Origin of the sequence: Yinghuangia seranimata, from assembly GCF_029953285.1 — a bacterium.
Lineage (GTDB): Bacteria > Actinomycetota > Actinomycetes > Streptomycetales > Streptomycetaceae > Yinghuangia > Yinghuangia seranimata.
In genome coordinates this window covers 114,258-229,600 of the sequence record NZ_JASAOI010000002.1, presented here as the reverse complement: position 1 = coordinate 229,600, position 115,343 = coordinate 114,258, and the positions used below count along the sequence as shown (strand labels likewise).

96 protein-coding genes and 1 pseudogene (2 of these 97 cut by a window edge) are annotated in these 115,343 nt (G+C 72.9%); 57 read left to right on the top strand and 40 right to left on the bottom strand.

Annotated features, from left to right (window positions below):
- Nucleotides 1-785: the 3' portion of a universal stress protein gene (locus QI554_RS01255; protein WP_281464809.1), read on the top strand. Its footprint begins 88 nt before the window's first position; the window shows 785 of its 873 coding nt (coding positions 89-873); the start codon falls outside the window, past its left edge; its stop codon occupies nucleotides 783-785.
- 221 nt (nucleotides 786-1,006) lie between these two features.
- Nucleotides 1,007-1,660: a DUF4389 domain-containing protein gene (locus QI554_RS01250; protein ID WP_281464807.1), complete on the top strand. Its 654-nt coding sequence runs from the start codon at nucleotides 1,007-1,009 to the stop codon at nucleotides 1,658-1,660.
- Nucleotides 1,661-1,680: 20 nt separating this feature from the next.
- Here the strand turns inward: QI554_RS01250 and QI554_RS01245 are convergent, their stop codons facing one another.
- Together QI554_RS01245 and QI554_RS01240 are read right to left on the bottom strand one after the other, a co-directional pair.
- Nucleotides 1,681-2,604: a universal stress protein gene (locus QI554_RS01245; protein WP_281464805.1), complete on the bottom strand. Its 924-nt coding sequence runs from the start codon at nucleotides 2,602-2,604 to the stop codon at nucleotides 1,681-1,683.
- A 131-nt stretch (nucleotides 2,605-2,735) separates the two neighbouring features.
- Nucleotides 2,736-3,692 carry a universal stress protein gene (locus QI554_RS01240; protein WP_281464803.1) on the bottom strand — a complete coding sequence of 319 codons (957 nt, stop codon included), beginning with the start codon at nucleotides 3,690-3,692 and terminating at the stop codon, nucleotides 2,736-2,738.
- Nucleotides 3,693-3,886: 194 nt separating this feature from the next.
- Between QI554_RS01240 and QI554_RS01235 the strand changes: the two genes are divergently transcribed.
- From QI554_RS01235 to QI554_RS01200, 8 genes are all read left to right on the top strand, one after another.
- The gene (locus QI554_RS01235) at nucleotides 3,887-4,312 is read left to right on the top strand and encodes a PadR family transcriptional regulator (RefSeq protein WP_281464801.1); all 426 of its coding nucleotides are present in this window, start codon (nucleotides 3,887-3,889) and stop codon (nucleotides 4,310-4,312) included.
- A 142-nt stretch (nucleotides 4,313-4,454) separates the two neighbouring features.
- On the top strand, nucleotides 4,455-5,483 hold the full coding sequence (locus tag QI554_RS01230; protein ID WP_281464799.1) for a 3-oxoacyl-ACP synthase III family protein: 1,029 nt from the start codon (nucleotides 4,455-4,457) through the stop codon (nucleotides 5,481-5,483).
- The gene (locus QI554_RS01225) at nucleotides 5,480-6,220 is read left to right on the top strand and encodes a glycosyltransferase family A protein (RefSeq protein ID WP_281464797.1); all 741 of its coding nucleotides are present in this window, start codon (nucleotides 5,480-5,482) and stop codon (nucleotides 6,218-6,220) included. Before QI554_RS01230 ends, QI554_RS01225 begins: the two co-directional genes overlap by 4 nt.
- Nucleotides 6,220-7,692, top strand: coding sequence for a class I adenylate-forming enzyme family protein (locus QI554_RS01220; protein WP_281464796.1), 1,473 nt, complete (start codon nucleotides 6,220-6,222; stop codon nucleotides 7,690-7,692). The genes QI554_RS01225 and QI554_RS01220 overlap by 1 nt, the downstream gene beginning before the upstream one ends.
- Nucleotides 7,693-7,694: 2 nt before the next feature.
- Nucleotides 7,695-8,480 (top strand): glycosyltransferase, encoded by a 786-nt coding sequence (locus QI554_RS01215; RefSeq protein WP_281464794.1) that lies wholly within the window; start codon nucleotides 7,695-7,697, stop codon nucleotides 8,478-8,480.
- The gene (locus tag QI554_RS01210; protein WP_281464792.1) at nucleotides 8,477-9,730 is read left to right on the top strand and encodes a cytochrome P450; all 1,254 of its coding nucleotides are present in this window, start codon (nucleotides 8,477-8,479) and stop codon (nucleotides 9,728-9,730) included. Before QI554_RS01215 ends, QI554_RS01210 begins: the two co-directional genes overlap by 4 nt.
- Entirely contained in the window at nucleotides 9,727-10,650 is a 924-nt protein-coding gene (locus QI554_RS01205; protein WP_281464790.1) for an NAD-dependent epimerase/dehydratase family protein, read from the top strand. The genes QI554_RS01210 and QI554_RS01205 overlap by 4 nt, the downstream gene beginning before the upstream one ends.
- Nucleotides 10,651-10,830: 180 nt before the next feature.
- Nucleotides 10,831-12,204 (top strand): S1 RNA-binding domain-containing protein, encoded by a 1,374-nt coding sequence (locus tag QI554_RS01200; protein WP_281464789.1) that lies wholly within the window; start codon nucleotides 10,831-10,833, stop codon nucleotides 12,202-12,204.
- Between the two features lie 28 nt (nucleotides 12,205-12,232).
- On the opposite strand, the gene QI554_RS01195 is transcribed toward QI554_RS01200, so the two are convergent.
- Together QI554_RS01195 and QI554_RS01190 are read right to left on the bottom strand one after the other, a co-directional pair.
- Complete coding sequence (locus QI554_RS01195; RefSeq protein WP_281464787.1) at nucleotides 12,233-13,003, bottom strand: GntR family transcriptional regulator; 771 nt, start codon at nucleotides 13,001-13,003, stop codon at nucleotides 12,233-12,235.
- Between the two features lie 70 nt (nucleotides 13,004-13,073).
- On the bottom strand, nucleotides 13,074-15,107 hold the full coding sequence (locus QI554_RS01190) for an acetoacetate--CoA ligase (protein WP_281464785.1): 2,034 nt from the start codon (nucleotides 15,105-15,107) through the stop codon (nucleotides 13,074-13,076).
- Nucleotides 15,108-15,312: 205 nt separating this feature from the next.
- Here QI554_RS01190 and QI554_RS01185 point away from each other — a divergent pair, with 205 nt between their 5' ends.
- The 7 genes from QI554_RS01185 to QI554_RS01155 all read left to right on the top strand — a co-directional run bounded on the left by QI554_RS01185 (nucleotide 15,313) and on the right by QI554_RS01155 (nucleotide 24,820).
- Complete coding sequence (locus tag QI554_RS01185; protein WP_281464783.1) at nucleotides 15,313-16,173, top strand: fumarylacetoacetate hydrolase family protein; 861 nt, start codon at nucleotides 15,313-15,315, stop codon at nucleotides 16,171-16,173.
- Nucleotides 16,174-16,252: 79 nt separating this feature from the next.
- On the top strand, nucleotides 16,253-17,197 hold the full coding sequence (locus QI554_RS01180; protein WP_281464781.1) for a VOC family protein: 945 nt from the start codon (nucleotides 16,253-16,255) through the stop codon (nucleotides 17,195-17,197).
- A gap of 305 nt (nucleotides 17,198-17,502) precedes the next feature.
- Nucleotides 17,503-18,711 (top strand): acyl-CoA dehydrogenase family protein, encoded by a 1,209-nt coding sequence (locus tag QI554_RS01175; RefSeq protein ID WP_281464779.1) that lies wholly within the window; start codon nucleotides 17,503-17,505, stop codon nucleotides 18,709-18,711.
- A gap of 25 nt (nucleotides 18,712-18,736) precedes the next feature.
- Nucleotides 18,737-19,705 carry an alpha/beta hydrolase gene (locus tag QI554_RS01170; RefSeq protein WP_281464777.1) on the top strand — a complete coding sequence of 323 codons (969 nt, stop codon included), beginning with the start codon at nucleotides 18,737-18,739 and terminating at the stop codon, nucleotides 19,703-19,705.
- Nucleotides 19,702-20,655, top strand: a complete 954-nt coding sequence (locus tag QI554_RS01165; RefSeq protein WP_281464775.1) for an amidohydrolase family protein — start codon at nucleotides 19,702-19,704, stop codon at nucleotides 20,653-20,655. The genes QI554_RS01170 and QI554_RS01165 overlap by 4 nt, the downstream gene beginning before the upstream one ends.
- Nucleotides 20,656-21,102: 447 nt before the next feature.
- A complete protein-coding gene (locus QI554_RS01160) occupies nucleotides 21,103-23,199 on the top strand; it encodes an ABC transporter ATP-binding protein (protein ID WP_281464773.1) in 2,097 nt (698 codons plus the stop codon).
- 196 nt (nucleotides 23,200-23,395) lie between these two features.
- The gene (locus QI554_RS01155) at nucleotides 23,396-24,820 is read left to right on the top strand and encodes a purine-cytosine permease family protein (RefSeq protein WP_281464771.1); all 1,425 of its coding nucleotides are present in this window, start codon (nucleotides 23,396-23,398) and stop codon (nucleotides 24,818-24,820) included.
- 63 nt (nucleotides 24,821-24,883) lie between these two features.
- On the opposite strand, the gene QI554_RS01150 is transcribed toward QI554_RS01155, so the two are convergent.
- Nucleotides 24,884-25,822, bottom strand: a complete 939-nt coding sequence (locus QI554_RS01150) for an aldo/keto reductase (RefSeq protein ID WP_281464769.1) — start codon at nucleotides 25,820-25,822, stop codon at nucleotides 24,884-24,886.
- A gap of 222 nt (nucleotides 25,823-26,044) precedes the next feature.
- Between QI554_RS01150 and QI554_RS01145 the strand changes: the two genes are divergently transcribed.
- Both QI554_RS01145 and QI554_RS01140 read left to right on the top strand, forming a co-directional pair.
- Nucleotides 26,045-26,617 (top strand): hypothetical protein, encoded by a 573-nt coding sequence (locus QI554_RS01145; protein WP_281464766.1) that lies wholly within the window; start codon nucleotides 26,045-26,047, stop codon nucleotides 26,615-26,617.
- Between the two features lie 37 nt (nucleotides 26,618-26,654).
- Nucleotides 26,655-27,896, top strand: a pseudogene (locus QI554_RS01140) (DegT/DnrJ/EryC1/StrS family aminotransferase); the annotation flags it as partial.
- Nucleotides 27,897-28,013: 117 nt separating this feature from the next.
- Here the strand turns inward: QI554_RS01140 and QI554_RS01135 are convergent.
- From QI554_RS01135 to QI554_RS01115, 5 genes are read right to left on the bottom strand one after another with little or no spacing between them, the layout of a single operon-like run.
- Nucleotides 28,014-29,012: an ABC transporter ATP-binding protein gene (locus QI554_RS01135; RefSeq protein WP_281464764.1), complete on the bottom strand. Its 999-nt coding sequence runs from the start codon at nucleotides 29,010-29,012 to the stop codon at nucleotides 28,014-28,016.
- Nucleotides 29,009-30,079, bottom strand: a complete 1,071-nt coding sequence (locus QI554_RS01130) for an ABC transporter ATP-binding protein (RefSeq protein ID WP_281464762.1) — start codon at nucleotides 30,077-30,079, stop codon at nucleotides 29,009-29,011. Before QI554_RS01130 ends, QI554_RS01135 begins: the two co-directional genes overlap by 4 nt.
- The gene (locus tag QI554_RS01125) at nucleotides 30,076-30,906 is read right to left on the bottom strand and encodes an ABC transporter permease (RefSeq protein WP_281464759.1); all 831 of its coding nucleotides are present in this window, start codon (nucleotides 30,904-30,906) and stop codon (nucleotides 30,076-30,078) included. The genes QI554_RS01130 and QI554_RS01125 overlap by 4 nt, the downstream gene beginning before the upstream one ends.
- The gene (locus QI554_RS01120; protein WP_281464757.1) at nucleotides 30,896-31,858 is read right to left on the bottom strand and encodes an ABC transporter permease; all 963 of its coding nucleotides are present in this window, start codon (nucleotides 31,856-31,858) and stop codon (nucleotides 30,896-30,898) included. Before QI554_RS01120 ends, QI554_RS01125 begins: the two co-directional genes overlap by 11 nt.
- A complete protein-coding gene (locus QI554_RS01115) occupies nucleotides 31,843-33,261 on the bottom strand; it encodes an ABC transporter substrate-binding protein (RefSeq protein WP_281464755.1) in 1,419 nt (472 codons plus the stop codon). Before QI554_RS01115 ends, QI554_RS01120 begins: the two co-directional genes overlap by 16 nt.
- A 487-nt stretch (nucleotides 33,262-33,748) precedes the next feature.
- On the opposite strand from QI554_RS01115, the gene QI554_RS01110 reads away from it, so the two are divergent.
- The gene (locus QI554_RS01110; RefSeq protein WP_281464753.1) at nucleotides 33,749-34,810 is read left to right on the top strand and encodes an XdhC family protein; all 1,062 of its coding nucleotides are present in this window, start codon (nucleotides 33,749-33,751) and stop codon (nucleotides 34,808-34,810) included.
- An 81-nt stretch (nucleotides 34,811-34,891) separates the two neighbouring features.
- Here the strand turns inward: QI554_RS01110 and QI554_RS01105 are convergent, their stop codons facing one another.
- The 3 genes from QI554_RS01105 to QI554_RS01095 form a co-directional block, all read right to left on the bottom strand.
- Entirely contained in the window at nucleotides 34,892-36,304 is a 1,413-nt protein-coding gene (locus QI554_RS01105; protein ID WP_281464752.1) for a YlbE family protein, read from the bottom strand.
- Nucleotides 36,301-37,938 carry an AllF/FdrA family protein gene (locus tag QI554_RS01100; protein WP_281464750.1) on the bottom strand — a complete coding sequence of 546 codons (1,638 nt, stop codon included), beginning with the start codon at nucleotides 37,936-37,938 and terminating at the stop codon, nucleotides 36,301-36,303. The genes QI554_RS01105 and QI554_RS01100 overlap by 4 nt, the downstream gene beginning before the upstream one ends.
- A 106-nt stretch (nucleotides 37,939-38,044) precedes the next feature.
- Nucleotides 38,045-38,908, bottom strand: a complete 864-nt coding sequence (locus tag QI554_RS01095) for an oxamate carbamoyltransferase subunit AllH family protein (RefSeq protein ID WP_281464748.1) — start codon at nucleotides 38,906-38,908, stop codon at nucleotides 38,045-38,047.
- Between the two features lie 285 nt (nucleotides 38,909-39,193).
- Here QI554_RS01095 and QI554_RS01090 point away from each other — a divergent pair, with 285 nt between their 5' ends.
- The 13 genes from QI554_RS01090 (at nucleotide 39,194) to bar (ending at nucleotide 57,655) form a co-directional block, all read left to right on the top strand.
- Nucleotides 39,194-40,864, top strand: a complete 1,671-nt coding sequence (locus QI554_RS01090) for a PucR family transcriptional regulator (RefSeq protein WP_281464746.1) — start codon at nucleotides 39,194-39,196, stop codon at nucleotides 40,862-40,864.
- A gap of 181 nt (nucleotides 40,865-41,045) precedes the next feature.
- Nucleotides 41,046-42,488, top strand: coding sequence for a uracil-xanthine permease family protein (locus QI554_RS01085; RefSeq protein ID WP_281464744.1), 1,443 nt, complete (start codon nucleotides 41,046-41,048; stop codon nucleotides 42,486-42,488).
- 205 nt (nucleotides 42,489-42,693) lie between these two features.
- Nucleotides 42,694-43,584: an FAD binding domain-containing protein gene (locus QI554_RS01080; protein WP_281464742.1), complete on the top strand. Its 891-nt coding sequence runs from the start codon at nucleotides 42,694-42,696 to the stop codon at nucleotides 43,582-43,584.
- A complete protein-coding gene (locus QI554_RS01075) occupies nucleotides 43,581-44,150 on the top strand; it encodes a (2Fe-2S)-binding protein (RefSeq protein ID WP_281464740.1) in 570 nt (189 codons plus the stop codon). The genes QI554_RS01080 and QI554_RS01075 overlap by 4 nt, the downstream gene beginning before the upstream one ends.
- A complete protein-coding gene (gene cutA, locus QI554_RS01070; RefSeq protein WP_281464738.1) occupies nucleotides 44,147-46,579 on the top strand; it encodes an aerobic carbon-monoxide dehydrogenase large subunit in 2,433 nt (810 codons plus the stop codon). The genes QI554_RS01075 and cutA overlap by 4 nt, the downstream gene beginning before the upstream one ends.
- A complete protein-coding gene (locus QI554_RS01065) occupies nucleotides 46,576-47,238 on the top strand; it encodes an SRPBCC family protein (protein ID WP_281464736.1) in 663 nt (220 codons plus the stop codon). Before cutA ends, QI554_RS01065 begins: the two co-directional genes overlap by 4 nt.
- Before the next feature lie 35 nt (nucleotides 47,239-47,273).
- Nucleotides 47,274-48,173, top strand: a complete 900-nt coding sequence (locus QI554_RS01060; protein ID WP_281464734.1) for a carbon-nitrogen hydrolase family protein — start codon at nucleotides 47,274-47,276, stop codon at nucleotides 48,171-48,173.
- A 264-nt stretch (nucleotides 48,174-48,437) separates the two neighbouring features.
- Nucleotides 48,438-50,537 (top strand): hydantoinase/oxoprolinase family protein, encoded by a 2,100-nt coding sequence (locus QI554_RS01055; RefSeq protein ID WP_281464732.1) that lies wholly within the window; start codon nucleotides 48,438-48,440, stop codon nucleotides 50,535-50,537.
- Nucleotides 50,538-50,540: 3 nt separating this feature from the next.
- A complete protein-coding gene (locus QI554_RS01050) occupies nucleotides 50,541-52,430 on the top strand; it encodes a hydantoinase B/oxoprolinase family protein (RefSeq protein WP_281464730.1) in 1,890 nt (629 codons plus the stop codon).
- Nucleotides 52,431-52,618: 188 nt separating this feature from the next.
- Nucleotides 52,619-53,812 (top strand): CaiB/BaiF CoA transferase family protein, encoded by a 1,194-nt coding sequence (locus QI554_RS01045; RefSeq protein ID WP_281464728.1) that lies wholly within the window; start codon nucleotides 52,619-52,621, stop codon nucleotides 53,810-53,812.
- A complete protein-coding gene (locus QI554_RS01040; RefSeq protein ID WP_281464726.1) occupies nucleotides 53,809-55,326 on the top strand; it encodes a carboxyl transferase domain-containing protein in 1,518 nt (505 codons plus the stop codon). Before QI554_RS01045 ends, QI554_RS01040 begins: the two co-directional genes overlap by 4 nt.
- A gap of 99 nt (nucleotides 55,327-55,425) precedes the next feature.
- Complete coding sequence (locus QI554_RS01035) at nucleotides 55,426-56,469, top strand: carbamate kinase (RefSeq protein ID WP_281464723.1); 1,044 nt, start codon at nucleotides 55,426-55,428, stop codon at nucleotides 56,467-56,469.
- Between the two features lie 79 nt (nucleotides 56,470-56,548).
- The gene (gene bar / locus QI554_RS01030; RefSeq protein ID WP_281464721.1) at nucleotides 56,549-57,655 is read left to right on the top strand and encodes a barbiturase; all 1,107 of its coding nucleotides are present in this window, start codon (nucleotides 56,549-56,551) and stop codon (nucleotides 57,653-57,655) included.
- 70 nt (nucleotides 57,656-57,725) lie between these two features.
- Here the strand turns inward: bar and QI554_RS01025 are convergent, their stop codons facing one another.
- Both QI554_RS01025 and QI554_RS01020 read right to left on the bottom strand, forming a co-directional pair.
- A complete protein-coding gene (locus QI554_RS01025; RefSeq protein WP_281464719.1) occupies nucleotides 57,726-59,231 on the bottom strand; it encodes a sensor histidine kinase in 1,506 nt (501 codons plus the stop codon).
- Nucleotides 59,232-59,272: 41 nt separating this feature from the next.
- A complete protein-coding gene (locus QI554_RS01020; RefSeq protein WP_281464717.1) occupies nucleotides 59,273-60,019 on the bottom strand; it encodes a response regulator transcription factor in 747 nt (248 codons plus the stop codon).
- Between the two features lie 158 nt (nucleotides 60,020-60,177).
- Between QI554_RS01020 and QI554_RS01015 the strand changes: the two genes are divergently transcribed.
- Nucleotides 60,178-62,406 carry an MMPL family transporter gene (locus tag QI554_RS01015; protein ID WP_281464715.1) on the top strand — a complete coding sequence of 743 codons (2,229 nt, stop codon included), beginning with the start codon at nucleotides 60,178-60,180 and terminating at the stop codon, nucleotides 62,404-62,406.
- 114 nt (nucleotides 62,407-62,520) lie between these two features.
- On the opposite strand, the gene QI554_RS01010 is transcribed toward QI554_RS01015, so the two are convergent.
- On the bottom strand, nucleotides 62,521-62,946 hold the full coding sequence (locus QI554_RS01010) for an organic hydroperoxide resistance protein (protein WP_281464713.1): 426 nt from the start codon (nucleotides 62,944-62,946) through the stop codon (nucleotides 62,521-62,523).
- Nucleotides 62,947-63,004: 58 nt separating this feature from the next.
- Entirely contained in the window at nucleotides 63,005-63,460 is a 456-nt protein-coding gene (locus QI554_RS01005; protein ID WP_281464711.1) for a hypothetical protein, read from the bottom strand.
- 243 nt (nucleotides 63,461-63,703) lie between these two features.
- Here QI554_RS01005 and QI554_RS01000 point away from each other — a divergent pair, with 243 nt between their 5' ends.
- Nucleotides 63,704-64,306 (top strand): VOC family protein, encoded by a 603-nt coding sequence (locus tag QI554_RS01000; protein WP_343230740.1) that lies wholly within the window; start codon nucleotides 63,704-63,706, stop codon nucleotides 64,304-64,306.
- Between the two features lie 82 nt (nucleotides 64,307-64,388).
- A complete protein-coding gene (locus QI554_RS00995) occupies nucleotides 64,389-67,139 on the top strand; it encodes a helix-turn-helix transcriptional regulator (RefSeq protein WP_281464709.1) in 2,751 nt (916 codons plus the stop codon).
- Between the two features lie 9 nt (nucleotides 67,140-67,148).
- On the opposite strand, the gene QI554_RS00990 is transcribed toward QI554_RS00995, so the two are convergent.
- Complete coding sequence (locus QI554_RS00990) at nucleotides 67,149-67,964, bottom strand: alpha/beta hydrolase (RefSeq protein WP_281464707.1); 816 nt, start codon at nucleotides 67,962-67,964, stop codon at nucleotides 67,149-67,151.
- 214 nt (nucleotides 67,965-68,178) lie between these two features.
- On the opposite strand from QI554_RS00990, the gene QI554_RS00985 reads away from it, so the two are divergent.
- Nucleotides 68,179-68,385, top strand: a complete 207-nt coding sequence (locus QI554_RS00985; protein ID WP_281464705.1) for a hypothetical protein — start codon at nucleotides 68,179-68,181, stop codon at nucleotides 68,383-68,385.
- Between the two features lie 73 nt (nucleotides 68,386-68,458).
- On the opposite strand, the gene QI554_RS00980 is transcribed toward QI554_RS00985, so the two are convergent.
- The gene (locus QI554_RS00980; RefSeq protein WP_281464703.1) at nucleotides 68,459-70,099 is read right to left on the bottom strand and encodes a tannase/feruloyl esterase family alpha/beta hydrolase; all 1,641 of its coding nucleotides are present in this window, start codon (nucleotides 70,097-70,099) and stop codon (nucleotides 68,459-68,461) included.
- 215 nt (nucleotides 70,100-70,314) lie between these two features.
- Between QI554_RS00980 and QI554_RS00975 the strand changes: the two genes are divergently transcribed.
- Nucleotides 70,315-71,166, top strand: a complete 852-nt coding sequence (locus QI554_RS00975) for an alpha/beta fold hydrolase (protein WP_281464701.1) — start codon at nucleotides 70,315-70,317, stop codon at nucleotides 71,164-71,166.
- Nucleotides 71,167-71,299: 133 nt separating this feature from the next.
- Here QI554_RS00975 and QI554_RS00970 read toward each other — a convergent pair whose 3' ends face one another.
- Nucleotides 71,300-74,020, bottom strand: coding sequence for an ATP-binding protein (locus tag QI554_RS00970; RefSeq protein WP_281464699.1), 2,721 nt, complete (start codon nucleotides 74,018-74,020; stop codon nucleotides 71,300-71,302).
- A 257-nt stretch (nucleotides 74,021-74,277) separates the two neighbouring features.
- On the opposite strand from QI554_RS00970, the gene QI554_RS00965 reads away from it, so the two are divergent.
- The gene (locus tag QI554_RS00965) at nucleotides 74,278-75,471 is read left to right on the top strand and encodes a barstar family protein (protein ID WP_281464697.1); all 1,194 of its coding nucleotides are present in this window, start codon (nucleotides 74,278-74,280) and stop codon (nucleotides 75,469-75,471) included.
- Nucleotides 75,472-75,639: 168 nt separating this feature from the next.
- On the opposite strand, the gene QI554_RS00960 is transcribed toward QI554_RS00965, so the two are convergent.
- On the bottom strand, nucleotides 75,640-76,761 hold the full coding sequence (locus QI554_RS00960) for a hypothetical protein (protein WP_281464695.1): 1,122 nt from the start codon (nucleotides 76,759-76,761) through the stop codon (nucleotides 75,640-75,642).
- A gap of 197 nt (nucleotides 76,762-76,958) precedes the next feature.
- Here QI554_RS00960 and QI554_RS00955 point away from each other — a divergent pair, with 197 nt between their 5' ends.
- A complete protein-coding gene (locus tag QI554_RS00955; RefSeq protein WP_281464693.1) occupies nucleotides 76,959-77,396 on the top strand; it encodes a VOC family protein in 438 nt (145 codons plus the stop codon).
- An 11-nt stretch (nucleotides 77,397-77,407) separates the two neighbouring features.
- On the opposite strand, the gene QI554_RS00950 is transcribed toward QI554_RS00955, so the two are convergent.
- Nucleotides 77,408-78,190 carry a TIGR01458 family HAD-type hydrolase gene (locus QI554_RS00950; RefSeq protein WP_281464691.1) on the bottom strand — a complete coding sequence of 261 codons (783 nt, stop codon included), beginning with the start codon at nucleotides 78,188-78,190 and terminating at the stop codon, nucleotides 77,408-77,410.
- A 154-nt stretch (nucleotides 78,191-78,344) separates the two neighbouring features.
- On the opposite strand from QI554_RS00950, the gene QI554_RS00945 reads away from it, so the two are divergent.
- The 4 genes from QI554_RS00945 (at nucleotide 78,345) to QI554_RS00930 (ending at nucleotide 83,165) form a co-directional block, all read left to right on the top strand.
- Nucleotides 78,345-79,778 (top strand): aldehyde dehydrogenase family protein, encoded by a 1,434-nt coding sequence (locus tag QI554_RS00945; RefSeq protein WP_281464689.1) that lies wholly within the window; start codon nucleotides 78,345-78,347, stop codon nucleotides 79,776-79,778.
- A gap of 70 nt (nucleotides 79,779-79,848) precedes the next feature.
- Nucleotides 79,849-81,243 (top strand): NAD(P)/FAD-dependent oxidoreductase, encoded by a 1,395-nt coding sequence (locus QI554_RS00940; protein WP_281464687.1) that lies wholly within the window; start codon nucleotides 79,849-79,851, stop codon nucleotides 81,241-81,243.
- Between the two features lie 103 nt (nucleotides 81,244-81,346).
- Nucleotides 81,347-81,880 (top strand): Lrp/AsnC family transcriptional regulator, encoded by a 534-nt coding sequence (locus tag QI554_RS00935; protein ID WP_281464685.1) that lies wholly within the window; start codon nucleotides 81,347-81,349, stop codon nucleotides 81,878-81,880.
- A 49-nt stretch (nucleotides 81,881-81,929) separates the two neighbouring features.
- Nucleotides 81,930-83,165 carry a serine hydrolase domain-containing protein gene (locus QI554_RS00930; RefSeq protein WP_281464683.1) on the top strand — a complete coding sequence of 412 codons (1,236 nt, stop codon included), beginning with the start codon at nucleotides 81,930-81,932 and terminating at the stop codon, nucleotides 83,163-83,165.
- A gap of 88 nt (nucleotides 83,166-83,253) precedes the next feature.
- On the opposite strand, the gene QI554_RS00925 is transcribed toward QI554_RS00930, so the two are convergent.
- Nucleotides 83,254-83,982 carry a hypothetical protein gene (locus QI554_RS00925; RefSeq protein ID WP_281464681.1) on the bottom strand — a complete coding sequence of 243 codons (729 nt, stop codon included), beginning with the start codon at nucleotides 83,980-83,982 and terminating at the stop codon, nucleotides 83,254-83,256.
- A 203-nt stretch (nucleotides 83,983-84,185) separates the two neighbouring features.
- Here QI554_RS00925 and QI554_RS00920 point away from each other — a divergent pair, with 203 nt between their 5' ends.
- Nucleotides 84,186-84,569 (top strand): VOC family protein, encoded by a 384-nt coding sequence (locus tag QI554_RS00920; RefSeq protein ID WP_281464679.1) that lies wholly within the window; start codon nucleotides 84,186-84,188, stop codon nucleotides 84,567-84,569.
- A 19-nt stretch (nucleotides 84,570-84,588) separates the two neighbouring features.
- On the opposite strand, the gene QI554_RS00915 is transcribed toward QI554_RS00920, so the two are convergent.
- The 5 genes from QI554_RS00915 to QI554_RS00895 form a co-directional block, all read right to left on the bottom strand.
- Nucleotides 84,589-84,885: an antibiotic biosynthesis monooxygenase family protein gene (locus QI554_RS00915; RefSeq protein WP_281464677.1), complete on the bottom strand. Its 297-nt coding sequence runs from the start codon at nucleotides 84,883-84,885 to the stop codon at nucleotides 84,589-84,591.
- 134 nt (nucleotides 84,886-85,019) lie between these two features.
- Nucleotides 85,020-87,017 (bottom strand): hypothetical protein, encoded by a 1,998-nt coding sequence (locus QI554_RS00910; RefSeq protein ID WP_281464675.1) that lies wholly within the window; start codon nucleotides 87,015-87,017, stop codon nucleotides 85,020-85,022.
- Nucleotides 87,018-87,093: 76 nt separating this feature from the next.
- Entirely contained in the window at nucleotides 87,094-88,161 is a 1,068-nt protein-coding gene (locus tag QI554_RS00905) for an NAD(P)/FAD-dependent oxidoreductase (protein ID WP_281464673.1), read from the bottom strand.
- On the bottom strand, nucleotides 88,158-88,673 hold the full coding sequence (locus QI554_RS00900; RefSeq protein WP_281464671.1) for an isoprenylcysteine carboxyl methyltransferase family protein: 516 nt from the start codon (nucleotides 88,671-88,673) through the stop codon (nucleotides 88,158-88,160). Before QI554_RS00900 ends, QI554_RS00905 begins: the two co-directional genes overlap by 4 nt.
- An 11-nt stretch (nucleotides 88,674-88,684) precedes the next feature.
- Complete coding sequence (locus QI554_RS00895) at nucleotides 88,685-89,824, bottom strand: type III polyketide synthase (protein WP_281464669.1); 1,140 nt, start codon at nucleotides 89,822-89,824, stop codon at nucleotides 88,685-88,687.
- 61 nt (nucleotides 89,825-89,885) lie between these two features.
- On the opposite strand from QI554_RS00895, the gene QI554_RS00890 reads away from it, so the two are divergent.
- On the top strand, nucleotides 89,886-90,791 hold the full coding sequence (locus QI554_RS00890) for a UbiA family prenyltransferase (RefSeq protein WP_281464667.1): 906 nt from the start codon (nucleotides 89,886-89,888) through the stop codon (nucleotides 90,789-90,791).
- 95 nt (nucleotides 90,792-90,886) lie between these two features.
- Here QI554_RS00890 and QI554_RS00885 read toward each other — a convergent pair whose 3' ends face one another.
- Genes QI554_RS00885 through QI554_RS00875 form a run of 3 tightly spaced genes read right to left on the bottom strand, consistent with a single transcriptional unit; the run spans nucleotide 90,887 to nucleotide 93,377 of the window.
- Nucleotides 90,887-91,468: an NADPH-dependent FMN reductase gene (locus QI554_RS00885; protein WP_281464665.1), complete on the bottom strand. Its 582-nt coding sequence runs from the start codon at nucleotides 91,466-91,468 to the stop codon at nucleotides 90,887-90,889.
- Between the two features lie 38 nt (nucleotides 91,469-91,506).
- Entirely contained in the window at nucleotides 91,507-92,454 is a 948-nt protein-coding gene (locus QI554_RS00880; protein WP_281464663.1) for an RNA polymerase sigma-70 factor, read from the bottom strand.
- Entirely contained in the window at nucleotides 92,451-93,377 is a 927-nt protein-coding gene (locus QI554_RS00875; RefSeq protein WP_281464660.1) for an NAD-dependent epimerase/dehydratase family protein, read from the bottom strand. Before QI554_RS00875 ends, QI554_RS00880 begins: the two co-directional genes overlap by 4 nt.
- A gap of 204 nt (nucleotides 93,378-93,581) precedes the next feature.
- On the opposite strand from QI554_RS00875, the gene QI554_RS00870 reads away from it, so the two are divergent.
- Nucleotides 93,582-95,096, top strand: coding sequence for an MFS transporter (locus tag QI554_RS00870; RefSeq protein WP_281464658.1), 1,515 nt, complete (start codon nucleotides 93,582-93,584; stop codon nucleotides 95,094-95,096).
- 27 nt (nucleotides 95,097-95,123) lie between these two features.
- Here the strand turns inward: QI554_RS00870 and QI554_RS00865 are convergent, their stop codons facing one another.
- Both QI554_RS00865 and QI554_RS00860 read right to left on the bottom strand, forming a co-directional pair.
- Complete coding sequence (locus QI554_RS00865) at nucleotides 95,124-95,846, bottom strand: HEAT repeat domain-containing protein (protein WP_281464656.1); 723 nt, start codon at nucleotides 95,844-95,846, stop codon at nucleotides 95,124-95,126.
- A 297-nt stretch (nucleotides 95,847-96,143) separates the two neighbouring features.
- Nucleotides 96,144-96,749 carry a hypothetical protein gene (locus tag QI554_RS00860; RefSeq protein ID WP_281464654.1) on the bottom strand — a complete coding sequence of 202 codons (606 nt, stop codon included), beginning with the start codon at nucleotides 96,747-96,749 and terminating at the stop codon, nucleotides 96,144-96,146.
- Nucleotides 96,750-96,926: 177 nt separating this feature from the next.
- Between QI554_RS00860 and QI554_RS00855 the strand changes: the two genes are divergently transcribed.
- From QI554_RS00855 to QI554_RS00815, 9 genes are all read left to right on the top strand, one after another.
- A complete protein-coding gene (locus QI554_RS00855; protein WP_281464652.1) occupies nucleotides 96,927-97,490 on the top strand; it encodes a hypothetical protein in 564 nt (187 codons plus the stop codon).
- 11 nt (nucleotides 97,491-97,501) lie between these two features.
- A complete protein-coding gene (locus tag QI554_RS00850) occupies nucleotides 97,502-97,918 on the top strand; it encodes a hypothetical protein (RefSeq protein WP_281464650.1) in 417 nt (138 codons plus the stop codon).
- 68 nt (nucleotides 97,919-97,986) lie between these two features.
- Complete coding sequence (locus tag QI554_RS00845) at nucleotides 97,987-99,120, top strand: cation diffusion facilitator family transporter (RefSeq protein ID WP_425527893.1); 1,134 nt, start codon at nucleotides 97,987-97,989, stop codon at nucleotides 99,118-99,120.
- Between the two features lie 118 nt (nucleotides 99,121-99,238).
- The gene (ligD, locus tag QI554_RS00840) at nucleotides 99,239-100,177 is read left to right on the top strand and encodes a non-homologous end-joining DNA ligase (protein WP_281464648.1); all 939 of its coding nucleotides are present in this window, start codon (nucleotides 99,239-99,241) and stop codon (nucleotides 100,175-100,177) included.
- Nucleotides 100,174-100,830: an HhH-GDP family DNA glycosylase gene (locus QI554_RS00835; protein WP_281464646.1), complete on the top strand. Its 657-nt coding sequence runs from the start codon at nucleotides 100,174-100,176 to the stop codon at nucleotides 100,828-100,830. Before ligD (QI554_RS00840) ends, QI554_RS00835 begins: the two co-directional genes overlap by 4 nt.
- Before the next feature lie 44 nt (nucleotides 100,831-100,874).
- Nucleotides 100,875-101,783 carry a non-homologous end-joining DNA ligase gene (ligD, locus tag QI554_RS00830; RefSeq protein WP_281464644.1) on the top strand — a complete coding sequence of 303 codons (909 nt, stop codon included), beginning with the start codon at nucleotides 100,875-100,877 and terminating at the stop codon, nucleotides 101,781-101,783.
- Between the two features lie 39 nt (nucleotides 101,784-101,822).
- Nucleotides 101,823-102,398, top strand: coding sequence for a TetR/AcrR family transcriptional regulator (locus QI554_RS00825; RefSeq protein ID WP_281464642.1), 576 nt, complete (start codon nucleotides 101,823-101,825; stop codon nucleotides 102,396-102,398).
- Between the two features lie 116 nt (nucleotides 102,399-102,514).
- Nucleotides 102,515-103,300 (top strand): oxidoreductase, encoded by a 786-nt coding sequence (locus QI554_RS00820; protein WP_281464640.1) that lies wholly within the window; start codon nucleotides 102,515-102,517, stop codon nucleotides 103,298-103,300.
- A gap of 89 nt (nucleotides 103,301-103,389) precedes the next feature.
- Nucleotides 103,390-103,836, top strand: a complete 447-nt coding sequence (locus QI554_RS00815; RefSeq protein WP_281464638.1) for a DUF5709 domain-containing protein — start codon at nucleotides 103,390-103,392, stop codon at nucleotides 103,834-103,836.
- A gap of 75 nt (nucleotides 103,837-103,911) precedes the next feature.
- Here the strand turns inward: QI554_RS00815 and QI554_RS00810 are convergent, their stop codons facing one another.
- Both QI554_RS00810 and QI554_RS00805 read right to left on the bottom strand, forming a co-directional pair.
- Nucleotides 103,912-104,355 (bottom strand): hypothetical protein, encoded by a 444-nt coding sequence (locus tag QI554_RS00810; RefSeq protein ID WP_281464636.1) that lies wholly within the window; start codon nucleotides 104,353-104,355, stop codon nucleotides 103,912-103,914.
- A 117-nt stretch (nucleotides 104,356-104,472) separates the two neighbouring features.
- On the bottom strand, nucleotides 104,473-105,144 hold the full coding sequence (locus QI554_RS00805) for a TetR/AcrR family transcriptional regulator (RefSeq protein ID WP_281464634.1): 672 nt from the start codon (nucleotides 105,142-105,144) through the stop codon (nucleotides 104,473-104,475).
- A 198-nt stretch (nucleotides 105,145-105,342) separates the two neighbouring features.
- Between QI554_RS00805 and QI554_RS00800 the strand changes: the two genes are divergently transcribed.
- Nucleotides 105,343-106,617: a family 1 glycosylhydrolase gene (locus QI554_RS00800; RefSeq protein ID WP_281464632.1), complete on the top strand. Its 1,275-nt coding sequence runs from the start codon at nucleotides 105,343-105,345 to the stop codon at nucleotides 106,615-106,617.
- Nucleotides 106,618-106,755: 138 nt separating this feature from the next.
- On the opposite strand, the gene QI554_RS00795 is transcribed toward QI554_RS00800, so the two are convergent.
- The 5 genes in view from QI554_RS00795 to QI554_RS00775 are tightly spaced (at most 34 nt apart) and all read right to left on the bottom strand, a layout consistent with a single transcriptional unit that may run on beyond the window.
- Nucleotides 106,756-107,985: a cytochrome P450 gene (locus tag QI554_RS00795; RefSeq protein ID WP_281464630.1), complete on the bottom strand. Its 1,230-nt coding sequence runs from the start codon at nucleotides 107,983-107,985 to the stop codon at nucleotides 106,756-106,758.
- A gap of 34 nt (nucleotides 107,986-108,019) precedes the next feature.
- Nucleotides 108,020-109,327, bottom strand: a complete 1,308-nt coding sequence (locus QI554_RS00790) for an ABC transporter substrate-binding protein (RefSeq protein WP_281464628.1) — start codon at nucleotides 109,325-109,327, stop codon at nucleotides 108,020-108,022.
- Entirely contained in the window at nucleotides 109,324-112,170 is a 2,847-nt protein-coding gene (locus QI554_RS00785) for an ABC transporter permease subunit (protein WP_281464626.1), read from the bottom strand. Before QI554_RS00785 ends, QI554_RS00790 begins: the two co-directional genes overlap by 4 nt.
- A gap of 3 nt (nucleotides 112,171-112,173) precedes the next feature.
- Nucleotides 112,174-114,390 carry an MFS transporter gene (locus QI554_RS00780; RefSeq protein WP_281464624.1) on the bottom strand — a complete coding sequence of 739 codons (2,217 nt, stop codon included), beginning with the start codon at nucleotides 114,388-114,390 and terminating at the stop codon, nucleotides 112,174-112,176.
- On the bottom strand, nucleotides 114,387-115,343 hold the final stretch of the coding sequence (locus tag QI554_RS00775; protein ID WP_281464622.1) for an alpha/beta hydrolase fold domain-containing protein. Its footprint extends 2,496 nt past the window's final position; only the last 957 of its 3,453 coding nucleotides appear in the window; the start codon falls outside the window, past its right edge — the gene reads right to left on this strand; the stop codon is at nucleotides 114,387-114,389. Before QI554_RS00775 ends, QI554_RS00780 begins: the two co-directional genes overlap by 4 nt.

Genomic DNA, 115,343 nt, shown 5'->3' with positions numbered 1-115,343 from the left:
CCGCGGAGGAGGCCGCGCGTGCCGCGCTCCCGTTGGAGATCGTGCACGCGGTCGATCCGGCGCGCTACCGCGACCGTTCGGGTCCGGCCGCGTACACCGACGCGCACACGCTGGTCGACCGGGCGGCGGAGGCCGCCCGGCGGCTGGCGCCCTGGCTGGACGTCGAGACCACCGTCGTCCACTCCGCGCCGGACGATGCGCTGCTGGGCGCGTCCGACACCGCCGCCTTGGTCGTGGTGGGCAGCCGGGGGCTGGGGGCGCTGGCGGGCGCGGTGCTCCGGTCCGTCGGGGCGTCGCACGTGGCCCGGTCGCGCTGCCCGGTGCTGATCGTGCCGCCCGGCCTGCCCGCCGCGTCCGCGCCGCCGAGGCCGGTGCTGGTGGGTGTGTCCGGCCCGGCCTGCCGCCCCGCGGTGGAGGCGGCGCTGCGTCAGGCGGCCTTGCGCGGCACACGGTTGACCGCGTTGCACGCGTGGTCGGTTCCGGTGCGGTCGGTCGGCTTCTCCGCGGCGGCGCGCGGCGCGGTGTCGGCCGAGCGCGTCAGGGCCCGCGCGCGCCTGGCCGAGGTGCTGGAGCCGCTGCGCGGCAAGGAGCCCGGTGTGCGCGTACGCGAGAGCGTCGTGCGGGACGCCCCGGGCCGCGCGCTGGTCGAGGCCTCGGGGGCCGCCGGCCTGCTGGTCGTCGGGGCCCGCCAGCGGCCGCCGGGGCCGGGCGCGCACATCGGCCCGGTCATGCACGCGCTGCTGCACCGGACCCGCTGCCCCCTGCTCGTCGTGCCGGTGGTCTGAGCGGCACGCGGCCCGGTGCGAGGCCATGGCCCACCGAGCCGAGGAGCATGCCGCGGAAACCGCCCAGCCCGCGCGTGAGGCGTCGGCTCCACCCGTCCGGGCCGAGCTGCCCTGGCGGGCGGGCCCGTGTGGACGGACACTGAAGACAAGCGCCCTGGCCCGAGCAGGTGAACCGTCCCGCTCCGGGCTCCCCGCTGCGCGGTCCCTCGCAGGAGGTGCTCATGGACACCACCGCCGTCCCGCCCCCGCTCCCGACCACCCGTCCCGTCCGCCTGGAAGGCCGGCTCGAACCCGGCCTGTCGCGCTGGTTGTGGCTGGTCAAGTGGCTGCTGCTCATCCCGCACTTCATCGTGCTCGTGTTCCTGTGGATCGGCTTCGTGCTCGCCACGATCGTCGCGTTCTTCGCGATCCTGTTCACCGAGCGCTATCCACAGGCGCTGTTCGAGTACAACCTCGGCGTCCTGCGGTGGAGTTGGCGGGTGTCCTACTACGGCTACAACGCGCTGGGGACCGACCGGTACCCGCCGTTCAGCCTGCAGGAGGAACCGGACTACCCGGCGCAGCTCGACGTCGCCGAGCCCGGGCAGCTGTCCCGCGGCCTGGTCCTGGTCAAGTGGTGGGTGCTCGCGATCCCGCACTACATCATCATCGTCGCGTTCACGTCCGGCTTCTGGGAGGGGCCCGGGCTCCTCGCGATGCTGGTGCTGATCGCCGGCGTCGCGCTGCTGTTCACCACCCGCTATCCCAAGGGCCTGTTCGACTTCGCCATGGGCCTCAACCGCTGGGTCATCCGCGTCGTGGCGTACGCGGCCCTGATGACCGACGTCTACCCGCCCTTCCGCCTCGACCAGGGCGGCTCCGAGCCCCTGATCTGACGCCTACGCGGCCACAGCTCTCAGGCGACCGGGACCAGCAGAACGGGCGCGTGGGCGTGGTGCAGCAGCGCGTGCGTGACCGGTCCGAGGTGGCGGTCCGCGAAGCCGGTGCGGTGACGGGTCGCGATGACGACGAGTGAGGCGCCGTCCGACGCCTCGACCATCGCCTGGGCGTGGCGGCGGTTGACGACCTCCTCGTGGACGTCGACGTCCTTGTAGCGGTCGCGGACGGCGTTGAGCGTCTCGGCCAGCACGATCTCGCCGTTCCGCCGGCAGATGCGGACGGCCTCCGCCGTCGCCCCGGCCCCCGCCGGAGTGGCGCCGTGCGCGGCCAGGTCGGGGAACGACCAGGCGTGCACCGCCCGAAGGGACTGCTTGCGTCCCGACGCCTCCGCGAACGCGGCCTCGACGGCCGGCAGGCACGACTCGTCGGAGACCCCGACGACCACCGGCCGGGTGGCGATGCGGAAGTAGTCGGCGTCGTAGGGTGGTTGGCCGCTGCCCTCGATACCGGAACGCACGACCAGCACGGGACCGCGCCCCGCCGCAGCCACGGCACGGCTGACCGAACCGAGCAGCAGCCCGGCGAAGCCTCCTCGGCCGCGGCTGCCGAGCACCAGGAGACCTGCGCGCTCGGACGCCTTCGCCAGGACGTCTTCGGGCACCCCCGGCTCGACGGTGGTGGTGACGGTCAGCCCCGGCCTGCGGTGGCGCGCCCGTTCGGCGGCGGTCCGGACGGTCTCGGCGGCCTCCCCGTCCGGGTCGCCGTCGTACCAGTCGCCGCCCTCATAGAAGTTCCACTCCCACGCGTGCAGCACCTCCAACGTGGAGCCGCGCAGCACGGCCTCGTCGGCGGCCCAGTCGACCGCGTTGTCGGAGGCCTGCGAACCGTCGACGGCGACGAGCACATGACCGCGCGGCTCGCGGACACCTTCAGCGGGCATGGTGAAATCCTCGGTCTGTGGGAGGGATTGATCTTCCAGCCCTGTCATCCTCATGCGTTCACTGATGTGCCGGTCAGAGCCGTTCGGCCCTGCCGGGCGTGCCCCTTGGCCGTCGGCCGCCCGCAGCGCCGTCAGCGGACGGCACGGCTCCCCGGCGGGCCGCCGGGGACCACGACGAGCGGGCAGGTCACGTGGTGGATCAGACCGTGGCTGACGGATCCGCGGACCATTCCCTCGACGCCGCCCATCCCACGTGAGCCGACCACCAGCGCCAGGGCGCGCCGCGAGGCGGCGACCAGGGCGTGCACCGCGGGTCCGTGTACGACCCGCGGGCGGACCACCACGTCCGGATGGGCGGCGAGGCGCTCCTCCAGCGCCTCGGCCAGCCGAAACCGGGCAGCGGCGTCCTCCCGTGCGGTGTGTCCGGAGGTCTGGGTGACGTGAACCGCCTCCAGGAGCACGCCGCGTGCGGCGGCTGTTTCGAACGCATAGCGGACGGCGGGCCCGGACAGCGGCGTCCCGTCGACGGCGACCACGAGGAACGCCCCTGTGTCGGCGTGGTGTTCCTCGCCGCGCACGATCGCCACGGGGCACCGGGCGCGCTCGAGCACCGGCACGGCGATCCCCCCGGTCGCGGACAGTTCGGCCGCCGAGGACAGCCGCCGTGAGCCGAGCACCAGGAGCGCGGCGTCCTCCGCGGCCGCCCGCAGCACCGCGACCGGCTCACCGTCCTCGAGCGTGCCGGCCACATCCAGGCGGGGTTGCCGCCCGACGGCCAGCGCCCGAGCGTCCTCCAACGCCGCCGCCGCGGCCTCGCGGTACTCGTCGCCCCAGCCGTGTGCCCGTGGGATCAGGTCGGGATCGCGGTACGTCGAGGCCAACGCCGCGGCGGCGTGCAGGTGTTCCGCCTTCGCGTACGCCGACCGGGCCCGGGGTACGACGGCGGGCGTCCCCAGCGCGCGGACCAGGCGCAGCGGGACGCCGCGCCGTGCCGCCTCGTCGGCCGCCCAGAGCACGGCGAGCCGACCGGCCTTGGTGCGTTCCACCCCGACGGCCACCGCGCGGCGTCCCGCTGATCCGGTCGGCATGACGGCACCCCTGTCCCGCACTCCGGCACGACCACACCGCGCGGCCGCCTGCGTTCCGACGCTCCTCCCCCACCGGCCGGCCGAACCAGGGCCGTTCGGCCCGAGGCGCGTGCGAACGCCCTTCTGGGGCGGCCTCAAGAACAAATCGCCAAAAGGACAGGAACGCGCCGCAATCGGTTGGCTACGGTGGGGTCATGGGGGATGCACAGAATGAGGGTCGAGCCGAACCGCGCCCGACGGACAGTCCTGGGGAGACCCGTACGCCCAACCACCGGCTCAGCCGGGTCTCGTTGGAGGTCCTGGCCTCGTGCGCGGCCGTCAACGAGACCTACGGGCTCGCGCTGAGCGCCGCCACCGGGCGGCCGCACGGCACGGTGTATCCGTTGCTGCGCCGGCTCGAAGCCGTCGGGCTGGTGGCCGGCGCGTGGGAGACCGGCCCACCGCAAGGCCGACCGCGGCGCCGGCTCTACCGGATCACCCCGCGCGGCCGCATGGCGCTGGCCTCAGCGGTTGCCGCGCGGGACCCACAGGAGCCCGGCGACGGCCGTCGACGCCGGGTCGGACAGCCGCATACCCGGCAGCCGCCGTCTCCGGCCGTCAGGCGAGGGACAGCCCCGTAATCCTCCTGCCTGGTCGCGCAGCCGTGTACTGGACGCCATCGGCACCCGTCATGATCCCTACGTCCTGAGGTTGCCGCGTACCCACGGCGGTTGAGTACCCATGCTCACGCTGGCCTGCCCGGCGCGCTCGTAGCGTCCTGGCATGCACACAGACCATGCTGTTCGCGGCTCGGTGCCGCGGGCGGGGATTACGGCGGTGGCCTCCGCCCTACCGGAGCGCGCGGTGAGTTCCGCGCAGTTGCAGGAACAGATAACCCAGGCCTGCGGGCTCGCGTTGCCGGCGCGGATGCTTGAGCGTGTCACGGGCATCGGCTCGCGTCGGGTCGCCGCGGACGACGAGTACGCGTCGACGCTCGCGGTCCGCGCGGCGCGCACCGCACTCGAGCGGGCCGGGCTCGTGCCCGGCGACGTCGACCTGTTGGTGTACGCGTCCGCCACGCGTGACATCGCCGAACCGGCGACGGCCCACATCGTCCAGGACGAACTCGGCTCCCGGGCACATGCCTTGGATGTCACGAACGCGTGCAACAGCTTCGTCAACGGCATCGACGTGGCCCGCGCGATGATCCTGGCCGGCCGGGCGCACCGGGTTCTCGTCGTCACGGGCGAGACCCCGAACCGGGCCGTGCGGCACGCCCCTTCCACGCCCGAGCAGCTGCGCGACGGGTTCGCGGGCTACACCTTCGGCGACGCGGGAGCCGCGGTCGTGCTGGAAGCGGTGCAGCGCGGCGGGATTTTGGACGTCGACACCGAGACGCACTCGGAGCACTGGTCGGTCGGCGGCATCTTCGGCGGCGGTTCGCGCTATCCGCGCGGGGACGAGCACACGTACTTCCACGGCAGCGGCAGCGAACTGCGCGAAGTGTTCGAGAAGATCGGCACGTCGGTGCTGGACCGGGTGCGGGTCCGCACCGGGATGGAGTGGGACGACTTCCGGCACATCCTGGTGCACCAGGTCACCGGCCCGTACCTGGACCGGTTCGTGGAGCTGACCGGCGTCCCGCGCGACCGGCTCGTCGTCACCGTCCCGGAGCTGGGCAACACGGCGAGCGCGTCGCTGGGCGTCCAGCTCGACCGGGTCCACGGGGGGCTGTGCGCGGGCGACCGGGTCCTGTTCGTGGGCCTGGGCGGCGGCGTCAGCATCATGACGATGGTGTGGGAGAAGGCGTGAGCGGGCTGTGGGTGGTGGTGCCCGCGTACCAGGAAGTCCGGCGTATCGGCGCGACGTTGGAGGCTCTCGCGGCCCAGCGCGACCGCGACTTCACACTCGTGGTGGTCGACAACGCCTCGACCGACGGAACCGCCGAGCTCGCACGGGACTTCGCCCGCTGCGCGCCGTTCCCCGTGCACGTCCTCGACGAGCCCGCCAAGGGCGTCGGCTGCGCGGTCGACACCGGTTTCCGGTACGCGATCGCCAACGGCGCGACCCTGCTGGCCCGTACCGACGCGGACTGCCTGCCGCATCCCGGCTGGACGGCCGCGGCACGCGACGCCCTGCTGCGCGGGGCGGGCCTGGCGTGCGGGCGGATCGACGCCCGCCGCGACGAGCACGGACCGCTCGGGCGCGCGGCGTTCCGCTCGCTGGTGCGCGTCGCCGCGTTGTTCGGACGGGTCCGCCCCGCCCACCGGCGCCGGCACGGCTACCTCAGCCCGTACCGCATGCACGCGGGCAACAACATGGCGATCACCGCCTCGCTGTACGAGGCGGTCGGCGGGATGCCGCGCCGCCCCTCCCCCACCGACCGGCTGTTCCTGAACCAGGTGCGCCGCCACACCACCGCGGTCGTCCACGCCCGCGGCATGGTCGTGGAGAACTCCACCCGGCGGCTGCGCGCCTACGGGCTCGTCGGCACCGCCCGCTGGTACCTGGACAAGGGGCCCGGCCGCCACGGGGAGGACCCTCGCTGATGCTCGACCGACTCGCCCACGACCTGCGCGCCGGCGCCGACCGGCCCGCGGTCCTCGGCACCACCCGGACCGGCGCCGTACGAACAAAGGCCACCTGCGGGGATCTCGCGGACCTGGCCGACCACTACGCCGCCGCCCTGCACGCGCGGGGCGTACGGCGCGGCGGCACCGTCGGCGTCGCGGTGCGGCCCGGCCCTCGCGCGCTGGCGGTCATGCTCGCGCTGTACCGGATCGGGGCGCGGGCCGCCGTGCTCGACCCCGGCGCGGGCCCGGACGTGCTGCGCGCACGGCTCACGGCGGCCCCTCCGGACCTCGTCCTCGCCGACGCGGCCGCCCAGGCCGTCGCCGGGTGGGCGCGTCCCCTCGCCCGCCGGGCCCGGCTGGCGCTGCCGGACCTCGCGGAGCTGGGGCCGGTCGCCACGATCGGACGCCGGCTGCCGGGCTGCGCCCCCGCCGTCGACGCGGACGTCCGGACGGCGTTCGTGCCGCCGCCGGCGGACGAAGACGGCGACGCGGTCGTCGTGTTCACCTCGGGCACCACCACGCGGCCCCGCGCGGTGGTCCACACGCGGTCCTCGCTGGCCGCGGGCATGGCCACGGTGGCCGGGATGGTCCGGCCCGAGGCGGGGCGGCCCGTCCTCGGCGGCACGTTCTTCGTCCTCCTGCCGTCGCTCGCCGCGGGCGCGCCGGTCGCGCTGCCCGCCCGATCCGCACGCGTGCTGGCCCGTCAGCTGCGCCGACTCGGCCCGCAGGCCACCTATCTGACGCCACCTCAGCTCCGCTCGGCGTTGGCCGAGGGCGCCCGGTTCACGGGACGGGTGTGGACGGGGTCGGCCCCGGCGAGCGCGGACCTGCTCACGCGCGTCAAGCGGGCAGGAGCCGACGAGGCCTGGGGCGTCTACGCGTTGACCGAGCTGTTCCCCGCCGCCGCGGTCGAACAGGCGGACAAGGCCGCGTTCACCGCGGACGGCGACCTGGTCGGCGTTCCCCTGCCCGGGGTGGAGGCCAAGACCGACGCGTCCGGCCAGCTCCTGCTGTCCGGCCCGGCCGCCCGCGACCGCTACCTCGGCGAGGCGTCAGAACCGTGGATCGCCACCGGCGACCGGGCGCGCCTCGACGGCGGCCGGATCGTCCTCGAAGGGCGCTGCAAGGACATGGTGCTGCGGCGGGCGGAGAACATCTACCCCGGACTGTACGAGCCGGGTCTGCACGTGCCGGGCGTCGAACTGGCCCTGCTGGTCGGCGTTCCGGCGGCCGACGGCGACGAACGCCTCGTGGCCGTCGTCCAGCCGACCCGGGCCGCCCACGGCCGCGACGTACGGGCCGCGCTCGCCGGGCCGCTCGCACGCATGGGATCCGCCCGTCCGGACGCGGTGGTGCTGGCCGACGTCCCACTGTCGGGCCGCTCGCGCAAGCCCGACCGCGCCGCGACGGCACGCCTCGCCGCCCAGCGGCTCGCGGAGGGGAGTTGAGGATGACCGCATCGCCTACTCCGCCGGATCAGGCGCTGTTGTGGGCCGTCGTGCCCGCCTTCGACGAGGAGGCCCGCATCGGCGCCACCCTCGCCGCGCTGGCCGCCCAGACCGACACCGCGTTCACGCTCGTCGTCGTCGACAACGCCTCGACAGACAAGACCGCCGACATCGTGCACCGCTTCGCCGCCACGGCGCCCTACCCCGTGCACGTCCTCCACGAGGAGCAGCCGGGCGCGGGGGCGGCCGCCGACACGGGGTTCCGGTTCGCCATCGAGCACGGCGCGGAAATGCTCGTGCGCACCGACGCCGACTGCCTTCCCGCGAACGACTGGATCGCGGCGGCGCGCGGGCAGTTCGCGCGCGGCGTTGAGATGGCGTGCGGGCGCAGCGTCCCGCGTCGCGACGAAGGCCCTTCGCCCGCCGAGCGCTACCTGCTCCCGGCCGTGGTCCGGGTCACCGCGCTGTACGGGCGCTACCGCAAGGAGCACCGCCACCCGCGCTACCGCGCGCCGTTCGTGCTGTGCCACGGCCACAACATCGCCATCACCGCCGCGCTGTACGTGCGTTGCGGCGGCACGCCCCGCGTTCCGCTGGAAGGACCGGCCGAGGACGTCGTCCTGCTCAACCGGGCGCGCGAACACAGCGACCGGATCGCGCGGGCCGAGCGGATGGTGGTGGAGTCCAGCCTGCGCCGCCTGCGGGCATGGGGTGCGCGCCGGACGCTGCTGTGGTGCTGGGATCGGCGCTACCGCCCGGCCGATGTGAGGGAAGTGCACGTCCGATGACCACCGAACCGTCGACAGCCCCCAGACCACCGGCCGGGTCCAACGACTCGGCCAGCGCTTCCCCTTCGGCCGGGCAGCACGCCGCACGCCGCCGCGACCGGCGCGTGTACACCCGCAGCCACCCCGTGCTGTTCGCCCTCCTCGCCGCTACGCGCCGACGGTCGGTGGCCCGCCTCGGGAGCACCGTGCTGGTCCACGGCACGCAGCCGTACCGCGACGCCCTCACGCGCGTCCCCCTGAACCGCACCGCGGTCGGCACGACTGGCGGCGCGGTCCGGGAACTGGCGTGCAGCGAAACGCTGTTCGATCAGGAGGGCGCCGGTCACCGGCATGCCCGGCGCGCGGTCGCCGAAGACCTCGGCGCGGCCGCGGTGGAGCTGCTGCGGCCGGTGTGGCTGGACGTCCTCGCCCGCCACACCGCCCCGCTCGGCGCCGGACACACGATCGACCTCGTGCCCCTGGCCCGCGAGCTGGCCGGAGCCACCGTCTGCGAACTGCTGAACGCCAACGCCGATCCCGAACGCGTCGCCGAAGCCGCCGCAAGCGCCGCGGCCGCCGCCGTACGAAGCCACCTGCCCGGTCCTCGGCTTCCCGGTACGGTCCGCCGCGCGGCCGAGGCGGCGGCACGGCTGGAGGCCCTCCTGGCACCGGCGGCCGCGAGCTCGGGCAGGAAGGCACCCGGCGCCGCAGGTGAGTGCACGCGCCACAGCACAGACACGGGCGCGGAATCCGCCCTGTCCGCCATGCTTGCGGTCGCCGCCGTCGCCACCACCGTCGCCGCCCTCCCGCGCGCCGCCGCCTGGTGTGCCGACGCGGGGCTGTGGGACCAGGCGGCGGACGACCGGCTGCGTCCGGCCCTGGTCGGCGAACTTCTCCGCGTCGTCGCGCCGTCCCCGCTGCTGCCCCGGGTGGCGGCGGCCGACGCCGAGCTGGACGGCTGCCCGGTCACGGCGGGCGACCGGCTGATCCTCGTGGCCCGGCACGCCGCCGGGGCCCACAGCCGTCCGCCTGACGCCCGCCACCCGGCCCCGCCCGCCGTCGCCCAGCTCGTCTTCGGCGCCGGCGGCCATGCGTGTCCCGGCGCGCGGCTGGCCCGCGCCCAGCTCGACGACACCCTCGCCGCTCTGGCCCCGTACCGTCCCGTCGTCGTGCGCGCCCGCGTGGACCGGCGGGCGGCGCTGCCCGCGTGGCGCTCCCTCGTCATCCAGGCGGCCGACGGCCGCACGAACGAACCTACGGAGTACCGGTGACCACGATCGCCGTGACCGGCGCGAGCGGATTCTGCGGCTCCTATGTCGCCACCGCCGCGGCAGCGCTGGGCGCCGACGTCCTGTGCGTCGGCCGGCGCCCCGGCCCGGTGGGCCGGCACATCCCGTGGGACGCCGCGCGCACCACGCCCGACCTGTCCGGCGCCGACGTGGTGGTGCACTGCGCGGCGGCGGTCGGCGACCCGGTACCCGGCTCGGCCTCGGAGGCCGCGATGCGTTCCGTCAACGTCGACGGCACGGCGCGGCTCCTCGAGGCCGCCGCCGGACGACGGGTGGTGTGGGTGAGCAGCGCCAGCGTTTACGCTCCCGGCCCCGGCCGGGCGCGGATTACCGAAGAGCACCCCGTGCGCGGCCAGTTGAACGCGTACGGCCGCACCAAGGCCGCCGGCGAGGCCCTCGCCCTTGCCGCGGGCGCCGTGGTGCTGCGGCCGAGGGCGGTGTACGGGGTCGGCGACCCGCACCTGGTGCCCCGACTGCTGTCGCGCGTCCGCCGCGGCCTCCTCCTGCTGCCGGGGCCGAGCGTCCGACTCAGCCTCACGGCCGTCGAGAACCTCGCCGACGCCTGCCTGGCCGCCGTCGATTGGCCGCCCGGCGCGTACAACATCGCCGACCCGGCACCGTACGACCGCGACGCGGCGGTTCAGACAGTGCTGCGCGCCCACAGCACGCCGGCACGGATCCGACACCTCCCCCTCCGCGCTGCCCGCGCCGCCGCGGCCGTCACCGAGTCCCTGGCCCGCGTGCGCCCAGACGAGGACCCGCCGCTCACCCGCTACGCCGTGGACCAGTTGGCGCACTCCGTCGTCCTCGACGTGTCCAAGGCCCGGTCCCGCGGCTGGACTCCGCTCCGCACGCTGAGCGACTACCCGGCGGCGCTGATCGCCGCTACGGTGACGGGATGATCATGTCTCCTGTCCACCCGCGACCGGCCCTTCGGGCGACTTCGAGCCGCACCGGGCGCTGAGATGGCGCCCGTCGTCTACCGCCTGCGTCGGTGCGCCCCGGACACCGAGCGGGACGCAGCCTCGGCACAACTCGCTCACGAATCACGCGAGTCCACGGCGCACGCATGGGCTGCGGCGGTGGCCGGTTTCGCGCTCGACGCGGAACTCACCCATCTGACCGTCGACAATCCCATGAGGCAAGGGTTCTTCTCCTTCTCCTCTCTTCACGGACGGGGCAACCACGGGCTGAGTGGGCTCTTCCCGTACGACCTGACCGGCTACCACGACGGCGCACTCGTCCCGCTCGGCACCGCGCTGGGCCTGGTGCGGGCGATGGTCCTGCGCGAAGGCACCTGGTGCCGACTGCTCGGCGACGGCGGGTTCTTCGTGCACGTGGGGACCGAGCACGACGTGTACGTCGGGGCCACGGCCGACCCCGGGCAAGCCGTATCCCGCGCGCGGGCCTTGGGGCTGCACGTCGACGAGGTGGCGCGCTCCCCGTACGACCCGTCGCTCGACCAGGTCGACGAACAGCGGCCCGCAGACGCCGAGTTCTGGGCCGAGGTGACCCGGCTCGTCGACGCGCACGGCGGGGTGCTGGTGGAGGAGCAGTACATCCGTAACGCGTACACCTGGCACCGCCCGACCACACCGCAGGACGTCGACGCGCTGCGCGGACGGTTGCGGCCTCGTGCCCGGCTGGCCGTCTGGCCGGATCCGACCGAGGACGCCGACGCGGTCCGCGACGCGATCGTCAGGCAGAACCGGCTCCAACTGCTCGTCGAGCAGTACGCGGTCGGGCGGTTCCACCACGAGCGGATCGCCGACCTTCCCACGGGAGCCGCCCTCAAGGCGGAACCCGGACACCGGTACGCACTGGTCCCGTTGGAGCCCGCCGACCGCGACCCGTTGGCCGCCGCCGTGCTGCCCGACGCGGACGGCGTGCTCCGGGCACGCTGGCGCGCCGACCGCACCCGGGCCGACGAACTACGCACCTACCTGGCTTCGTTGCGGGTCGGCGACACCGTCACGGGGGTCGTCTCGACCGGGCTGCACGACATCGCCGTCTACGTCGACCTCGACGACGGCCTCGGCCGCGGCGTCGGATGGCTGCGCGTCCCCGAAATGGCGTGGGGGCAGTTCAATCTGGCAGACGTCGCCCCCGTCGGTCGCGAGATCCGGGCCAGGATCCAGTCCGTCGACTACTCCTTCGAACAGGTCAGCCTGTCCGTCAAGGCCCTGCTGCCCGACCCGTACCACGGATTCGCCGACACGCACCAGGTCGGCGACACGCTGCCGGGGTACGTCACCAAGCTGGTCCCGTTCGGCGCGTTCGTCCGCGTCGCACCGGGAGTCGAAGGCCTGGTCCCGCTGGCGGAACTCGCCGACCACGAGATCGCCGAGCCCGCGGAGGTGGTGTCCGTGGGCGACGGCGTCCGCGTCGTTGTTCTCGACATCGGACTCGACCGACGACGCATCACGCTCTCGCTGAGGCGGGCGACGGACGACTGAGCCCATAGGCGGCAGAGCCGCCCCCTCGTCAGGCCGTCGCCTCGTCCGCCGCGCCGCCGTCCTTGTCGGTGCGGTGGACGTACGTCAGCAGCAGGTCGGTGGTCCGGTTGATGTGGGCGGCGAGCAGCGCCTCGGCGCGGTCCGCGTCGTGGCTCAGGGCCGCGTCCATCAGTTCGCGGTGTTCGCAGGCGACGTCGCGGGTGGCGGCTTCGGTGGCGACGAGCGGGCCGGACCAGCGCCGGTACAGCTCGGCGCGGTCGCGCAGGCTCGCCGCCAGGCCGCGCAGGCGTGGGCTCGGGGACGCGCTGATCAAAGCGTCGTGGAAGGTGGCGTGCGCGGCCGCCCATTCGTCGGTGACGGACATCGCCGCGACGTCGTCGAGGAACGGGGTGCGGGTCAGGCGGTGGTGCGCCCCGACGACGAGGGCCTCGTACTCGACGTCGGCGTGTTCGACGGCTTCGCGGAACGCCGCGCCCTCGATCAGGACGCGGACCTTGGTGAGGTCGACGAGGTCGGCCACGTCGAGCGAGACGACGGAGAAACCCAGCTGCGGGGCGGCGACGACCAGGCCTTGCTCGGTGAGCCGGCTCAGTGCCTCGCGGACCACCGAGAGGCTGACCTCGAAACGGTCGGCGAGGGCACGCGGGCTCAGGCGCGCGCCCGGGGCGTACTCGCCGGCGAGGATCTGTGCGCGCAGCTGCGTCTGGACGGCGACGGTCCGGCTGGGGGCGGCGTCGCCGTCGGCCGCCTTGTCCAGCCTGCGGACGGCCGGGCGGTCCTTGTCCTGTCGTGACGCCACTGCGCGGCCCCCTGGCCCTCGGTTCGGCACGCGGCCGACTTGTCGATTTTCTGGCGGATGATCTGCAATTCTATGCCAGATCGATCTCCCGTGTACGCGGTGCGGGACCGGGCGGCGTCGAGGCCGTGCGGCGCGCGAGGGCGATGAACGCGTCAAGCGCGTCGGGGTCGTCGACGGCGTCGCGGCTGACCACGGAGGCCGGGTCGGCGCCCAGGAGGATGCGCTTGACCGGCACTTCGAGCTTCTTGCCGGTGCGGGTGCGCGGGATCGCGGCGACGGGGACCACCTCGTCGGGGACGTGCCGCGGCGAGGCGTCACGGCGCAGCCGCTCGGTGATCGCGGCGCGCAGCGCGTCGTCGAGCTCGCCGTCGACGACGACGAACAGCGGCATCCAGTACGTCCCGTCCGGGCGGTCGAGGCCGACGACGAGGCTGTCGCGGACCCGCGGGACGGCCTCGACGACCTCGTAGACGTCGGCGCTGCCGAGCCGTACGCCCTGCCGGTTGAGCGTGGCGTCGGAGCGGCCGTGGACCACCACGCTGCCGCGTTCGGTGAGGGTGATCCAGTCGCCGTGCCGCCAGACGCCGTCGTAGGTGTCGAAGTAGGCGTCCCGGTACTTGGCGCCGTCCGGGTCGTTCCAGAAGTACAGCGGCATGGTCGGCATCGGCGCGGTGACCACGAGTTCGCCGACGTCGCCGCGGACCGGCTTTCCCGCGTCGTCGTACGCGTCGAGCGCGACGCCGAGGGCGGGCGCGGAGATCTCGCCGGGCCAGATCGGCAGGTTGGGCGCCCATCCGGCGAGTCCGGTGACGACGTCGGTGCCGCCGGAGACGGACACGAGCGGGACGCGTCCGCCGAACTGCTCGTGGATCCAGTGGTACGAGGCGGCCGGCACCGGGGAGCCGGTCGCGCCGACCAGCCGTAGCTCCGACAGGTCGTGCGCGTCGGCGAGCCGGACGCCGGTGCGCTGGCAGGCCCCCAGGTACGCGGGGCTGGTGCCCAGCACGGTGACGCGGTGCTCGGCGGCCAGTTCCCACAGGCGGTTCGCGTGCGGGCGGCCGGGGTTGCCGTCGTACAGCACCAGCGAGGCGCCGACGAGGAGCGCTTCGACGGTGAAGTTCCACATCATCCAGTTGGTGGTGGTGTACCAGAACAGCCGGTCGTGGGCGGACATGTCGAGGTGCAGGCCGAGCGTCTTGAGGCCGTCCAGCACCACGCCGCCGTGGCCGTGCACGATCGCCTTCGGCACGCCGGTGGTGCCGGAGGAGTACAGCACCCACAGCGGGTGGTCGAACGGGACCGGCTCGGGCCGCAGCGGCCCGGGGGCGGGGTCGCGTGCGGCGTCCCAGTCGAGCACCGGGACGGCGAACTCGCCGGGTTCGAGGCCGAGATGGCGCACGTGCAGCACGGTGCCGACGGTCGGCAGCAGGGCGGCCAGCCGTACCGCCTCGCCCCTGCGGTCGTGGCGGCATCCGCCGAAGTGGTAGCCGTCGGCGCAGACCAGCACGGTGGGTTCGAGCTGGGCGAGGCGGTTCGCGGCGGCGGGCGCGGCGTAGTCGGGGCCGCAGCAGGACCAGATCGCGCCGACGCTCGCCGCGGCGAGGAACGCGACCACGGCGGCGACGCCGTTGGGCAGGTAGCCGGCCACCCGGTCGCCGGGTCGGACGCCGAGGTCGCGCAGCAGTTCCGCGGCGCCGGAGACCTGCTGTTCGAGCTCGCGCCAGGTCAGCCGCGTCTCGGTGCCGTCCTCGGTGACCGCGACGACCGCGGTGGCCGCGTCGTTGTCGGCGGGCCGGCCGGTGAAGACCCGGTCGGCGAAGTTGAGCGTGGCGCCGGGGAACCAGGTCGCGCCGGGCATCGCGGTGGAGGCCAGCGCGGGTGCGGGAGCCGGGACCCGGCCGGCGGCGAAGACGTCCCAGACGTGCGTCCAGAAGTCGCCGGGCCGGTCCACGGACCACTCCCACAGCGCCCGGTAGGTGTCGAGCGGCAGGCCGTAGCGGGCCCCCGCGCTGCGGGCGAACGCCGCGACGGCGCTTGCCTCCGCGGCGGCGGGCGTGGGTTCCCACACGGGTGCCACGTGTCCGATCTCCGGCGATCCGCTCATACCGCTTGCCTCCAGACTGCCCGGGCCTGCTTCGGGGAGCCGCCACGCTATCCACGGCAGAAACGATTGTCGAGGAGCCAGAAATCTTCTCTACAAAAAATCGATTTCATCTTGACCGGTCGCCTCGCCGGGGCACAGGCTGGCCGCACTCGGCCGTCAGGCATCGGACACACGGCCGACACGACCGACCTACCTCGGAGCCCGCATGCGCATCGCCAACGTCGCCGGACGTGCCACGCTTCTGGACGCGGACGGAGGAGGCCTCGACGTCGAGAAGGCCAGCGGCGGCCGGTTCCCGTCCGACCCGCAGGCCCTGTTCGAGTCGTGGGACGCGCTGCGCGACTGGGCGGCCGGCGCCGGCGGCGGGGACTTCGCCGTCGACGAGTCGCAGCTGCGCGCGCCGACCCCGCTGCCGCGCCAGGTCTTCGCGATCGGCCTCAACTACGCCGAGCACGCGGCGGAAGCCCAGCTCGAACGCCCTGAATCCCCACCGGTCTTCACCAAGTTCCCCACTTCCGTCACCGGCCCGCGCTCCCCCGTCGTCCTGCCCTCCGGCAACGTCGACTGGGAGGTCGAACTCGTCGTGGCGATCGGCCGGACGGCGGTCGGGGTCGCCGAATCCGCCGCGTGGGGCCACGTCGCGGGTCTCATGGTCGGCCAGGACCTGTCCGAGCGCGTCGTCCAACTGAGCGGGCCCGCACCGCAGTTCTCGCTCGGCAAGTCGTTCCCCGGCTTCGCGCCCCTGGGCCCCGCACTGGTGACCCCGGACGAGGTCGCCGACCCCGACGACCTGGAACTGGGCTGCGCTGTCGACGGCGAGGTCCTGCAGCACGGCCGCACCCGGGACATGATCTTCGGCGTCGCCGAACTCGTCGCCCGGCTCTCCGCGGTCTGCCCGCTGCTCCCCGGCGACATCATCTTCACCGGCACGCCGTCGGGCGTCGGGATGGCCCGCGACCCGCAGCGTTACCTGCGTCCCGGAACGACGCTGGTCAGCCACATCGCGGGGATCGGCGAACTGCGCAACGACCTCGTGGACGGACCCGGCGCCCGCGCGGGCGGGTGAGCGCACAGGCGACCGACCAGGCAGGCGACCGACCCAGCAGGGCGATCGACCAGGCGAACGACCGACAGGAGAACGGGACATGCCCCTGCACCGCCTGAACCAGATCACCGTCGCCGTCCCGGACGTGGGCACGGCGGGCGCGTACTACGCGGACTTCGGACTCGCCGCCGCGGAAGCCGAATCCGGCTCCGCGGAACGGGTGTTCGCGACCGCCGACGGCGGCGACCAACTGCGCCTGGTGCCCGGGGAGCGCCGTCGGCTCGTGGAGATCCGCATCGGCGCCGACGACCCGGACGACATCGACCGGATCGCCGCACGGCTCGCCCGGCTGGAGATCGCCGCGACACCGGAGCCGGGCGGGATCCGCGCCCACGACCCGGGCACCGGGACCTCGGTGGTCGTCGAGGTGACCGGCCGGACCACCCAGCGGGAGACGCCGGCGCCGCCGTACAACGCGCCCGGGCACGTCACGCGCCCCGACACCCGCGCGCCCGGCGTCCTGCGCGAGGCGCCGGTACGTCCGCGCAAGCTGGGCCACGTGGTCCTCGGCTCCACCGACCAGGAAGGCTCCCAGCGCTTCTTCGCCGACGGCCTCGGCTTCAAGGTCAGCGACACCGTGCCGGGCCTCGCGGCGTTCATGCGCTGCTCGACCGACCACCACAACGTCCTGGTCCAGCAGGCCCCGGCGGCCTTCCTCCACCACACCGCGTGGGAGGTCGACGACGTCGACGAGGTCGGCCGCGGCGCCACCGCCATGCTGGAGGGCCACCCCGAGCGCCACGTGTGGGGCCTGGGACGGCACCACGTGGGCTCGAACTTCTTCTGGTACCTGCGCGACCCGGCCGGCAACTTCTCCGAGTACTACTCCGACCTGGACTGCATCGTCGAGGACGCGCTGTGGAAGCCCGAGACGCTCGAGGGCATGCGCGGCCTGTACAACTGGGGGCCGCCCCCGCCGCCGTCCTTCCTCGCCCCGGAGGACCTGGCCGAGTTCATGACCGACAGCCACGGCGCCGCGTCCTGACCACGGTCGGGCCGTTGTGTGACCGCACCGCCGCGACCGCGCAGCGGCTCGCGGCGTCCGGCCGCTGAGCGCTGAGCCGCTGAGCCGCTGAGCCGCCGTCGGCGTGCGTGCTCGCCGCGCGCTGCTGCCGTTCTTCCCGTCGCGCTTCGCGCCTTCTACACGTCTTTGTTCGTGTCTTCCGCATGCCCTCCTTCGTGTCTTCCGCGCGCCCTTCTTCGCGTCTCCGTCTCCGTCCTCCTTCCCGTCCCGTCCGTCTTCGCGCCGCCTCTCCGGCCGCCGGACCACCGCCCGCAAGGAGCACAGCCATGACCACGACCAGCCCCGAACCCGTCACGAGCGCCGTCTCCGAGGCGGACGGACTCCTCGCCCGTATCCGCGCGTTGCAGCCGATGCTGGCCGCCAACGGCGCCCAGGGCGAGCGGGACCGCCGTGTCGTCGAGGAGAGCATCACCGCCCTGACCGAGGCCGGTGCCTTCAAGGTCGCCCAGCCGCGCCGCTACGGCGGGTACGAGACGTCGCTGCGGACCATGCTCGACGTGTCCGCGGCGGTCGGCGAGGCCGACGGCGGAACCTCGTGGGTGGTCGCCCTCTGCAACGTCTGCGCGTGGATCACCGGCTGCATGAACCAGCGGGCCCAGGACGACGTCTGGGCGGACAACCCGGACGCCAAGGTCTCGGGCGTCCTGACCCCCAGCGCCGAGGCCGTCAAGGTCGACGGCGGGTACCGCGTGACCGGCCGATGGTTCTACAACTCCGGTTCCTGGCACGCCGATTGGGCCGTTCTGGGTATTCCCGTCACCGACGAGGCGGGCGAACTCGTCGACCAGGCCACGGCGCTGATCCCGCGTTCGGACGTGGACCTCGAGGAGACCTGGTTCGTCGCGGGCATGTCCTCGTCCGGCTCGAACTGCCTCGTCGCGGACGACGTGTTCGTGCCCGAGCACCGCGTCATGTCGACGCTCGCGGCGCTGGAGGGCAAGTACGGGACCGAGCACGGCGGCGAGGAGCTGTACCGCTCCGCGCTGGTGCCCGTCCTCGCCCTCGTCCTGGCCGGCCCGCAACTGGGCATGGGGCGCAAGGCCCTGGAACTGGTACGGGACAAGTCCGCCACCAAGGCCATCGCGTACACCTACTTCGCCGCGCAGGCCGACTCGGTGGCCTTCCAGCTCCAACTCGCCAACGCCGCCCTGATGATCGACACCGCGCACCTGCACGCGTACCGGGCCGCCGACGACATCGACCGCGCTGCCCGCGCCGGCACGTACCCCGACGTCCTGGAGCGCACCCGCATGCGCGCCGACACCGCGTGGGCGCTCGACCACATCACCAAGGCGATCGACATCCTGCTGTCCGCGCACGGCGCGGCCAGCTTCGCCGACAGCAACCCGCTGCAGCGCCTGTGGCGGGACTCCGCGGTCGCCGCCCGGCACGCGGTGACCCTGCCCGCCGTCAACTACGAGGTCTACGGCAAGGCCCTGCTGGGCCGCGACGACCAGATCACCCCGATGATCTGACGACCTCCGCCGCAAGGAGCGACCGATGTCCTTCACCCGCCACCGCCTTTCCCTGCTCGACGGACGGATCACCGGCCTGGCCGCACTGCCCGCCGCGCCGACGCCCGACACCGACTCCGACACATGCGGCAAGCCGCTGCTGGTGTTCGTCCACGGAGGCGGCGCCGACGCCACCGCGTTCGACATCCCCGGCCACTCGCAACTCGAACTGGCCGCCCGCAACGGCTTCCCCGCCCTCGCCCTCGACCGCCCCGGCGCCGGCGGCAGCGCCACCCTCGGCTTCCCGCCCACGTCCGACACGGGCCTGATGCGCGCCAACGCCGAATTCCTCCACGACGCGGTCGGCGAACTGTGGGGCCGGCACGGCGCCGAGCGCCCCGGCGTGGTCGTGGTCGGCTGCTCGATCGGCGGCGCGATCGCTCTCCACCTCGCCGCCCTGTGGACCGAACGCGAGGCACCCGCCTGGCCCTTGCTGGGCGTGGCGGTCGCCGACATCGGACAGGTCCCGCCGCCGCGGCTGGTCGGCTTCTGGGACGACGTGGAACCGGCCGAACACGCCGACCCGGCCCTCCTCACGGGCGCGATCGAGATGCCGCCGCTGTGGACCATCCCCCGCTACGTCATGGAAGCCGGAGCCCGCCGCGAGTCGTTCCAGCCCGCTGTCCGCGCGGAGCTCAACGAGGTCGTCGGCGGATGGCTCCGCGACTGGGAGGCGGTCGCCTCCGCGGTCACCGTTCCCGTCCACTACCGCCTCGGTGCCCTGGACACCCTGTGGGTCCCCGACCCCGACCACGTCGCCGCGTTCGCCGCCGCGTTGCGCACCCGCTCGCCGTACGTCGACGCGGCGCTGTTCCCCGGGTCGTCCCACGTCGTCGCCAACAGCGCCGCCGGCTACGAATACCGCCACCAGGTCCTCGGCTTCGCCGAGCGCTGCGCCGCCGCGGCCGCCACCCCCGAACTCCACGCCGCATCGGCCGCGGCAGGCCGCCCGTGACCTCCGCGACCACACAACTCATCGACGTCCACGCCCACTTCGTCACCGCGCGGTACAAGGAGGCCGCTGTCGCCGCGGGGCACATGTTCCCCGACGGCATGCCCGGTTGGCCCGACTGGGACCCCGCCACCCACATCTCGATGATGGACGGGTGCGGCATCGGCCGCTCCGTGCTGTCCGTCTCCTCACCGGGCACGCACTTCGGCGACGACAAGGCCGCACGCGCACTGGCCCGCGAGGTCAACGAGTACGGCACCGCGGTCGCCCGCGAGCACCCGACCCGGTTCGGCCACCTGGCCTCTCTGCCGCTGCCGGACGTCGAGGGGTCGATCGCCGAAGCCCGGTACGCCCTCGACGTGTTGCGCAGCGACGGTGTCGCGGTCGAGACCAACGCCGACGGACGCTACCTCGGCGACCCCGGGTTCGAGCCCTTGTGGCGCGAACTCGACGAGCGCGGTGCGGTGGTGTTCGTCCACCCCACCTCGCCCGCCTGCCACGAGGCGGTGAGCGGGGGCCGCCCGCGCCCGATGCTCGAGTTCATCTTCGACTCCACGCGCGCCGCCGGCGACCTGGCCCTGTCCGGCGTGCTCGTCCGGCACCCGCGGATCCGCTGGATCTTCACGCACGGCGGGGGTGCGCTCCCGCTGCTCGCCGACCGCGTCGACCTGTTCCGCGCGTTCTTCGGCGACGGCGACGGCCCGTCCGTCCCGGAACTGATGAGCCGCCTGTGGTTCGACATGGCGGGAACGCCGTTCCCCAACCAGATCCCGGCCCTGGTGCGCGCATTCGGCCGTGACCGGATCCTCTACGGCAGCGACTACTGCTGGACCCCAGCCCCGATCGCCGCCGCGCACGCGGCCACCCTCACCACCGCCGACCAGCCCCCGGGCGACACTTGGCACACCCTGACGACCCGCAACGCCCACGCGCTGTTCCCCCGCTTCGCGTGACCGCGCGCGCACCGACCGGCGTCAGGAACCGACACGTTTGACCGCGGCCTCCCAGGCGCCCACCTCTACGTGGACGCCGACGAGGTCGCCGACCCCTACCACGCGGCCCGGAGCCGGCTGCACGCTCCGGACCGACGGCACATCACTCCGTACGCAGGGACGACGTGAGGCGACAGAAGTACGTTTGGTCAAGGGTGAGTTCGCATGCGGGCGCCCGCCTCGCGCCTCCGCGCGCTCTGTCGGGGGGCCCGCAGCACGCCCGAAGCTGATCGCCACGCTGCCGCTCCCCACGGAGGTGCCCGTCGTGCGCCGTCCCACTGCCGCTGCCCGTCCCCTCGCCGCCCGCCTGCCTGCGCAACGACAGACCGTCAACTCCACCTTCCTACTAGCGGATTCGCATCGTGCCTCGCTCGGCCGTCCCGGTTCGGCCGGTCGGGAGGTGCGGTCATGACGCAGGACGAGGCGGTCACGGCGACGCCCGCTTCCGACGGTCCTGAGTCCGGCGGCGACAACGCCGGGACGCGGTGGCGTCTTCCTCGACAGCGCAGGCGGGTTCCGCGTGTGCCCGGTCGGAGTGCGCGGGCGTTGTTCGGCGGGTGGCTGGAGTACGAGGGCGGGTACGGGCGGCACGTCAAAGCCTGGCAGGCCCTGACGCTGCGCCAGATGGCCCGTACGTTGCCGCAGTCGCTGCGGAAGGCCGTCGCGCTCGCCTGGTCGGCGGATCCGCGTGCGGCGCTGACGGTGCTGGCCGCGGAGATCGCGCAGGGTGTGATGGGCGCGGTCGGGCTGCTGGCCACGAACTCGGCGCTCGTGCAGCTGTTCGCGGCGGGGCCCACGCCGGACCGGGTGCGGGCGTCGTTTCCGGCGCTGCTCTCGATCGTCGCGGCGGCGGCGCTGGGTCAGGTGTGCGCCGGGGTGTCCACGGTCGCCACGGGCCGGCTGGAGCCCAAGGTGGAGCGGGCCGCGGACGAGGAACTCCTCACCTGTGCCTCGCGGGTCGAGCTGGCGACGTTGGAGGACCCGGAGTTCGTCGGCCTGTTGGAGGCGGCCCGGGCGGGCTGCGACTCCGCGCGGCAGATGCTGGGTTCGGCGGTCGGCATCATCGGCGCGGTCATCTCGCTCATCGCCGCGGGTAGCGTGCTGGCGGTGCTGCACCCGGTGCTGCTGCCGATGCTGGGGCTGATCGTGGTCCCGCACGCGTACGGGACGCTGGCGACCTCGCGCCGCACGTACGCGTCACGCCGGACCTGGCTGGACCACGAGCGGATGCTCGACCAGCTCTCCTACCTGCTCACCTCGCAGAGCACCGGACACGAACTCCGCGTGCACGGCGGCGCCGACCACCTGCTGGACCACTTCCGCGGCCTGTCGATGGACGCGGAGGCCGAGCAGGTCCGGCTCGCGCGGGCCACCGCCGCCACGAACATCGTCGCCGCGGCGGCGAGCGGGATCGCCACGGGGCTGACGTATGTCGTGCTGGGGTGGCTGCTGTTGTCCTCGCGGGTGCCGCTGTCCACGGCCGGAACGGCGGTGCTGGCGATCCGCAGCGGCAGCAGCGGGCTGCGCACCGTCGTCCAACAGGCGTCGCGCCTGTTCGCGGACGTCCTGTACTTCGACGACTTCCGCACCGCGTGCGCGACGGCCCGCGAGCACGCCGTCCCCGACACCGGGCTGCCCGTCCCGGAGCCGCCCGCGCTGATCGAACTGTCCGACGTGTCCTTCACCTACCCCGACAAGGACGCCCCCGCGCTCGACGGGGTCTCCCTCGCGATCCCGCAGGGCTCGGTCGTCGCGCTGGTCGGGGAGAACGGCTCCGGCAAGTCGACGCTGGCGAAGATCATCGCTGCGTGCTACGCCCCCAGCGCCGGCACCGTCATGTGGGACGGGGTCGACGTCGCCGCGCTGAACCGCGCCGAACTGCAGGGTCATGTCGCCCTGGTGTCACAGGAGTTCGTGCACTGGCCGTTCACCGCCGGGTACAACATCCGCATGGGCCGCGCGCCGGCCGGTGGCGCCGACGGCGCGGGGGCGCCGATCGAGGCGATGCCCGACTACGACGCGGACCCGGCGTTCTCCGCCGCGGTCGCGTTCGCCGGCGCCGAGGCCCTGCTGCCGAACCTGCCGCGCGGCTGGGACACCCTGGTGTCGCGGAGCTTCGCGGGCGGCGCGCAGTTGTCCGGCGGCGAGTGGCAGCGGACGGCGATCGGGCGTGCCGCGTTCCGCGACGCCGAACTGATGATCTTCGACGAGCCGACCGCCGCGCTGGACCCGGCGGCCGAGATCGCCGCGTACGACAACGTGCGCCGCCTCGCCGACTCCGGCCACACCGTCGTGCTGGTCTCCCACCGCATGGCGTCCACCCGTCGCGCCGACCGCATCGTCGTCCTCGACCACGGCCGCGTGGTGGAGAACGGCACGTGGGACGAGCTCATGGCGCTGCCGAACGGGCGGTACCGGACCATGTTCGGGCTCCAGGCGGCGGAGTTCGCGACCAAGAAGGCCGGCAACGGACACGCCCCGGACGCCGAGCGCGGCGGTGCGTGAAAGGAGAAGACCGGCCTCTCATATTGACTGAAAATTCAGGCAGTCTCTAGTGTGTGCGCACTCGATCCGCTTCGGACGGCCCGTCTGAGCAGTTGAACAGTTGTGAACAGCTGAACAGAGGGCCGTCTTGGCGCACGCTGACATAGGAGGGCCCATGGGGGCTGTCGTCTCAAACGAGCAAGGGTCCGCCCGCCAAGTGGCATCGTCCGGGGGGATCGAGCGGCACTCGATCGACTGGGTCCCCCTGTCGGAACGCCACGGGAAGCCCTCCAGCGTCGGCGCCATCTGGTTCGTCGGCAGCCTCAACCTCACCGGTCTGGCCACCGGTGTCGTGACGCTGTCGATGGGCACGTCGCTGGTCTGGACGGTCGTCGCCACCGTGCTGGGCTCGCTGTTCGGCACGTTCTTCATGGCCTTCCACTCGGCCCAGGGCCCGCAGCTGGGCCTCCCCCAGCTCGTGCAGTCACGGCCGCAGTTCGGCTACGTGGGGGCGGCGCTCACGGTGTGGGTGTTCGCCTTGGTCAACTACGTGTCGTTCAACACCTCGGACGCGCTGCTGTCCGGCCAGGCGATGAACACCCTGACCGGCGTGCCCAACGAGCTCGGCTACCTGATCGCCGCCGCGGCGGCCACCGTGCTCGCGGTGTACGGCTACGCCTGGATCCACCGCGTGAACCAGTGGCTCACCTGGCCGTTCGTCGTGGTCATCGCGGTCATCACCGGCACGGCGCTGTTCAGCGGCGGGCTGCCGGACGGGGTCTGGACGCCCGGACCGTTCGAACCCGCCCCGTTCATGCTGGTGTTCGTGTTCATCGCGGGCTTCCAGCTGGGCTGGGCACCGTACGTCTCGGACTACTCGCGCTACCTCAAGCCGGACGTGCCGGTCCGCAGCACCTTCTGGTGGACGTACCTGCCGAGCGCGATCTCGGGCATCTGGGTGTTCGTGCTCGGCGCCGTGGTCTCGGCCGGCGCGCCCGACGGGACCGACCCGGTGACCGCGCTGCAGCTGTCCGCCGACCGCCTGTTCGACGGTTTCGGGGACGTCGCGGTCTTCGTTCTGCTGGTCGGACTGCTGTCCATCATGGCGATCAACCAGTACGGCGGCAGCCTCACCATGATCTCGATCGTCGACTCGGTGCGGCCGGTCTCACCGACCCGCGTCATCCGCATCGCCACGATCCTGATCATGCTGGTGCTGGTCGGCGCCATATCCACGCTCGTCGGGATAGACGACTTCAACTGGTTCTTCGCCAACGTGGTGGTCATCCTGACCTACCTGTTCATCCCCTGGACGGCGATCAACCTCGTCGACTACTTCTTCGTCCGGCGCGGCCTGTACGTGGTCAAGGAGATCTTCAACCCGGACGGCATCTACGGCCGTTGGGGCTGGCGCGGCAACCTCGCCTACGTCATCGGCCTGGCCTGCATGGCGCCGTTCATGGTGATCAGCGACACCTACCGAGGGTTCGCGGTGAACGCCCTCGACGGCGTCGACTACTCGATCTTCGTGGGCCTGCCCGTGGCCGGCGCCGCCTACCTCCTGTTCGCACGCAGCCTCGACCTGGCCACCGAGCGCCGCATGGTCGAGGAGGAGGGGCTGCTCACCCCGACGCGTCACTGATCACCCGGATTTGGACCCGTGGGCCGGCCGTCGGTCTTGACGGCCGGCCCGCCGGCGTGTCGGTCACAGCGCCCCCTCCACCGCGGCGGTGATGTCGGCCAGGAGTTCGTGGGGCAATTCCTCCAGAGCGGCGGCGTTGGCGGTGATCTGCGCGGGCGAGGTGGCGCCGACGAGGACGGACGGGACCGACGGCTGCGCGGCGAGCCAGGAGAGCGCCAGGCCGGCCATCGTGCGGCCGGTCCTGTCCGCGAGCACGCGGAGGCGCTCGACGGCGGCGAAGTTCGCGTCGGTGGCGACCGAGGCGAAGTAGGGCAGTTCGGCGAGCCGTGATCCGTCGGGGAAGGCGGTGTCCTGGCGGTACTTGCCGGTCAGCAGCCCGGAGGCGAGCGGGAAGTACGGCACAACGCCGACGCCGAAGTGCTCGGCGGCGGGCACGAGTTCGCGTTCGACGTCACGCGAGAGCAGGTTCCACTCGACCTGCACCGCGGCGAATCCGACGGTGCCCGCGGCGCGTGCGGTGTGGGCGGCGTCGGCCAGCTGCCACCCCGTCAGGTTCGAGGCCGCGGCGTAGCGCACCTTGCCTGCCCGGACCAGGTCGTCCAGCGCCCGCAGGGTCTCCTCGACGGGCGTGTCCGGGTCGGGGTAGTGCTGGTAGTAGAGGTCGACGTAGTCCGTCCCGAGGCGGCGGAGGCTCGCCTCGCACGCGCGCACGATGTACCGGCGCGAGGACCCCGCCCCGTACGGCCCCGGCGACATCGACCCGCCGAACTTGGTCGCGATGACGACGTCGTCGCGGCGGGCGCCGAGGACCGCGCCGAGGATCTCCTCGGAGCGCCCCTTGGCGTAGATGTCCGCGGTGTCGAACAGCGTGACGCCCGCCTCCAGGGCGGCGTCCACCACCCCGGCCGCGGCCTCCTGATCGATCTTCATGCCGAAGTTGTTGCACCCGAGCCCGAGGGCCGAGACCTTCAAGCCGGAGGCGCCGACAGAGGAGATGTGCACTGTGCTCCTTTGGTGGTGACTGACACGCCGCAGAGCGGAGACCGGACACCGCGTAATCACTTGCACACGCTTCGGAGGCGGACGGGGCGGTCAGACCGTCATTGCGGGTTTCATCATGGCTATGATAGCCATAATGAAGCTTGATCTGACAAGGAGTCAGATCTGTGGGAACGGCACACCGCCCCGTGCCGCTGCCGATCTCTCCCCGCCGAGGAGCCGGTGATGACTGGTCCCCATGACAACCCCGCGGCGCGGCGCATCACGCACGCCGAGTTGCTCCACCGCCCCGGCGAACGGGAGCTTGCCAAAAGGGTGTTCGAGCTGCTCGGCTGCCGGGTCCTGGATCGCGGCGGGCACTTCTTCACCGCGTTCGTCGACCCCGAGGTCACGGACTACGTGACGAACGTGCTGTACGCGTCGGAAGTCAGCCCCGAGCAGTGGGAGTTCGAGCGGCAGCTCGACCGCGCCGCCACCGGGGAGGGGCCGCTGGCCGAGACCCGGTCGGCCTGGGCCGCCGACATGCGCGCGCATCCGCAGCACTCGTACCACTTCGGCCTGCGCCTGCCGAGCGAGCAGGCCCTCGACGCGGTGCTGGAACGCGTCGAGGCGGCGGGCCGCGACGACCCCGAGCTGGCCGGACGCATCGGGGTCGCCGGAGTGTTCCGGCCCGGCGACCCGGACGCCGCCACGGACACGATGGTCCAGGCCTTCGTCCGCACCGACGTCGTCGCCTGCGGCCTGGTCGCCCTCGGCCAGCACATCGAACTCCAGTGGCACCTGCCGAAGGACGCCTGACACCGGGCCGCCCGACGGCCTCGACACCCCCGCCGTACCACCCCCTCAGAGAAGGACGACACCCATGAGCGAGCAGAAGCGCGCCGTCTACGCGACCGCCGTGTACGACCAGGACGAGATCGACGCGGTCGTCTCCGTGCTGACGGAAGGTCAGAACGGCCTGCGCATAGGCCCGAACGTCGCCGAGATGGAGCGCAGGGTCGCCGACCTGTTCGGCAAGCGCCACGGCGTGATGGTCAGCTCCGGCTCCGCGGCGCTGTTCCTCGCGGTCGAACTGCTCGACCTGCCCGCCGGATCCGAGGTGATCACCTCGCCGCTCACGTTCTCGACCGACCTGTCCAGCCTGCTGCGTGCCGGGCTGGTACCGGTGTTCGTGGACGTCGAACCCGACACGTTCCAGATCGACGTGACGAAGATCGAGGAGATGATCGGCGACCGGACCCGGGCGATCCTCGTCCCCAACCTGGCCGGCAACGCGCCGGACTGGGACGCGATCCGCGAGATCGCCGACCGCCGCGGCCTCAAGGTCATCGAGGACTCCTGCGACGCCGTCGGCGCCACGCTGCGCGGCACCCCGACCGGGACCCGCTCCGACATCTCGGTGACCAGCTTCTCGCTGTCCCACATCATCACCGCGGCCGGCACCGGCGGCATGGTCATGCTCGACGACGACCAACTGCGCGACCGCTGCCTCACGTTGCGCGGCTGGGGCCGCCGCTCCGAGACGCAGCTGTTCGGATCCAAGGCCGGCTCACGGGACTTCTGGACCGACCTCGACGGCATCAGCTACGACAACATGTTCATCTTCGACGAGGCCGGCTGGAACTTCCTTCCCACCGAGCTGTGCGCCGCGTTCGGCGTCCAGCAGGTCAAGAAGCTCCCCCGCAACTACGAGCGCCGCCGGCACAACTTCGCCCGCTTCACCGAGATCCTCGAGCGCCACCCCGGCCACTTCACCCCGCCGCGCCAGACGGACGGGCTCACCACGGCGTGGCTGTCGTACTGCTTCCTCATCAAGCCGGACGCCGGCTTCGGCCGCAGCGACCTCCAGCAGTACCTCGAAGCCCGGGGCATCGACACCCGCGTCGTCTGGACCGGCAACGCCGCCCGCCAACCGTTCATGAAGAACGCCGGCTTCCGCCAGCCCGACGCCGGACTGCCCAACGCCGACCACGTCATGCGCTACGGCATGCTCATCTCCTGCAACCACGGCCTCACCGACGAGACCATCGACCACGTCGGCGAGCAGATCGACGCCTTCATCGCTCAGCAGGCCTGACCGACGCCGTGGGTGGGGTGGCCTGCGTACGGCGCCACCCCACCGACGGCGTCATATGCGGGAACGACGCCCGTGTCGCCCCCTGGGTCGTGGGGCCGGGGGGCGACGGGGCCGCTGTCAGGGGGTGGCGTCTATCGGGAAGTGGCAGGCGACGTGGTGGTCTGGGCGGATTTGTTTTGGGGTGGGGGGGATTTCGGCGCAGGTGTCGCGGGCCAGGGGGCAGCGGGTGCGGAAGCGGCACCCTGAGGGTGGGGTCAGGGGGGAGGGGAGGTCGCCGGTGAGGAGGGCGGTGTCGGGGGTGGGGTTGCCGGGGACCGAGGCCAGTAGCGCGCGGGTGTAGGGGTGGGCCGGGCGGGCGAAGAGCTCGTCGACGGGGGCGTCTTCGCACAGGGTGCCCAGGTACATGACGGCCACGCGGTCGGAGAGTTGGCGGACCACGGCGAGGTCGTGGGAGATGAACAGCATGGCCAGGCGCTGCTGTTCGCGGATGTCCATGAGGAGGTTGACGACCTGGGCCTGGATGGAGACGTCGAGGGCGGAGACGACCTCGTCGCAGAGGAGTAGGTCGGGGACGCACGCGAGGGCGCGGGCGATGCTGACGCGTTGGCATTGGCCGCCGGACATCTCGTGCGGGTGGCGGTCGAGGAGGGAGGGGTGGAGGCCGACCAGGTCCGCCAGTTCGCCGACCCGGGCTGCGATGGCTGTGGAGTCGTGGCCACCGGCCAGTTCCAGGGGCGTGGCGATGATGTCGCGGACCGTGCGACGCGGGTTGAGTGAGGCGATCGGGTCCTGGAAGACCATCCCTACGCGGCGGCGGTAGGCCTTGAGGGCGCGGCCGCCGGTGCGGGCCACGTCCTGGCCGTCGAACACGATGGCGCCCGAGACGTCGGGTTCGAGTCGGGCGACCGCGCGGGCCACGCTGGACTTGCCGCAGCCCGACTCCCCCACCAGGCCGAGGGTTTCGCCTTGGTGGAGGGTCAGGTCGAGGCCCGCGACCGCTTCGAAGGGTCGGCCGCCGGAGCGGTAGCGCACGCGCAGGCCGCGTACTTCCAGGAGCGGTCGGCCGACGGCGCCGGTGCCGGGAGGGGCGGATACGGGGAGATCGGCGGTGGTCATGTGCGGCTCGATTCTCGACGCGCCGCCGAAATGCCGGTCACGGTGCCGCCGCCGGGGCGCGGCGGCGGGACCGGGTTCCAGCAGGCGGCTTCGTGGGCGCTGCCCGGCGGGCGGGTCATGGCCGGGACTTCGGTACGGCAGCGGTCCTGGACGCGGGGGCAGCGGTCGGCGAAGGCGCACCCGGACAGGAGGCGGCTCATGTCCGGGGGCTGGCCGCCGATCGCGGCGAGGTGCTGGCCGCGGGGTCCGTGCAGGGTGGGTGCCGCGTCGAGCAACGCGCGCGTGTACGGCATGCGGGGAGCCGCCAACACGGAGGCGGTGGGCCCGAGTTCGGCCTGGCGTCCCGCGTACATCACCATGACGTCGTCGGAGTGGTCGGCAACCACGCCCAGGTCGTGGCTGATGAGGATGACGGCCATGTCCCGTTCGGCGCGCAGCCGGTCGAGCAGGCGCAGGATCTGGGCCTGGACGGTGACGTCGAGTGCGGTGGTCGGCTCGTCCGCGATGAGGAGTTCCGGATCGCAGCTCAGTGCGAGGGCGATCATCACGCGCTGCCGCATGCCGCCGGAGAGTTGCAACGGGTACTGGTCGGCCCGCCGTGCAGGGTCCGGGATGCCTACGGAGTCGAGGAGTTCGACCGCGCGGGCCTTGGCCGCTCTGCCGCGCAGGCCGAGGTGGCGTTTGAGGGGCAGGGCGATCTGCCGCCAGACGGGCAGCACCGGGTTGAGCGCGGTCATCGGGTCCTGGAACACCATGCCGACGCGCCGGCCGCGGACGTCGCGCAGTTCGCGTTCGCCGAGCGCGGTCAGGTCGACGCCGTCGAAGTGGGCGGTGCCGGCGCGCAGGGCGACGGCGGCGTCCGGGAGCAGGCCGAGCAGGCTGCGGCACAGCACGCTCTTGCCGGAGCCGGACTCGCCGACGACGGCGAGCGTGCGCCCGCGGGCCACGGCCACGTCGACGCCGTCGACCGCGCGCACGGTCCCGCGCGGGGAGTTCAGATGGACGGTGTACCCGCGCAGGTTCAGCAGGGGTTCGGCCGCCGAGGGCGAAGGCGCGTCGTGGTTCACAGCATCGCTCCGCGCGTGTCGAGCCTGGCGGAGAGGCGGTCGCCGACGACGTTCGCGCACACGACGACCAGCACCAGGACGAGGGTGGGGGTCAGGGTGACCATGGGGTGTTGGGCGAGGACCTGGCGGCCTTCCGCGATCATGCCGCCCCAAGTGGGCTCGGGCGGCGGCACGCTGACGCCGAGGAATCCGAGGCCGCCTTCGACCATGACCCCGACGCCGAACATCGTGACCGCGTACGTGAGCACGCCGGTCAGGATGTTGGGCAGGATCTCACGCGCCATCAGACGCGGCGTCGACATGCCCATCGCCCGGCATGCGAGCACGAACTCCCTTTGCGAGAGGCTGAGTACGGGGGCCCGCACGATACGCACGAAGCCCGGGATGAACAGCAGTCCGATGACGACGGTGACGGACGCCGTCGACGGGCCCACCGCGCCGATGACCGCCAGCGCGAAGATCATCGCGGGGAACGCGAGCAGCACGTCGGTCAGCCGCATGATGACGGCGGACACCCAGCCGCGCACGACGCCCGCCGCCATGCCCAGCAGTGTCCCCGCAACCGCTCCGATCGCGGTCGCCCCGACGCCCACGACGAGGCTCACGCGGGCACCGTGCACGATGCGGGACAGTGTGTCGCGGCCGAGCGCGTCGGTGCCGAGCCAGTGCTTGGCGCTGATTCCGGCGGCCAGCGCGTCGGTGTCGCTGTGCGTCGGGTCGGCCAACGGGAGTACGGGGGCGAGCAGCGCGGCGGTGCACAGGACGCCGAGGAACACGAGCGGCGGCCACGCCCCGCGGCCGAGGCCGGGGCGTCGTTCAGCGGGCATGGCGGATCCTCGGGTCGAGCACGCCGTAGAGGAGGTCCACGGCGAGGTTGACGAGTACGTACACACCGGCGATGAGCAGTACGGTGCCTTGCAGGACGGCGAAGTCCCTGGTCTGCACCGCGCCGAGGGCGTACGTGCCCAGCCCGGGCAGGGCGAACAGCTGCTCGACGATGACCGCGCCGCCGATCAGGAAGCCGAAGTTCAGGCCGACCAGGGTGACGAGCGGCAACAGGGACGGGCGCAGCGTGTGCGAGACCAGCACCTGACGAGGGGTCAATCCCTGCGCGCGGGCGGCGAGGACGTAGTCCTGGCGCAGCGTGTCGAGGACTCCGGCACGCAGTACGCGGTAGTAGACGGCGGCCAGGCCGAGCGCGAGGGTGACCGCCGGCAGGAGGAGTGTGCGGAAGGTCTGGGCCGGGTCCTCGTCGAGCGGCACGTAGCCGGTCGCGGGGAGGGTGCCGAGCCGTACCGCGAAGACGTAGATGAGCAGGACGGCGACGGCGAACTGCGGGGTGGCCAGGAGCAGGAACGAGGCGCCGTTGGCCGCCTTGTCGGCGGCCCTCCCCTGCCGGTACGCCGCCCAGACGGCCAGCGGCACGGCGACCGCCAGCGCGAACGCCTCGGCGAGCAGGACCAGCAGCAGCGACGGCGCCGCGCGGTCGGCCAACGCGTCGGAGACCCGCTGCCCGGTGAGGGCCGACGTGCCGAAGTCGCCGTGCAGGACGCCGGTGAACCAGCTCCAGAACTGCTCGACGGCCGGCCGGTCGGCGCCGGTCTTGTGGTGGAACTCGGCGATCTGCTCGGGCGTCGCCGACTGGCCGAGGACCGCGGTGGCCAGGTCGCCGGGCAGGACGCGGCCGAGCGCGAACGTCGTGACCGCCACGCAGGCCAGCACGAGCAGCGCCTGGCCCACGCGGGTGAGGAGGTAGCGCGCGGTCACCGGGTCAGCCACAGGTCGGTGAGCGTGAACGCGTCGACGCGGTAGCCGTCGGGGGCGGGCAGGTGGACCTTGGCGGAGGCGGCGAACATGCCGGTCTTGCGGACGACGGGGATGCTCGGCACGTCGTTGGACACGTTGGTGAGGATCTGCCGCGCGATCGGGAGCGCGGCGGCGCTGTCGGTCGCGGCGCCCAACTGTCCGAACAGCTCGTCGTTCTGCTTGTTGACGTAGCCGCCGAGGTTGAGGCGACCGGTCGAGGAGAACGCCACCTCGAGGGCGTCGACCGTGGTCGTGGCCATGAACGCCGGAGAGAAGCTCGTGTCGTAGTTGCGCTGGAGGACGTCCTGCATGATGCCGACCGCGGTGTTGACCTTGATCGTCGTCTCGACCCCGACGGCCTTCCACTGCTGCTGGATCAGCTGCGTGGCCGCGATGTAGTTGGAGCCCTGGAGCGTGTTGAGCTCGAGCCGCACCGGCTTGCCGTACTCCGCCAGCAACTGCCGTGCCTTGTCCGGGTCGTAGCCCGGCACGCCGATGCCCTGCTGCTCGGGGTCGTCCTCGGCGAGGAAGGCCGTGGTCGGCTGGGTGTCGCCGTTGTAGGCCACCTTGTTGATCGCCTGGCGGTCGATGGCCATGCTCAGCGCCCGGCGCACGCGCACGTCGTCCAGGCCCGGGCGGTTGAGGTTCATGATGATGCCGTCCGGGGCCAGCCCGCGGTTGAGCTGCACCTGGAGTCCGGCGGACTTCGCCTGCTGCGCCTGGTTGGGCTGCGACGACACCATGACGTCGATCGTCCCGGCCTGCACGGACTGCACGGCCGTCTGCGTGTCCAGCATGACCTTGAGCACGACCTTGTCCGGGTACGTGCGGTCGGCCAGCCACGACGTCTCGTTGCGCACCAGCGTGACGTGGTCGCCGGGCGCGATCTCGGCGAGCTTGAACGCCCCGGTGCCGACCGGGTTGCGGCCGAACGCGTCGCCGGCCGCCTTCTTCGCGGTCGGGGACGGGATGAGCCCCGCGATGCCGGTCAGTCCGACCTCGGGGAACTCCGCCCACGGCGCGCTGAGAGCGAACACCACGGTGTGCGGGTCCTTCGCGGTGATCGCGGACACCAGCCCCACCAGCCGCGGGGCGCAGCCCAGGCAGGTCTTCTTGTCCTTGATCTCCTGATAGTGCGCGATCACGGCCGCCGCGTCGAAGTCCGTCCCGTCGGAGAACTTCACCCCGTCGCGCAGCTGGACCGTGAAGGTTCTGTTCCCGTCGCTCGCGACGGCGCCGAGCGCGAGTTGGGGCACCAGGGCGCCCTGGGCGTCGACGTCGAACAGCGGGTCCATGACGCCGCGGGCGGCCGTGTAGTCCATCGAGCTGGCGAAGTTCGGTGCTATGGGGTCGAGCGTCTGTACGTCGAAGGGCATCCCGACCTGGATCGTCCCCCCGCGTTGCGGGTCTCCGCTGGGGCGCCCCGCGCCCCCTGATCCGGTACCGCCTCCGCAGGCCGCGAGTACGGCGGCCGCGGTCACTGCGGCGGCAGCCGGAAGGGCACGACGTTGAATTCCTGACACGGGATGACGGCGCATTTCGAACCTCGCAAGCAGGCGTGGCAAAGCGGCACTTTCGTCGAATTCCCCCCGTTCGGCTGGAGGTTATTGCGTTCTCTTGACTGCCGTCAATGACGTGACATGAAAGTAACTCGCCCGCAACTCGCCTTTCCTTGGAGCGATTGCGTGCATTCGTTGAATTCAAGGAATTCAACGAATGCGATAAAGAGAACGACGTGAGAGCGCGCCGCTTGGCAGATCTTGCCGACGCGGCCGCACGGCCCAGCGCATGTACTTGTCGCGCCGTCCTCGGGGCGGCGCCAAGGTCGGTACCGCCGGTAGGGCGGGGAGAGGCTGGTGACGGGTGCGTGAGCTGAGCGGTGAACTCGACTCCTGGTACCGGGGCGGGCGGACCTTCGCCCTTGCCACGGTCACGTCGACGCTGCGGAGCGCGCCTCGGGAGGTGGGCGCAGTCATGGCCGTCTCGGCCGACGGCGTCGCGCTGGGCAGCGTCTCGGGCGGCTGCGTCGAGGGCGCGGTGTACGAACTGGCCGGGGAGGTGATCGCCACGGGCCGGCCGCAGTCGGCCGCGTACGGCGTGAGCGACGAGGACGCGTTGATGGCCGGATTGACCTGCGGCGGCACGCTGGAGGTCTTGGTGGAACCCGTCGACGCCCACTGCTACCCGGAGTTCGCCGAGCTGCTCGCCGCGCTCGACGACGGCCGCCCGGTCGCCGTCGCCACGGTCGTCGCCGCACGCGACGGCGAACGCGTCGGACGCCGCGCGCTGTCGGGCGGCCCCGGAGCGCTCGCGGCGTGCGCCGACCGCATGTTGGCGGCGGGCGCCAGCGGAATCATGGAAGGGCCGGACGACGACACCGTGTTCGTCCATGTCCATCTGCCGCGTCCGCGCCTGCTGGTGTTCGGCTCGAACGACTACGCCTCGGCGGTCGCCGAAGCCGCGGTGTTCACCGGGTTTCACGTGACGGTGTGCGACGCGCGTGCAGCGTTCGCCACGCCGGAGCGCTTTCCGCGCGTGGACGAACTCGTCGTGGACTGGCCCGACCGGTACTTGGCCCGCACCCGGGTCGACGAGCGTACGGCGATATGCGTGCTGACCCACGACCCGAAGTTCGATGTCCCTTTGCTGGAAAGGGCCTTGCGCATGCCGGTGGCGTACGTCGGAGCGATGGGCAGCCGCCGGGCACACGACGACCGGACGGCACGCCTGCGCGAAGCGGGCGTGGCCGAGGAGGAACTCGCGCGCCTGCACTCGCCGATCGGTCTCGCGCTGGGTGCCCGTTCGCCGCGCGAGACGGCGATCGCGGTGCTCGCCGAGGTCGTCAAGGTCACGCGCGGCGGCACCGGCGGGCATCTCGCGCACGCCGAGGGCCGCATCCACCCGGAGCCCGTACCGGTCGGCTGATCACAAGGACACAGCAGGACGCCGAGGCGGGGCCAGCGACACGAAGTCGCGGGCCCCGCCTCGACGTTCAGTCGATGACCGTCACACGGGCGGTGCCGCCTCCGCCAGGGCCGCGACCGCCTCGGTGAAGCACGACGCGGGCGGCGTCACCAGGCCCGCCCCCACCTGGCCGGTGCCCGCGACCTTCCCGGCGATGCCGGTGTTGATCTGCGGAAGGATCCCCGTCCGGACGACCTTGGCCACGTCGATGCCCGTCGGCGTCCCGCGGAAGTCCAGCACCGGCACCTGGTAGGCCGGGTTCTCCGCGAGCGTGATCTCGTACATCCGCCGCGTCGCGTCGAGCGCGTCCGCCACCTCGCCGCCGACGAACTTCACGATCGCGGGGGCGGCGGCCATGGCGAAGCCGCCGATGCCCGCGGTCTCCGTGATCGCCGAGTCGCCGATGTCCGGGTTGGCGTCGTCGGGTCCGTACGCGCCGAGGTACAGGCCGTCCGGCACCTGCGCGGGCCCGGTGTACCAGCGGTCCCCGGTGCCGGAGACCTGGATGCCGAAGTCGGTGCCGTTGCGCGCCATCGCGACGACGAGCGTGGATCCCGGCTCGTCGCGTCCGGCGTCCATGGCGAGCTTGCAGGCCGGCATGTCGAGGTTGAGGAAGAAGTGGTCGTTGCCCGCCACGAAGCGCACGGCGTCGGCGACGTCGGAGGACGGCGCCTGCGCGGCGACCAGTTCGGGGAGGATCTCGCGCAGGAACATCAGGGTTCCGGCGCGGTTGCGGTTGTGCCCCTCGTCGCCCATCTGGAGCATCTGCGCGATGATCGCCCGGATGTCGACGGGCCCGTGGGCGCGCACGGCGTCCCGCAGCAGCGGGCCGAGCACGGCGGACATCCAGCGCAGCCGGTCGACGACCTCGGGCCCGTAGGCACCGTAGCGCAGGACCTTGCCGAGGCCCTCGTTGAGCGAGCACCAAGCGCGCGTGCCGTGCGTGGTGTCCTCGAGCTCGAACATCCACATCGACGGGCTGACGACGCCCGCCATCGGTCCGACGGCGCGGTGGTGGTGGCACGGGTCGAGGTCGGCGCGGCCCGCCGCGAGGTGGGCCTCGGCCTCCTCCGGCGTGTCGGCCAGGCCCTCGAACAGCATCGCGCCGATGAGCGCGCCGCGCATCGGCCCCGACGCACGGGCCCAGTCGATCGGCGGCCCCGCGTGCCGGAACTGGCCGGGTTCCAGCCCGAGCGCCTCGGACGCCGGGCGCACGTCGACGAGGTGCGGCGTGGACGCGAGCACCCGCCCGACCGCGCGGCGGTTGGCCTCGTCCCGCCGCGGATCGGCGAGGACGCGGGCCAGGTGGTCGGCGGTGCCGGGCATCGGGGGCCGCCAGTCGACCGGCGTGACCGAAACGGCCTGGTCGGCGAGCGAGCGCGTGAACAGGTCCGCCCCGACGGTGACGACGGACGGGCGGGCGGTGAGGAGCGGTACGCCCCGGTGGTCGGTCACGCGTGGGTCCCTTCGGTGCCGGCGGCGCGGTCGTCGCGGTCTGCGGTGCCGTGTTCGATGACGTGTTCGGCGCCGTGTTCGGTGCCGTGTTCGGTGCCGTTTTCGATGCCGTGATCAGTGCCGTCTTCGGTACGCGGTTCGGTACGCGGTTCCGTACGGGGTTCCGGTCCGGATCCGCCGACCAGCGACACCGCGCGCCGGGCCGCCTCAGCGTTGGACAGGTACACCTCGGCGCCGGCCGCCGTGAGCGTGCGCGCCTGCGCGTCCAGGCCCTGCGCGTCCTCGTCGGTGCCGCACAGCGACACCACGACGTGCGGCCGGTCGGGCCCCGCCGCGCGCAGGACGTCGGCGATTCCGGTGGCCGGGTCGTCGTGCGCCCCGGGGCCGATGACGACGTCGAGCAGCACCACCCCGGTCTCCGGGTCGGCCAGTTCGTCGGCGAGCCGGGCGAGCCGCAGACCCGGGTCGATCATCGGGTGCGGCCGTCCGGCGGTGAGCGTGTCGTCGCCGAAGTCGATCATCAGGTGCCCGGGCGCGCGCAGTCCGGGCGGCAGCGCCCAGGCGGGTTCCAGCGGGATGTTGGACGCGATCGGGCCCAGCGTCGCGGACGCGATCACCATGGCCTCGTCGCACAGCGTGCCGCCGCAGAACAGGCCGCGCAGCGCCCCCGGTCGGGCGGGGTGCGCTTGCGCGGGACGCCACGACGGCCATCCGCCGTGTTCGACGCCGAGCGCGGCAAGTGCCTTGGCGGCGGCCGCGGTCAGGTCGTCGCGGCCCGCGCCGAGGAGCGCGAGCTGCACGGGTGTGGACAGTGTTGCCGCGTACCGAGCGATCTCGGCGGCCACGGCGGGCGCGGGGGGCTTGGACACGACGACGATCAGCTCGGTCGCGGGGTCGGCGTCCAGCACGGCGAGGGCCTGCCGGGTCGAGCGGCCGCCGACCGCCTCGGACAGGTCGCGCCCGCCGACGCCGAGGCAGTGGCTGATGCCTGAACCGGCGGCGTGCAGGAGGCACATGAACTCCTGCGAGCCGGTGCCGGACGCGGCGACGATGCCGACGGGGCCCGGCCGTACCGTGTTGGCGAACCCGAGTCCCACGCCGCCGACGACCGCGGTGCCGCAGTCCGGGCCCATCACGAGCAGGCCGCGCTCGGCGCCGAGGTCTTTGAGGCGTATCTCCTCCGCGAGGGGCACGTTGTCGCTGAAGACCATGACATGGAGTCCGCTGTCCAGCGCGTCGACGGCTTCCGCGAACGCGTTCGGCCCGGGGACGGAGACCAGCGCGAGCGTGGCGTCCGAGGCGGCCGCGGCGGTGCGCACCGTCCGTGGCGGGGTGCCCGACGCGATGTCCCCGCCGGCCGCCGCGGGTGCGTTGAGGGCCTCCTCGAGCCGGGCGAGTCCGCGGCGCAGCGCGTCGTCGTCTTCCGCGTGGACCGCGACGAGCATGTCGTTGGGGCCCGCGGCTGAGGGCCGTTCGAATCCGAGCCCTTCGAGGAGGTCGAGGTTCAGTTCCGTGGCCATGGCCACCAGTGCCTGGCCGACGCCGTCCACCGCGGACACCGCGCGGCTCACCTGCATGAGGCTCACCGAGTCGCGGTAGGCACCGCGCCGGACTTCGAGCACGCTGCTGCTCACAGGGGTCCTTTCGCGAGGGGGTGACAGGGACGTCGTTCGGGGGCGAAACGACGTACCGTCGACGGGAGTTGCTGAAGCACGTCATGCAGGAAGAACACGACGGGGGTCACGGAACCGCCGTGAGCGGAATCCGGGTTCCCCGCATCTCCGACGCCGTGACCGCGGTCAACGCCGTCAAAGCGCCCAGCGCGAGGTCCGCGCCCGAGGTGTGCCCGACCTCCAACAGCCGTGTGAGAGCGGGCTCGACGGCGCCGTGTCCGCGCGCCGCGTCGATCGCGTCCACCACTTCGTCGCAGCCCTGGCCGCGGGCCGCGTGGCCGATGAGCGCGGCCGACAGCGCGGTGGTCCGGCCGGACGCCCAGCCGGCCACCCGTGTCGCCAGCGGCGCGGTCGCCGGGCGGTCGGCCAGGGCGAGGAGTACGCCGCACACCGCGTCGTCGCCGCTCGGGGTGAGCCCCGGGCCGAGGCCGACCAGGTCGCGTGCGGCGTCCTCCGCGGCCGCGGTGTCGCCACGCGCGGCGTGCCGGGCGAGGTCGGCGAGCGCGGTCCGCCCCGGTCCGGGCAGTCCGGTGCGGGCGGCGCAGACCGCCAGCGCGTCGCGCAGGTCGACCACGGACCCGGGCGGCCGCGGCACCCGCGGCGTCCACCAGCGCGCGACCCGCACGGCCGTGTCGCCGATCCACAGGGTTCCGCCGCCGACCCGGGCCGGGTCGGCCGGGCCGATTCCGGCGAACGGCGCCGCGCGGCGTGGTTCGGTGAGCACCACCGCGTTCGGCAGGCGCACCGCGTCGGCCGCGCACACCGCGACCACCGTGCCGTCGTCCGCCTCGAGGTAGACGGCGGCGGGGAACACGCCGAGGACGCGGGCCGGCCGCGTCGGGCCCGCCAGGACCGTGTGCACGGCCCGCGACGCCGCGCCGGGGAACAGTCCCCGGTTCGGCGTGCGGCGTACCGCGGTTGGGGGTGCCACCGAAGTGCCTCCGGGCTGCTGTAGGGGAACGGGGGGTTCCGGTACGGCGGGATGTCGTGGTTTGGTGAGATCCGTCGAAGCTGTGCCCGCACCGTGAACCCGTTCATATCCGCTGAGATCACTGCGGATCGACGGCTGTTGTGAAGCTAGACCAGCCGCTAAGGTCCCCGCATGCGGAAGGTTGCCAAGAATCAATCGGAAAGTTGGCAGAGTGTGCCAACGCCATCCGGCGCTGCCGGCCGCGCGACGGCGGACGACACTGCGGACGCGACTGCGGTCGACACGGTGGACGACACCGACCGGATCCGCCCGTCCAGCACGGGCACGCTCGTTCGCGGCCTCCCCGTCAGCGAGGTCCTGAGCGTCTCCAGCCTGGCGGGCGCGCGGCTGCTCGCGGGCGCGGCCGGGCTGGACCGGATGGTCCAGCGCCTGAACGTCATGGAGGTGCCGGACATCCTCCCGTGGACCAAGCCGCACGAGCTCCTGCTGACCACCGGCTATCCGCTCCGGGAGACCCCGCAGTCCCCCGCCGACCTGGTCGTCGAGCTGCACGCCAAACGGCTGGCCGCGATAGCGATCAAGTTCGGCCGCTACGTGGACGAGCTGCCCGCCGAGATGCTCGCCGCCGCCGACCGGGTCGGCCTGCCGATCATCCGGCTGCCCGACGACGTGGCGTTCGACGACATCCTCAACCAGGTGCTCACCGACATTCTCAACCGGCAGGCCGCGGTGCTCGCCCGCTCCGAGGAGGCGCACCGCGCGCTGGTCAGCGTCGTGCTCGCGGGCGGCGGCCTCGGCGAGCTCACCGAGGAGCTGAGCGGCCTGCTCGGCGGCACGGTCCTCGTCACCACCCCCGACGGGCGGATCCTGGCCGGCTCACGCTCCCCCGGCGAGGAGCCCGACGCCCGCGGCTGCTTCGACGCCAGCGGGCGCTTCCGCGTCGAGGAGTTCCGGCACGGCACGCGCGTCCTGGAGGAACGCGGCGCGCGGACGGCGCTCGTGCCCATCCTGGCCGGGTCGCTCGACCACGGCCGCGTGGTGCTCCTGGCGGGCGGCGACCGCCGCCTCGACGAGAGCGACATCCACGTCCTGGAGCGCGCGGCGGCGACGGCGGCGCTGGTGATCACGAAGGAACTGGCCGTCTCCGCGGTGGAGAGCAAGTACCAGGGGGACTTCCTGCGCGACCTGCTGGCCGGGCGCGCGGGCGACCCCGGGCACACCGTTCCGCACTGCGCGTCGCTCGGCTGGGACATCGACCGGCCGCTGTTCGTCGTGGTCGCCCAGCTGGAGGCCGGCGAGGTGCCGGACCCGGAGCCCCGCGACCTGCGGCCCACCCACGAGCGGTTCGCGACGGCGTGGAGCATGGTCGTGCGCGAGCGCGATCCCAAGGCCGCCGTCGTGGGCTACAGCCAGGAGGTCGTGGTCGTCATGGGGACGCCCACCAGGTCGTCGGCGGGCGAGGCAGTGCGACAGATGGTCGCGCAGGTGTCCGGCGACGGGGGCGGCGGGCGGCGCGCGTTCTCGACGGGTGTCAGCCGTGTGGTCAACAGTCCCGAGCTGCTCCCGGAGGCGTACGAGCAGGCCCGGCGCGCGGCGCGGGTGGGCCGCCAGATGCACGGGCCCGGCTCCGTCTCGGACTTCGACAGCCTCGGGGTGTACCGGCTGCTCAGCCTGGTGCCGGACTCGGCCGAGCTGACGTCGTTCATGCGCGAGACGCTGCGCGAGCTGGCGACCCGCGACGACGAGGAGACCGAGGACCTGCGCACCACGCTGCAGGTCCTCCTGGACACGAACCTCAACGTCGCCGAGACCGCCCGGATCCTGCACTTCCACTACAACACCCTGCGCTACCGCATCGGGAAGCTGGAGCGCATGGTCGGCCCGTTCACGACCGACGCGCACCTGCGGCTGAGCCTGGGCCTCGCCCTCCAGGTGATGCGCATGCGCGGCCTGTGACGGGTCGTGCCTTCCTCCACCTCGGGCGGGGACAAACCCCCGAGCTCCTTGGATGATTTCGCCAACAAGACAGCGGTCGCTCTGTCATATGTGACCCAAGCCACCGTGCGTGCTGCCTTCGTAACGTTCCCCCACCGTTACACCCCTCTTCATGCTGCGCATCCCTGGAAGGCGGCCGGACATGGGACTCGAATCTCCCGGAAGACTCGGGCTTGGCTGGAAGCTGCACGGGGACGGCGGAACGCCGCCCCCCGGAGAGGTCGTCCGGCCCGATGAACGGCTCTCGTGGGGCCGCACGGTCGGTCTCGGCGCCCAGCACGTCGTCGCCATGTTCGGCGCGACGTTCGTGTTCCCCGTGGTGATGGGCCTCGACCCGAACCTGGCGATCATGATGTCCGGCGTCGCCACCGTGATCTTCCTGCTGATCGTGCAGGGCCGGATACCCAGCTACCTGGGGACGAGCGCCGCGTTCGTCGGCGCCGTGGCATCCATACGCGCCTCGGGCGGCGACTCCGCCACGGTCACCGGCGCGATCCTCGTCGCCGGCGCCGTGCTCGCGCTGACCGGCCTGGTCATCAACCTGGTGGGCGCCGAGGTCGTCAACAAGACGCTTCCGCCGGTGGTCACCGGCGCGGTGGTCATGCTGATCGGCTTCAACCTCGCGCCCGTGGTGGCGAAGGTCTACTGGCCGCAGGACCAGTGGATCGCCATCCTCACCATGACCGCGGTGATCGCCATGACCGTGCTGCTGCGCGGATTCTGGTCGCGCATCGCGGTGTTCATCGGCCTGGTCTTCGGCTACGTCATGTCGTGGGTGTTCGACCAGGTCTTCGGGAAGATCAGCTCGGTCACGCCGACGTCCGACGGCAAGGCGTTCGAGCACTACCGGGTCAACTTCGACGGGGTGAAGGCGGCCGACTGGTTCGGCCTCCCGAGCACGCACGCCCCCGACTTCAAGACGTCCGCGGTGCTCGTCGCGCTCCCCGCGGTCATCGCCCTGGTCGCGGAGAACGCGGGCCACGTCAAGGCGGTCTCGGAGATGACCGGCGCGAACCTCGACGACAGCCTCGGCCGCGCGATCTTCGCGGACGGCGTCGGCACGGTCGTCGCCTCCGGTGTCGGCGGCTCCCCCACCACGACGTACGCGGAGAACATCGGCGTCATGGCGGCCACCCGCGTGTACTCCACCGCGGCGTATTACGTCGCGGCAGCGGTCGCCGTGGTGTTCGGCCTGTGCCCCAAGTTCGGCGCGCTCATCGCCGCCACCCCCGGCGGCGTGCTCGGCGGCATCACCGTGGTCCTGTACGGCATGATCGGCCTGCTCGGCGCGAAGATCTGGATCGAGAACAAGGTCGACTTCGCCAACCCGGTCAACCTCGTCCCGGCCGCCGCGGGCGTCATCGTCGGCATCGGCGGCGTCGCGCTGAAGTTCACCGACGACTTCACCATCGAGGGCATCGCCCTCGGCACGATCGTCACGCTCGTCGCCTACCACGCGCTGAACGCCCTGGCCCCCGCGCACCTGAAGACCTCGTCGGCCGAGAAGCGGGACGAGGCGGCCGACAAGGGGCCGGACGACGGGCCGGAGCGGCCCGCGACGGCCGCGCCCAGCCTCGTCGAGTGACCTCGTGAACGCGGCGGTGGGCCCCCGGGCCCCCCCCGCGGCGCCCCGCCCACCCACACCCCCCGGCCCGCGCCACCCACCCGACCCACTCGGCGCCCCAGCGGCCCGGCGGGGGGCCCCCCGCGCCCCCCCCGCGCGCCCCACCGCCCACGCAGACCCCCGGGACAGAGCAACTCACCGGAACCAGCAAGGAGATGGCGCCCCCGTGAAGCCGCCGGCCTTCAAGTACCACGCTCCCGCGAGCCTCGCCGAAGCACTCGACGCGCTCGACGCCGTCGGGCACGACGGCAAGGTCCTCGCGGGCGGCCAAAGCCTCATCCCGATCCTCAACATGCGGCTCGCGGCCCCCGCCCACCTCGTCGACATCAATCGGCTGTCCGAACTGGCGTACGTGCGCACCGAGCCGGGCGGCGTCACGGTCGGCGCGCTGGCCCGGCACGCCGACGTCGAGCGGGACGCGGACGCGTACGCCGCCGTACCGCTGCTGCGACAGGGGCTGCGGCTCGTCGCCCACCCGGTCATCCGCAACCGCGGGACCACCGTCGGCAGCCTCGCGCACGCCGACCCGTCGGGCGAGATGACCGCGGTCCTCGCCCTGCTCGGCGGCAGCGTCGACCTCGTCCGCAAGGGCGCATCCCGCACCGTCGGCGCCGAGGACTTCTTCGCCGGCCCCCTCGAATCGTGCATCGAGCCCGGGGAGATGGCGGTGTCCGCGTACTTCCCTCGGCTCGCGGGACGCACCGGCACCGAGTTCGTCGAGGCCGCGCGCCGCCACGGGGACTACGCGATGTGCGGCGTCGCCGCCGCGGTCACCCTCGACGACGACCTCCGCGTCACGCGGGCCCGCGCCGCCTACCTGTCCGTGTCGCCGGTGCCCCTGGTGCTCGACCTCACCGAGGCGGTCCACGGGGCCACCCCCGCCACCGCGCGGTGGGCCGACGCGGCCGCCCTGGCCGTGTTGTCCATCGAGCCCGAACCGGACATCCACGCCACCGCCGAGTACCGGGCGCACCTCGCCCGGGTGCTCACCGAACGCGCGCTGCGGGCCGCCGCCCAACGCGCCACCAGCACCGACGTCGAACGGACCAGCCGATGACGGACACCGCCCCGCCGCCCACCACGACCGGCGCGCAGGAAGAAGAGCTCCACCCGATCAGGCTGCGCGTCAACGGCGTCCTGCGGACCGCCGAGGTCCCCGCCCGCCGCCTGCTGTCCGACTGCCTGCGCCACGACCTCGGACTCACCGGCACCCACGTCGGCTGCGAGCACGGCGTCTGCGGCGCGTGCACCGTCCAGGTCGACGGCCGGCCGATGCGCTCGTGCCTGATGTTCGCGGTCAGCGCGCAGGACCACGAGATCACCACCGTCGAGGGGCTGGAGCGGCCGGACGGCACGCTGCACGCGGTGCAGCGGGCCTTCCGCGAGTGCCACGGCCTCCAGTGCGGTTTCTGCACGCCCGGGTTCCTCAATGTCATCGCGGCGTTCCTCGAGGAGAACCCCAAGCCGAGCGAGGAGGAGGCGCGCGACGCCGTCGCCGGCAACCTGTGCCGGTGCACCGGCTACCAGAACATCGTGAAGGCGGTGCTGCGCGCGGCAGAGCTCCGCCTGGAGGAACAGGTCGACGAGGACGCCCCCGTCGAGGTGGACGAGGTGGCGCGATGACGGAGCGGATGATCGGCGCCCCGGTCCCGCGCACCGAGGACGCCCGCCTGGTGACCGGACGCGGCCACTACCTCGACGACCTGGGCGCGGGCGCGTACGAAGTGGCCTTCGTCCGCAGCCCCCACGCCCACGCGCGCATCACGTCGATCGACGTCGAGGCGGCGCTCGACACCGAAGGCCTGGTCGCGGTCTACCTCTACGAGGACCTGACCGGGAAGGTCGCCGAGCCGCTGCCGCTGCTCATCCCGCATCCCGCGCTCACCCACGGCCGTACCGCCTACCCACTGGCGAAGGACGTCGTGCGGCACGTCGGCGAGGCGATCGTCATGGTCGTCGCGACGGACCGGTACCGCGCCGAGGACGCGTGCGAACGCATCACCGTCGAGTACGAGTTCCTCCCGCCGGTCGTCGGCATCGACAAGGCGGCGGGCGGCGAACACCTCGTGCACGCCGACGTCCCCGGAAACGTCGCCGCGCACATGGTGCAGGAGGTCGGCGACGCGCCTGCGGCGATCGCCGCCGCCCCCAACCGCCTCGAACTCCAGCTGGACATCGAGCGCAGCGCCTGCATGCCCATGGAAGGCCGCGGCGTGCTCGCCCGATGGGACGAGGCCGACGCGAGCATGCGCGTGTACACCTCGACCCAGACCTCGACCGGCGTCCGCGCGGCCGTCGCCGCGAAGCTCGAACTCCCCCTGGACCGCGTCGAGGTGATCACGCCGGACGTCGGCGGCGGCTTCGGCGTCAAGATCGTCCACCCGTGGCCCGAGGAGGTGCTGGTCCCGTGGGCCGCGCGCCTGCTCGGGCACGAGGTCAAGTGGACCGAGGACCGCCGCGAGCACTTCGTGTCCTCCGCCCACGAGCGCGGGCAGCTGCAGACCGTGCGCGTCGGCTTCGACGACGAAGGGCGCGTGCTGGGCCTCGACGTGGAGATCCTGCACGACAACGGCGCCTACACGCCCTACGGCATCATCGTGCCGATCATCACCTCGACGCAGCTGCTGGGCCCGTACAAGCCGGGCGCGTACCGCGTCGACTTCCGCAGCCTGTACACGAACACGGTCATCGTCACGCCGTACCGCGGCGCAGGACGTCCGCAGGGCGTCTTCGCGATGGAGCGCACGATGGACGCCATCGCCGACCACCTGGGCCGCGACCGGGCCGACGTGCGCGCGGCGAACTTCATCCAGCCGCACGAAATGCCCTACGACCACGGCCTGCTCTTCCAGGACGGCCGCCCGCTGATCTACGACTCCGGCGACTTCCCGGCCTCGCTCGACAAGCTCAAGAAGCTGGTCGGATGGGACGACTTCGAGGTCTTCCGCGCCCAGGCACGTGCCGAGGGGCGGCGGGTCGGCATCGGGATCGGCTGCTACGTCGAGGGCACCGGCGTGGGCCCCTACGAGGGCGGCCACGTGCAGGTCGAGACCAGCGGCAAGGTGAACGTCGCCACCGGCCTGACCAGCCAGGGCCAGGGCCACCAGACGGCGTTCGCGCAGGTCGTCGCCGACGAGCTGGGCGTGCCGTTCGAGGACGTCTCCGTCACCACCGGCGACACGCGGCGCTTCGGCTACGCGGTCGGCACGTTCGCGTCGCGCGCGGCCGTCATGAGCGGCAACGCGATCGCGCTCGCCGCCCGCAAGGTGCGCGAGAAGGCCCTGCGCATCGCCGGTGAGGCGCTCGGCGCGGATCCGGGCGACCTGGAGATCGTCGACGGCGTCGTCCGTGTGAAGGACGACCACTCCTCGGCCATCCCGCTGGGCACGGTCGCGGTGCTGTCCAATCCGCTCCGGTACGCGTTCGACGACGCCTCCAAGGCCGCGACGCAGTTCGGCGGCAACGCCGATCCGAGCCGGCCGCCGGTCGCGGAGGACGACGAACCCGGCCTGGAGGGACGGGACTTCTACTCCCCGCCGAGGGCCACGTTCGCGAACGGCATGCACGCCGCGATCGTCGAGACCGACCCCGAGACCGCCGAGATCCGGGTCCTGCGCTACTGCGTCATCCACGACTGCGGGCACCTGCTCAACCCCCTGATCGTCGAGGGCCAGGTGCACGGCGGCGTGGCGCAGGGCGTCGCGGGCGCCCTGTACGAGCGCATGGAGTACGACGAGAACGGCCAGCTGCTCAACGCCTCGTTCATGGACTTCCTCATGCCGTACGCGAGCGAGGTCCCCAGCGTGGAGATCGACCACCTGGAGACCCCCTCGCCGCTCAACCCGCTGGGCATCAAGGGCGCGGGCGAGGCCGGGGTCATCCCCGGCGCGGCCGTGCTCGCCTCCGCCATCGAGGACGCCGAGGGCTTCCCGATCACGCGCATGCCCATCCAACCGTCCGAGCTGTTCCACCTGCGCCGGCGCCACGCGGCCGGGGAGATCCCGCCGCTGCGCCGCGTCCGCACCGCCCCCGAGGAGTTCCCCACAGCATGAAGGTCACCGGAAACGCCACGCTCAACGCCCCCTCGGAGAAGGTCTGGGCGGCGCTCAACGACCCCGCGGTACTCACCCGGACGATCCCCGGCTGCGAGAAGCTGGAGGAGACCGGCCCGGACGCCTACCGGATGACGGTGACGATGGGCGTCGCGTCCATCAAGGGCACCTACCTGGGCAACGTGCAGATCACCGACCAGGTGCACCCCGGCTCGTTCGTGCTCCGCGCGTCCGGTTCCGGCGGCCCGGGCACCGTCAGCGCCGACGTCAAGGTCACGCTCGCCGACCTGGGCGACGGACGCACCCGCCTGGACTACGACGCCGACGCGATCGTCGGCGGCATGATCGGCGGCGTAGGCCAGCGCGTGCTCACCGGCGTCGCCAAGAAGACGGCCGGCGAGTTCTTCAAGTCCGTCGACCGGGTGCTCGCGGGCGGCCTGCCCGAGCCGCAGGCCTCGGTACCGGCGCCGCGCGCCGCCGTCGGCGCGGCCGACACCGCGACCCCGGCCGCGCCGACGGTGTTCACCCGCGCCGACTCCGGGTCCGGTGCGGGCCTCGGCGGCGACCTCGGCGGCGACTTCGTCAAGGGCGCGGCGTTCGGCGCGGCCGTCGCGCTGGCCGGCGTCATCGTGGGCGGCGTGATCGCGCGGCGCCGCTGACCGCCGGCCGACAGCGAACGGAGGACCCGAACGACATGCGAGAGTTCACCGCGGCCGCCGTCCAGGTCGCGCCCAGGCCCGGGCCGTTGTCCGCGGCCTCGATCAAGGAGAACACCGACCACGCGCTCGCGTGGACGACCCGGTGCGTGGAGTCGACGGGGGCCGAACTGGTGGTCCTGCCCGAGACGGTGACCACCGGCTTCACCCCGGCGATGTCCGCCGAGGAGCTGTGGGACCTCGTCGACGCGATCCCCGGCGGGCGGAGCGACGCCTTCCGCGAACGGGCCCGCGAACTCGGCGTCCACCTCGTGTGGGGGCAGTACGAGCGCGGTGAGGAGCGCGGCACCGTCTACAACTCCGCGGTGCTCGCCGGGCCGGACGGCGAAATCCTCGGCGTCTACCGCAAGACGCACCCGTTCGCGGGCGAGAAGCGCGAGCACGGCGGTTGGGTCACGCCCGGCGACTCGGTGACGGTCGCGGACACCGCGCTCGGCCGGATCGGCATGGTCATCTGCTTCGACGGCGACTACCCGGAGCTGTGCCGCGTGCAGGCGGTGCGGGGCGCCGAGGTCATCTGCCGTCCCTCGGCGCTGCTGCGCTCCGCCGATCTGTGGGAACTGACGTGCCGCGCCCGCGCGTACGACAACCACGTGTACGTGATCGGGGCCAACGCGACGGGCTCCGATCCCGCCGGGGTGCTGTACTTCGGGAACTCGATGATCGTCTCGCCGGGCGCCGAGGTGCTCGCGTGGGGCTCGTCGCACGAGGGATGGGTGTCGGCGCGGCTCGATCCGCGTCGCGCGCTCGGCTCCCTCACCCCGGGGTCGAGTGTGCCGCAGCGCTTCGACCATCTCGCGGACCGCAACCTGGACCTGATCCACCGGTACGCCGAGGACCTGGCCCGGCCCGCGAAGACCGCGTTCCCGCACGGCTGAACCGCGGTACCGCGCGCCACAACCGCACACGACGACCCCACACGACACCGCGTCCGGCACCGCCGGGCGCGGTGTCCGCGTTGCCCGCGTACGCCCACCGCATACGGACCGAAATCGTCCCGGTTGAGGCCGTCGTTCCTTCATCAGAATCTGACGTCGGTGTTGGCAGAAGTTGCCGATTCTTCGTCCGTCGCACCGAAGTTGAATCGCTCTCGATCACCCCTTCACACGCACCCACGCACCCTTCGCGGGAGGAACACGCTGATGACGCCTGCCCGACGCATCCGCATCGGTATCGACACCGGCGGAACCTTCACCGACGTCGTCGCGCTCGACGAGGACAGCGGCGACCTGGTCACCACCAAGACCCCGTCAACGCCTTCCGACCCGGCGGACGGCTTCATGAACGGCATCGACAAGGTCCTCGCCATGCTGGGCTGCACCGGCGAGGACATCACCGCTGTCGCGCACGGCACCACGGTCGCCACGAACCAGCTCCTCGAGGACAAGATCGACCGCCTCGGGTTCGTGACCACCGAGGGCTACGAGTTCATCCTGGAGATCGCCCGCCAGGCCGTGCCGGACGGCTACGGCAACTCGTACTTCTGGGTCAAGCCCGACCGCATCGTGCCCGTCGACCGGGTCCGCGCCGTCGGCGGCCGCATGGACTTCCACGGCCGCGAGATACGCCCGTTCGACGAGGAGGGCGCCCGCGAGGCGGCCCGCTGGTTCCGCGAGCAGGGCATCAGCACGATCGGCGTGTGCCTGCTGCACGCGTACGCCAACCCCAAGCACGAACTGCGCATGCGGGACGCCCTCTTGGCGGAGCAGCCGGACGCGGTCGTCTCGATCAGCTCCGAAGTCCTGCGCGAGTACCGGGAGTACGAGCGCTCGATGACGACTCTGGTGGACGCCGCGGTGAAGCCGCGCGTGGGCCGCTACGTCGCCGGCATCCAGCGGCGCCTGGACGCCTTCACCGGGCGGCCCACGCCGTTCTCCATCATGAAGTCCAACGGCGGCGTGCTGTCCGCCGAGGAGGTCGTGCACCAGCCGATCACCACGGTCCTGTCCGGCCCGGCGGCCGGCGCGCTCGGCGCCGCGCTCATCGCCGAACGCGCGGGATTCGACAAGGTGTTGACCTGCGACGGCGGCGGCACCTCCACGGACGTGTCGGTCGTCCTCGGCGGCGAACCGACGCTGACCACCGAGGGCAGCGTCGGCCGTTTCCCGTCCAAGATCCCGATGATCGACGTGGTGACGGTCGGCGCGGGCGGCGGCTCGGTGGCGTGGATCTCGCCCGAGGGCACCCTCAAGGTCGGGCCGCGCTCGGCGGGCGCCGACCCCGGTCCGCTCTGCTACGCCCGCGGCGGCACCGAGCCGACGATCACCGACGCGCACGTGCTGCTCGGCCGCATCCCCCCGCACCTGCTGGGCGGCGAGATCCCGCTGAACGTCGACGCCGCCCGCGAGGGCCTCGCCAAGATCGCCGGTGAACTCGGTCTGGGGCTCGAGCAGTGCGCCACCGGGATCCTGGAGATCTCCGCCTGGAACCAGGCGAACGCGCTGCGCCAGATCACCGTCAAGCGCGGCCTGGACGTCCGCGACTTCACCATGGCGACGTTCGGCGGGTCCGGATCGCTGCTGCTGTGCCGCCTGATCGACATCCTCGGGCTGGCCGGCGTGATCGTGCCGCGCGACCCCGGCAACGTGTCCGCGTTCGGGCTGCTGACCGTGGACGTCCGCTGCGACTACGTGCGCACCGCGGTCGCCCGCCAGCCGGAGCTCGACCACGCGCGGACCGCGGAGATCCTCGCGGAGCTCACCGGGCAGGCCGCCGAGGCCCTCGACAAGGAGGGGTTCGCGCGCGCCGACCACAAGTACGTGCGCACCGCCGACCTGCGCTACTTCGGGCAGGCCTTCGAGGTCCGGGTCCCGGTGCCGGACGGCGACGTCGACGAGGCGCTGACCGAGGCCGTCGCCGACGCGTTCCACGAGGCCCACGAGCGGCTGTACGGCTACAACTTCCGCGGCGACCCGCACCAGACCGTCGAGTGGGTCAACCTGCGCGTCACGGGCGTCGGACCGATCCGCCGCCCCGAGCTGCGCGAACTGCCGCCCGGCGACGGCGATCCCGCCCGCGCCTGCACCGGCCGACGCCCCGTCTGCTTCGACGCCGCGGCCGGCTACGTCGACACCGCGATCTACAACCGCGCCGCGCTCGCTCCGGGGGACGTCCTCGAAGGCCCGGTGGTCATCGAGGAGTTCGGCTCGACCATCCCGGTGCACCCGGGCTTCACCGCACGCGTCGACGCGTACGGCAACGTCATCGTCACCCCCGTCGCCGCGCTTCCCAAGGAGGCCTGACCAGTGCCAGCCAACCCGCCTGCTTCCGCGCCCGTGGTCCTGCCCGGCGCCGCCCGCTCCTCCGTCGGCCACGTCGACCCGGTCGTCCTCGAGATCGTCGAAGGCACGCTCGCCTCGGTCGAGATGGAGGTCGAGACGGCCATCGCGCGCACCTCGCGCTCGCCCATGATCCGCGACGCCCACGACTTCCGCGCCGGCATCCACGACCGCCGGCTGCGCAAGCTCACCGGGCGCTCGTACTCCGCGCTCGTCCACCCGGTCGCGCGCGACTTCCCGCTGGAGACCATGCGTCCCGGCGACGTGTTCTTCCACAACGACGTCTACGAGTCGGAGGGCGGCATCGGCCACCTCCCGGATCTGTGCGTGACGGTGCCGGTGTTCGCGGACGGCGAGGTCGTCGCGTTCGTCCAGGCGTTCGGGCACCACGACGACATCGGCGGCTGCTGCCCCGGCTCGATGCCGTCCGGCGCGACCAGCGTGTACGAGGAGGGCCTGATGGTCCCTCCGATCAAGCTGTGGGACCAGGGCGTGCCCAACCAGGCCGCGCTGCGCATCATGACCCGCAACTCGCGGATGCCCGACTCGCTCGCCGCCGACCTCGACGCCGAGTGCTCGGCGTGCCTGATGGGGTCGCGGCGGCTGACCGAGCTGTTCGAGCGGTACGGCCGGGCCACCGTCGAGGCGTGCTTCGACGCGATCCTGGACAAGACGACCGAGACGTACCGCCGCGAGATCCTGTCGAAGATCCCCGACGGGGAGTACGTCTGGGAGGACTACGCCGAGCACGACGGCGTCGACGAGCCCCGGCTGCACACGCAGCGCATCACGCTCACCAAGACGCCCGACAAGATCGTCATCGACTTCACGGGCACCTCGCCGCAGGCCAAGGGCCCGATCAACCACTGCGGCGACTACGCCGACGGCAACTTTCTCAAGAAGTGGCTCGCGCCGATCCTGCGGAACCTCGCGGACACCCCCGAGCGCATGGCCGAACTCGACGTCAACGAAGGCGTCGTGCCGCTGATCGAGATGAAGTTCCCGGAGAAGGGCACGCTGCTGACGCCGATCTTCCCGGCGCCGACCAACGCCCGCACGTTCGTCATCCTGCGCCTTCTGGGCGTGCTCGCGGGCGTGCTGGCCAAGGCCGTGGACGGGCGGATGCCGGCCGACCAGGAGACGATCCGCTACACGGGCGTGTACGGGCACGACGAGGACGGCCGCTCGTACCTCATGCGCGAGGTGCTCGGCGGCGGGTCGGGCGGGCGCTACTACGCCGACGGCGAGGACACGATCCACGTCGTTCCGGACTCGCGGAACCTGCCGACCGAGTTCACCGAGTCGCGCTTCCCGTTCCTCGTCGAACGCCTCGGCCTGGCGGTCGACTCGGGCGGCCCCGGGCGGTTCCGCGGCGGCCTGGGCTACGAGAAGCACATCCGCATGCTGCGCGACGCGTCGTTCATGTCGATCGCCGACCGCTCGATCCTCGCGTGCTGGGGCGTCAAGGGCGGCAAGGCCGGCCGGCCGTTCCAGGTGGTCATCGACCCGGGCGGCCCCAACGAGCGGGAGATGGACGGGCTCGTCGACGACGAGCCGGTGCGCGCCGGGGAGGTCATCCGGATCCGCACCACCGGGGGCGGCGGCTGGGGCGACCCGCTGGAGCGCGACATCGCGCTGGTCGAGCGGGACGTGCTGTGGGGCAAGGTGTCCGAGGCCGGAGCGCGCGACGACTACGGCGTCGTGCTGGCCGACGGCGTCGCGGACCACGGGGCCACGGCCGCGCTCCGGGCCGAGCTGCGCGCGGCACGGCCCGACGTCGAGCCCTTCTTCGACCGCGGTCCCGGCTACGCGCGGCTGTCGGGCGGCGCGTCGTACGCGGACGTCGACCTGCTCTAGCCGCGCCGCGAAGGCTCCCGGGCACCCACCAGTACCGCATCAATTGCCAACAAAGACACCGCCATTGGGCGCTTGTTGACGACGAGCGCCTGGTGGGTGCCCGCCTAGCCTCGGCGCATCGCCCACGCTCACGGCCCCGGTTCGACCTCGCCGGGCCGCGAGCGGCCCCGCCTCGAAAGGGAACGCACGTGAGCGGACCTCTATGCGACCTGATTGTGCTCGACCTGTCCCGCGCGCTCGCCGGACCCCACGCCGCGATGATGCTCGGCGACATGGGGGCCCGCGTCATCAAGGTGGAGAGCCCCGGGGGCGGGGACGACACCCGCGGGTGGGGGCCGCCGTTCGTCGGTCCCGAGGACGCCCGGGAGTCCACGTACTTCCTGTCCTGCAACCGCAACAAGGAGTCGGTCGTCCTGGACCTCAAGTCCGCGGAGGGCCGCGACGTCCTCGCCCGGCTCGTACGCCGCTGCGACGTCCTGGTCGAGAACTTCCGGCCCGGGGTGCTGGACCGCCTCGGCTTCCCGGCCGAGGAGCTGCACCGGCTCAACCCGCGGCTCGTCGTCCTGTCGATCAGCGGCTTCGGGCACGACGGGCCCGAGGGCGGCCGGCCCGGCTACGACCAGATAGCGCAGGGCGAGGCCGGTCTGATGAGCCTCACGGGGCCCGACCCGGACTCCCCCACGCGGATCGGGGTGCCGATCGGAGACCTGCTCGCGGGGATGTACGGCGCGTACGGCGTCCTCGCCGCGCTGCACGAGCGGGAAAGGACCGGGCTCGGCCGGGTCGTGCGGACCTCGCTGCTCGCCGCGATCGTGGGCGTGCACGCGTTCCAGGGGACGAACTACACCGTGGCCGGGCAGGTCGGGCGCGCGCAGGGCAACCTGCACCCGTCGCTCCAGCCGTACGGCTCCTACCGCTGCCGCGACGCGATCATCCAGGTCGCCGTGGGCAGCGAGGGCCTGTGGGCGCGGTTCGCGCCGCTGGTCGGGATCGCCGCCGACGACCCGAGGTTCGCCGTCAACGCCGACCGCGTCGTGCACCGCGACGAACTCGCGGCCGCGATCAACGCGGCGTTCGCGGACCGCGGCGTCGACGAACTCCTCGCCGAACTCTCCGCCGCGGGCATCCCCGCCGGCGAGGTCCGCACGCTGGACCGGGTGTACGAGTGGGAGCAGACCAAGTCGCAGGGGCTGCTGCTCGACCTCGTGCACAGCACCCTCGGCCCGGTCCGCGTGCCCGGGCCCGCGGTCCGGCTGGACGGCGGCGGACGCCGCCGGCACGAGGCTCCGCCGACGCTCGGCGAGCACACCGACAAGGTGCTGGACTGGCTCGACGCCGAGGACGCGCGCGAAATGCACGCGGCGCAGAGGCTGTCGGCATGACCACCCCGGCGCCGCCGCGGTCCGGGAGGACGTCGGCGCGCGAGCTCATCGACCACGTCCTGGACCCCGGCACGTGGCTGTCGTGGGACGCCCCGCCGACCCGGCCCGCGGCCGTCGAGCCGGGCTACGCGGCGGAACTGCGCGCGGCGGCCGAGCGCAGCGGCGCCGACGAGGCGGTCCGCACCGGCGAGGGCCGTATCCACGGGCGCCGGGTCGCGGTCGTCGCCTGCGAGTTCGCGTTCCTCGCCGGGTCGATCGGGGTCGCCGCGGCCGACCGGCTCGTGGCCGCGATCGAGCGGGCCACGGCCGAGCGGCTGCCGCTGGTCGCCTCGCCGACGTCGGGCGGCACGCGCATGCAGGAAGGGGTCGTCGCCTTCCTGCAGATGGTGCGCATCACCGCGGCCGTGTCCGCGCACCGCGCCGCGGGGCTGGCGTACCTGGTGTACCTGCGCGGCCCGACGACCGGCGGGGTCCTCGCGTCGTGGGGATCGCTCGGCCATGTCACCGCCGCCGAACCGGGCGCGCTGATCGGGTTCCTCGGCCCGCGCGTGTACGAGGCGCTGCACGGCGAGCCGTTCCCGACCGGCGTCCAGACGGCCGAGAACCTGTACGCGCACGGCTTGGTCGACGCGGTCGTGCCACCCCGCGAGCTGCGCCGCGTCGCGTCGCGGGTGCTCGGCGTCGTGACCGCGCCGCGCGCCGCCGTGGCGGACGTGCCGGCGCTGCCCAAGGAGGCGCTGTCGGACGTGCCCGCGTGGGACTCCGTGGTCCGCTCGCGGCGCGGCGACCGCCCGGGCGTCCGGGCGCTGCTGCGCTTGGCGGCTGCCGACGTCGTGCCGCTGCACGGCACCGGCGAGGGCGAGAGCGACCCGGGCCTCCTGCTCGCGCTCGCACGGTTCGGCGCCGCGCCGTGCGTGCTCCTCGGCCAGGACCGGCGGCACCAGTCGAAGCACGGGCCTTTCGGACCCGCGGGGCTCCGGGTCGCCCGCCGCGGCATGCGCCTGGCCGCCGAGCTGGGCCTGCCCCTGGTCAGCGTCATCGACACCGCAGGCGCCGCGTTGAGCCCGGAGGCCGAGGAGGGCGGGCTCGCCGGGGAGATAGCGCGCTGTCTCGCGGACCTGGTGGCGCTGCCCGCGCCGACGCTGTGCCTGCTGCTCGGGCAGGGCGCGGGAGGAGGCGCGCTGGCACTGCTTCCCGCCGACCGGGTGCTGTGCGCGCAGCACGCGTGGCTGGCGCCGCTGCCGCCCGAAGGGGCGTCCGTGATCCGGTACCGGACCACCGGGCGGGCCGCCGAGCTGGCCGCGGCCCAGGGCGTCCGCTCCCTCGACCTGCTGCGCGACGGCGTCGTCGACCGGATCGTCGCGGAACGCCCGGACGCCGCGGACGAGCCCGCGGAGTTCATCACCCGGCTCGGTCAGGCGCTCGAGAGCGAACTGGCCGAGCTGCTGCGCCGCCCCGCGGCCGAACGCCGGGCCGCACGGCTCGGCCGCTATGCCCGCCTTGGCAATTCCTGACGTACCGCCCCGGAAACCTCGGGCAATACCTGCCCAAGTGCGAGGGCGCGGCGCGTCCCTAGAGTCCTGACATCCCCGCAGACCAGGAGGATCCGGCCGATGCCGACCCCGGAGCCGAGCCCCGCACCACCCTACGGCCTGCCGTCCCTCGTCCACGCCGACGCGCCGGACGACGCGCCGCACCACCCGAGTGCCCGCGCCCGCGGCACCGGATCGATCCTCATCGCCCTCGGCGGCAACGCCATGGTCGGCCCGGACGGCAGCGCCACACCCCAGGCGCAGCAGGCGGCCATAGCCGTGGCCATGGAGTCCGTCGCCTGCGTCGTCGCCTCCGGGCTCCAGGTGGTCGTCACCCACGGCAACGGGCCGCAGGTGGGCAACCTGCTGGCGAAGAACGAACTCGCCGCGCACGTCCTGCCGCCCGTGCCGCTCGACTGGTGCGGCGCCCAGACGCAGGGCACGCTCGGCTTCACCATCACCTCCGCGCTCGAGGCGGCGCTGCGGCGCCGGGACTGCGGGGTGCCGGTCGCCGCCGTGGTGACCCGCACGCTCGTCGCGGCGACCGACCCCGCCTTCGGGCACCCCACCAAGCCGGTCGGGCGGTTCCTCCCGCGTGCCGAGGCCGAGGCGCTCGTCGCGCTCGGGCAGCACTGGGAGGACCGCGGCGCCAAGGGCTGGCGGCGCGTCGTGCCGTCGCCGGAGCCGCTGTCCGTCCTCGACGCGCCGGCGGTACACACGCTGCTCGCCGCCGGGTTCGTCGCGGTCGCCGCGGGCGGCGGCGGAATTCCCGTGGTGCGCACGGAGTCCGGGGCCGTGCACGGCGTCGAGGCGGTCCTGGACAAGGACCTCACCGCGGCGCTGCTCGCCACCGAGCTCGGCGCCGACGTGCTGGTGATCGCCACCGATGTGCCGTACGCCATGGTCGACTTCGGCACCGAGCACGAACGTCCCATCGAACGCGTCACGCCGCGGGAGCTGCGCGCGTACGCGGCGGACGGGCAGTTCGCCGGCGGCAGCATGGGACCGAAGATCGAGGCCGCGGCGCGTTTCGTCGAAGCCGGGGGCCGGCGCGCGGTCGTCACCTCCCTGGAACGCATCGCGGACGCCGTCGAAGGCCGTGCCGGCACGGTCGTCGAGGTCTGACCCGCCCCGGTACCCGCCACATCCCGTACCCGCCACATCCCGGACACACCTGTACCCGACCCATTGAACGAGGTGGAACATGCCCAGGCCGATCGAGGTCCACAAGGTAGCCATCGAGAGCGTCACCGACGCCTCGGGACTGGCCCAGCTCATCGACGACGGCGTGTTCGCGGCGGACGACGTGCTCGCGGTCATCGGCAAGACCGAGGGCAACGGCGGCGTCAACGACTACACGCGCATCCTCGCCGACCGCGCCTTCCGCGAGGTCCTGGTCGCGCGCGGCACCCGGACGCCGGACGAGGCCAAGGAGGTGCCGCTGGTGTGGTCCGGCGGCACCGACGGCGTGATCTCCCCGCACGCCACGGTGTTCGCGTACGCGCCGGAGGGCCGCTACGCGCCGAGCGACGAGCCGCGCGTGACCGTCGGCGTCGCCATGAGCGACGTGATCCTCCCCGAGGACATCGGCCGCCCGGCGATGGTCGCGAAGGTCGCCGAGGGCGTGCGCGAGGCGATGAAGGTCGCGGGCATCACGGACCCGGCCGACGTGCACTACGTCCAGACGAAGACGCCGCTGCTGGTCCTGGAGACCATCAACGACGCGAAGGCCCGCGGCTTCGACGTGTGGACCGAGGACACGCTCAAGTCCATGGACGTGTCCAACTCGACGACGGCGCTGGGCATCGCGGTCGCGCTCGGCGAGATCGAGATGCCGGGCGCCGAGCAGATCCACCGCGACCTGTCGCTCTACTCTTCGGTCGCGTCGTGCTCGTCCGGCGTGGAGCTGGACCGCGCCCAGATCGTCGTCGTCGGCAACGCCCGCGGCGTGGGCGGCCGGTTCCGCGTCGGCCACAGCGTCATGCGCGACGCGCTCGACCAGGACGGCATCTGGGAGGCGATCCGCTCGGCCGGCCTGGACCTGCCGGAACGCCCGCGCACCGGCGACCTGGACGGCCGGCTGGTCAACGTCTTCCTCAAGTGCGAGGCCGACCCCACGGGCAGCGTGCGCGGGCGCCGCAACATCATGCTCGACGACTCCGACGTGCACTGGCACCGCCAGATCAAGGCCTGCGTCGGCGGCGTGACCGCGGCCGTCACGGGCGACCCGGCGGTGTTCGTCTCGGTCGCCGCGGTGCACCAGGGCCCGTCCGGCGGCGGCCCGGTGGCGGCGATCGTCGACGCGGGCTGACGCCGACCACCCCCGCCAGGGGCCCTGCCGGCCGCCGGACGCCGTCAGGGCCCCTCGGCATGCCTGTGGTTCAGACCGTGGGAGAACGCGGAGGCAGGACCGCCTTCGGCGGCCTGTGTGCCAGCGTGGCGGCGTCCGTCGCGGCGGGCAGTTCCACGGTGACCGTCAGGCCCTGCCCCGGTGCGGTGTCGACGCGTACCGTCCCGCCGTTCGCCGCCGTGGCGGCGTGGACCACGGCCATGCCCAGCCCGCTTCCGGCGTCCGAGGCGCCTGCGTTCGCGGGTCCGCCGCCGTCACGCGCCGCGCGGAAGAAGCGGTCGAAGATGCGGTCGGCGTCCTGGGGGCGCATGCCGGGTCCTTCGTCGCGGACCTGGACGACGCCCGAGTCAGCGTCGCCGGACACCGAAACGTGGACGTCCGCCGAAACGGGTGTGTGCGCGCGGACGTTGGCCAGCAGGTTGGCGACGATCTGGCACAGCGTCGCCTCGTCGGCCAGTACCAGGAACGCGTCCGGCAGGTCCAAGTGCAGCCGCCGGTCGGGCTGTTGCGCGCTGAGGTCGGCGGCGGCCCCACGCACCACGCGGGCCAGGTCCACGGGGCGCGGCTGCAACCGCGGGCGCTGGTCGAGCCGGGCGAGGGCCAGCAGTTCGTCCACGAGCCGGGCCATCCGCTCGGCCTCGGCATTCATGCGTGCGAGGGCGCGGCGTTCCTCCTCCTCGGTGGTCAACATGCCCTTCTCGTACAGCTGCAGGTATCCGCGGATCGCCGCGAGCGGGGTGCGCAGCTCGTGCGACGCGTCGGCGACGAACCGCTTGAGGTGCGCGGCCGCGTGCTCGCGCGTCTCGAACGCCGACTCGACCTGCTGGAGCATCGCGTTGAGCGCGGTGCGCAGTTGCTCGACCTCGCGGAACGAGCTCTTGCGCGGTGCCACCCGCGCGGACAGGTCGGGCCGGTCCGGGCCGCCCTCCGCGATGCCGGACGCCGTCTCGACCATGTCCTCCAGCGGTTGCAGCCGCCAGCGCGCACCGAAGTAGATGAAGGCGCCGAGCAGCACCACGAGAACGCCGCCGACCGTCAGTTCGAGGTGCACGACCTTGCTCACCACAGCGCCCGCGTCGCGGGTGCTCCGGGCCAACAGCACGTATTCGCCGTCCGCGAGCCGTGCCACGGCGGCCCGGTAGTCCTCGCCGCCGACCGAGATGTCGAAGGGGGCGCGGTGGGCGGCGATACCGCCCGGTTCGCGTGCGGCCGCCGCCAGCGCGCGCTGGAGGGCGTCCGGGGGCTGGTCGGACAGCGGCAGCGCGTTGCCCTCGGCGTCGAGCATGGCGAACGTGTTGCCGTGGAACCCGGCGGCCTCCAGCACCTCGGGGAGTTTCACCAGCGTGCCGATGGCCGACAACTGCGCACGGGTCATCCCCGTCCGCTCGATGCTCTCGCGGCCGGAGTTCAGGTCGTTGTCGATGCCCGACATCAGGTAGTGCTGGATGCCCATCATGCTGAACCAGATCAGCAGGGCCAGCCCGGCGGCGAGCACGACGATGCTGCTGACCGCCAGCTTCGCCCGCAGCGCGATCATGTGCGGGCTGCGTTCTCCCGAGCGCCGGATACGCCGCCGTCTCACGTGCGTTCGCCCCATGCGGGGCTGAGCCCGTACCCGACGCCGCGCCGCGTGGTGATCAGCGGCGGCCCGTCCGGCGCAAGCGGATCGAGCTTGCGGCGCAGGTAGCTGATGTACGTCTCGACCACCGTGGACTCCACGGCGTGCTCGTACTTCCAGACGCTGCGTAGCAGTTGCTCCTTGGGCACGATGCGGTCGGCGTGCCGCATCAGGTGCCGCAGCAGCGCGAACTCGGTCGGGGTGAGCTCGGCGCTGCGGTCGCCGCGCCGGGCGGTGTACGTGGCCTCGTCCAGTTCCAGGTCGCCGTGCCGCAGGACGGGGGGACGCGGCGCCGGCGGCGTGGTCTCGGCCGCCGCGGGGCGGGTGCGGCGCAGCACCGCGCGGGTCCGCGCGACCAGTTCGTCCACGTTGAAGGGCTTGGTGATGTAGTCGTCGCCGCCGAGCGTGAGGCCCTTCACCACGTCGGCCGGGGCGTCGCGCGCGGTCAGGAAGACGACGGCGAGCTCTGGGCGTTCGGCGCGGAGGACGCGGCACACCTGCCTGCCGTCGCCGTCGGGGAGGGAGATGTCCAGCAGGACGGCGTCCGGCCGCACGCCGCGCGCCACCGCGAGCGCCGTCTGCACGCCGTCCGCGGTGACCACCTCGAAGCCGTGGAACCGCAGGGTGATGGCGAGGACGTCCGCGATGCTCGGCTCGTCCTCGACGACCAGGACCGTTGCGCCCGCGCGTGCCTGACTGGTGCTCATGTCCCGATTATCGGCCCCGAGTTTGCGGAACTCCGGGGGACAGCTTGTGAGCTTCTTGTGAGTCCGCCACCGCCCCGTCGTCCGCGCGCCGCCGCCGACCGAGTCTGACGCAGAAGCGGACACCGGGCGAGGGCCCGGACGGCGAAAGGAAGCGGACTATGGCGGCCTGGGCGCGATGGTGCCTCAAACATCGGATCGCGGTGCTCCTGCTGTGGCTGGCCGCGCTGTTCGGAACGGTCGCGGCGGCGGTGACGGCGGGCACGGCGTACTCCAACGTCTTCAAGATCCCCGGCACGGGGTCGTCGGCGGCGTTCGAGCGCATGGAGAAGGCCTTCCCCGACCAGGCCGGCGACGTCGACACCATCGTCTGGGAGAACGAGCGCGGGGACGTGCGCGACCCGGCGGTCCGCGAGCGCATCACGGCGCTGCTCGCGGACGTCGCGCGGATGCCCGACGTCGGCAAGGTGGTGAGCCCGTACGACCCGGCGGGCGCCACACAGATCAGTGACAACCACCGCATCGCGTACGCCCAGATCACCTTCGTGAAGCAGCAGTTCGAGCTGGACAAGGCCAACACGAAGCGGCTGATCGACCGGGCCGAGAAGGCCCGGGCGCCGGGCCTGCGCGTCGAGTTGGGCGGTCCGGCGATCGCCGACGCGCAGAACCCGCCCGCCGGGCTTGCCGAGACCGTGGGCATCGTGGCCGCGGGCGTGATCCTGTTCTTCGCGTTCGGGTCCCTGTTCGCGATGCTTCTCCCGTTGGTGAGCGGCATCTTCGCGGTCGGCACGGGACTCGCCACCGCGGTGCTGCTCAGCCATGTCACCGGCATCCCGGAAGTGGCCACGCTGCTCGGCAGCCTGATCGGGCTCGGCGTCGGCATCGACTACGCGCTGTTCATCGTGACCCGGCACCGCAACGGCCTGAAGGCCGGGCTCACACCCGAAGAAGCGGCCGTACGGGCCCTGGACACGTCGGGCCGCGCGGTCCTCTTCGCGGGCGGCACCGTGTGCGCCGCCCTGCTCACGCTGTTCACCGTCGACATCTCGCTGCTGGACGGCATCGCCATCGCCACCACGCTCGTCGTGGTGCTGAGCGTGCTCGCGGCGTCCACACTGCTGCCCGCACTGCTCGGGTTCCTCGGCACACGCACGCTCAGCCGCCGCGAACGCCGCGCGCTCGCCGACTCCGGCCCGCAGAGCGGCGGCACGTCGGACGCCGGCCGAGGCGCGATCCGCTACGCCGCGTTCGTCGAACGCCACCCGCGTGCGCTGGGCGCCGTCGCGCTCGCGGTGATGGCGGCGCTCGCGATCCCGGTGTTCTCGCTCCGGCTCGGGGCCAACGACCAGGGCAACCAGCGCACCTCGCAGACCGTGCGGCAGGCGTACGACCTGCTCGCGGAAGGCTTCGGGCCCGGCTTCAACGGGCCTCTGATGATGGTCGCGGAGCTGAACGGCCCGCAAGACGCCCAGGCGTTCGACACCCTCGTCGACCACGTGCGGCACACCCCGGGCGTGGTGCGCGCGGACGTCCTGCCGCTGCCCGCCGAAGGCGGCCTGGCCGCGGCGACGCGCGTCGTCCAGGTGGTGCCGACCACCTCGCCGCAGGCGGAGGCCACGGACGACCTGATCGACCGGCTCCGCGACAGGACTGTTCCGGACGCGGCGCGCGGCACCACGCTCAAGGTCCACATCGGCGGCGAGACCGCTATGCAGAAGGACTTCGCCGCGGTCGTCGGCGACCGGCTGCCCGGGTTCGTCGCGCTGATCGTGGGACTGGGCGCGCTGCTGATGCTGCTCGCGTTCCGCAGCGTCCTGGTGCCGCTGACCGCGGCGGTGATGAACCTGATCGCGGCGGCCGCGTCGTTCGGCGTGCTGGTGGCGATCTTCCAGTGGGGCTGGGGCATGGACCTGCTGGGCCTCGGCAAGGAGGGGCCGATCGTGTCCTTCCTCCCGGTGATCATGCTGCCGCTGCTGTTCGGACTGTCCATGGACTACCAGGTGTTCCTGGTCAGCCGCATGCACGAGGAGTGGCTGCACACACGGGACAACGCCCGCGCGGTACGCATGGGCCAGGCCGGCACCGGCCGCGTCATCAATTCCGCGGCCCTCATCATGATCTTCGTGTTCAGCTCGTTCATCCTGACGGGCGACCGCGAGGGCATGATGGCGGGCATCGGCCTCGCCGGCGCGGTCGCCCTGGACGCCTTCATCCTGCGCATGCTCCTCGTCCCCGCCACCATGCACCTCCTCGGCCGCGCCAACTGGTGGCTCCCCGCCTGGCTCGACAAACTCCTCCCCCACCTGGCCGTCGACCCCCCGGACCGCCCGGTCACCCCGGTACTCGCGGACGACCACCCGTCCGACCAGCCCAAGGCGATGGTCCGATGACCCCCGTGCCGTAAGGGATTTGAGGGGAACCACCACCCGCGCCCGGCTTCGGCCGGGCGCGGGTGGGCGACGTCGCGGTCTCGAATACGCAGGACCGTTCGGTGGGCCCGCCGCTCAGACGGCGGTGGCGTTGATGGTGACGGGGATGTTGCCCCGGGTCGCCTTGGAGTAGGGGCAGATCTGGTGCGCGGCGTCGGCGAGCACTTCAGCGGTGTGCTGGTCGACGCCGCCGAGGCGCGGGCTCAGTGTGGCCAGGAGCGAGAACTCGCCGTCGCCGCCGTGGTGGAGGGTGACTTCGGCGGTGATCTCGGTGCTGGTGAGCCGGATCCTGCGCTGGGCGGCGGCGTGGCGCAGGGCGCCGAGGAAACAGGCCGCCCAACCCGCGGCGAGGAGCTGTTCCGGGTTGGTGGCGTCACCGGCTCCGCCCAGTTCCTTGGGGATGGACAGGCGGTGTTCGAGCAGACCGTCGGTGGACCGGGCGGTACCGCCGTTGCGGCCCTCGCCGGTGACGTCGACCGTGGCGGTGTAGGTGGCGGCCATGATGGGACTTCCCTTCGTGCGGATCTGCGGATCTGCGGATGTGAGCGGTGGGGGCGGGTCACCCGTGGGACAGCCTGTTGCGGGTCTCGACGGACGTGATCGTGTGCCGCAGCGCCTTCTTCAGCGCGCCCTTGCCGACGGTGCCCAGCAGCAGCCCGGTGACGCGGCCCTTGAGGTTCTTGCCTTCGCGCACCACCACGACGTCCAGTTGTGTCGACCCGTCGGGGAGCGGCGTGAAGGTGTAGGTGTGCCCCGACGCGCCGCCCCAGAGGTTGGAGTCGATCGTGGTCATGACCACGCGGTTCGCGTCGGACCAGTCGTAGTGCAGCCGTTCCCACACGCCGCGCGACCCCTCGGTGACGTCGGCGCGGTCGGCACCTTGTGCGTGGACCCGCAGGTACTCGTCGGCGCTGTTGGGGAACAGCTCCCGGCGCCCCGGCCCGAAATCGGTGAGGCTCGCCACGAACTGCTCCGGGGTCGCCAGCGTCCGCTCGGTGAAGTGGATGGTTGCCATGGTGTGCTCCCTGCGCTCCTCGCGTCGGTGTCCTGATCGGCGGTCCTCAGACTCCCCCGCGGCGGCGTCCCGTCGAGCCCGTGCCGAACCCTGGTCACCCCCGGGCCGTGACCCTGGCCACGGCACGGGACCCCGGGCCCGGGTACGGGCCAGGGTCCGGCACGGGCTCGACAGGCCCGCGACCCGGCGATCGTGGTCGGTGGGCGCCGACCGGCGTCCGTGGCGACGAAGGGGTTGACGAGGGTGGACTTCAAGATCGAACTCGTGGTCGTCCCGGTCTCGGACGTGGACCGGGCCAAGGAGTTCTACACGCGGATCGGGTTCCGCGAGGACGTCGACTTCTCCGGCCCCGGCGGCTTCCGGGTCGTGCACCTGACCCCGCCCGGTTCGGCGGCGTCGATCATCATCGGCAGCGGCGTGACGGACGCGGCACCCGGCTCCGGGCACGGCGTGCACCTGGTCGTCGACGACGTCGTCGCGGCCCGCGCCGCGTTGGCGGCCGCCGGGGCCGAGGTCGGCGAGGTCTTCCACGACGCCGGCGGGGTCTTCCACCACGCCGGCACCGCCGACCGGGTCGCCGGCCCGCACCCCGCCCGGCAGTCGTACGGCTCGTTCGCGGCGTTCGCCGACCCGGACGGCAACACCTTCGTGCTGCAGGAGGTCACCACGCGGCGCCCCGGCCGGATCAGCCACGTGGTCTACCGCTCGGTCGCCGAGCTCGAGTCGGCGCTGCGCGACGCGGCGCTCGCCCACGGCGAGTACGAAAGCGAACTCGGCCACGAGGACGCGGACTGGCCGACCTGGTACGCCGCCCACATGGCGCGCGCGGCCGGGCTCGGCGGCTGAACAAGCGTTGGCGCCGCCTGATCGCAGGCGGACCAGTGGACCGGCACGGTCGCGGTGGTACGAGGACGAGGGACGGCGGGGCATGGAATCCATCAGCACGGCGATGGTGGGCCGGGACGGCGAGCAGGCGGAGCTCTTGGCGTTCGTCACGTCCGCCTCGGGCCGGGCACTCGTCCTGCGCGGGGAGACGGGGGTCGGCAAGAGCTCGCTGTTGAGCCGCGCCGCGGCGATCGGGGAGCGGGAAGGACACGTGGTCGTCCGGGCCGCGGGCGTCGAAGCGGAATCGGAGCTGCCCTATGCCGGGCTCCATCAGCTCCTCCATCCGCTGCTCGCGGACGTCGCGCGGCTGGACGCCGGCAGCCGGGCGGTGTTCGACGCTGTGTTCGGCGGAGTGCGGGGCGATCCGCCGTCGGTCATGACGCTCGGCATCGCCGTTCTCGGCCTGCTGTCACACGCCGCCGTGGAGCGGCCGCTGCTGCTGGTCCTCGACGACGGCCAGTGGCTGGACGACGTCAGCGCGGACCTGTGCGGCTTCGTGGGGCGGCGCCTGGCCGGCGGCCCGGTGAAGCTGCTGCTCGCGGTCCGCGCCGACATCGCGTCGCGCTTCGACACCGCGGCGCTGCCCGAGCTGCCCGTCGCCGCCCTCGCCGACGAGGACGCGGCACGCCTGCTCGACGGCCGGTACCCGAACCTGGGCCGGCAGGTCCGCCGGACCGTTCTGGAGCAGGCGCAGGGCAACCCGCTGGCCCTACTGGAGTTGCCCGTCCACCTCGCGGGCCGGTCGGGCGGGGCCGCGCGGGAGGACCCCGTCGGTCAGCACGGCGTGCCGTTGCCCTGGCGGCTGCAACGGCTGTTCGGTGCCCGCGTCGCCGCCCTCGGCGAGCGGGTGCGGGCCGAACTGCTGATGGGCGCGCTCGACGGTGCCGGGACCCGGTCCGACACCGTCCCCGGAACGCGTTACCGCATGCGCGACGCCGACGAGGCGGTCGCCGCCGGGTTGGTGGACATCGAGCCCGTCACCGGGGACTTCGTCTTCCGGCACCCGCTCGTGCGCTCCACCGTCGTACAGATGGCCACCCCCAACCAGCGGCGCGCCGCGCACGCGGCACTCGCCCAGGTCCACCGCGAGCGTCTCGAACGGCGGGCGACGCACCTGGCGGCGGCCACCGTCGATCCCGACGAGGAGGTGGCCGACGTCCTGGAAGCGGCGGCCGAGTCGGCGACCCGGCGGGGCGGTGCTCTGGCGGCCGTGACCTGGCTGACCCGCGCCGCCGAGCTCAGCGAGAACCCCACCGACCGGTCGCGGCGGCTGGCCGACGCGGCGTTCGTCGCCGGGCACGCCGCCCGGCTCGGCCAGGCCGACCGGCTCGTCCGGTCCGACCTCGCACCGGGCTCGACGGATTCGCCGGCCTCGGTTCTGGTCCACGCCTACCAGGCGCTCTACCAGGACGGCGACGTCCGTTCCACCCGGCGGCAGGTCGCCGCCGCGATCGAGAGGCTGCGCGACGGCGGGACGGTCGGTTCCGACGAGGAGCGCACCCGGCTGGTGAACCTGCTCTTGGCGATCAGCCAGTACGCCGGGGACCGTGCGGCGTGGGAGGACACGCGCGGACTCCTCGCGTCCCTCAACGACGTGGTCACCGAACGCTCGCGGCTGTACGGCGACGTGTGGAGTGATGTGACGCGGCACGGCGCCGGCTGGGCCGGGCAGGTGGAACAGGCCGCCACGAACCTGCCGGACATGGAACCCTGGGACGTCTCGCGCCTGGCCGTGTCCGCCTACCACCTCGACGTCCTGAGCGGGTACCGCCCGCATCTGCAGCGCGTCGTGGACCGCGAGCTGGAGACCGGGGCCGTGTCCAGCGGCATGGTCATGCTGCACCTGATCATGCTCGACCAGATGGCGGTCGGCGAGTGGGACGCGGCCGAGGACGTGGGGCGGCGGGTACTGGACCTGGCGACCGAGCACGGGCACGCGTTGTTCGCCGTCCAGAGCCGTGCCTACCTGGCCCAACTCGCCGCGCTGCGCGGACAGGTCGGGCGGTCGCGGGACCTGCAGGCCGAGGTGGACGCCTGGGCCCGGCCGCGTGGACTGGGGTTCCTGACCCAGGTGGCCGACGCCGCCGGCGCGGCCGCCGCGTTGAGCGCCGGCGACTACGAGGCCGCATATCTCTACGCGATCGGCATCACGCCTCCGGGCGTGTTCCAGCCCTACGTGCATCAGGCCTCGCGCACCCTGCTCGACCTCGTCGAGGCCGCCCGGCACACCGGACGCGCCGAACACGCCCGGGCGCACGCGCTGGCCGCGCGGGACGCCGGGCTGCCGCACACGTCACCGCGCCTGGCGCTGGTCACCTATGGTGCGCTGGCGATGACCGCCGAAGACGAGCGGGAGGCCGCCGAGATGTTCGCGCGGGCCGAAGCCCACCCGGACGCCGCCGGCTTCCCGTTCGAACTGGCCCGGATCCGGTTGGCGCACGGCATCCGGGTGCGCCACGTGCAAGGCCGGGCGGCAGCCCGGGCGTTCCTGGTTCCGGCGGTCGAGGCGTTCGAGCGGCTCGGCGCGGCCGGCTGGGCCGAGCGGGCGCACGCCGAACTGCGGGCCACCGGTGCGGTACCGCGTGCGTCGACGCTGAACCTGGCGTCGTTGACCTGGCAGGAGCGCCGCATCGCCGACCTGGCCGCCGGCGGCCTGACCAACAAGGAGATCGGCGAGCGGATGCGCCTGTCGCCGCGTACCGTCAGCTCGCACCTGTACCGCGTCTTCCCGAAGCTGGGCATCACGACCCGGGCGGCGCTGCGCGACGCGCTGAGCCGGACCGAGGTGGACTGACGTGCGCGTTCAGCCCCGTGCGGCCGTGGCCTCGACGCCGTTGGCGGCCAGCCAGGCGAGGACGTGGTCGGCGACCGCGCGCCAGTCGCTGTCGAACACCAGTGAATGCCCTCGGTCGGCGAACTGCTTCAGGTCGGTCACGGCGGGCGAGTCGCCGTACAGCTTGTACACCGCGCGGGTGACGGCGTCCGGGACCATCCGGTCCTCCTGCCCGGAGACGAGCAGCAGCGGTCCGCGCTCCGGGTCGGCCGTGTCGACGACGGTGTCGGCCACACCGGCGGCGGTGCGGTGCAGACCCAGCTCCTCGAGCAGCCGGTGCGGGCCCGGGACGGCGTACCGCTCGAAGAGCTTCGCGGCCTCCTCCTCGCCGACCGTGTTGGCCACGACGTGCCGGAACTGGGCCCGGGGCAGCGGTTCGGAGCCCGGGTACCGGGTCGAGGCGGCCGATGGCGGCGACCACGGCCGGGGCCCGGCGCCGTCCGGCCACACACCGTTGGCCGGCAGCGGTGCGAGCGCCACCGCCGCACGGCCGAGGCCGCCGCCAAGGAGGTGTTGGGCGACGAGACCACCGGCCGAATGCCCGACGAGGACCGGCGGGTCGTCGAACGAACGCACGATCGCCTCGTAGTGGGCGGTGAGTGCGGCGAGCCCGACGTCGCGCAGCGGGCCGGGATCGCGGCGGACCTCCGCCGCGGTGGCGGCTTCGCCGGGCCAACCCGGGACGCACACCGCGAACCCGTACGCGGTGAACCTCTCCGCCCAACCCTCCCAGGAGGACATGTGAAACCACGCACCGTGGATGAAGACGACGGGAGTTCGCTTCACGGCCTGACCTTCCGATTGCACAACGACCCGCCGCCTGCTCGGCGGCGCTCCTTCAAGGATCAGCACTTGTCGGCGCGGCGGAAACAGTCGGATGACTGCAGGTGATGACGCGGCGGCCCCCTCGAGGGTCCCGGCGTCATCTGACGGATGTGCCGAAGCGGTAGGCGACGAAGAGTGGCAGTGCCCGCAAAACCACAGGGAAGGACCAGAGTTGATGAACAGGGAAGCGACCGGTTCCAGCACGAACGACATCGCGGCGGACGCCCGCAAGGCCCGGTTCGGCGCGCTCCCGCCGCGCGTCGCCCCTGCGGACCTCGTCGAGGAGAAGCCCGCGTCGCCCGTGCGCGCGGCGATGAGCGACTACGACCCCGACGGGCTGGGGCTCAGGTTCTCCTGCCTGGCGGCCGACCTGGGGCTCTGACGCCCCGGCACGCGAACACGTGCGGACCCGCCCCTCCTCGGGGCGGGTCCGCACGTTTCCGTACGCGCCCGGGTCAGCCGCGCGACGCCGGCGCGCAGCGGAAGCTGCTCGCGGCCGCGGGGTCGCCGTGGCCGGTGTACCGGGACACCATCGGGTAGCGGCACACGTCGCGGACGACCGTCTGGCCGGTGGCGGTGGTCAGGGAGGCGTGCAGTACGGCCGGGGCCTTGCCCTGCTCGACCCACGCGGTCAGCGCCGCCAGGTCGTCGACGTTCCCGCCCAGTCCGCAGTGCGCCACGCCGGGGGCCAGGAACACGCGGTAGAAGTCGTCGACCTTCCTGGTGCCGCCCATCCGGGCGTCGACGCGCTCGCGGTAGTCGACCGTGCCCGCGGTGGGGATCAGTTGGTCGGCGTCGCCGTGCCAGGTGAGCAGCTTGCCGCCGGCGGCCCGGAACGCCGACAGGTCCGCGTCGCGGGTGCCGATGACGTCGTCGTACTCGGCGCGGGCCTTCCGGAAGATCTCGTCGAACTTCGCGTAGGTGAGGTCCGCGTTGCCGAGCGCGGGCCGCTTCTCCACGAACGTGGCGGCCCAGGCCGCCGGGACGAAGAACGGCGCGCCCGTGGTGGCGCCGTTCGCGTCGGTCGTGGTGGCCGCCAGGTAGCGGAAGTCGGCGCCGACAGGCAGGCCGTACCAGAGCCGCTTGCCGTTCGCGTCGCGCGGACCGTCCCAGATCTTGCGGACCACCTCGGCGTCGGCGGCGGTGATGGTGACCTGCTTGCCGTCGCACTCGACCGTGGTGCCGACCAGGCGCCGCGGGTCGACGTCGCACGCGCCCGGGTCGCTGACCAGGCCGTCGGCGACGCCGTCGAGTGTGTCGCAGGCGTTGAGCGCCGCTCGGTTGAAGGCGTCGAACTCGCAGGGCGTGGGGTAGGTGTGCTCCTCGTTCATCACCACCTGCGGCCACAGCGTGGCGACTTCGAACTGGTTCCAGTTGATCGCCGGCGCGGCGGCGTTGACGCCGTTGAAGTCGGTCGGGTACTTCTGGGCCTCCATGTAGCCCTGGCGTCCGCCGGTGGAACAGCCGTTCCAGTAGGAGTAGGACGCGGCGCGGCCGTAGACGTCGGCGACCACCTGCTTGCCGACGAGTGCCATCTCGTGCGCGGACCGGGAGGCGAAATTGTTCAGCGATGTCGTGTTGATCCGGCCGCTGGAGTCCAGCGCCCAGCCGGTGTCCAGCGCGCCGCCCACGCCGGCGTCGGTGGTCGCCGCCGCATAGCCCTGCTTGACCGCCGCGGCCAGGCCGGCACCGTTGTCACCGGCCGCGTAGGCGACGCCGCCGACCGCCTGGAAGCGGCCGTTCCAGCCGGACTGCGGCAACCACACCCGCACCGTGGCGTGGTCCCCGGCGCCGGGATGGGTCAGGGTGACCGTCACCGCGCAGTGCGCCGGGACGTCGGGCACCGGGAAGCCGCCGAGCGGCGGGACCCCGGGCACCTGGAACGTGCCCGCCGGGACGCTGGTCGCGGTCACCGACTCCACTGCGGCGCCGTCGGGGCCCGGCAGTTGGAACGGGGTGCACGTGAACGACACCGGGCCGGAGGCGGCGGCCGTGCCGGTCGCGGGACCGGGGGAAGCGCTCACCGGCGCGTAGACAGCGCCTGCGGCGACCAGCGGAACAGCGACCGCCGCCAGGGTCAGAAGCCGTCGTTTCATGATCTCTCCTCGGTTCGGGGACTGCGCCGTCACTGTGGTCGGCGCACGGGCGCCGGCACATCAGTCACCTGACGCGCAGTCGGCCACGGCATCCGACCTGGGCCGCGCGTCCCGGAGTCGGAGTCACATGACCGATGTGCCGGAGCCGGGTCGCGGCTGAGAGTTGGCACCGCAGAGCCCAACGCCTGATCGGAATCCCTGGAGCGTGAAGTCCCATGTCCAACACTGAGAACGGCCGCAAACGGCGGTTCGTCGCGGGTGCCGCCGCGGCGGCCGGCACGGTCGCGGCCCTCGGAGCATTCGCGATCGCCGGCACCGCGAACGCGGCGCCCGACGCCTCGGCGGCCGACCGCGCCCCGAAGCCGACCATCGTCCTGGAGCACGGCGCGTTTGCCGACGGCTCCAGCTGGGACGGCGTCGTCGCCCGACTGCGCCGTGACGGCTATCCGGTGGTCGCCGCCGCCAACCCGCTACGCGGCCCGGCCTCGGACGCCGCCGCTTTGCGCAGCGTCGTCGACCACATCAAGGGCCCGGTCGTCCTCGTGGGGCACTCCTACGGCGGCTCGGTCATCAGCGAAGCCGCCGTCGACCAGCCGCGGGTCAAGGCCCTGGTCTACGTGGCCGCGTTCCTGCCGGCCCCCGGTGAGACGGCGCTACAGCTGACCGGTCAGTTCCCCGGTTCGACGCTGCCGGACACGCTGGACCCGGTGCCGTTCACCAACGCCGACGGCACGACCGGAACCGACCTCTACATCCAACAGGACAAGTTCCGGCACCAGTTCGCGGCCGACGTCCCGGCCGACCAGGCAGCGCTGATGGCCGCCGCCCAGCGCCCGATCGCGCAGACCGCGCTGACGGAGAAGACCACCGCGGCCGCCTGGGAGGCCGTCCCCAGCTGGGACATCGTGACCACTCAGGACCTGAACATCCCTCCGACGGCCCAGAAGTTCATGGCCGACCGCGCCCACGCCCACACCACCGAGGTCGCCGCGTCGCATTCCGTCGCCGTGTCGCACCCGGACGTGGTGGCCGGCGTCATCGAGAAGGCCGCACGCGCCACCCGCTGATCCGCGCACACGCGAAACCCGCTGTCCGGCGGCCGACCCCGGCCGTCGGTCAGCGGCCCCGGACGCCGGGAGGGCGGCGTGCCCATCCCCTCCGCCCTCTCGGCTCGTCCGCCCAGGACCCCACGGGAGACCCTCAACGGTCGGACAGGGCACCCTCGATCTCGCGGCGGGACGAGACGCCCAACTTGGCGAAGACCTTGCGCAGGTGCCACTCGACCGTGCGAGGGCTGAGGAACAACTGCGCGCCGATCTCCGCGTTCGGGTGTCCGGTGGCCGCGAGCCGGGCGATCTGCGCCTCTTGGGGCGTCAGGACCGGCGCGTCGACGGTCCGCCTGCGGACGGTCTCCCCCGTGGCGAGCAACTCGCGCCGGGCCCGTTCCGCGAACGCTTCCATGCCCATGTCCGCGGACGCCTCGTGCGCCGCCCGCAGTTCGTCGCGGGCCTGCGCCCGCCGGTTCTGGCGGCGCAGCCACTCTCCGAACAGCAGCCGGGTGCGGGCCTCGAACACGCGGAGCCCGCCCCGGCCGAAGTGGTCGACGGCCTCGCGGTAGCGGTCCTCGGCCTTCTCCGGTTGCCCGGCCAGGGCGTCGGCGACCGCCTCCGCGCCCAGCGCCCAGGGCGTACCGGCCCGGCCCCAGGTCGTGAGCCGCTCACGTGCCTGGGCCGCGGCGGCTGGGTCGCCGGCCCGGACCGCCGCCTCGACCAGTTCGCTGCACGTCCAGTGGTGCACCACGAGGTCCTGGTACTCCGCGCCCCGGAGCGCCGCTTCCAGCGCGAGCGGATAGTTGCCCAGGCCGTTGTGGAGCACGGCCCGCGCACACGCCGCCATGGCGACGAGTCGGCCCAGGCCGCGCCGCCCGCCTTCCCGTTCCATCGCCTCGATCAGGTCCAGGGCCGGTCGCTCCTGTCCGCGGTACGCGCTGATGAGGGCCGTCGAGACCATGCGCGTGGCCACGCCCGCCGCCTCCGCGACGGGCGCGGCCTCGGCCAGCAGATCCGACGCCTCGGCGAACCGCCCCGCGAAGCCCAGCGAGGCCGCCCGGTAGGGCAGCGCCGTCGAGAGGATCGACAGCGTGCCCGTCGTCCGCGCGAAGTGGACCGCCCGGTCGGTGACGCTCAGCCACGCCTCCAGGTCACCCAGCTCCACCGCGGCGCTCGCCGCCGGCCACATGACGGCCAGGTCCTCGTCGTCGGTGAGGGATCGCAACGCCTGCGCCAGCAGCGGGAAGGCCGCGGCCTGCCCCTCGACGGTCCACGTGACCAGGGCGCGGAGGAAGACGCCCGCCGTCTCGTCGCCGGGCGGCAGGTCTCGGGCGGCCTCGGCGACCCGCCGCAGCCCGCCCTCGTCGAGCCGACCGGCCCAGACGGCCGCGCCGAACGCCGCGAGGTAGGTCTCCCGCGCGGCGGCCGGGTCGAGGTCCCTGAGCCGAGCCGCCGCGTCGAGCAGTGGTTGCACCGCACCGAGACCGGGGCTGGTCATCGACGACGCCCTGGCCCGCAGCCGGCCGGCGTTGGCCTGCTGGACCCGGTCCAGCGGCCCCAGTTCGGCGGCGGCCAGCAGGTCGGGAACGCGGGTCGGTGCGCCCGCGGCGAGGTGGGCCCCCGCCGCGGCCAACGACCGCCGGGCCCGCTCCTCCGGGTCGGGGCTGAGCGCGGCGGCGCGTTCGAGGAAGGAGGCGGCGGCCGCTCGGCCGCCGCGCGCCAGGGCCCGGTCGGCGGAATGCTCCAGCGCGACGGCGACCTGCTCGTCCGGGCCGACCGCGGCATGCGCCTGGTGCCAGGCCCGCCGGTCGGGGTCGCGCCCGGCGTCGGTGGCCTCGGCGAGTGCGTGGTGCGCCGCGCGCAGCGTGCCGGCGTCGGCGCCGCGCCAGACGGCCGAGCGGACCAGCGGGTGCCGGAAACGCACCGAGGCTCCGAGGGTGATCAGGTCGGCGGCCTCGGCCGCCGCGGCGGCCTCGAGGCCGATACCCAGCAGACTCAGGGCACGCCACAGCAGCGGTCCGTCGCCGACGGGTTCGACCGCGGCGACCAGCAACAGCGTTCGGGTGTCGTCCGGCAGCGCGTCCACGCGCCGACGGAAGCCGTCCTCGACCCGGGTCGCCAGCGGGCCGGCGCCGGGGCCGCCGAAGCCGAAGGCCAACTCCGTCGGCGACAGGCCCCGGGGAAGTTCCAGCAGAGCGAGCGGGTTCCCGCCGGTCTCGGCGACGATCCTGTCCCGCACGCGCGCGTCGACCGGCCCCGGCAGCACGCTGTCGAGCAGCGCGCGGGCGTCCGCGTCGGCGAGCCCGTGCACGGCGAGGTCCGGCAGACCGGCGAAGCCCTCCTCGTGCGTCTCGCCGGTGACGCGCTCGGCGAAGACCAGTGCCACCGACTCCGCGTCCAGCCGACGCCCGACGAACGCCAGGATCCGCTGGGACATGAGGTCCAGCCACTGCGCGTCGTCGATCAGGCAGACCAGCGGGGACCCCGCCGCCGCTTCGGCGAACAGACCGAGCACGGCCATGCCGACCAGCAGCATCTCGGGCGGATTTCCCGCGCTCAGTCCGAACGCGACCCGAAGCGCGTCCTGTTGCACCGGAGGCAGTCGGTCGAGGTGCGACAGCAGGGGAACGCAGAGGCGTTGCAGGGCCGAATACGCGAAATCGGACTCGGCTTCGACACCGGCCGTGCGCAGGGTCTGCAGCCGCGCCGCCTGCTCCGCCAGACGGTCGAGCAGCGCCGACTTGCCGACGCCGGCCTCGCCGCGCAGCACCAGCACCCGGCTGTGTCCGTCGCGTACCTCGCGCAGCAGGCGGTCCAGCGCCTCCAGCTCCCGGTACCGCCCGAGCAACGGGTGGTGCGCGTCGCGCCGCATGTCACCTCCGGTGTGGGTTCCTCCCGGAGGAACTCAGCGAACTCAGCCCATCGTACGAACGACAGCCTGCCAGAACTGACCGGATTTGATCGAGCTCGGCCGTTTTCTATGTGACCTCGGCGGCTGGTGGTCATGGCGTCCGGCCAGGACCCGGCCGGCACGTCCGACAAGGCCCAAGCACGCGATCTTCGGAGGGCGTCGACGTCAGCCAACCGTAGGGTGAGCGCGCCAAGACAGCCTGGTAGCAGGGGAGAAGCGTGCGGTCCGAGGAACATGCGGGGTGGGAGTGGGACTTCCCGGTCCGGTACCTCCTGGTGCGGGAGGACGTCGACGGTGAGGAGGAAGGCGTGTTGTGGGGGCGGTGCGCGGAGGTCGAGGGCCTGTTCATGGACCCGCCTCCGCTGCCGCGAGAGGTCCTGACACTGCGCGGCTGCCCGCGCGAGAGCCGACTGGTCCAGGCCGTGGCGGACAGCGCCGAACCGTTGCGGCTGCTGGGGGACGGACTGCTCTCGATCGAGCCTGTGGATCCCTCGAACGACGGGCCGGCCCGCTTCTGGGACCTGGAGGACACGGCTGTCCTGGCCCAGTGGCCCACCCCGGGCGATCCCGGGCGCGTGGACATCGTCGTGGGCACCGGCGTCAGGGAGGACGACTATCCGGGCAGCAGGCGGCTGCCTTCGCGTCCGCGGTTCGACCTGTGGTTCCCCTCGATCCGGGGGAACAGCCCATCGGGCGGTTGCCGTTCCATCGACGGCCTGCTCACCCCGCGCCCGCACCGACCCACCCCGCCCGTGCACCTGATCGGCTGCGAACCCGCCGCACCGCTTCTGGCCCTGCTGCGCCGTCCCCTTCCGCAGGAGGAGGACCCGATCACGCTCTGGTGCCTCGATCGCCACGGCCGGACGATGACCGGGTACCGCCTCGACCTGGACACCGTCGAGGCACGCCCGTCCGTCCTCGGCGGAACCCTGATCGACGTCACCGTCACCGACCCCGGCGACGACCGCCCCACCCTGGCCGCCCGCGGGGTCTGGGAGATCTGGTCCGACGGTGTTCCCACGCGGCCCAACCAGTGGGCACGGTTCGACGCCAAAGGCCGGTCCGAGTGGCTGGACCTCACCCGCGTCGGCCCGTACGGGCCGGAGGGCCTCTCCGGCGGGACGTACCACCTGGACGGACAGCACGTCACCGAGAGGGCCGGCTTGCTGCTGGCACTCGGCGAAGCCCTGCTCGGCCCCGGCGCCGGCTACGGCAGAGACCTGGACTGGGTGGCGGACAGCTTGTGCGGCGGCCCCTCTGTCGTCCCCCCGTTCACCCTCGTCTGGCACCACGCCGACATCGCGCGCCACGCCCTCGCCGACGACGTCCTGGGCCACCTCGATGGCCTGTCCTACTTCGAGGTGACCGTGAACCTCCTACGCAAGTACGGCGTCACCGTCGTGCTCCAGTGAGGCAGGCGACGGACAATCCCGGCCCCTTGAAGACGGCGCCTGACCTGGAGAAGGAACGGAGCGCACGTCCCCCGGCACGCCTGTCGGGTCACGTCAAAGCCGCGCCCACCCCTGCGGCCGCAACCGTGCCGGGTGGGCCGACGGTCGGTCGGCCCACCCGGGGCGGGGTCAGAAGCGGGCGGTGAGGGCCAGGCTGGCGGAGGAGGTTTCGGTGTAGCGGAAGGCCGCGACGGTGACGGTGCCGAAGGCCACGTCGAGGTCGTGGACGGTCAGGCCGGGTTCGGCGGGGAGGTTGAGCGAGCGCCAGGCGCCGGCGCGGAGGTAGAGGCCGAAGGGGGCGTTGTCGCCGTTGCCGACGACGGCCACGCCGTCGGGGGTGGCGGCGACCTTGTCGAGGACGTCGGTTCCGGCGGGCAGCGGCACCTCGCGCCAGCCCGTGCCGTCGTTGTGCAGCACGAGGCCGCGCGTGGTGCCCTTCGGGTCGCGGGCGCCGCCGACGGCCCAGACGTCGTTCGGGCCGCGTGCGACGACCGAGCGCAGTTCGCTCGCCTCGGCGTCGATCGGCGGCAGGTCGACCAGGCGCCACGCGGTGCCGTCGTAGCGCATCATGACCGGGCGGAAGTCCTGCCACGCGCGGCCGACCGCGTAGATCTCGTGGTCGGACACGGCGCTCATGGAGAACAGCGCGGTGCCGCCGGGGACCTGCGGGACCTCGGCGACCCGCCAGGCGGTGCCGTCCCAGTGCCGGATCACGCTGTCCAGCGCGCCCTCGTCGCCGTGCTGTTCGAACCCGACGGCCCACGCGTCGTTCGGTGTCAGCTCCTCGACGTCGAGCAGGGATCCGAAGCTGGAGTCCGGCGACGCGGGGGCGGGGATGATCCGCCAGGCCCGGCCGTCCCACCGCTCGGTGACGAACCCGCCCACGGGCCCGCTGTATTCGCCGACCATGAACGCGCTCGCGGGGCCGAGCGTGTCGAGGTCGTTGATCTGCGCGCTCGCTCCCGCGGGCAGCGCGGGCAGCGGCACCTCGTGCCAGGCGGCACCCGGGTAGGGGTCGCGGGCGAGGAGCTGGGGGCTCATTTGGTTGTCGGTCATCTTCGAGCCGGCCACCCACGTGGTGAACGGCGTCGGGTGGGCCGTCCCGCCGTACGGCAGGAACACCTGGCCCGCGGGCACGAACGGCGCCTCCGACCAGTGGGGCCCCGGGGCGGCCTCGGCGGGCAGGGCCGAGCCCAGGGTGAGCAGCGTCGCGGCGGCGGCCAAGCCGACCGCGCGTGCGTGCAGGCGCATGAATCGTCTCCGGTTCCGGAACGGACGGTCCGTTCCCCGACCTGTCCGACTCCGCGACCGGGCGTGCGCGTCCCAGCCCACGGCGGCGGACATTTTTTTCGCGGAAGGCCGGCGGGGATGTCGAGTACGGCGTGGGGGCTCCGTCCCGGAGGTGGAGGCGGCCACGATGGCCGTACGACACCGAGAGGGGATCCGGTATGGCGATCCAGCGGATGGACAACGTGCTCATCGTTGTCGAGGACCTCGACACCGTCATCGCGTTCTTCGTCGAGCTCGGCATGGAGCTCGAGGGCAGGATGCCGGTCGAGGGGCCGTGGGTGGAGCGGATCATCGGGATCGACGGCGCGCGGCAGGAGATCGCGATGCTGCGGGTCCCGGACGGGCCCGGCCGCATCGAGCTGGCGATGTTCCACACGCCGAAGGGGGCCGCCCCGGAGAAGGACACGCCCGTGAACACGCCGGGGCTCCGGCGCGTCATGTTCGCGGTCGACGACATCGAGGACACGGTGGCGCGGCTGCGCGGTCACGGTGCCGAACTCGTGGGTGAGATCGTGCGGTTCGAGGACCTGTACCTGCTCTGCTACGTCCGCGGCCCCGAGGGGATCGTGGTCGGGCTGGCCGAGGAGCTCCGCTGACCCCGTAGGGCTCAGGGTGCCGGTGTGCCGAGGAGGTCGGGCACGTCCGCCACCGAGTCGACGACGTGGTCCGGCGTCCCCGAGGCGGCGCGGTGCGTCTCGGGCAGGTACTTGCCCGTGCGCACCAGGACGCCGGTGAGGCCGAGCGCCTGGGCGGCGAGCACGTCGGTCTCGACGTCGTCGCCGACCATCACGGCCTCGCCGGGTTCCGCGCCCACCGCGCGCAGGGCGGCCGTGAAGAACGCCCGTGCGGGCTTGCCGACCACCTCGGCCCGCACGCCCGAGGCCGCTTCCAGCCCGGGCAGGAACGCGCCGACGTCGAGCCGCAGGCCCTCGCTGGTGCGCCAGTACAGTCCGCGCTGCATCGCGACCAGCCGCGCGCCGTCGCGCAGCCACCGGAAGGCGCGGTTGAGGGTCTCGTAGTCGAACGCCGGGCCCGCGCCGCCGAGCACGACGACCTCGGGGTCGTCGTCGACGAGGGTGACGCCGTCGAGGTCCTCGCGGACGTCGCCCTCGCTCAGCAGTGCGCAGCGGGCGCCGGGGTAGGTCTCGCGCAGGTACGCGGCCGTCGCGGTGGGCGCCGTGAGGATGTCCTCCGGCGCCACCGCGAAGCCCGCGGCCCGCAGGTTGTCGGCGACCAGGGCGCGCGTCCCCACGGTCGTGTTCGTCACCATCCGCACGCCGAACCCCGCCGCGCGCAGCCGCTCCAGCGCCTCCGACGCCCCGGGGAGGGCCTGCCAGGAGACGGCCAGCACGCCGTCGACATCCAGCAGCACCGCGCGGACTCCGTCCATGTTCCGACGGTACGCCCGGAGACCACTCGATCCTCGATCTTGCTGATTCAGCAATTCAAGGTCATTGATCTTGCTGGATCCGAACTATTGACAGCACAATATTGCTCAGAGCACGCTGAGGAGGCTCGACCTGCGGCCGCACTGAGAGGGATCCATGACCCACTACCAGCTCTTCATCAACGGCGCCTTCGTGGACGGCGCGGGTTCCGAGGTCTACGAGGTGCGCAGCCCCGCCACCGGCGAGCTCGTCGGGACGACGCCCGTCCCCACCACCGCGGACGTCGACGCCGCCGTCGCCGCCGCCAACGCCGCGCAGCGCGAGTGGGGCCGCCGCACCGTCTGGGAGCGGGCCGCGATCTGCGTCCGCATCGCCGACGAGATCGACAAGCGCGTCGACGAGCTGGCCCGGCTGACGGTGCTCGAGCAGGGCAAGCCGCTGGCCGAGGCGGTCACCGACATCCACGAGTCCGCGATGCTCATGCGGTTCCAGGCGGAGGACGCCACCCGCCTGCACGGCGACACGATGCCGTCGCTGTACCCGAACAAGCGCATGTTCACCACATACCGCCCCGTCGGCACGTGGGGCATCGTCACGCCCTGGAACTTCCCGTTCCACTCGGTCGCCGAGTTCGTCGGCCCCGGTCTGGCGATGGGCAACGCGCTCGTCGTGAAGCCGCCGGCCAACACGCCGCTGAGCGTGCTCAAGGCCATGGAGGCGTTCGCCGCCGCCGGCCTGCCGGACGGTCTCGTCAGCGTCCTGCCCGGCGACGGCACCGTCGGCGAGGCGCTCGTGAGCCACCGCGGCATCGACGCCATCGGCTTCATCGGGTCCTCGGCGACGGCCGAGCGGATCCTGTCCACCGCCGGGCTCAAGCGCTCCATCATGGAGTGCTCGGGCAACGGTCCGGTGGTCGTGCTCGCCGACGCGGACGTCGAGGCGGCGGCGCGGGCCGCGGTGTACGGCGCCTCGTTCCTGGCCGGCCAGGTCTGCTGCGCGACCGAGCGCGTGATCGTCCACCAGGACGTGCACGACGAGTTCGTGGACGCGGTGCTGCGCGCCGCCGAAGCCGTCGTGCTCGGCGACCCGTTCGACCCCGCCACCACGATGGGCCCGCTCAACAACGAGGGCGTGGCGGCGAAGATGGACCGCCATGTCGCCGACGCCCGCGCGCGCGGCGCGAAGGTCCTCCTCGGCGGCGGCCGGCGCCCGGGCATGCCGACCGACCTGTACTACGAGTTCACGGTGATCGACCAGGTCCCCGTCGACAGCCTCGTGTCGCGCGAGGAGTCGTTCGGCCCGGTCGTGCCGATCATCACCGGCGTGGACGACGACGACCTGCTGCGCATCGCCAACGACGACGAACTCGGCCTCCAGGGCGCGGTGTTCACCAAGGACATGGGCAAGGCGTTCCGCTTCGTCGAGGAGATGGCGGTGGGCCAGGTCATCGTCAACGACTCGACGTGCTTCTGGGACGCCAACATGCCGTTCGGCGGGGCGGGCGGCCGCCGCACCGGCTGGGGCCGGATGGGCAGCAAGCTCACGCTCCAGGCGATGTCGGACGTCCGGACCGGCGTCTTCAGCCTCTGACCCCGTCGATCCCGGGCGGGCGGGGCTGCCACCCCGCCCGCCCGCACCCAGCACTCCGAGGACCATCCGCATGACCTCCCACCGGGCCGCGCTCGCCGGCACCGCCGCCGCGCCGTACTGGCTCGACCGCCCCGAACACCCCGAACCGCTCCCCCGCCTGACCGAGGACACCACCGCCGACCTGGTCGTCGTCGGCGGCGGCTACACCGGCCTGTGGACCGCGCTGCTCGCCAAGCAGCGCGACCCCGGCCGCGACGTGCTCGTGCTCGAGGCCGGCACCTGCGGCCACGCCGCCAGCGGGCGCAACGGCGGGTTCTGCTCGCCGAGCCTCACCCACGGCCTCGGCAACGGCGCGTCCCGCTGGCCCGACGAGATCGCCACGCTCCAGCGGCTCGGGCACGCCAACCTCGACGCGTTCGAACGCGACCTGGACACCTACGGCATCGACTGCGGCTTCGCGCGCACCGGCAAGGTCTCAGTCGCCGCCACCGCCTGGCAGGCCGAGGAACTGCGCGGCGCCCAAAGGCTCAACGAGCGGCACGGTGAGAAGGCCGTGCTCCTGGACCGCGACGAACTGCGCGAGTACGTCGACTCCCCCGTCTGGACGTCCGGGCTCTGGCTGCCGGACTACGCGCTGCTCGACCCCGCGCGGCTGGTGTGGGGGCTGCGCGCGGCGTGCCTGTCCGCCGGCGTCCGGATCGCCGAGCGCACCGAGGTCACCGCGCTGGACGCGAAGCACGCCGACCGGGTGCGGCTGACCACGCCGTACGCCCAGGTCGCCGCCCGCCGGGTGGCGCTGGCGACCAACATCTACCCGCCGCTGCTCAAGCGCCTCGGGCTCAGCATGGTCCCGGTCTACGACTACGCGCTGACCACCGCGCCGCTGACGGACGATCAGCTCGCCGCGATCGGCTGGACCGGGCCGCACGGCATCACCGACGCGGGCAACCAGTTCCACTACCTGCGCAAGACCGCCGACCAGCGCATCCTGTGGGGCGGCTACGACGCGATCTACCCGTTCGGCGGCCGCGTCGACGAGGCGCTCACCCAGCGCCCGGCCACCTTCGACACGCTGGCCGCGCAGTTCGCCGAGACCTTCCCCGCGCTGGCGGACGTCCCGTTCTCGCACGCCTGGGGCGGCGTCATCGACTCGACGACCCGGTTCTGCATGTTCGCCGGCACCGCGTCCGCGGGCCGCGTCGGCTACGCGCTGGGCTTCACCGGCCTCGGCGTCGGCGCGACCCGGTTCGGCGCCGAGGTGATGCTCGACCTGCTCGAGGGCCGCAGCACCGAACGCACCGAACTCGACATGATCCGCCGCAAGCCGGTGCCCTTCCCGCCGGAACCCGTGCGCTACCTCGGAATCCAGGCGACCCGCTGGTCGATGGCGCGCGAGGACGCCCACGGCAAGCGCAACCTGTGGCTGCGCTCCCTGGACCGCCTGGGCCTGGGCTTCGACTCCTGACCGGCCGCGCCGGTGCGGTACAGGTACCGCACCGGCGCCCGGGCACGGGATCATGACTCGCGTGGATTCTGCGCAGGCACCCAAGGAAGCACGGAGCGGCCGCATGAACAGCGGACTGGACGACATCGACCGGCGGATCATCGCCATCCTCCAGGCGGACGGCCGGCGCGCGTACAGCCAGATCTCCGAGGACCTCGGGATTCCCGCCTCGTCCGTGCGGTACCGGGTGCAGCGGATGGAGGACAACGGGGTCCTGCAGATCGTCGGGATCGCGAACCCGCTGACCATCGGGTTCGACCGGCTCGCGATGATCGGCATGCGTGTGCGTCCCGGCACGGCGCACGACGTGTGCCGGGCGCTGCGCGAACTGCCCGAGACGTCCTATGTCGTCATGACGGCCGGGCACTACGACGTCATGGTGGAGGTCATCTGCCGCGACACCGACCACTTCACCGACCTCATGAACCGCCGCATGCACCTGATCGACGGCGTGGTGTCCACGGACTCGTTCTTCGTGCTGGAGGTCCACAAACTCGCCTACGGCTGGGGCGTCGGCGGGGTCGAGTCGTCGCTCCTGGACGCCCCGGCGACGGACGCGGCGCGCGGGCTGGACCAATTGGGGGGAACCGGCTCCTGACGGCCGGACGCTCCCCGGGGACCGGGCGGCCCCGGCCGATACTGCGCGCATGAGAACCGCCCGCGCTTCGTCGCTGCCGCGCCTCGCCGCGGCCACAGCGCTCATCGCGTCCCTCGCCGTCGGCGCCCCGGCCGGCACCGCCGCCGGTGCCCCGGGCGACGCCGGCCGGCACCGGCACTGCGCCGCGTCCGAGGTGCCCGCCGGCGGCCCGGCCCGCGAGGCCGTCCGCATCGCCGAGCAGGCGAAGGCGGAGCTGGACCTCAAGTCCGTGATCCTGCGCGTCACCGTCGACGGCCGCGAGCTCGTCACCACCGCGCTCGGCGAGTCGATGACCGGTGTCCCGGCCGCGCCGGACATGCACTTCCGCAACGGCAACATCGCGATCAGCTACATGGGGGTGCTGCTCCTGCGGCTGGTCGACCAGGGCGTGGTCGACCTCGACGACCCCGTCGTGCGCTGGCTGCCCGACCTGCCGCCCAAGGCGCACGCGATGACGCTGCGCCAGCTCGCGGCGTCCACGACCGGGCTGGTCGACTACGTGAAGGACCCGGACTTCCAGTCGGCCGTCGGCGCGAACCCGTTCCGGCAGTGGACGGCGGACGAGCTGGTCGGCATCTCGACGGACAAGGACCTGCTGTACGAGCCGGGCACCAACTGGAGCTACTCGCACGCCAACTTCGTGCTGCTCGGCGCCGCGCTCGAGAGGATCACCGGCACCCGCCTGGACGTCCTGCTGGAGCGGGAGATCCTGGACCCGCTCGAACTGCGCGAGACCGCCAACAGCTTCACGCCCGACATCCCGACGCCCGTCCTGCACTCGTTCACGGCGGACCGCGGGACGTACGAGGAGACGACGTTCTGGAACCCGTCGTGGACCACGGCGCCCGGAGCGGTGGAGACCACCGACATCTGCGACCTGGCCCGGTCGGCGTCGGCCGTCGGCTCGGGCGAACTGCTGTCCCCCGCCTCGTACCGCGAGCTGCTGAACCCGGGGACGGTCGGCCTCGGCCACGAGACCCGCACGTGCCCGGCGGCGCTCTGCATCGCGCAGACCGAGGCCACGCACTACGGCCTGGGTGTGCTGGTCCTGGGCGACTGGATCTCCCAGCACCCGCTGTTCTTCGGCTACTCGGCCTCGCAGGACTACCTGCCCTGCGCCCGCCTGGCGATCGCCGTCTCGACCACCCCGGGCCCCGACGCGCCGGGCGGGCACACCGCCCACACGATCGCCCAGCGCATCGCCGCCGCGCTCGCGCCGGGGCATCCCGTCCCCGACTTCGGCTGAGCCCGCGCCCCGTGTAGGGCGCGGGCCCGGCACGTACACCCGCACGGCGGTGCTCTGGTCACCGCCGTGCGGGGGACGGGGAGCCCGCTCAGCGGGCGGCGACGCCCCAGTCGACACCCTTGCCCGGGCCGCCGCTGTACGGCTCGCCCGACCACTCGGCACCGGCGACCTTCATGCCCTCCGGGACCAGCGCGACGACGCAGGTCTGGTACGACTGGCCCTTGGTGAAGCCCTTCGGCGCGCTGGGGTTGGGGCACTTGGGGAAGTTGCCGCCCATCACGATCAGCGGCTGGGCCATCCGGCCGTCCGCCATCAGGCCGTGCATCATGCCCGCCGAGGTGTACGACAGGTCGGTCGTGCCGGTGTTGGTCAGCGTGTACTTCACGTAGTACGGCACCTTGCCCTTGGCGCTGTCGCCGGTGAGCTTGAGGGCGTCGAGGTCGGCGGACGCGCCCATGTCGATCGACGTCACCGTCATCGCGACGGTGCCCGTCGTCGACCCGCTGCGGAAGTCGATCGTCGCCGCCTCGCCGATCTTGAACACCTGGCCGCCCTTGGCCGTGCCGCCCGCCCCGGACGATCCCGACGCGTCGCCGCCCGGCGCGGAGCTGCCGGCCGGCGCACCGGTCGCGGACGGGGTCGAACCCGCCGACGAGGAGGCCGCGCCGGGGCTCGCGGCGGCCGGCGCCGACGACGCTCCGGACTTGTCCGCCTTGTCGTCCTTCTTGTCGCCGTTGCAGCCGGTCATGACCAGGGCCCCGGCCACCACCAGTCCCGCCATGCCCGCAACCGACTTACGCGTCCGCATGATGCGCATGCGCGTGTTCCTCCCCCGTGGATGATGCAAGTGGCTTACGTGACCGCGCTCTTGGCACGGTGCGCGCTGAATCCTTCCGGGAAGGCCGGTAATCGATCAATCATGGGCACGGCGCGGTATGGGCTTGCGGAGGTAAATGAGGTAAACCCCTCACGGCCGCGTGAAGTGACCTACCGCGCGGCCTGCTGCCTAGACTGACGGACATGGCATGCCGCATCAGTGAGTTCGTCCTCGACTGCACCGACCCCGAGAAGCTCTCCGCGTTCTGGTGCGAGGTCCTCGGCTACGTCGAGCTCGACCGGGACGACGACGGCAGCATCGAGATCGGGCCGCCCGGCGTCGGCTTCGGCGGCCCGCTGCCGACGCTCATCCTCAGCCCGAGCAACGACCCGCGGCCCTGGAAGCTCCCCCTGCACCTCGACGTCAACCCCACCGACCGCGACCAGGACGCGGAGCTTGAGCGGCTGCTCGCCCTCGGTGCCCGGCCCGCCGACGTCGGGCAGACCGGCACCGAGAGCTGGCACGTCCTGGCCGACCCGGAAGGCAACGTGTTCTGCCTCCTGAACCGCCGGATCGAGCCCGTCTGACGCAGTGCCTTCGGTGGCGTCAGCCCTTCACCATCGCGTGCACCGGGTACACCTTCGGCTCGGCGTTCGGCACGCCGAGGTTGTTGAGGATCGGGACGATGATCTCGCCGAACCGCCGGAACGCCTCCTCCGACTCCCACACGTCCACCACGAACCACCCGTCGGGGGTGGGTCCGGCGGTGTGCGAGATCAGGCCGGGCACGGGCCAGTCCGAGGGGTTCTTGACGGCCCCGCGCCCGCCGGTCACCGCGTCGGCGCTCTTGTCGTACTGCTCCTGGGTCATGCCCGGAATCTGGAAGACGGCGGCAATGGCCATGACGAGGTCCCTTTCGGTGGGGAACGGCTGAACCTCCAGTCTTGGCGCGGCGCGGAACCCGACGCACCCCTGCTTGCGCCGAACGGGGCGGCATCCCCACCCGGGCGGCGTAACAGCCGTGCCGCGGCGGCGGATCAGCGCGGGACCTCCGGACCGCCGCCGGCGAGGGCGGCGTCGATCAGCGCGCACAACTCCTCGTCGCGGAGGACCGCCGTATGGTCCCGCTCGTGCGAGAGCCGGCGGTCGGCGTCGCGGATCGCCCGCAGCGCGGCACGCGCCGTCGGGCTGATGCGGCCGATCGGGATCAGCGCGCGCAAAGCCTCACGGAACAGCCCGAAGAGGTCGCCGCCGTCGGCGACGGGCAGCACGTACTCCTCCAACACCGACGCCGAGGGTTCGGGCCGGCCCGTGATCGACCACAGCGTGGCCGCCGCGCCTATCGTCGACCACGGGTCGGTGCTGTCCATGATCCGCCGGACCGCGTCGGCGTACGGCGCGGCGGTGGCGCCGAAGCGGGCGAGGCGGCACGCCGCCCCGGGCGACCACTCGTCGTCCGCCAGCAGCTTGTCTCCGACGAACGCCAGCTCCGCCGTGTCGTCTCCGGCGATGCGCGCGGCGATGTAGGCGACGGTCATGTGGTTGCCGGGGTAGTCCAGCGCCGAGCATGCGCGCACGGCCTCTGCGGCCGCGGCCGCCCCCGGGCCCATGGCCCCTAGTGCCAAGGCCGCGTCGAGCCCGGTGAACGTGTGGCGGAGGAACGGGACGACCTCGGGCAGCGCCGGCAGCGCGTCCTCACCCCAGGCCGCCAGGACCCGGAGGAACGGGCGCGCGGGCCCGTTGACCAGTGCGGGGGTCGGATCGTCGACGGCCGAGCCGGCCCGCCGCAACGCGTCGCGGATCGCCGGAAGCAGCACGTCGGCGTGCGCCCGCAACGGCACCAGGACGTCCTCGGGTTCCGGGCGGTGCGGCTCGTAGACGACGTAGCCGCGCCCTTCTTCGTCGCACTGCGCGCACAACTGCTCGACCAGGCCGGGAAGGGCGCGCGGGTCGCCGATCCGGGCCAGGGCCCAGCGCGCGAAGTCGCACACGCGGCCGTCCAGGCCCCCTGCGCCGGCGGTGTCGTCGAGCAGCGCCGCGAGCCGGTCGGCGTACGGCGCGGACGCCCGACCCAGCATCGCGAGCAGGTGCGCCGCGCGCAGCCGCAGCTCCGCGTCCCGATCGGTCAGCAGCCGGCCCGCCGGCTGCGGCAGCGCGGCGGCCACGGACCGCCGCCGCGTCAGCAGGTCCCAGGCCAGCTCCAGGGCGAGCCGGCTGAGCACGGAGTCCCCGCCCGCGTAGGCCGCGTCCGCCAACCGCGTGCAGAAGTCGAGCTCGACGTCGGGGTCGTGGTGCCTGAACAGCTCGGCCCCCCAGCGGACGACGTCCTCGCGCTCGAAGCCGATCTCCTCGTCCGCGGTCGACCACCACATCTCCGGGAACCGCGGCCGCTGCCGGGCGTCGCTGAACACTTCCACGACTCGGCCCAGCCGACGGCGAGGCACCTCCCGGTCCAGGCTCGCGGACGCGTAGACCGCCGCGACCTCGAGCACAGGGTCGTCGCCCTCCAGCACCTGGGCCAGAACGGCGCGGGCCTCGGCGACGGGCCCGGGCTCCGTGCTCGCGGCCGCCTCCGAACCGAGCGCCATGAGCAACGGCACGCGGACCGTCGGGTCCGTCTCGATCCGCCACTGCTCGATGAGCCGGCCCACGCCGTCCGCGAGCTGGATCGCCGCACGCCGCACGGCGGGATCGGGGTCCGCGAGCAGCGCACGTGCCGCGGCCCAGTCCTCGTCGGCGGCCCCCTCGCCCTGCATGTACGCCAACAGCTGCACGAGCTCGAACCGCGCGCCGACGCCCGGGTCGGCGGCGAGTGCCGTGACGAACGGGAGAGCGGCCACGGCCGCCGCGCACATCCGGCCGTCCCGCGCGACCAGGACCCACAGCGGCTCGCAGTCGGCTTCGGTCGCCTCCGCCCCGGCCTCGGCGATCCGCCGAAGGGCCCGCGGGATCTCCCCGGCGCGGTCGCCCGGGTACGCCGTCTCCAGCCGGTCCCACGCCACGCTGTCGAGCGAGGCGAGTGGTTGTGCCGTCATCGCGTTCCCCCGGCGGATCGGCGTTGGCCATGGTCGGCCGTCATGATCCACAAAACGGGCCGCGCTGTCGCCCGATTTACCGGCGGCCGCCGCGCTCGGGTGCGGGGCAGTGCGCCATCGCGTCGACGGCGGCGTCGAAGACGAAGGGCAGGCGTGCCGCTGCCGGGACGATGGTGCGGGCCAGGGGCGGGTGGCGGCGGGCTGCGAGGAGGGCGGCGGTCAGGAGGCGGTAGTGGCGGGTCACGCGGCGCCAGGCGGCCTCGTAGGCGTCCGGGCGGCCGCGGGCGAGGCATGCGACCAGGGCCTCGGCGCCGGTGAGGGCCAGGGCGACGCCTTCGCCGGTGAGGGCGTCGACGTAGCCCGCGGCGTCGCCGGCGAGCAGCACGCGTCCGCACACCCTGCGGGCCGCAGTACGGCGCAGCGGGCCGGCTCCGCGTACGGCTGTCACCGCGCGGGTGTCGGCGAAGCGGCGTGCGAGGTGGGGGAATTCGGCAAGCTGCTCCTCGAACGGCGCGCGGACGCAGGTGAGTACCGCGACGCCGACGAGCTCGGGCGACAGCGGGGTGATGTAGACCTCCGACCGTGCGCCCCAGTGGACTTCGACGAAGCGGCTCGCGGGCGCGGCGGCGAAGTGGCGGCGCAGGCCGTACCGTGCCGGTCCGGGGCTCGGCCGGTCCAGGCCGAGCGCACGGCGCAGCGGGGAGTGCAGGCCGTCGGCGGCGACGAGCCATCGGGCGCGCAGGTCGGGCCCGTACGCGGTCACGCCGGTGCGGTCCTGCGCGGCGGCGGTCACCTTGACCGGCAGTACGGGCACGCCCGCGTCCGCGACCGCCTTGTGCAGCGCGTCGCTGAGGTCGGTGCGCCGTACCCCCAGCCCGGTGCCGTTCCGGAACAGCGCGTCGGCGCACCGGTCGCCTCGCTGGTAGCGGATGCCGGCGAAGGGGTGGCCCGGCGGCTCGACGCCGAGCGCCCTGAGCGCGCTCACCCCGCCGGGCATCAGGCCCTCGCCGCAGGCCTTGTCGACCGGGGCGCCGCGCGGTTCGGCGACGGCGACCGTGAATCCGGCGCGCGCGGCGTGCAGGGCGGTCGCGAGCCCCGCGGGTCCTCCGCCCGCGACCACCACGTCCACGTCGAAGCCGGTCACGCCACCGCCGCCCGCAACGCCGCGTCCTCGCACGGGATCCGCACGCGCATCAGCAGCGTGTTGCCGACCGTGAGCAGCAGTGCGGTGACCCACGCGCTGTGCACCAGCGGTAGTGCGAAGCCCTCGACGGCGACCGCGACGTAGTTCGGGTGGCGCAGCGCGAACCGGTACGGGCCGCGCCGGACCAGCCGCGCGCCGGGCACCACGATGACCCGGGTGTTCCAGTACGGGCCGAGCGCCAGGATGCACCACCACCGCAGCCCCTGCGCCAGGACGACGAGCGCGAGCATCGGCCAGCCCAGCCAGGGCAGGAACGGCCGGTCCGCGACCGCGGGTTCGACGAGGCAGCCGAGCAGGAGCCCGGTGTGCAGGGCGACCATCCAGGGATAGTGGCCGCGCCCGTACTCGACACCGCCGCGGGCGAGCGTCCACGCGGAATTGCGCTTGCCGACGACGAGTTCCGCGAGGCGTTCGGCCGCGACGGCGGCGACCAGCAGCGTGTACCAGTCCATGGCGGGCTCCTTCACCAGCGCAGCAGGACCAGCTCGGAGCAGAACCCCGGGCCGAGGGCGAGCAGCAGTCCCCACGAGCCCGGCGGCGGCCGGTGTGCCTCGCGGGTCTGCTGGAGGACGTGCAGCACCGACGCCGACGACATGTTCCCGACGGAGGCCAGCGAACTCCAGGTCACCGCAAGGGCGTCGGCACCCAGGCCGAGGCTCTCGGCGACCGCGTCGAGGACCTTGGGGCCGCCGGGGTGGGACACCCAGGTGGTGATGTCGCCGATGCCGAGGCCGTGGTCGGCGAGGAACTCCTCGACGCCGCGCCGTAGGTCCGCGCGGACGAAGGCCGGCACGTCGGCGCTGAGCACGACCTTGAAGCCGGAGGAGCCGATCTCCCAGCCCATGACGTGCTCGGTCTCGGGGTACAGCTCACTGCGCGTGGCGAGCACGCGGGGCCCTTCGGCGCGGGCCGCCAGCGGATGCGCGTTCCCGACGGCGACGACAGCGGCGGCGCCGTCGCCGAACAGCGCGCCCGCGACGAGGTTGGCGGGCGAGTCGTCGCCGCGTTGCACGGTCAACGAGCACAGTTCGGCGCAGAGCAGCACGGCGACGTCGCCGGGGTGCCCGCGCAGGTAGTCGTGCAGGCGTGCGATCCCGGCGGCGCCCGCGACACAGCCGAGGCCGAACAGGGGTAAGCGCTTGACGTCGGGCCGCATGCCGAGCCGTCCCGCGAGCCGGGCGTCCAGCGACGGCACCGCGAGGCCGGTGACGGACGCGCAGGCGATCAGGTCGACGTCGCCCGGTTCGAGCCCGGCCTGTTTGAGCGCGCCGCCGACCGCCTCCTCGCCGAGGTCGAGCGCCGTGGCGATCCAGGCGTCATTGGCGCGGCCGAAGTCCCCGAGCCCCGCGTACTGTTCGATCGGCAGCGCAAGGTGCCGCGTCCGCACCCCGGCGGACGCGTGCACCCGTTGAAGCAGACCCCGGTCGGCGCCGGCGGGGAGGCAGACGTCGCCGACCATCTCGGTGATCGCCTCCTGCGGGTAGCGGTGCGGCGGCAGGGCGACGTCCACCGCGGCGATGACGGCGCCGGCCGCGGCGGTCTCGGCGGTCTCGGCGGCGGGAGCGGCCCGCCTGGTCGGGTGTTTCTGGCGGGGATGCGGCATCCGAGGAGTCCTTCCCGTTGCCTACCGCCGGTTTGGTGGCGGTTGCTCTAGCTTTGCGGTCATGAGCGACTACCCGTCCCTCGCCGTCCGACGCCTGTCAGTCCCCGTCGAACCGGGCCCGCGGCGTGCCGCCCGCACGGTGCGGTGTCTGTCGGCGCTCGCGCGTGCGTGTCATCCGCTCCCGACCGTGGCGGTCACGGCGTTCGTCACGGCGGTCGCGGCGGCCGCGGGGCGGGGGGTGGCCGGGTCGGCGGCGGTCGGTGCGGCGGTGTTGGCGGGGCAGGCGTCCATCGGGTGGTGCAACGACGCGCTCGACGCGCGGCGGGACGCGGCGGCCGGGCGGACCGACAAACCCGCAGCGTCCGGTGAGCTCTCGCCGCGGGCGATCGGCGTCGCGTCGGGTCTGTCGCTCGCGGCGTGCGTGCCGTTGTCGCTGCTCAGCGGGTGGCCCGCGGGTGCGGCGCACCTGGTCGGCGTGCTTGCGGGCGGGTGGGCGTACGACGTCGCCCTCAAGCGCACGCCGTTGTCGCCGCTGCCCTACGCCGTCGGCTTGGGCTCGCTGCCCGCGTTCGTCACGCTCGGCCTGCCCGGGCATCCGTGGCCGGCGTGGTGGGCGGTCACCGGCGCGGCGCTGCTCGGTGTGGGGGCGCATCTGCTCAACGTGCTGCCGGACATCGCCGACGACCGGGCGGGCGGCGTACGCGGCCTGCCGCAGCGCCTCGGTCCGCGGTGGGTTCGCCGGCTGGCCCCGCCGGTGCTGCTCACGGCTGTCGCCGTGGTGGCGTGCGGGCCGTCGGGCGGCGCGGGACCGCTGGGCTGGGCGACGTTGGCCGCCGCGGCCCCGGTCGCCGCGGCAGGGGCGGCCTGGCCGGCCGACGAGCGTTCGAACACGCCGTTCCTCGCGGCCGTCGCGGTGGCGGGGCTCACGGTCTTCCTGCTGGTCGCCCGCGGCGGACGGCTGACCTGACCCGCACGGCCGGTGGTCGACCGACCTGACCGGCGGGACCGGTGGTCGGCGCCTCGGTGCCGGCCGAGGTCGCCGCCACCGGCGTACGAGTGGCCTCAGGCGGCGGCCTGCGGCACCGCCCGCAGGGTGCCGAGCGCCCGGGACCAGGCCAGGAGTTCGTCCAGGAGCCGGTGCAGCTCGGCGGTGCGTGTCGCCTGCGGCTGGAAGTCGGTCAGGTCCACGAAGTCGTCGATGAGCGACAGGACCAGCTGCGGCCCGATGTCGGCCATGCGCAGCGCCCCCGCCTGGGCGCGGAGCTTCTGGACGGCCATGAGCGCGCCGTAGCGGCCGTAGCCGACGTACGCGACCGGCTTGCCGCCCCACTCCCGGTGCAGGTAGTCGATGGCGTTGGTGAGGGACGCGGGCGGAGCGGTGTTGTACTCGGGGGTGACGATGATGAACGCGTCGCAGGCGCCGATCCGTTCGGCCCAGCGGACGGTGTGCGGGTTCTCGCCCGGGGTTCTGGCCGGCGGGACGGGCTCGTCCAGCAGTGGGAGCGCGTGGTCCAGCAGGTCGATGAGCTCGAACTCGGCCGCGTCGCCCGCGTGTTCGGCGGCGCGCCCGCGGACCCAGCGGGCGACCTGGTCGCCCGCGCGCCCGGGGCGGGTGCTGCCGATGATGACGCCGATCTTGGTCATAGTGCCTCTCAGATCAGGTGGCGGGAACCCCGGTGCGGTCACGGCTGCGTGGGGTCCGCGTCGACCGGGAAACCGTGCGTGTTCCGGGCCGCGCGTACGGCCGCCCAGGCGTCGGCCACCGGCCCCACGTGGCCGAGCTTGTCGGGGTTGAGGACGGTCCGGATCGCCTGGATCCGCCCCTCGAGGATGTCGAGCACCCAGGCGCTGAAAACCTTGCCGTCGCGGTCGCGGAAGATCGCGCCGGGCTGGCCGTTGATCTCGCGCGCTTCGACGGTGCCGCCGATGAACAGGAACGGCGGGGCGAAGGCGATGAGCATCGCCGCGACCTTGTCGAAGCCGAACGCGCCGCCCTTGGACCAGAGCGGGGCCTTGCCGCCGCCGTCGCCGACCATCTGCACGTCGGCGGCCAGCAGTTCGCGCAACGCGTCGACGTCGCCTTCGCGGAAGGCGTCGAAGAACCGCTCGGCGAGTTCCTCGTGTTCGTGCCGGTCGGCCTCGAACCGGGGCCGCCCGGCGTCCATGTGGCGGCGGGCGCGTACGGCCAGTTGACGGCACGCGACCTCCGAGCGCCCCACCGCGGTGGCGATGTCCCCGAAGGTGAACCCGAAGACCTCCCGCAGCACGAACACCGCGCGCTCGAGCGGGCTGAGCCGTTCGAGCAGCAGCAGGGCGGCCATCGAGACGGAGTCGGCCAGTTCGGCGGAGCGTTCCGGGTCGTCGTACGGGTCGCTCAGCAACGGTTCGGGGAACCACGCCCCGACGTACTCCTCGCGCCGCGCCCGTGCCGAGCGCAGCACGTCGATGGAGAGGCGGGTGACGACCGCGGACAGATACGCCTTGGCCGACGCCGGCCGGTCCACCACCGCCTCGTACCGCAGCCAGGTCTCCTGCACCGCGTCCTCGGCCTCGCTCACGCTGCCGAGGATCCGGTACGCGATCGAGAACAGCAGGGGCCGCAGCTCCTCGAACTCCTCGGCCGGCGTCACGCGACGCCCTCCTTGAATCCCTGACGCCACGTTGAGTAGCGCGGCTCCCAGCCGAGTTCGCGTTTGGCCTTGGTGTTGGAGAAGCCGCGTCCCTCGGTCATCATGACCACCGCGACCTGGCCGGCGAGCAGCCGGGCAAGCCACACCGGAACCCGCATCGGGCGCTTGGCGCCCGCGCATTCGGCCAGATACGGGAGCCACTCGGCGGCGGGGGCGGGCTCGTCGTCGACGATGTTGAACACCCCGGTGGCCTTCTGCTCGACGGCGAGGACGGTCGCGGCCGCCGCGTCGTCGAGGTGGATCCACGAGCTGTATCCGGCGCCGCTGCCGACCAGCGGGAACTGCCGCTTGCGGACCATCTGGACCTGGTCGTCGCTGGCGTCCGGCCCGTAGAAGGCGCCGTAGCGCAGTACCGCGCCGCCGGCTTCGAGGACGGTCCGCTCGACGTGGGCGATGGCCGCCATCCCGGGCGCGGCGGTGGTGCCCGTCATCGGGTCGAGCGGGTCCTCCTCGGTCTTGACCCAGCCGCCTTCGCGCAGGCCGTTCCAGCCCGCGTAGCCCTGCGCCACGAAGTGCCGTACGCCGGTCGCCGCGGCGGCGGCCAGCAGGTGGTCGGTGCCCTCGGTGCGCAGCCGGTTGGTGGCGGCGAACCACCGGTCCATGTGCTTGATGTCGGGCTTGCCGGCGATCGACGTCATCTGGTGGACGATCGTGTCCGGCCGGGCCTGCTCGACCGCGTCGCGCACGGACGCCGCGTCCAGGCCGTCCATGACGACGCCTTCCGCGCCCATCCGCTGCAGCTGCCCCAGTTTGGCGGCGGAGGTCGTCGTCGCCGTCACCTGGTGCCCGCGGGCGACGAGCTGCGGCACGAGCCGCCGCCCCAACACCCCGGTCCCGCCTGCCACGAACACTCGCATGGCCATCTCCGTCTCCTGCTCGGTGCGTGTTCCGCGTGATCTCCGCTCTCTGCGACCCGAGACGAGACAGCCCCGCGATCTGTGACACGGGGGAAGGTCGGGAGATCCGCGGCGCGGCGATGTCACACCCGGCGGGGTCCACCTCGTCTCGGGCGGCGGGGCCGCGTCGCCCCCAGACCATGCGAGGCAGGACGAAGGAACGGGTCGCACATGCGCAGCGCAGCACAGGACACATCCGCACGGACGGACACCACGGCCGACCCCCGGCGCTGGACGGCGCTGGCCGTCCTGGCCGCAGTGCAGTTCATGCTGATGATGGATGTCACCGTCGTGAACATCGCCCTCCCCCACATCCAGGACGACCTCGACTTCTCCGTCGGCGGCCTCGCCTGGGTCGTCAACGCATATGTGCTCACCGCCGGCGGGTTCCTGCTCCTGGGCGGCCGACTCGCCGACATGTACGGCCGCCGCAGGGGCTTCGTCGCCGGCGTGCTGGTCTTCGGCGTGTCCTCGGCCGTGTGCGGGGCGGCGGCGAACTCCGGGATGCTGGTCGCGGGACGCTTCGTCCAGGGCTTCGGCGAGGCGCTGGCGGGCCCGGCGGCGCTCGGGCTGATCCCCGTCCTGTTCACGGACCCGGCAGAGCGTACGAGGGCGCTCGGACTGTGGGGCGGCGTTGCCGCGCTCGGCGGCGCGGTCGGCTCGGTCGTCGGCGGGTCGCTGACCGACCTGGTGAGCTGGCGGTGGATCTTCTTCGTCAACCTGCCGGTCGCGGTGTTCGCGCTGCTCATGGTCCCGCGGGTGCTCCCGGAGAGCAGGATGGCGCGCGCCGGGCAGCGGGTCGACGTGGTCGGGGCGATCGCCGCGACCGGCGGTCTGGTGTCGGTCGTCTACGGCCTGCTGGAGGCCGCCGACGAGCCGTGGGGTTCGGCGAGGGTTTTGGCGCCGCTCGCGGGCGGGCTGGTGCTGCTGGCGTTCACGGCGTGGTGGGAGACCCGCGTCCCGGACCCGATGCTCCCGCTGCGGTTCTTCACCAACCGCACGCGCCTGACGTCCAACGGCGTGAGCATGCTGTCGCTGGCGGCGTTCTACACGTACGCGTTCCTGCTGACGCTCTACCTGCAGGAGGTGCTGGACTACTCGCCGCTGGAGACCGGCCTGTCGTACGTGCCGTTCACCATCGCGATCGGGCTCGGCATGGGCGTGTCCACGGCGCTGATGCCGCGCATCGCCGGCGTGAAGGCGACCCTCGTCGTCGCGTTCCTCGGCAGCGCGGTCGGGCTCGTCGTCGCGGCGGACGGCCTGGCCACCGACGCGTCGTTCGTGGGCGGCATCATGCCGGGCCTGCTCGTGTACGGGTTCTTCAACGCCATCGCCTACCCGGCCCTCACCAACGGCGCCCTCCACCAGGTCACCGGCCAGGACGCGGGTCTCGCCTCGGGCGTCCAGACCGCCATGCAGCAGGTCGGCGCGTCACTCGGGCTGGCCACGTTGGTGCCCTTCGCCCTGCGGTACGTCCGCCACCACGTCGAAGACGGCACCCTCCCCCAGACCGCCCAGACCGACGGCTACGCCCTAGCCCTACACATCGCCGCCGCCGTCCTGGTCGTCGCCGCAGTGCTGGTCCTCCCCCTCCTCCAAAAGGTCGACGCCAAGCCCCGCGACGCCCTCGCCGAAGCGAACCAGGGCGCGACAGCGGAACGCCCCACGGTGAGCGCGGTGTCCTGACCGTTGAGGTTCAGGGACGTCGCGCGCTCAGTGCGCCGGGCCGAAGAGCGGGTCGCGGGCTATCCAGTGGTCCAGGCGGTCTTCGTCCGGCGGGGGAACGAGGGACGGCTCGGGACCGAGGGGGTCGGCGTCGGGCCAGGTCTCGGCCAACCACGAGCGGTCGCGGCCCGGCAGCCGGTCCCAGTGGTCACGCAGCGCGGTGACGAGCCGGACGGTGCGGACGCCGCCCGTGCCGTCCAGGTGACGGGCCAGGTAGAACACCGCGACCACGGTTGGCGACTGCACCGACAGGTGCGGTGCCTCGAAGCCGTACCTGGTCTGCGAACCCCGGGTCAGCTGCCGGAACCGGGCGAAGGCGGCATCGACCGCACGGTCGTCTCCGGCGTAGGCCAGGCCCAGCATCGCGCACTGCTTCACCGCCGGATCGCGGCTCGCCAACGCGGTGGCGAGGTCCGCGGACGCGTGCACGCCGCAGCGCTTCGCCAAGGCCGACACAGCTGCGCAGCGCATGTCGCGGGACGCATCCGCGGACGCGAGCACCGCCCGCAACACCCCGGGCCCCGCGGTGCCTTGGGCGTCGCCGAGCGCGACCACGACGTCGAGCCGCCGGTCCTTCCGGAGGTCACCGAAGACCGCCGCCAGTGCCGCCTCACCGCTCGGGCCCTCCAGGACGGCGTCACGAACGGCCTGTTCGAACACGTCTGTACTGCGGTCCCGGAGCCTGTCCTCCAGCGCAAGACCAACACCCACCCATGACCTCCCCTGATCCGGCGGCCACCCTGGCACACCGCCCAGACGTCGCCCGCGCGGGCATTGGACCGGCTGGACGGGCGACGACGCGGAGGCGCAGCGGCCCGCGGTCGGGTCTGCGGGCCTGGTCGGGCCCGCAGCCCGTCGGCAGCGGAAGTCGGCGGCTATGGGCCATGGCCGAGCGCGCCGGGTGCTCGTGAGCCGCGAGGCGTTCGCGGGCGGAGTGGAGCATCGCGGCGCTGAAGCCGAAGACGCCCACGGCGCGGAAGCCGTCGTGGGCGCTGCCGTCGCTCGTCGTCAGTCGTCGCCCGGGTGGTCGAGGGTTCCGTCGTCGGTGACGGTGAAGACGCGCAGGCGGGCGAAGCCGCCGCGTCGGGAGCGTTCGGCCACCTCGGCGATCGCGTCTTCGATGACCTGGTCGGCGGCCGAGCTCAGGAGGGCGTCCTCGGCGTGGACGCGGCCGCCCGAGATGTCGGCCAGGCCTATCCGGAGGCCGGGTTCGGCGAGGCCGCAGGCGCGTTCCATGGCGAAGGCGTTCGCGTTGGTGGTGAGCAACTCGGAGAGCGATCCCGGCGGCACGGCGTCGTCGAGGCGGTCGAGGATCTCGACGGTCTCGGCGTCGGGCACGTCGAACGCGTCAGGTCCGTCGGGCCCATCAGGCGCGTCGGGCGCGTCGGGCGCGTCCCGCCCATCAGGCACGTCGGGCACGTCGGGCACGTCGGGCACGTCGGGCACGTCGGGCACGTCGAAACCATCAGGCGCGTCGGGCGCGTCGGGCGCGTCACGCGCATCAGGCTCGGGCAACGTGCCCGGGGGCGTCTCGTCGACCTCGCGGCTGCGTACCGCGCAGCGGCGGCGGCCGTCGCCGTCTTCCCATTCGCAGACCACCCACAGCTCGCTCATGGCCGCCCACTCCCTCAGGACACCGTCCGCCGCGCTCCCGTCACCTGGCGGCTGCCCCGTTTCGGCGTGCCGATGCCCGGGTTCGCGGGGACGGGCCGTGCGGTGGGTGTCGTTTCGGACGTCGGGGACGGGGCAGCGCCGTGCACATGGGGGGTCCTGCCACACCTGGGAGTTGTGATGTCCACAGGAGCGCTCATCGCCGTCATCATCGGCGCGGTGGTCGTGGTGCTCGTCGCGGCGGCCGCCGCGTGGTTGGTCGTGCAGAGCCGGCGGCTGCGGGAGCGTTTCGGGCCCGAGTACGACCGCCTGGTCGAGGACCGCGGCCGGATCGAGGCCGAACGGGAGCTGCGCGCACGGGAGAAGCGGCACGAGTCGTACGAGCTGAGAATGCTGGAGCCTGGCGCACGTGAGCAGTACGTACGTGAATGGCGGGCGGTGCAGGAGCACTTCGTCGACACGCCCGGCGACGCCGTCGACGAGGCGGACAGCCTGCTGACCCGTCTGATGAACGAACGCGGTTACCCCACCGAGGGCTACGAGGAGCAGATGTCGGTCCTGTCGGTGGAGCACGGCCGCATGTTGGAGCACTACCGCAACGCGCATGCGGTGCAGGTGCGTTCGGCCGCCGACGAGGCCAGCACCGAGGACCTGCGCGGCGCGCTGGTCGAATACCGCGCGGTGTTCGACGACTTGCTCGCGAACAGCGGCGACGGCGGCGAGAAGGCACGGACGACGTCATGAGGAGGCCGAGGATGCAGGACGACGACACCGGGCGCGAGCGGTCGGGCGTCGAGGCGGTGGACGGACGCACCGAGGCGGCCGCCGCGGTCGGCGGCGACCGGGCGGGCCAGGCGCGCGGCATGCCGGCCCCGTCGACGGCGGACCGAGGCCACGACGCAGGCGAGCCGCTGCTGCCGACGCGCGAGACGGAGGAGTTCCGTGCCGCGTGGCGGGCGGTCCAGTCGGAGTTCGTCGACCAGCCCGAGCAGTCCGTGCGCGCGGCCGACACCCTGGTGGCCGACGTGATGCGGATGCTGGCGGAGTCGTTCGCCGCGCACAAGGAGAATCTCGAGAACCAGTGGGCGAAGGGCGAGGAGGCCGACACGGAGGACCTGCGGGTCGCCTTGCAGCAGTACCGCTCGTTCTTCAACCGCCTGCTCAACACGTGACACGCCGAGTGACGCGGCCCGGGCGCATGCAGCCGCATGCGTCCCCGGTAGCCGGGTAGCGGCCCGTCGTGGCCGAGACGCGAGAGGACCGGGAGAGCCGGCGCGACGTCGCACGCGACGGCGCCCCGGACGGCTCCGGGACCCGTCGGCCCGTACATGCCGAGGGCGGGTCCCGAGGCCGCCCGGCCGGCGGTTCCGCCTCCGACGACTCGGGGACCCGCCTGACCGTGTGGGTGGCGCTGGCCGCCAACATGCTGATCGCCGCCGCGAAGGCGGTCGCCGGCATCGCGGCCGGCGCCCCCGCGCTGTTGTCGGAGGCCGCGCACTCGGTCGCCGACTCGATCAACGAGGGCTTCCTGCTCACCTCGCTGTCCCGCAGCCGCCGCACACCTGATGCCGAACACCCGTTCGGGTACGGCAAGGACCGCTACTTCTGGTCGCTGCTCGCGGCCGTCGGGATCTTCGTGGTCGGCGGCTGCTTCTCGTTCGTCCAGGCGTTCGAGGCGCTGCATACGACGGGCGAGCCGGACACCGCCGGATACGTCGCGGGTCTCGCCGTGCTGGGCGTGGCCCTGCTCGCCGAAGGCGCTTCGCTGGTGCGGGCCGTGGTGCAACTGCGCGGCCAGGCCCGGCGCGCGGGGGTCTCCGTGTGGCGGCAGGCCCGCACGCTCGGCGACCCGGCGCTGCGGACCGTGCTGGCGGAGGACGGTACGGCCGTGCTGGGCGTCGTGTTGGCGGCCGCCGGGCTGGGGCTGCACATGGCGACGGGCAGCGCCGTGTGGGAGGCCGCGGCGTCCGCCTGCATCGGCGTGCTGCTGGTGTTCACCGCGTACCGGCTCGGCAAGGCGGCGCGCGACCAGCTCCTGGGCGAGGCCGTCGACCCCGGTCTGCAGCGGGAGTTGCTGCGGCGTCTGGAGGAGCAGCCCGAGATCGACGTGGTGACGCAGTTGCTCACCATGCGCCTCGGGTTGCACTCGACGCTGCTGGCGGCGCGCGTCGACCTCGTCGACGGCCTGGACAGCGACGACGTCGAGGCGATGTCGCAGCGGCTGCGCGAGTCGGTCGCGGCGTCGTGGCCGCACGTGGACCAGGTGTTCCTGGACGCCACCCACGCCGGTTCCGCCGAGCGGAGCGCGGCGCGCAAGTACCGGGACGAGCTCGACGAGGCCGTCGCCGAGGACGGGCCCGGGCCGCGGTTGTGATCACCGTGGGCGGGTAGCCGCGCACCTGAGGCGGTGCGCCGTCCGCGCGGCAACGCCGCGCGGCGCCGCACGCCGCCGCTGTATCGCCCACGGTGTTCGAGGAGCGCGTCTGTTGCCCATGCTCGCGACCCTGACGTCCCGACGTGTGTTCGACGACCGGTGGGTCTTCGAACGCAAGCTCGACGGCGTGCGCGTGCTCGCCGCGTTCGACCCCGATGCCGGAGTACGGCTGACCTCGCGCACCGGGCGCGCCCTGAACGGGACGTACCCCGAGGTGGTGGCCGCGCTCGAACAGCAGTCCGGTCTGGAGTTCACGGTCGACGGCGAGGTCGTCGCGCTGGAGCACGGCCGGACGAGTTTCGAGCTGTTGCAGCAGCGCCTGGGGCTGTCCGATCCGGTCGCGGCCCTCGCGACCGGCGTGGCCGTCACGTACTACCTGTTCGACCTGCTCAGCCTCGACGGGCGCGACACCACCGGGCTGCCGCTGCGCGACCGCAAGGCCCTGCTGCGGGAGGCGATCGACTTCCACGGGCCGCTGCGCTACACCGCACACCGCAACCGCGGCGGGCAGGAGCTGCTCGAGGAGGCGTGCGGCAAGGGGTGGGAGGGCCTGATCGCCAAGCGGGCCGACTCGCGCTACGCGCACGGGCGTTCCACCGACTGGCTGAAGCTCAAGTGTTCGAGCGGTCAGGAGTTCGTGGTGGGCGGCTTCACCGAGCCGGCGGGCTCGCGCGCCGGGTTCGGCGCGCTGCTGGTCGGCCACTACCAGGACGGCCGGCTGCGGTACGCCGGCAAGGTCGGCACCGGATACGACGGCCGCACCCTCACCGAACTGCGCGCGCGGCTGGACGCCCTGCGCCAGGACGACTCCCCGTTCGCCGACCGGATCCAGGAGCGCCAGGCGCGCTGGGTGCGCCCGGAGCTGGTCGCGCAGGTCGGCTTCAGCGAGTGGACGCGTGCGGGGCGGCTGCGCCATCCGCGGTTCCTCGGCCTGCGCGATGACAAGGACCCGAGCCGCGTGGTCCGCGAAGAGCCCGTTCCCGGAGGGACGCCATGACCGCACCCACTGCCCGCCGCACCCGCGTCGAGGCGCTGCTCGCCGAGGCGGGGACGACGTACGCCGAAGAGGCCGGCATCCGACTGGCCGACACGCCCGCGCCGCTGTGGCAGCTGCTGGTGCTGGCCAACGTCGTGTCCACGCGCATCAAGGCGTCGATCGCCGTGCACGCGGCCCGCGAGCTGTTCGCGGCGGGCGGGCGCACACCGGCCGGGATGGCGGAACTCACGTGGCAGCAGCGCGTGGACGCGCTGGGTCGCGCGCACTACGTCCGATATGACGAAGGCACCTCCACCCGTTTGGGCGCGTGCGCCGAACTGGTGCGCGAACGCTACGGCGGCGACCTGCGCCGCCTGGCCCGCGAGGCGGGCGAACAACAGGCGCGCGTGGAGGAACTGCTGTGCGAGTTCCCGGGGATCGGCCCGGCCGGGGCGCGGATCTTCTGCCGCGAGGCGCAGGCGGTGTGGCCGTTCCTGCGCCCGGTCCTCGACGAGAAGGCCCTCGAGGGCGCCCGGCGCGTCGGGCTCCCGGGTTCCGCCAAGGCGCTCGCCGCCCTCGTCGACGACGACCGGCTCGCGGTGCTGGCCGCGGCGCTGGTGCGGGTCGCGCTCGACAAGGCGCTGGCCGACCGGGTCGCGGAGGCGACGCCGTAACCCGCCCGTCAGGCAAACCGTCCGCCAGGCAAGGAGAGCACCGCATGACCGCCGTGTTGGACATCCCCGTCGGACGCCGGACCGTCCACCTGAACCGCCCCGACAAGCCGCTGTTCCCCAAGGACGGCATCACCAAGGCCGACCTCGCCGACTACTACCGCACCGTCGCGCGACGCATGCTCCCCCAGCTACGCGGACGGCCGCTGACGATGCAGCGCTTTCCGGACGGCATCGAGGGCCCGTCGTTCATGCACAAGGACGTCCCGGACTACTTCCCGGACTGGATCCGCCGCGCCGAACTGCCCAAGGCCGGCGGGACGGTGACCTACGTCCTGTGCGAGGACACCGCGACGCTGGTCTACCTCGCGGGCCAGGCGTGCATCACGCCGCACCGGTTCCTGTCCCGCGTCGACCGGCCCCGGCACCCCGACCGGCTCGTCTTCGACCTCGACCCGCCCGGCACGGACTTCGCGCCGGTGCTCCGGGCCGCGCGGTGGCTGCGGCCGCTGCTCGACGACCTCGGCCTGCCCTCGGCCGTGATGACCACGGGCTCGCGCGGCCTGCACGTGATCGTGCCGCTCGACCGGCGCGCCGACTTCGACGAGGTCCGTACGTTCGCCCGCGACGTCGCGGACGTGCTGGCCGCCGGGCACCCGGACGCGCTGACCACCGAGCCGCGCAAGGCGGCCCGGCGCGGGCGGCTCTACCTGGACGTCCAGCGCAACGCGTACGGCCAGACCGCCGTCGCCCCGTACGCCGTCCGCCCGTTGCCGGGCGCGCCGGTCGCCGCGCCGGTCGACTGGACCGAGATCGACGAGCCCGGGTTCGACGCCCGAAGGTGGACGCTGCACACCGTCGGCGAGCGGCTGGACGCGAACCCGTGGGGCGACGTGTTGAGCCGCGGCCGCTCCCTGACCCGCGCGCGACGCGCCCTGGACGCCCTCGCCGGGTAGTACTTGACCTTCAGGTCAAAAACTGACTACGGTGGCGCCATGGGCAGGCCGAAGAACTTCGAACCGGACGTCGTCGTCGCTCAGGCGATGCAGACGTTCTGGACGAAGGGCTACGCCGACACCTCCCCCGCGGACCTCGCGGAGGCGACCGGCGTCGCCAAGGGCAGCCTGTACCACTGCTTCGGCTCCAAGCGCGAGCTGTTCGCCAAGGCGCTGGAGCTCTACGGCCGGACCGCGTCGGAGGTGACCGAGGAGTTCCTGGCGCGGCCCGGAACGGCCAAGGACGGCATCCGCGCCTACCTCGTGCTGCTCATGGACATGGACCTCGACGGCCCGGTCCAGCGCGGCTGCCTGGCGCAGAACACCGTCTCGGAGCTGGGCGGGCGGGACGAGGAGGCCACCCGCGCGGTGCACCGCATGGAGCAGCGCATGATCGAGCTGTTCACCGCCCGCATCGAGCGTGGGCAGCGGGACGGCGACGTGGCGAAGGACCTCGACGCCAAGGCGCAGGCCCTGTTCCTGCAGACGACCCTCACGGGGCTGCGGGTCATGGCCAAGACGTTCGACCGGAAGACCCTGTACGGGGTCATCGACACCGCCCTGGCGGGCCTCTGAGACACGGCGTCCGGACGGCGCGCCTTTTTTACGCCCTGATTTTTGACCTCGGGTTCAAGAACTCGCGGTCGACCGCACGAATCCACCACACGAACAACGCACAAATAGGGGACTTCATGGACCTCGGCATCAGCGGCAAGACCGCACTGGTCACCGGCGCGAGCCGCGGCATCGGCCTCGCGGTCGCCCAGACCCTGGCCGCGGAGGGCGTCCGCGTCGTCGGCGCCGCCCGCAACGTCACGCCAGAGCTGGAGAAGGTCGCGACGGCGGTGTCCGTCGACCTGAGCACGCGCGACGGCGCGCGGTCGGTCGTCGAGGTGGCGCTCGACACGCTCGGCGGCATCGACTTCCTCGTCAACAACGTCGGCGCCGGCGACCCGCAGGGCATGTCCCTCGGCGGACTCCTGGACGTCGACGACGAGCAGTGGCAGACCGTCTTCGACCTCAACCTGTTCAGCGCCGTCTGGACGACCAAGGCGGCACTGCCGAGCATCCTGGAGCGCCGGGGCTCGATCGTGAACGTCTCCTCGATCAACGGCCGCATGCCCGCCGGCGCGCCCATCGGCTACGCGGAGGCCAAGGCGGCGCTGAACCAGTTCGGGAAGCGGCTCAGCGAGGACCTGGCCCCGCACGGCGTCCGCGTGAACACCGTCTCCCCCGGCCCGGTGGCCACCAGGCTGTGGACCGACCCGGACAACTTCGGGGGCAGTGTGGCCGCCGCACACGGGGTGGCGCACGCCGACCTGCTCGCGGGGCTGCCCACGCAGTTCCGCATCGCCTCGGGTCGCCTCACCGAGCCCCAGGAGGTGGCGGACCTGATCGTCTTCCTGCTCTCCGACCGGGCCGCCAACATCCACGGCGCCGACCACGTCATCGACGGCGGCACGCTCAAGACCGTCTGACCTGCGGTTGCCGTTGCGCTCACGGGGTAGCCGCGTCGGGCGGAGGCGTAGGCGCCTGCGCGGAGCCACGAACGGCGAAAGGGACCGCAATGCCCGACGACGAGGCCCGGGGCGACGACGTGTACCAGCCGGACGGCACCGGGAACGACGCGCCGGACGACGCGTACGACCTGGAGAACGCGCTCGACGAGCCCGACCTCGACGAGCTGCTCGACCAGGGCTACTCGCCGCCGGAACGGCCGTACGCGGTCGAGGACCACGGCACCACGCAGAGCGAACAACGCGCCGGGGAGCCGCTGGACCGCCGCCTGGCGCGCGAACGCCCGGAGCCGGAAACGGTCGACGACGACGGTGTCGGGGACCAGCCCGGCGGCGCCGGCGAGCCGGTCGACAAGCAGGCCGGGCACCGGCGTTCGGGCCGGCTGCTCGCGGAGGACACCGGCGGGACGGCACGCGACGTCGGCATCGACGGCGGGGCCGCCTCGGCGGAGGAGGCCGCGGTGCACACCGTCCCGGCGGAGGAGACCGAGGCCTGACCGGCGGTCCCGCGAGACCACGACGGGCCCGGACACCCCAGCGGTGTCCGGGCCCGTCCACGTGGGTTGCGCCGCTCAGAAGCCCGTCTTCGGCCGCGAGAACCACATCCGCGCGGTGGGACGGCTCAGGTACACGATCGCGGTGACGCTGACCCCGACGCCGATGAGCCCGATCGGGTAGCCCCGTCCGGCCAGCCCCAGCCCGAACAGGATCATGAACGACGCGCAGACGATGCTGCCGACGCGCAGCGCATTGCGGCCCTTGCCGAAGCGTTCGCCCAGCACCGGCGCCACCAGGTACGGCAGGGCGGAGCCGAGCACGACACCGGCCTCGAACGCGCTGTTGAGGATCCCCGCCACCACCGTGACGACGACCGCCGCGACGCCGGACCCGCTCATCAGGTAGCGGACGACGCGTACCTCCCGGGGCATCGTCCCGTCGTACGACGCCTCATAGCCGGGCCCTGCGCCCATCTCCTGCACGTCGTACGGTCCGTGCGGCCACGGCGGCTGCGTCATGAACGGGCCCTCTCCCTGAGCAAGATCGATTTCCGCCCCATCCTGCCGGTCGCCCCCCGCCCCGACCGCACCGGGCTCCCCGACGCCGCGCCGTCCCGCCCCGGCGTCCGCCAGGCCTCAGGTCGTCGGCCGCCCGTCGAGGAGGACGGCGGCGATGCCCGCCAGGGCGACCTCCAGGCTCACCGCGAACTGGGCGTCCTGGTCGGGGTGTTCCACCGCGCCTGCGGCGAGGAGGGGCATGGGGTGGTCGGCGCTGTCGCGGATCAGGGCCAGGAAGGCGTCGTGCGACTCCGTGCCCTGGGCGCGCAAGACGAATACCGTACGGGCGTTGGCGGTGACGATTTCGGCGATCACGCCGAGGGCCTGCATCGCGGGCGCGGGGGTGAAGCCGTCGCGCACCATGGCCTCGAGGACCCGTTCCACCTGGGCGAGTTGGCGGGCGCCGGTGACGCCTTCCAGGAGGACGTGGTCGACCGGGGTTCCGTGGGCGATGAGGGCGTCCCGCATGACGTGCGCGAAGGCGGACACCCAGGTGCGCCAGTCGGCGTCGCGGGGCGGCATCCACGCCTCGTCGAAGGCCTCCTCGAGCCGGGCCACCGCGACCAGCGCGACCATTTCCTCGCGGTCGGCGACGTGGTGGTACAGGGTGCCGCGGGGTACGCCGAGCCGGTCCGCGACGGCCTGCATGCTCAACGCGCGGCCTGCCGCGTCCAGTTCGAGCGCCGCGTTGATGATCTTGCGGCGGTTGATCAGGGGCGGCCGTCCCGGTCGCCGCTTGACCTCGCCCATCCGCCGTCTCCTCCGGTCGCCCATTTGCCGGCAGGCGCCTGCCGGACGCACAGCCTACCGGGCCGCTCCGATCACCCTAGATCTTGTTTTCTGCGGGCGTCAACAATAGATTTCTGCGACCGCAGACAATTGGCGTGAGCCCCGCCCGGACAGTGCGTCCGGCGCGGTCCGCGGCCACTTCGAGAACGGACGGCACACATGACCGACGGCATCAGCCCCGCCCCCGCGGACGGCGCCGCGAAGCCCTCCCTCCCGGCGGGCTTCCGCTGGCCCGCGGACTTCCTGATGGGCGCGTCCACGTCCGCCCATCAGACCGAGGGCAACAACGTCTCCAGCGACTGGTGGGGCCTGGAGCGCCTGGCCGGCTCCGGCGCACTCGGCGGCCACCTGCGCGAGCCGAGCGGCGACGCGGTCGACAGCTTCCACCGCTGGCCCGAGGACATGGATCTGCTGCGCGGCCTCGGCTTCAACGCCTACCGCTTCAGCGTCGAATGGGCGCGCGTCGAACCCGAGGAGGGACTCGTCTCGCGCGCCGCGATCGCCCACTACCGCGCCATGGTCCGCGGCGCCGTCGAGCGCGGCCTCACCCCAGTGGTGACCCTGCATCACTTCGCCAACCCGCACTGGTTCGCGGCGCGCGGCGGCTGGACGGCCGACGGCGCCGTGGAGCTGTTCGTCCGGTACGTGGAGACCGCCGTCGAAATCCTGGGCGACGACGTCGAGTACGTCGCCACCATCAACGAACCCAATATGCTCGCGCTCACCGCGGCGTTCCTCAGTCAGTCGCTGGAGACCCTGACCGAGATCAACGTGGCCTCCGTCGCGCCCGACGCGGAGACGTCCCAGGCCCTGATCCGCGCGCACCACGCCGCGGCCAAGGCGCTGAAGGCGGCGAATCCGCGCTACAAGGTGGGCTGGACCGTCGCGAACCAGGTCTACCAGGCCGAGCCCGGCGCGGAAGCCGTCGCCGCCGCCATCGCGCACCCGCGCGAGGACGTCTTCCTCGAGGCCGCCCGCGAGGACGACTGGATCGGCGTCCAGGCCTACACCCGCACCCGCATCGGCCCCGACGGTCCGCTCCCCGCCCCCGACGACGCCGAACGCACGCTCACCGGCTGGGAGTTCTACCCCGAGGCCGTCGGCCACGCCGTACGCCACACCGTCGACGTCGTCGGGCCGGACGTCCCGGTCCTCGTCACCGAGAACGGCATCGCCACGGCCGACGACGAACAGCGCATCGCCTACACGTCGGGGGCCCTGTCCGCGCTCGCCGAAGCCGTCCACGACGGCGCCGACGTCCGCGGCTACCTGCACTGGACCGCACTCGACAACTACGAATGGGGCTCGTACATCCCGACGTTCGGCCTCATCGCGGTGGACCGCACGACCTTCGCCCGCACCCCGAAGCCTTCCGCCCACTGGCTCGGCACCCTGGCCCGGGACATCGCCGGCGACCCCGCCGCGCGCGACTGACCCGAGGTCGGACCATGCGTGCCTACCTGGAACGGCTCTCCGTCCAGGACTGAGCTCCGGAACGCGGGCGCGACGAAGGCCCGGACCGCCGACGTGGTCCGGGCCTTCGAGGTTTCGGAGGGATCGACGGCATCCGGCTCACGCCGGGATGATCCGCACCGGCATGTCCTTGATCCCGTTGAGGAAGTTGGAGCGCATCCGGCGTGCGGGGCCGGTGGGTTCGACGCGGTCGATCTTGCGGGCGAGGGTCCTGAACATGATCTCGAGCTCGAGCTTGGCGAGGTGGCGGCCCAGGCAGAAGTGCGGTCCTCCGCCGCCGAATCCGAGCATGGGGTTGGGGTCGCGGCCGATGTCGAAGGTGTACGGGTCGGCGAAGACGGATTCGTCGTGGTTCGCCGAGCTGTAGTACACGACGACCTTGTCGCCGGCGGCGATCTTCTGCCCGCCCAGCTCGGTGTCCCGCATGGCGGTGCGCCGGAAGGCGTTGACCGGGGACACCCAGCGCACGATCTCGTCGGCGGCCGTGCCGGCGAGGCCCTCGGGGTCGGCCTTCAGTCGCTCCCACTGCTCGGGATGCCGGACGAGGGCGAGCATGCCGCCGGAAATCGCGTTGCGGGTGGTCTCGTTGCCCGCCACAGCGAGCAGCATGAAGAAGAGGTCGAACTCGAGCGCCGTCAGTTCGTTGCCGTCGCGGTCCGGTCGGACGAGTTTGGACACGATGTCGTCGACCGGGCAGGCGCGCTTCCGCGCGCCCAGCTCGTCGGCGTACTGGAACATCTCCATCTGCGCGGCCTGGCCGTCCTCCGTGCCGCCGCCCAGGTCCACGTCGTCGCCGCCGACGAGCCGGTTCGACCAGTGGAAGAGCCGGTGCCGGTGCTCCTGCGGCACGCCCATCAGGTCGGCGATCACCACGAGTGGCAGTTCGGCGGAGCACAGCGTCACGAAGTCGCCCTCGCCCTGCGCGACGGCCGCGTCGACGATGCGCTCGCACGCCGCCTCGACCTTGCTCTCCAGTGTCAGGGTGGTGCGCGGAGTGAACCCGCGGTTGACGAGCGCGCGCAGGCGTGAGTGCTCCGGCGGGTCCATGTTGAGCATCATCAGCCGTTGCGTGTCCAGCAGTTCGCCGTCGGCCTCGCCGAGCGTCGACAGGCGTTCGTACGACGAGAACAGCTCGGGATTGCGGGAGACCGCGACCACGTCGGCGTGCCGGGTGACCGCCCAGAACCCCTCGGGGAGTTGGGGGTCGGGGTGGCGGTGGACCGGCGCCGCGTCGCGCAGCAGCGCGAACGAGGCGTGCGGTATGCCGCTCTCGTAGGCGTCGGGCGAGAAGACGTCGACCGACGCGAGGTCGGCTGCGGGGTGTGGCACGGGTGGTTCCTTCGGAATGGAGGTACGCAAGCCGCTAGCCCGCAACGGGCACGAAGCGATTGGTGGCCGGGTCGTAGGTCATGGCCCGCAGGGGGATCGCGCCGCTGGTGCTGTTCGGGCCGTAGGTGGCGTTCTCGACGTAGCTGGGGATGTGGAAGCCGCCGAGGCCGAAACCGGCGTCCTGGAAGGTCCGGTAGTTCAGGTCGTGGCCCGCCTTGTCGGTGATCGCCTTGAACAGCGTGATGTTGATGCACGCTGTCCACAGGGACGCGCTGGGGTTCGGTTGCCCGGACGGCACGCTGTTGGGGTCGCGCAGCTTGCCCTTGAGGTCGGGGTGGGCGGTTTCCATGGTCGCGACGCAGTCCCGGATCGCGGGGTCGTGGTCCCAGTCGAGGGTGGCGCCCGCGGTCTCCGCGCCGTTGAGCACGGAGAAGTCGTGCTTGGCCTTGTCCATCAGGTACCCGTTCGGGATGCCGGCGAAGGTCATGCGGGGCCGCCAGTCGGTCTTCTCGATCACGGCCGGCATGGTCTGTCCCGCGCTGCCCGTGAGCAGGACGACGTCGGCGCCGGCTGCCCGGGCCTTTTGGAGCATGACGCCGGACTGCTGGGCGAGCGCCGCCGCGTCGAGTCCGACCGCGGGAAGGTAGCCGGTCACGACGGGGGTGATCCCCGCCTTCTGCAGAAGGGGAAGGACGGCCTTCTCGGTGGTCGCCTGGGACTGGACGTCGCCGATGACGGCGAGCTTCTTGCCCGCGTAGACGCCCCGGTCGATGAGGATGCGGACGGTGTCGGCGAACTGGTCGTCGCCGCTGTTCTCGGCGAACCACGGGGCCTGAGCCTTGGTGTACGCCTCCTTGGGCTGGGGCGCCGCGACCAGGGCGGTCTTGTTGGTCTCGACGTAGCAGTCGGTCTGGCCCGGCATGACGAAGTTGGCCAGTACCGCGAAGACCTTCTCGTCCTGGGTGAGGGCCACGCAGGTCTGCTGCGCCAGCGCGGGCGAGATCACGCTGACCTTGCCGAACACCGGGACGATCTTGCGGCCGTTGATCCCACCCGCCGCGTTGACCTTGGCGATCAGGGCCTTGTACGCGTCCTCGTAGCTGCCGAGGTCGATGTTGACGAACGCCTTGATGCTTTCCATGTCCGGATAGGCGATGCCCACCCGGATCGCGTCGGCGGTCACGCCCGGTGCCGTGGCGGCCGCGCCGGACGCGGGCCCGCCGCCGAACGGAGCCGCCTGCTTCTCCTTGTCCTCGACGGTGCAGCCCGCCGCCGTGGCGGCGACGATCGCCGCCGTGAGGACGGCCGCGCATCTGCTTCCGAGTACTCCGCGAACGGTCATGCGAGCGTGCTCCTTTCGTGGTCGGCGGACGACGGTTCGGCCGTGCCGCTGCGGGCGATGGCGCGTTCGTCGGTGCCGAGGTAACTGGCGATGACCTTGGGGTCGTTGCGGACGGCTTCGGGTGTCCCGGTGGCGATCACCCGTCCGGTTTCCAGGCAGTAGACGCGGTCGGAAATGCTCATGATCAGCGGCATGTCGTGCTCGATGACCAGGAGCGACGCGCCCAGTTCACGGCGGATCTCGCGGATGAGCGGGCCGAACGCCTCGGTCTCGCGCTGGGCGACGCCCGCGGTGGGCTCGTCCAGGCACAGGACGCGGGCGTCGAGGGCCAGCAGCCCGGCGAGTTCGACGATGCGGCGGGTTCCGGTGGACAGGTCGCCGATGAACGCGTCGGCGTAGCGCCCGAGTCCGAGGAAGTCGATCAGGTCGTCGGCGTCGGCCCGCTTGGCGCGCTCGCCCTTCAGCGACTTGGGCAGCCACAGGGCGGAGGACAGCAACCCGGTGCGGCCGCGTGCTTCCAGCGCGATCCGCACGGTCTCGCTGACCGTGAGCTCGGGGAAGAGCGTCGCGGCCTGGAAGGTCCGCCCGAGGCCGAGCGACGCGCGCCGGGCGGGAGGCAGCGTGGACACGTCCCGGCCGAGGAGTTGGACGGTGCCGGTGGCCGGGGCGAATCCGCCGACGGCGTTCATGAGCGTCGACTTGCCGGCGCCGTTGGTGCCGATCAGTCCGACGATCTCGTGCGGCCCCACCTCGATCGAGACGCCGTCGACGGCCGGAATGCCGCCGAACCTGACCCGGATGTCCGCGGTCGCCAGCACCGGCCTGCCGTCGGGCAGCGGTGCGCGGGCGGCGCGCGCGGGAGGTTTCGGCAGTGCCGCGGCGGTCTTGACCGGTGCGGGGCCCATGCGTTCGTCCACCCAGGCCAGCAGGGCGTCCCGCGCGCTGTAGCCGATCTGCACCAAGCCGCCGGGGAAGTAGAGCAGCAACAGCAGCAGGCCGAGGCTGGACGCGAGCAGCGGTACGACGGAGTTGCCGGGGAAGACGGCGGGGAGGCCGATGACCCACAGCGCGCCGAGTACCGGCCCCGAGGTGGCGCCGAGGCCGCCGATGACCACGACCGAGACCAGCATCAGCGAGTCCTCGCTGCGGAAGTAGGCGTCGCCGTACGGCACGGTCTGCAGTGCGCCCGCGAGCAGCGATCCACCCAGTCCGGCGATGCCGCCGGCGAGTGCGAACGCCCGGAGCTTCACCCGGGTCGGTTGCACGGTGTACGCCGCCGCCGTCGCGGGGTTGTCGCGTACCCCGATCGTGGTCCGCCCGATCCCGGTGCGGCGCAGCCGCGCGGTGACCGCGAGGACCGCGACCAACACGACCAGGACCACGTAGTAGTAGGCACGTTGTGAGGTGACGTCGACGCCGAAGACGTCGGTGCGCCGGAAGGTCGCGGTGACCTGGGTCGGGCTGTCGTGGAAGACGTCCTGGCGGTAGACCCACTGTTCGCAGGCGACCGCGAACGCGATGGTGCTGACGGCGAGCAGCAGGCCGCGGACCCGCAGCGCGCCGATGCCGATGAGCACGGCGAGCGCCGCGGTGAGCAGCGAGGCGAGCGCGACGGCCGTCGGGAAGGTGAGCCGGTCGACGACGAGCACCTTGCCGCCGCCGATGTCGACGCGCAGCCCCCGGTTGAGCGTGGCCGCGGTGAGGGCGCCGATGCCCGCGAACGCCATCTGTCCGAGCGAGAGTTGCCCGGCCCACCCGGTGAGGACGGTGACGGACGCCGCACAGATCGCGTAGGCCAGGATCACGGTGTAGAGCAGGTGGCGGGACGACTGGGTGACGGCCAGCGGCACGACGACGGCGACGAGTCCGAGCGCGAGGAGCGCGAAGCGTTCCAGGTTGCGGACCCACCACAGCTCCTGCAGGCGGGCCGGCACCGGACGGACCTTCGGCGCGAAGGAGAACGCCGCTCCCTCGGTGTCCCGGCCGCGCGCCGCGACGAAGACCGCGGCCAGGACAAGGCCGAAGACCACGAGGTCGGTGAGTCCCGGCTGGTCGAGCCAGTTGAACTGGACGACGGTCTCGAGGAGTCCGAGGCCGACGCCCGCGAGCAGCGCGATCCGGAACGAGGTCATGCGCGCGATCACGGCGGCCGCGAGGGCGCGCATGAGCGTGGTCATGCCCAGGACCGCGGGCGAACTGACCGATCCGTTGCGCGCGGAGACGAGGATCAGGCACACGGTCGCCAACAGGCCGGCGATCGCCCACACGGCAGTGGACACCGCCTTCGGGCTGATCCCGTTGAGCCTGGCGAGCTCGGGGTTGTCGGCCGACGCGGTGACGGATTTGCCCAGGGTGGTTCGGCCGAGGAACCATGCCAACGCGGCGGCGACGAGCGGCACCACCACGAGGACCGCGGCCTGGGTGGCGGTGACTTCGATCCCGGCCTGGTGCCATGTGTCCGTGGACCACACGGGATACGACTTCCGGGCGTCGACTTCCGGGTAGGCCATGACGATGACCAGGGCCAACTGGGCGACGCCGATGGTGGCGACCAGCAGGATGACGCGCGGCGCCGCGAACAGCCGCCGCACGACGACGAGATCGACGACCGCTCCGAAGGCGGTGCCCGCGAGGAGCGCGATGCCGAGGGCGATCCAGAACGGGACGTCGTACCGCAGATTCAGCAGCGCGAACAGCGCCGAGCCGACCAGGCCCATGTTCGCCACGGCGAAGTTGACGACCCGGGTGGAGCGGTGGACGAGCACGATGCCCATCGCGAGGAGGCCGATGACCAGGCCGTTGACGAGGCCGTCGAAGGCGAGCTGTCGGGTGAGGGTGATCATGGGTCAGCCACCGTCCTTGCCGAGGAAGACCGCGCGGGCGAGGTCGTCGCGTTCGGCGAGTTCACGGGCGTCGCCGGTGAACCGGACCTGCCCCTTCTCCAGGAACACCGCCCGGTCGGCAACGGCCAGGGCGACGTTGAGGGACTGCTCGACGATGATCATCGTCAGCCCGTCGGCCTTGAGGCGCTCGATGACCGCCAGCAGGTCCTGCACCACCACCGGTGCCAGTCCGAGGGACAGTTCGTCGATCAGCAGCACCTGCGGATCGTGCATGAGGACCATGGCCAGGGCGAGTTGCTGCTGCTGGCCGCCGGACATCGACCCGGCGCGCTGCCCGAGCCGGGCCGCCAGGTCGGGGAACAGGTCCAGCACGTAGGCGCGCCGCCCGTCGCGGTGCTCACGCGTGGTGTCGCGGAGCTGGAACGCGGCCATCTCCAGGTTCTCGCGCACCGTCATGCCCGGGAAGACGCCCTTGCCGCCGGGCAGCAGGCGGATGCCGAACCTGCCGCGCTGCTCGGGCGCGACGTACGTGATCGTCCTGCCGTTCAGCCGGACCACGCCGCGAGACGGCGTGCCGAGCCCGCAGACCGCCTTGAGGATCGTCGACTTGCCGGCCCCGTTGGTGCCCAGCAGCGCCAGCACCTCGCCGCGCCGGACCTCGAACCCGACGTCGAACAGCACCTGCACGTTGCCGTACTCGAAGTCGATGTGGTTCACCTGAAGCACCGGGATGTGCTCGGGGTCCCGCGACTGCCGGTCGCGTTCGTCGAGTTCCTCGCGCAGTTCGTGCACGACGAGCGAAAGGTCGTTCTTGATGAACGACGCGCTGCGGACCAGCATCAGGCCGCCGACCAGCGTCGACGGGACTCCGATGAGCAGCGCGGCGACCCGCGCGTCGTACGAGTCGAGGAACAACGCGGACAGCAGCGATCCGCCCGTCGCGCCGATGAAGAACACGTACAGCGACGCCATGGCGGCGCCCAGTCCGCGCAGCCGGTACGGCGCGACCGACTGCATGACCGGGCCGATCATCGCGAACGCCGACGACAGCAGGATCATGGGCAGCATGGACACGGCCACGAACGCCGGCGCGGTCGGCATGAACCACTGCAGCGGCATCAACGCCGCCACCGGCAGGATCAGAAAGCCGATCAGCTTGAGCGCGCGCGACGGGTCCTGGCGGTAGAGCCGGTCGTACCGGGGGCCGATGAACGGGAGGGTGGCCAGGACGCCGAGGCCGCCGATCGTCCCGTACACGCCGCGCTCGAACGTGCCGAGCCCGAACCGGTCCTCCATCCAAAGGTTCGTCAGGACCGGCCCGGTGAACAGGCCGAAGCCGACCGCGGCGAACGCCATGACCACCGTGCGCATGGTGCGGATCCGCATCAGCCGCGCGAACGCCGCCTCGACGGAGATCGGCATCGGCTCGTCGTCCTGGAGGACTTCGCCGAGGACCGCCTTCATCTCGTTCTGGCCGCGCGGCGGTTCCGGGAGCCGGAAGGCCAGCACCGCCACGATCGCGCTCGGGACGCCGAGGACGAGGAACGCCCAGCGCCAGCCCTGGTCACCGCCCGCCAGCGCCGCGATCCCCCCGACGGCCAGCGGGCTGAGCACGGCCGCGAGCCGCCCCGCTATGCCGCTCGTCGCCGCGAGGCGTCCGCGTACGGCGATCGGGTAGGTGTCGGCGATCAGCGAGCCGTGCACGGGCATCGTGCTCGACTTCGCCACGCCGACACCGAGTCGGGCCAGGAACATCAGGAACGTGTTGGCGACCAGGCCGCACGCGAACACGAAGGCGGAGAAGGCGAGTCCGGCCCAGGCCGCGACCGTGCCGCGGCGGCGGCGGTCGGCGAGCCAGCCCATGGGAAGCGCGCCCAGGACCAGGAAGGCCCCGGAGGCCGCCGACAGGAAGACGATGGTGCCGTCGCCCATGCCGAACGTGTCGCGGATGTCCGGAGCCAGCACGCTGAGCGTCGCGGTCTCCAACTCGTCGAACGCGGACAGCGCGGTGAGGGTCAGGAACGTCGCGGTCCCGCCGGCCGCGAGCCCCTGGCGCAGCGTCAGCCGCTCGCCTCCGACGCCGGGGAGCAGGTCGTCCGCGAACAGGACGTCCCGCTCCGAGCGCGCCTCACGGGCGCGTTCCGCTTCGGCGTCGACCAGGTCGGCGGCCAGCGCCGCGGCGTTGGGCGCCACCGTGGAGTCGGGGTCGCGCGCCGTCATCGGCCCGCCTCGTCTCGCGTGCGCGGGCGGGACGGCGCGAGGGAGATCTCGGTGTGCAGCCGCGGATCGGCGACGCCTCGGCGGGCCGAGACGCGGTACGTGCCCGGCACCGTCGTCCACGCGCCCGCGGCCTCGTCCCAGCGGGCGAGTGTCGCCGGGTCCACGGTGACGCGCGCGACGACCTCGGCACCCGCGTCCGCCTCGACCGCGGCGAACCCGATCAGCCGGATCGGCTCGGGGGCTCCGAACAGTTCGCCCGTGTCCGGCTCGAGGTACACCTGGACGACCTCGCGGCCGTGGCGCGGACCGGTGTTGGCGAGTCCGACCTCGACCGAGAGACCCCGGTCGGCGTCGCCGTCGACGCGCAGGGTGCGGTAGTCCCAGTCGGTGTACCCCTGTCCGAAGCCGAACGGGTAGGCGGGGGTGTTACCGTGCGCGGCCCACAGGCGGTAGCCGATGATGTGGCCCTCGCCGTAGTCGTGTCCGCCGTCGACCGGCGTCGTCGACAGCACCGGGACGTCGGACTCGGCCGCCGGGAACGTGGTGGGCAGCCGTCCGCCGGGCTCCTGCGCGCCGGTCAGCACGTCGGCGACGGCGTCGCCGCCCTCCTGGCCGGGCAGCCATGCCCACACGAGGGCGGCCACCTCGTCGCGCCACGGCATGAGGACCGGGGCGCCTGCGTTGACGACCACGATGGTGTTCGGGTTGGCGGCGGCCACTTGGCGGACCAGGTCGTCGCTACGGCCGGGCAACGCCAGGTTCCGGCGGTCGAATCCCTCGGATTCGATGTCGTCGGTCGTGCCGACCACGACGATCGCCACATCCGCCGCGGCCGCGTCCGCGACCGCCTCGGCGAGTTCCTCGTCGTCCGACAGGCGCGGCTCGCTCCAGCCCAGGCCGAACGCGGCGAAGAAGAGCTCTTCGCCTGCCCCGTAAACGAGTTCGAGGTCGAC

Coding starts and splice junctions, on each gene's coding strand:
- QI554_RS01250 (WP_281464807.1), top strand. CDS start 1,007: ATGGACACCACCGCCGTCCCGCCCCCGCTCCCGACCACCCGTCCCGTC.
- QI554_RS01245 (WP_281464805.1), bottom strand. CDS start 2,604: ATGCCCGCTGAAGGTGTCCGCGAGCCGCGCGGTCATGTGCTCGTCGCC.
- QI554_RS01240 (WP_281464803.1), bottom strand. CDS start 3,692: ATGCCGACCGGATCAGCGGGACGCCGCGCGGTGGCCGTCGGGGTGGAA.
- QI554_RS01235 (WP_281464801.1), top strand. CDS start 3,887: ATGGGGGATGCACAGAATGAGGGTCGAGCCGAACCGCGCCCGACGGAC.
- QI554_RS01230 (WP_281464799.1), top strand. CDS start 4,455: ATGCACACAGACCATGCTGTTCGCGGCTCGGTGCCGCGGGCGGGGATT.
- QI554_RS01220 (WP_281464796.1), top strand. CDS start 6,220: ATGCTCGACCGACTCGCCCACGACCTGCGCGCCGGCGCCGACCGGCCC.
- QI554_RS01215 (WP_281464794.1), top strand. CDS start 7,695: ATGACCGCATCGCCTACTCCGCCGGATCAGGCGCTGTTGTGGGCCGTC.
- QI554_RS01210 (WP_281464792.1), top strand. CDS start 8,477: ATGACCACCGAACCGTCGACAGCCCCCAGACCACCGGCCGGGTCCAAC.
- QI554_RS01190 (WP_281464785.1), bottom strand. CDS start 15,107: ATGAGCGGATCGCCGGAGATCGGACACGTGGCACCCGTGTGGGAACCC.
- QI554_RS01185 (WP_281464783.1), top strand. CDS start 15,313: ATGCGCATCGCCAACGTCGCCGGACGTGCCACGCTTCTGGACGCGGAC.
- QI554_RS01180 (WP_281464781.1), top strand. CDS start 16,253: ATGCCCCTGCACCGCCTGAACCAGATCACCGTCGCCGTCCCGGACGTG.
- QI554_RS01175 (WP_281464779.1), top strand. CDS start 17,503: ATGACCACGACCAGCCCCGAACCCGTCACGAGCGCCGTCTCCGAGGCG.
- QI554_RS01170 (WP_281464777.1), top strand. CDS start 18,737: ATGTCCTTCACCCGCCACCGCCTTTCCCTGCTCGACGGACGGATCACC.
- QI554_RS01160 (WP_281464773.1), top strand. CDS start 21,103: ATGACGCAGGACGAGGCGGTCACGGCGACGCCCGCTTCCGACGGTCCT.
- QI554_RS01145 (WP_281464766.1), top strand. CDS start 26,045: ATGACTGGTCCCCATGACAACCCCGCGGCGCGGCGCATCACGCACGCC.
- QI554_RS01135 (WP_281464764.1), bottom strand. CDS start 29,012: ATGACCACCGCCGATCTCCCCGTATCCGCCCCTCCCGGCACCGGCGCC.
- QI554_RS01125 (WP_281464759.1), bottom strand. CDS start 30,906: ATGCCCGCTGAACGACGCCCCGGCCTCGGCCGCGGGGCGTGGCCGCCG.
- QI554_RS01115 (WP_281464755.1), bottom strand. CDS start 33,261: ATGCCCTTCGACGTACAGACGCTCGACCCCATAGCACCGAACTTCGCC.
- QI554_RS01085 (WP_281464744.1), top strand. CDS start 41,046: ATGGGACTCGAATCTCCCGGAAGACTCGGGCTTGGCTGGAAGCTGCAC.
- QI554_RS01075 (WP_281464740.1), top strand. CDS start 43,581: ATGACGGACACCGCCCCGCCGCCCACCACGACCGGCGCGCAGGAAGAA.
- cutA (WP_281464738.1), top strand. CDS start 44,147: ATGACGGAGCGGATGATCGGCGCCCCGGTCCCGCGCACCGAGGACGCC.
- QI554_RS01065 (WP_281464736.1), top strand. CDS start 46,576: ATGAAGGTCACCGGAAACGCCACGCTCAACGCCCCCTCGGAGAAGGTC.
- QI554_RS01060 (WP_281464734.1), top strand. CDS start 47,274: ATGCGAGAGTTCACCGCGGCCGCCGTCCAGGTCGCGCCCAGGCCCGGG.
- QI554_RS01055 (WP_281464732.1), top strand. CDS start 48,438: ATGACGCCTGCCCGACGCATCCGCATCGGTATCGACACCGGCGGAACC.
- QI554_RS01040 (WP_281464726.1), top strand. CDS start 53,809: ATGACCACCCCGGCGCCGCCGCGGTCCGGGAGGACGTCGGCGCGCGAG.
- QI554_RS01035 (WP_281464723.1), top strand. CDS start 55,426: ATGCCGACCCCGGAGCCGAGCCCCGCACCACCCTACGGCCTGCCGTCC.
- bar (WP_281464721.1), top strand. CDS start 56,549: ATGCCCAGGCCGATCGAGGTCCACAAGGTAGCCATCGAGAGCGTCACC.
- QI554_RS01025 (WP_281464719.1), bottom strand. CDS start 59,231: ATGATCGCGCTGCGGGCGAAGCTGGCGGTCAGCAGCATCGTCGTGCTC.
- QI554_RS01020 (WP_281464717.1), bottom strand. CDS start 60,019: ATGAGCACCAGTCAGGCACGCGCGGGCGCAACGGTCCTGGTCGTCGAG.
- QI554_RS01015 (WP_281464715.1), top strand. CDS start 60,178: ATGGCGGCCTGGGCGCGATGGTGCCTCAAACATCGGATCGCGGTGCTC.
- QI554_RS01010 (WP_281464713.1), bottom strand. CDS start 62,946: ATGGCCGCCACCTACACCGCCACGGTCGACGTCACCGGCGAGGGCCGC.
- QI554_RS01005 (WP_281464711.1), bottom strand. CDS start 63,460: ATGGCAACCATCCACTTCACCGAGCGGACGCTGGCGACCCCGGAGCAG.
- QI554_RS00995 (WP_281464709.1), top strand. CDS start 64,389: ATGGAATCCATCAGCACGGCGATGGTGGGCCGGGACGGCGAGCAGGCG.
- QI554_RS00985 (WP_281464705.1), top strand. CDS start 68,179: ATGAACAGGGAAGCGACCGGTTCCAGCACGAACGACATCGCGGCGGAC.
- QI554_RS00980 (WP_281464703.1), bottom strand. CDS start 70,099: ATGAAACGACGGCTTCTGACCCTGGCGGCGGTCGCTGTTCCGCTGGTC.
- QI554_RS00975 (WP_281464701.1), top strand. CDS start 70,315: ATGTCCAACACTGAGAACGGCCGCAAACGGCGGTTCGTCGCGGGTGCC.
- QI554_RS00970 (WP_281464699.1), bottom strand. CDS start 74,020: ATGCGGCGCGACGCGCACCACCCGTTGCTCGGGCGGTACCGGGAGCTG.
- QI554_RS00960 (WP_281464695.1), bottom strand. CDS start 76,761: ATGCGCCTGCACGCACGCGCGGTCGGCTTGGCCGCCGCCGCGACGCTG.
- QI554_RS00955 (WP_281464693.1), top strand. CDS start 76,959: ATGGCGATCCAGCGGATGGACAACGTGCTCATCGTTGTCGAGGACCTC.
- QI554_RS00950 (WP_281464691.1), bottom strand. CDS start 78,190: ATGGACGGAGTCCGCGCGGTGCTGCTGGATGTCGACGGCGTGCTGGCC.
- QI554_RS00945 (WP_281464689.1), top strand. CDS start 78,345: ATGACCCACTACCAGCTCTTCATCAACGGCGCCTTCGTGGACGGCGCG.
- QI554_RS00940 (WP_281464687.1), top strand. CDS start 79,849: ATGACCTCCCACCGGGCCGCGCTCGCCGGCACCGCCGCCGCGCCGTAC.
- QI554_RS00935 (WP_281464685.1), top strand. CDS start 81,347: ATGAACAGCGGACTGGACGACATCGACCGGCGGATCATCGCCATCCTC.
- QI554_RS00930 (WP_281464683.1), top strand. CDS start 81,930: ATGAGAACCGCCCGCGCTTCGTCGCTGCCGCGCCTCGCCGCGGCCACA.
- QI554_RS00925 (WP_281464681.1), bottom strand. CDS start 83,982: ATGCGCATCATGCGGACGCGTAAGTCGGTTGCGGGCATGGCGGGACTG.
- QI554_RS00920 (WP_281464679.1), top strand. CDS start 84,186: ATGGCATGCCGCATCAGTGAGTTCGTCCTCGACTGCACCGACCCCGAG.
- QI554_RS00915 (WP_281464677.1), bottom strand. CDS start 84,885: ATGGCCATTGCCGCCGTCTTCCAGATTCCGGGCATGACCCAGGAGCAG.
- QI554_RS00910 (WP_281464675.1), bottom strand. CDS start 87,017: ATGACGGCACAACCACTCGCCTCGCTCGACAGCGTGGCGTGGGACCGG.
- QI554_RS00900 (WP_281464671.1), bottom strand. CDS start 88,673: ATGGACTGGTACACGCTGCTGGTCGCCGCCGTCGCGGCCGAACGCCTC.
- QI554_RS00895 (WP_281464669.1), bottom strand. CDS start 89,824: ATGCCGCATCCCCGCCAGAAACACCCGACCAGGCGGGCCGCTCCCGCC.
- QI554_RS00890 (WP_281464667.1), top strand. CDS start 89,886: ATGAGCGACTACCCGTCCCTCGCCGTCCGACGCCTGTCAGTCCCCGTC.
- QI554_RS00885 (WP_281464665.1), bottom strand. CDS start 91,468: ATGACCAAGATCGGCGTCATCATCGGCAGCACCCGCCCCGGGCGCGCG.
- QI554_RS00875 (WP_281464660.1), bottom strand. CDS start 93,377: ATGGCCATGCGAGTGTTCGTGGCAGGCGGGACCGGGGTGTTGGGGCGG.
- QI554_RS00870 (WP_281464658.1), top strand. CDS start 93,582: ATGCGCAGCGCAGCACAGGACACATCCGCACGGACGGACACCACGGCC.
- QI554_RS00860 (WP_281464654.1), bottom strand. CDS start 96,749: ATGAGCGAGCTGTGGGTGGTCTGCGAATGGGAAGACGGCGACGGCCGC.
- QI554_RS00855 (WP_281464652.1), top strand. CDS start 96,927: ATGTCCACAGGAGCGCTCATCGCCGTCATCATCGGCGCGGTGGTCGTG.
- QI554_RS00850 (WP_281464650.1), top strand. CDS start 97,502: ATGCAGGACGACGACACCGGGCGCGAGCGGTCGGGCGTCGAGGCGGTG.
- ligD (WP_281464648.1), top strand. CDS start 99,239: ATGCTCGCGACCCTGACGTCCCGACGTGTGTTCGACGACCGGTGGGTC.
- QI554_RS00835 (WP_281464646.1), top strand. CDS start 100,174: ATGACCGCACCCACTGCCCGCCGCACCCGCGTCGAGGCGCTGCTCGCC.
- ligD (WP_281464644.1), top strand. CDS start 100,875: ATGACCGCCGTGTTGGACATCCCCGTCGGACGCCGGACCGTCCACCTG.
- QI554_RS00825 (WP_281464642.1), top strand. CDS start 101,823: ATGGGCAGGCCGAAGAACTTCGAACCGGACGTCGTCGTCGCTCAGGCG.
- QI554_RS00820 (WP_281464640.1), top strand. CDS start 102,515: ATGGACCTCGGCATCAGCGGCAAGACCGCACTGGTCACCGGCGCGAGC.
- QI554_RS00815 (WP_281464638.1), top strand. CDS start 103,390: ATGCCCGACGACGAGGCCCGGGGCGACGACGTGTACCAGCCGGACGGC.
- QI554_RS00810 (WP_281464636.1), bottom strand. CDS start 104,355: ATGACGCAGCCGCCGTGGCCGCACGGACCGTACGACGTGCAGGAGATG.
- QI554_RS00805 (WP_281464634.1), bottom strand. CDS start 105,144: ATGGGCGAGGTCAAGCGGCGACCGGGACGGCCGCCCCTGATCAACCGC.
- QI554_RS00800 (WP_281464632.1), top strand. CDS start 105,343: ATGACCGACGGCATCAGCCCCGCCCCCGCGGACGGCGCCGCGAAGCCC.
- QI554_RS00790 (WP_281464628.1), bottom strand. CDS start 109,327: ATGACCGTTCGCGGAGTACTCGGAAGCAGATGCGCGGCCGTCCTCACG.
- QI554_RS00785 (WP_281464626.1), bottom strand. CDS start 112,170: ATGATCACCCTCACCCGACAGCTCGCCTTCGACGGCCTCGTCAACGGC.
- QI554_RS00780 (WP_281464624.1), bottom strand. CDS start 114,390: ATGACGGCGCGCGACCCCGACTCCACGGTGGCGCCCAACGCCGCGGCG.